Annotated in this window: 103 protein-coding genes, 1 tRNA gene, 2 pseudogenes and 1 riboswitch (2 of these 107 cut by a window edge); of the genes and pseudogenes, 51 read left to right on the top strand and 55 right to left on the bottom strand. The window is 43.2% G+C overall.

From position 1 onward, the window contains the following. From trhP to speG, 11 genes and pseudogenes are all read right to left on the bottom strand, one after another. A protein-coding gene (trhP, locus tag GKR48_RS03970; RefSeq protein WP_154627103.1) for a prephenate-dependent tRNA uridine(34) hydroxylase TrhP crosses the window boundary here: on the bottom strand, window positions 1-1,331 show its 5' portion. Its footprint begins 46 nt before the window's first position; 1,331 of the gene's 1,377 nt are visible here — the first part of the coding sequence; the start codon lies at window positions 1,329-1,331; the stop codon falls past the left edge of the window. Between the two features lie 152 nt (window positions 1,332-1,483). Then, window positions 1,484-2,197, bottom strand: a complete 714-nt coding sequence (gene baeR / locus GKR48_RS03965) for a two-component system response regulator BaeR (RefSeq protein WP_336431113.1) — start codon at window positions 2,195-2,197, stop codon at window positions 1,484-1,486. Next, window positions 2,197-3,591: a two-component system sensor histidine kinase BaeS gene (gene baeS, locus GKR48_RS03960; RefSeq protein WP_154627102.1), complete on the bottom strand. Its 1,395-nt coding sequence runs from the start codon at window positions 3,589-3,591 to the stop codon at window positions 2,197-2,199. The genes baeR and baeS overlap by 1 nt, the downstream gene beginning before the upstream one ends. Beyond that, window positions 3,581-6,670 carry a multidrug efflux RND transporter permease subunit MdtC gene (gene mdtC, locus GKR48_RS03955; protein ID WP_154627101.1) on the bottom strand — a complete coding sequence of 1,030 codons (3,090 nt, stop codon included), beginning with the start codon at window positions 6,668-6,670 and terminating at the stop codon, window positions 3,581-3,583. Before mdtC ends, baeS begins: the two co-directional genes overlap by 11 nt. Then, window positions 6,670-9,786, bottom strand: a complete 3,117-nt coding sequence (locus tag GKR48_RS03950; RefSeq protein WP_154627100.1) for an MdtB/MuxB family multidrug efflux RND transporter permease subunit — start codon at window positions 9,784-9,786, stop codon at window positions 6,670-6,672. The genes mdtC and GKR48_RS03950 overlap by 1 nt, the downstream gene beginning before the upstream one ends. Next, window positions 9,786-11,036: an MdtA/MuxA family multidrug efflux RND transporter periplasmic adaptor subunit gene (locus GKR48_RS03945; protein ID WP_154627099.1), complete on the bottom strand. Its 1,251-nt coding sequence runs from the start codon at window positions 11,034-11,036 to the stop codon at window positions 9,786-9,788. The genes GKR48_RS03950 and GKR48_RS03945 overlap by 1 nt, the downstream gene beginning before the upstream one ends. 441 nt (window positions 11,037-11,477) lie before the next feature. Next, window positions 11,478-12,830 carry an MFS transporter gene (locus tag GKR48_RS03940; RefSeq protein WP_154627098.1) on the bottom strand — a complete coding sequence of 451 codons (1,353 nt, stop codon included), beginning with the start codon at window positions 12,828-12,830 and terminating at the stop codon, window positions 11,478-11,480. A gap of 582 nt (window positions 12,831-13,412) precedes the next feature. Next, a pseudogene (gene mgtE / locus GKR48_RS03935) lies at window positions 13,413-14,693 on the bottom strand (magnesium transporter); the annotation flags it as partial. Window positions 14,694-15,079: 386 nt separating this feature from the next. Continuing rightward, a complete protein-coding gene (ppx, locus tag GKR48_RS03930) occupies window positions 15,080-16,612 on the bottom strand; it encodes an exopolyphosphatase (RefSeq protein ID WP_154627097.1) in 1,533 nt (510 codons plus the stop codon). A 4-nt stretch (window positions 16,613-16,616) separates the two neighbouring features. Beyond that, entirely contained in the window at window positions 16,617-18,686 is a 2,070-nt protein-coding gene (gene ppk1, locus GKR48_RS03925; RefSeq protein WP_154603637.1) for a polyphosphate kinase 1, read from the bottom strand. 82 nt (window positions 18,687-18,768) lie between these two features. Continuing rightward, window positions 18,769-19,314, bottom strand: a complete 546-nt coding sequence (speG, locus tag GKR48_RS03920) for a spermidine N1-acetyltransferase (protein ID WP_036953207.1) — start codon at window positions 19,312-19,314, stop codon at window positions 18,769-18,771. 527 nt (window positions 19,315-19,841) lie between these two features. On the opposite strand from speG, the gene GKR48_RS03915 reads away from it, so the two are divergent. Continuing rightward, window positions 19,842-20,591 (top strand): SDR family oxidoreductase, encoded by a 750-nt coding sequence (locus GKR48_RS03915; RefSeq protein WP_154627096.1) that lies wholly within the window; start codon window positions 19,842-19,844, stop codon window positions 20,589-20,591. Between the two features lie 91 nt (window positions 20,592-20,682). Here the strand turns inward: GKR48_RS03915 and purN are convergent, their stop codons facing one another. Both purN and purM read right to left on the bottom strand, forming a co-directional pair. Then, the gene (purN, locus tag GKR48_RS03910) at window positions 20,683-21,321 is read right to left on the bottom strand and encodes a phosphoribosylglycinamide formyltransferase (protein WP_154627095.1); all 639 of its coding nucleotides are present in this window, start codon (window positions 21,319-21,321) and stop codon (window positions 20,683-20,685) included. After that, window positions 21,321-22,361 (bottom strand): phosphoribosylformylglycinamidine cyclo-ligase, encoded by a 1,041-nt coding sequence (gene purM, locus GKR48_RS03905; protein WP_336431112.1) that lies wholly within the window; start codon window positions 22,359-22,361, stop codon window positions 21,321-21,323. The genes purN and purM overlap by 1 nt, the downstream gene beginning before the upstream one ends. 317 nt (window positions 22,362-22,678) lie before the next feature. Between purM and upp the strand changes: the two genes are divergently transcribed. The 3 genes from upp (at window position 22,679) to hda (ending at window position 25,508) form a co-directional block, all read left to right on the top strand. After that, on the top strand, window positions 22,679-23,305 hold the full coding sequence (gene upp / locus GKR48_RS03900; protein WP_006658899.1) for a uracil phosphoribosyltransferase: 627 nt from the start codon (window positions 22,679-22,681) through the stop codon (window positions 23,303-23,305). Window positions 23,306-23,380: 75 nt separating this feature from the next. Continuing rightward, window positions 23,381-24,676, top strand: coding sequence for a uracil permease (uraA, locus tag GKR48_RS03895; RefSeq protein WP_036953224.1), 1,296 nt, complete (start codon window positions 23,381-23,383; stop codon window positions 24,674-24,676). A gap of 130 nt (window positions 24,677-24,806) precedes the next feature. Next, window positions 24,807-25,508, top strand: coding sequence for a DnaA inactivator Hda (gene hda / locus GKR48_RS03890; RefSeq protein ID WP_036953226.1), 702 nt, complete (start codon window positions 24,807-24,809; stop codon window positions 25,506-25,508). A 50-nt stretch (window positions 25,509-25,558) separates the two neighbouring features. Here hda and arsC read toward each other — a convergent pair whose 3' ends face one another. Then, window positions 25,559-25,915, bottom strand: a complete 357-nt coding sequence (arsC, locus tag GKR48_RS03885; protein ID WP_154627093.1) for an arsenate reductase (glutaredoxin) — start codon at window positions 25,913-25,915, stop codon at window positions 25,559-25,561. A 12-nt stretch (window positions 25,916-25,927) separates the two neighbouring features. After that, complete coding sequence (locus GKR48_RS03880; RefSeq protein ID WP_154627200.1) at window positions 25,928-27,394, bottom strand: beta-barrel assembly-enhancing protease; 1,467 nt, start codon at window positions 27,392-27,394, stop codon at window positions 25,928-25,930. A 143-nt stretch (window positions 27,395-27,537) separates the two neighbouring features. Between GKR48_RS03880 and GKR48_RS03875 the strand changes: the two genes are divergently transcribed. Then, the gene (locus tag GKR48_RS03875; RefSeq protein ID WP_154603645.1) at window positions 27,538-28,620 is read left to right on the top strand and encodes an AI-2E family transporter; all 1,083 of its coding nucleotides are present in this window, start codon (window positions 27,538-27,540) and stop codon (window positions 28,618-28,620) included. A 64-nt stretch (window positions 28,621-28,684) separates the two neighbouring features. On the opposite strand, the gene bcp is transcribed toward GKR48_RS03875, so the two are convergent. Together bcp and GKR48_RS03865 are read right to left on the bottom strand one after the other, a co-directional pair. Beyond that, window positions 28,685-29,155, bottom strand: a complete 471-nt coding sequence (bcp, locus tag GKR48_RS03870; protein WP_036953234.1) for a thioredoxin-dependent thiol peroxidase — start codon at window positions 29,153-29,155, stop codon at window positions 28,685-28,687. A gap of 14 nt (window positions 29,156-29,169) precedes the next feature. Continuing rightward, the gene (locus tag GKR48_RS03865) at window positions 29,170-29,727 is read right to left on the bottom strand and encodes a glycine cleavage system transcriptional repressor (RefSeq protein WP_036953236.1); all 558 of its coding nucleotides are present in this window, start codon (window positions 29,725-29,727) and stop codon (window positions 29,170-29,172) included. A 248-nt stretch (window positions 29,728-29,975) separates the two neighbouring features. Here GKR48_RS03865 and dapA point away from each other — a divergent pair, with 248 nt between their 5' ends. The 4 genes from dapA (at window position 29,976) to purC (ending at window position 33,838) form a co-directional block, all read left to right on the top strand. Next, a complete protein-coding gene (gene dapA, locus GKR48_RS03860; protein WP_051422710.1) occupies window positions 29,976-30,884 on the top strand; it encodes a 4-hydroxy-tetrahydrodipicolinate synthase in 909 nt (302 codons plus the stop codon). Between the two features lie 16 nt (window positions 30,885-30,900). Beyond that, window positions 30,901-31,953, top strand: coding sequence for an outer membrane protein assembly factor BamC (gene bamC, locus GKR48_RS03855; RefSeq protein ID WP_132496058.1), 1,053 nt, complete (start codon window positions 30,901-30,903; stop codon window positions 31,951-31,953). A gap of 160 nt (window positions 31,954-32,113) precedes the next feature. Beyond that, the gene (locus tag GKR48_RS03850; protein ID WP_154627092.1) at window positions 32,114-32,791 is read left to right on the top strand and encodes a hypothetical protein; all 678 of its coding nucleotides are present in this window, start codon (window positions 32,114-32,116) and stop codon (window positions 32,789-32,791) included. A gap of 333 nt (window positions 32,792-33,124) precedes the next feature. Further along, complete coding sequence (gene purC, locus GKR48_RS03845; RefSeq protein ID WP_154627091.1) at window positions 33,125-33,838, top strand: phosphoribosylaminoimidazolesuccinocarboxamide synthase; 714 nt, start codon at window positions 33,125-33,127, stop codon at window positions 33,836-33,838. A 68-nt stretch (window positions 33,839-33,906) separates the two neighbouring features. On the opposite strand, the gene GKR48_RS03840 is transcribed toward purC, so the two are convergent. The 5 genes from GKR48_RS03840 to GKR48_RS03820 form a co-directional block, all read right to left on the bottom strand. Next, window positions 33,907-34,707: an energy-coupling factor ABC transporter ATP-binding protein gene (locus tag GKR48_RS03840; protein WP_154627090.1), complete on the bottom strand. Its 801-nt coding sequence runs from the start codon at window positions 34,705-34,707 to the stop codon at window positions 33,907-33,909. Further along, window positions 34,694-35,560: an energy-coupling factor ABC transporter ATP-binding protein gene (locus GKR48_RS03835; protein WP_154627089.1), complete on the bottom strand. Its 867-nt coding sequence runs from the start codon at window positions 35,558-35,560 to the stop codon at window positions 34,694-34,696. Before GKR48_RS03835 ends, GKR48_RS03840 begins: the two co-directional genes overlap by 14 nt. Further along, entirely contained in the window at window positions 35,551-36,255 is a 705-nt protein-coding gene (locus GKR48_RS03830; protein WP_195848219.1) for an energy-coupling factor transporter transmembrane component T, read from the bottom strand. The genes GKR48_RS03835 and GKR48_RS03830 overlap by 10 nt, the downstream gene beginning before the upstream one ends. An 8-nt stretch (window positions 36,256-36,263) precedes the next feature. Further along, window positions 36,264-36,845, bottom strand: coding sequence for a membrane protein (locus GKR48_RS03825; RefSeq protein ID WP_036953246.1), 582 nt, complete (start codon window positions 36,843-36,845; stop codon window positions 36,264-36,266). A 63-nt stretch (window positions 36,846-36,908) separates the two neighbouring features. Further along, window positions 36,909-37,334, bottom strand: coding sequence for a PPC domain-containing DNA-binding protein (locus tag GKR48_RS03820; RefSeq protein WP_154627088.1), 426 nt, complete (start codon window positions 37,332-37,334; stop codon window positions 36,909-36,911). A gap of 389 nt (window positions 37,335-37,723) precedes the next feature. On the opposite strand from GKR48_RS03820, the gene GKR48_RS03815 reads away from it, so the two are divergent. Both GKR48_RS03815 and GKR48_RS03810 read left to right on the top strand, forming a co-directional pair. Then, window positions 37,724-38,173 carry a DUF441 domain-containing protein gene (locus GKR48_RS03815; RefSeq protein ID WP_154603652.1) on the top strand — a complete coding sequence of 150 codons (450 nt, stop codon included), beginning with the start codon at window positions 37,724-37,726 and terminating at the stop codon, window positions 38,171-38,173. 11 nt (window positions 38,174-38,184) lie between these two features. Next, window positions 38,185-40,233, top strand: a complete 2,049-nt coding sequence (locus GKR48_RS03810) for a tRNA(Met) cytidine acetyltransferase TmcA (protein WP_154627087.1) — start codon at window positions 38,185-38,187, stop codon at window positions 40,231-40,233. On the opposite strand, the gene GKR48_RS03805 is transcribed toward GKR48_RS03810, so the two are convergent. Beyond that, window positions 40,214-40,408, bottom strand: coding sequence for a YpfN family protein (locus GKR48_RS03805; protein WP_154627086.1), 195 nt, complete (start codon window positions 40,406-40,408; stop codon window positions 40,214-40,216). The genes GKR48_RS03810 and GKR48_RS03805 overlap by 20 nt on opposite strands. A 118-nt stretch (window positions 40,409-40,526) precedes the next feature. Here GKR48_RS03805 and GKR48_RS03800 point away from each other — a divergent pair, with 118 nt between their 5' ends. After that, window positions 40,527-40,919 (top strand): DUF454 family protein, encoded by a 393-nt coding sequence (locus GKR48_RS03800; RefSeq protein WP_272521776.1) that lies wholly within the window; start codon window positions 40,527-40,529, stop codon window positions 40,917-40,919. A 43-nt stretch (window positions 40,920-40,962) separates the two neighbouring features. Here GKR48_RS03800 and GKR48_RS03795 read toward each other — a convergent pair whose 3' ends face one another. The 4 genes from GKR48_RS03795 to GKR48_RS03780 all read right to left on the bottom strand — a co-directional run bounded on the left by GKR48_RS03795 (window position 40,963) and on the right by GKR48_RS03780 (window position 43,972). Next, window positions 40,963-41,634: a M15 family metallopeptidase gene (locus GKR48_RS03795; RefSeq protein ID WP_154627084.1), complete on the bottom strand. Its 672-nt coding sequence runs from the start codon at window positions 41,632-41,634 to the stop codon at window positions 40,963-40,965. Then, complete coding sequence (dapE, locus tag GKR48_RS03790; RefSeq protein WP_154627083.1) at window positions 41,631-42,761, bottom strand: succinyl-diaminopimelate desuccinylase; 1,131 nt, start codon at window positions 42,759-42,761, stop codon at window positions 41,631-41,633. The genes GKR48_RS03795 and dapE overlap by 4 nt, the downstream gene beginning before the upstream one ends. An 11-nt stretch (window positions 42,762-42,772) precedes the next feature. Next, the gene (locus GKR48_RS03785; RefSeq protein ID WP_154627082.1) at window positions 42,773-43,144 is read right to left on the bottom strand and encodes an ArsC family reductase; all 372 of its coding nucleotides are present in this window, start codon (window positions 43,142-43,144) and stop codon (window positions 42,773-42,775) included. Window positions 43,145-43,351: 207 nt separating this feature from the next. Further along, window positions 43,352-43,972, bottom strand: a complete 621-nt coding sequence (locus GKR48_RS03780) for a LuxR C-terminal-related transcriptional regulator (protein ID WP_154627081.1) — start codon at window positions 43,970-43,972, stop codon at window positions 43,352-43,354. Between the two features lie 449 nt (window positions 43,973-44,421). Here GKR48_RS03780 and maeB point away from each other — a divergent pair, with 449 nt between their 5' ends. The 6 genes and pseudogenes from maeB to GKR48_RS17870 form a co-directional block, all read left to right on the top strand. After that, complete coding sequence (maeB, locus tag GKR48_RS03775) at window positions 44,422-46,701, top strand: NADP-dependent oxaloacetate-decarboxylating malate dehydrogenase (protein WP_154627080.1); 2,280 nt, start codon at window positions 44,422-44,424, stop codon at window positions 46,699-46,701. Between the two features lie 153 nt (window positions 46,702-46,854). Next, window positions 46,855-47,748, top strand: coding sequence for a ChaN family lipoprotein (locus GKR48_RS03770; protein ID WP_230088580.1), 894 nt, complete (start codon window positions 46,855-46,857; stop codon window positions 47,746-47,748). 136 nt (window positions 47,749-47,884) lie between these two features. Next, window positions 47,885-48,688: an energy transducer TonB gene (locus GKR48_RS03765; protein WP_154627078.1), complete on the top strand. Its 804-nt coding sequence runs from the start codon at window positions 47,885-47,887 to the stop codon at window positions 48,686-48,688. 42 nt (window positions 48,689-48,730) lie between these two features. Then, window positions 48,731-50,863, top strand: a complete 2,133-nt coding sequence (locus GKR48_RS03760; RefSeq protein WP_154627077.1) for a S9 family peptidase — start codon at window positions 48,731-48,733, stop codon at window positions 50,861-50,863. A gap of 152 nt (window positions 50,864-51,015) precedes the next feature. After that, window positions 51,016-53,277: a TonB-dependent receptor domain-containing protein gene (locus GKR48_RS03755; protein ID WP_154627076.1), complete on the top strand. Its 2,262-nt coding sequence runs from the start codon at window positions 51,016-51,018 to the stop codon at window positions 53,275-53,277. An 87-nt stretch (window positions 53,278-53,364) separates the two neighbouring features. After that, window positions 53,365-53,520 (top strand): annotated as a pseudogene (locus GKR48_RS17870) (acetyl esterase); the annotation flags it as partial. On the opposite strand, the gene xseA reads toward GKR48_RS17870, so the two are convergent. Continuing rightward, window positions 53,509-54,876 (bottom strand): exodeoxyribonuclease VII large subunit, encoded by a 1,368-nt coding sequence (xseA, locus tag GKR48_RS03750; RefSeq protein ID WP_154627075.1) that lies wholly within the window; start codon window positions 54,874-54,876, stop codon window positions 53,509-53,511. The pseudogene GKR48_RS17870 and the gene xseA sit on opposite strands and share 12 nt — an antisense overlap. A 171-nt stretch (window positions 54,877-55,047) precedes the next feature. Between xseA and guaB the strand changes: the two genes are divergently transcribed. Together guaB and guaA are read left to right on the top strand one after the other, a co-directional pair. Beyond that, window positions 55,048-56,514, top strand: coding sequence for an IMP dehydrogenase (gene guaB / locus GKR48_RS03740; protein WP_036953269.1), 1,467 nt, complete (start codon window positions 55,048-55,050; stop codon window positions 56,512-56,514). Window positions 56,515-56,650: 136 nt separating this feature from the next. Then, complete coding sequence (gene guaA / locus GKR48_RS03735; RefSeq protein WP_036953431.1) at window positions 56,651-58,228, top strand: glutamine-hydrolyzing GMP synthase; 1,578 nt, start codon at window positions 56,651-56,653, stop codon at window positions 58,226-58,228. A 114-nt stretch (window positions 58,229-58,342) separates the two neighbouring features. Here the strand turns inward: guaA and GKR48_RS03730 are convergent, their stop codons facing one another. The 3 genes from GKR48_RS03730 to GKR48_RS03720 form a co-directional block, all read right to left on the bottom strand. Next, a complete protein-coding gene (locus GKR48_RS03730; protein ID WP_154627074.1) occupies window positions 58,343-59,659 on the bottom strand; it encodes a HipA domain-containing protein in 1,317 nt (438 codons plus the stop codon). Further along, window positions 59,653-59,988, bottom strand: a complete 336-nt coding sequence (locus GKR48_RS03725; RefSeq protein ID WP_154627073.1) for a helix-turn-helix transcriptional regulator — start codon at window positions 59,986-59,988, stop codon at window positions 59,653-59,655. The genes GKR48_RS03730 and GKR48_RS03725 overlap by 7 nt, the downstream gene beginning before the upstream one ends. Window positions 59,989-60,140: 152 nt before the next feature. Then, a complete protein-coding gene (locus GKR48_RS03720; protein ID WP_154627072.1) occupies window positions 60,141-60,473 on the bottom strand; it encodes a hypothetical protein in 333 nt (110 codons plus the stop codon). A 599-nt stretch (window positions 60,474-61,072) separates the two neighbouring features. Here GKR48_RS03720 and alr (GKR48_RS03715) point away from each other — a divergent pair. The 5 genes from alr (GKR48_RS03715) to rlmA all read left to right on the top strand — a co-directional run bounded on the left by alr (GKR48_RS03715) (window position 61,073) and on the right by rlmA (window position 65,177). Continuing rightward, window positions 61,073-62,329 (top strand): alanine racemase, encoded by a 1,257-nt coding sequence (gene alr, locus GKR48_RS03715; protein ID WP_154627071.1) that lies wholly within the window; start codon window positions 61,073-61,075, stop codon window positions 62,327-62,329. 212 nt (window positions 62,330-62,541) lie between these two features. Then, window positions 62,542-63,279 (top strand): phosphatase, encoded by a 738-nt coding sequence (locus GKR48_RS03710; protein WP_154627198.1) that lies wholly within the window; start codon window positions 62,542-62,544, stop codon window positions 63,277-63,279. 482 nt (window positions 63,280-63,761) lie between these two features. After that, window positions 63,762-63,959, top strand: coding sequence for a hypothetical protein (locus GKR48_RS03705; RefSeq protein ID WP_006658806.1), 198 nt, complete (start codon window positions 63,762-63,764; stop codon window positions 63,957-63,959). Window positions 63,960-64,031: 72 nt separating this feature from the next. Then, entirely contained in the window at window positions 64,032-64,244 is a 213-nt protein-coding gene (locus GKR48_RS03700; protein WP_154599210.1) for an acid-shock protein, read from the top strand. A gap of 111 nt (window positions 64,245-64,355) precedes the next feature. Continuing rightward, window positions 64,356-65,177: a 23S rRNA (guanine(745)-N(1))-methyltransferase gene (gene rlmA, locus GKR48_RS03695; protein WP_154627070.1), complete on the top strand. Its 822-nt coding sequence runs from the start codon at window positions 64,356-64,358 to the stop codon at window positions 65,175-65,177. 56 nt (window positions 65,178-65,233) lie between these two features. On the opposite strand, the gene mntP is transcribed toward rlmA, so the two are convergent. The 8 genes from mntP to pabB all read right to left on the bottom strand — a co-directional run bounded on the left by mntP (window position 65,234) and on the right by pabB (window position 73,585). Further along, window positions 65,234-65,815 (bottom strand): manganese efflux pump MntP, encoded by a 582-nt coding sequence (gene mntP / locus GKR48_RS03690; RefSeq protein ID WP_148444745.1) that lies wholly within the window; start codon window positions 65,813-65,815, stop codon window positions 65,234-65,236. A 6-nt stretch (window positions 65,816-65,821) separates the two neighbouring features. Continuing rightward, window positions 65,822-66,005: riboswitch (yybP-ykoY riboswitch) on the bottom strand. A gap of 152 nt (window positions 66,006-66,157) precedes the next feature. Beyond that, entirely contained in the window at window positions 66,158-66,616 is a 459-nt protein-coding gene (locus GKR48_RS03685) for a DUF986 family protein (protein ID WP_154627069.1), read from the bottom strand. Window positions 66,617-66,705: 89 nt separating this feature from the next. Then, a complete protein-coding gene (locus GKR48_RS03680) occupies window positions 66,706-67,557 on the bottom strand; it encodes a PTS mannose transporter subunit IID (protein WP_036953376.1) in 852 nt (283 codons plus the stop codon). 13 nt (window positions 67,558-67,570) lie between these two features. Continuing rightward, window positions 67,571-68,371, bottom strand: a complete 801-nt coding sequence (locus tag GKR48_RS03675; protein ID WP_154627068.1) for a PTS mannose/fructose/sorbose transporter subunit IIC — start codon at window positions 68,369-68,371, stop codon at window positions 67,571-67,573. Between the two features lie 77 nt (window positions 68,372-68,448). Beyond that, window positions 68,449-69,414 carry a PTS mannose transporter subunit IIAB gene (gene manX / locus GKR48_RS03670; RefSeq protein WP_272521646.1) on the bottom strand — a complete coding sequence of 322 codons (966 nt, stop codon included), beginning with the start codon at window positions 69,412-69,414 and terminating at the stop codon, window positions 68,449-68,451. 676 nt (window positions 69,415-70,090) lie between these two features. Next, the gene (locus tag GKR48_RS03665; RefSeq protein ID WP_336431111.1) at window positions 70,091-71,455 is read right to left on the bottom strand and encodes an L-serine ammonia-lyase; all 1,365 of its coding nucleotides are present in this window, start codon (window positions 71,453-71,455) and stop codon (window positions 70,091-70,093) included. A 204-nt stretch (window positions 71,456-71,659) separates the two neighbouring features. Then, the gene (locus tag GKR48_RS03660) at window positions 71,660-72,130 is read right to left on the bottom strand and encodes a CoA pyrophosphatase (RefSeq protein ID WP_442959359.1); all 471 of its coding nucleotides are present in this window, start codon (window positions 72,128-72,130) and stop codon (window positions 71,660-71,662) included. A gap of 84 nt (window positions 72,131-72,214) precedes the next feature. Then, complete coding sequence (pabB, locus tag GKR48_RS03655; RefSeq protein ID WP_154627067.1) at window positions 72,215-73,585, bottom strand: aminodeoxychorismate synthase component 1; 1,371 nt, start codon at window positions 73,583-73,585, stop codon at window positions 72,215-72,217. 138 nt (window positions 73,586-73,723) lie between these two features. Here pabB and GKR48_RS03650 point away from each other — a divergent pair, with 138 nt between their 5' ends. Both GKR48_RS03650 and yebF read left to right on the top strand, forming a co-directional pair. After that, window positions 73,724-73,903, top strand: a complete 180-nt coding sequence (locus GKR48_RS03650; protein ID WP_036954826.1) for a YoaH family protein — start codon at window positions 73,724-73,726, stop codon at window positions 73,901-73,903. Window positions 73,904-74,105: 202 nt separating this feature from the next. Further along, on the top strand, window positions 74,106-74,471 hold the full coding sequence (gene yebF, locus GKR48_RS03645; protein WP_154627066.1) for a protein YebF: 366 nt from the start codon (window positions 74,106-74,108) through the stop codon (window positions 74,469-74,471). A gap of 66 nt (window positions 74,472-74,537) precedes the next feature. On the opposite strand, the gene GKR48_RS03640 is transcribed toward yebF, so the two are convergent. Next, window positions 74,538-74,768, bottom strand: coding sequence for a DNA polymerase III subunit theta (locus GKR48_RS03640; RefSeq protein ID WP_154599213.1), 231 nt, complete (start codon window positions 74,766-74,768; stop codon window positions 74,538-74,540). Between the two features lie 291 nt (window positions 74,769-75,059). Between GKR48_RS03640 and ftnA the strand changes: the two genes are divergently transcribed. The 4 genes from ftnA (at window position 75,060) to GKR48_RS03620 (ending at window position 77,460) form a co-directional block, all read left to right on the top strand. Beyond that, window positions 75,060-75,563, top strand: coding sequence for a non-heme ferritin (ftnA, locus tag GKR48_RS03635; RefSeq protein ID WP_154627065.1), 504 nt, complete (start codon window positions 75,060-75,062; stop codon window positions 75,561-75,563). Window positions 75,564-75,780: 217 nt separating this feature from the next. Then, window positions 75,781-76,167, top strand: coding sequence for a copper homeostasis periplasmic binding protein CopC (gene copC, locus GKR48_RS03630; RefSeq protein WP_154627064.1), 387 nt, complete (start codon window positions 75,781-75,783; stop codon window positions 76,165-76,167). A gap of 1 nt (window position 76,168) precedes the next feature. Further along, window positions 76,169-77,068, top strand: coding sequence for a copper homeostasis membrane protein CopD (gene copD, locus GKR48_RS03625; RefSeq protein ID WP_154627063.1), 900 nt, complete (start codon window positions 76,169-76,171; stop codon window positions 77,066-77,068). Between the two features lie 44 nt (window positions 77,069-77,112). Beyond that, window positions 77,113-77,460: a DUF2511 domain-containing protein gene (locus tag GKR48_RS03620; protein ID WP_154627062.1), complete on the top strand. Its 348-nt coding sequence runs from the start codon at window positions 77,113-77,115 to the stop codon at window positions 77,458-77,460. A 334-nt stretch (window positions 77,461-77,794) separates the two neighbouring features. Here GKR48_RS03620 and GKR48_RS03610 read toward each other — a convergent pair whose 3' ends face one another. The 3 genes from GKR48_RS03610 to yebS form a co-directional block, all read right to left on the bottom strand. Beyond that, window positions 77,795-78,028: a DUF1480 family protein gene (locus tag GKR48_RS03610; RefSeq protein WP_154627061.1), complete on the bottom strand. Its 234-nt coding sequence runs from the start codon at window positions 78,026-78,028 to the stop codon at window positions 77,795-77,797. A 150-nt stretch (window positions 78,029-78,178) separates the two neighbouring features. Next, window positions 78,179-80,518 carry an MlaD family protein gene (locus tag GKR48_RS03605; RefSeq protein WP_154627060.1) on the bottom strand — a complete coding sequence of 780 codons (2,340 nt, stop codon included), beginning with the start codon at window positions 80,516-80,518 and terminating at the stop codon, window positions 78,179-78,181. Beyond that, entirely contained in the window at window positions 80,493-81,719 is a 1,227-nt protein-coding gene (gene yebS, locus GKR48_RS03600; protein WP_154627059.1) for a membrane integrity lipid transport subunit YebS, read from the bottom strand. Before yebS ends, GKR48_RS03605 begins: the two co-directional genes overlap by 26 nt. Before the next feature lie 131 nt (window positions 81,720-81,850). Here yebS and GKR48_RS03595 point away from each other — a divergent pair, with 131 nt between their 5' ends. The 7 genes from GKR48_RS03595 (at window position 81,851) to GKR48_RS03565 (ending at window position 90,733) form a co-directional block, all read left to right on the top strand. Continuing rightward, window positions 81,851-82,333 (top strand): GAF domain-containing protein, encoded by a 483-nt coding sequence (locus GKR48_RS03595; protein WP_154627058.1) that lies wholly within the window; start codon window positions 81,851-81,853, stop codon window positions 82,331-82,333. Window positions 82,334-82,443: 110 nt separating this feature from the next. Beyond that, on the top strand, window positions 82,444-83,130 hold the full coding sequence (proQ, locus tag GKR48_RS03590; RefSeq protein WP_154627057.1) for an RNA chaperone ProQ: 687 nt from the start codon (window positions 82,444-82,446) through the stop codon (window positions 83,128-83,130). Between the two features lie 19 nt (window positions 83,131-83,149). Further along, the gene (gene prc, locus GKR48_RS03585; RefSeq protein WP_154627055.1) at window positions 83,150-85,195 is read left to right on the top strand and encodes a carboxy terminal-processing peptidase; all 2,046 of its coding nucleotides are present in this window, start codon (window positions 83,150-83,152) and stop codon (window positions 85,193-85,195) included. A gap of 224 nt (window positions 85,196-85,419) precedes the next feature. Next, a complete protein-coding gene (locus GKR48_RS03580) occupies window positions 85,420-86,157 on the top strand; it encodes a cell envelope biogenesis protein TolA (RefSeq protein WP_154627054.1) in 738 nt (245 codons plus the stop codon). A gap of 190 nt (window positions 86,158-86,347) precedes the next feature. Further along, on the top strand, window positions 86,348-87,232 hold the full coding sequence (gene htpX / locus GKR48_RS03575) for a protease HtpX (RefSeq protein WP_036954871.1): 885 nt from the start codon (window positions 86,348-86,350) through the stop codon (window positions 87,230-87,232). Window positions 87,233-88,105: 873 nt separating this feature from the next. Then, a complete protein-coding gene (locus GKR48_RS03570) occupies window positions 88,106-89,236 on the top strand; it encodes a M20 family metallopeptidase (protein WP_154627052.1) in 1,131 nt (376 codons plus the stop codon). A 42-nt stretch (window positions 89,237-89,278) separates the two neighbouring features. After that, window positions 89,279-90,733: a YfcC family protein gene (locus tag GKR48_RS03565; RefSeq protein ID WP_154627050.1), complete on the top strand. Its 1,455-nt coding sequence runs from the start codon at window positions 89,279-89,281 to the stop codon at window positions 90,731-90,733. Window positions 90,734-91,006: 273 nt separating this feature from the next. Here GKR48_RS03565 and GKR48_RS03560 read toward each other — a convergent pair whose 3' ends face one another. Beyond that, window positions 91,007-91,228 (bottom strand): DUF2594 family protein, encoded by a 222-nt coding sequence (locus tag GKR48_RS03560; RefSeq protein ID WP_154627048.1) that lies wholly within the window; start codon window positions 91,226-91,228, stop codon window positions 91,007-91,009. A 238-nt stretch (window positions 91,229-91,466) separates the two neighbouring features. Here GKR48_RS03560 and GKR48_RS03555 point away from each other — a divergent pair, with 238 nt between their 5' ends. From GKR48_RS03555 to GKR48_RS03545, 3 genes are all read left to right on the top strand, one after another. Further along, complete coding sequence (locus GKR48_RS03555; RefSeq protein WP_154627045.1) at window positions 91,467-92,666, top strand: sugar transporter; 1,200 nt, start codon at window positions 91,467-91,469, stop codon at window positions 92,664-92,666. Window positions 92,667-92,773: 107 nt separating this feature from the next. Beyond that, window positions 92,774-93,106, top strand: a complete 333-nt coding sequence (locus GKR48_RS03550) for a DMT family transporter (RefSeq protein WP_154627043.1) — start codon at window positions 92,774-92,776, stop codon at window positions 93,104-93,106. A gap of 56 nt (window positions 93,107-93,162) precedes the next feature. Next, window positions 93,163-93,468, top strand: a complete 306-nt coding sequence (locus tag GKR48_RS03545) for a DUF333 domain-containing protein (RefSeq protein WP_154627041.1) — start codon at window positions 93,163-93,165, stop codon at window positions 93,466-93,468. A gap of 65 nt (window positions 93,469-93,533) precedes the next feature. Here the strand turns inward: GKR48_RS03545 and dsbB are convergent, their stop codons facing one another. Beyond that, window positions 93,534-94,049: a disulfide bond formation protein DsbB gene (gene dsbB, locus GKR48_RS03540; RefSeq protein WP_036954894.1), complete on the bottom strand. Its 516-nt coding sequence runs from the start codon at window positions 94,047-94,049 to the stop codon at window positions 93,534-93,536. 166 nt (window positions 94,050-94,215) lie between these two features. Beyond that, a complete protein-coding gene (gene nhaB, locus GKR48_RS03535; RefSeq protein ID WP_036956457.1) occupies window positions 94,216-95,766 on the bottom strand; it encodes a sodium/proton antiporter NhaB in 1,551 nt (516 codons plus the stop codon). A 220-nt stretch (window positions 95,767-95,986) separates the two neighbouring features. On the opposite strand from nhaB, the gene fadR reads away from it, so the two are divergent. From fadR to GKR48_RS03515, 4 genes are all read left to right on the top strand, one after another. Beyond that, on the top strand, window positions 95,987-96,703 hold the full coding sequence (gene fadR / locus GKR48_RS03530; RefSeq protein ID WP_036956460.1) for a fatty acid metabolism transcriptional regulator FadR: 717 nt from the start codon (window positions 95,987-95,989) through the stop codon (window positions 96,701-96,703). A gap of 429 nt (window positions 96,704-97,132) precedes the next feature. Beyond that, window positions 97,133-98,434, top strand: coding sequence for a D-amino acid dehydrogenase (locus tag GKR48_RS03525; protein ID WP_154627039.1), 1,302 nt, complete (start codon window positions 97,133-97,135; stop codon window positions 98,432-98,434). Window positions 98,435-98,473: 39 nt separating this feature from the next. Beyond that, on the top strand, window positions 98,474-99,538 hold the full coding sequence (gene alr, locus GKR48_RS03520) for an alanine racemase (RefSeq protein ID WP_154627037.1): 1,065 nt from the start codon (window positions 98,474-98,476) through the stop codon (window positions 99,536-99,538). 168 nt (window positions 99,539-99,706) lie between these two features. Beyond that, a complete protein-coding gene (locus GKR48_RS03515; RefSeq protein WP_154627035.1) occupies window positions 99,707-100,459 on the top strand; it encodes a MipA/OmpV family protein in 753 nt (250 codons plus the stop codon). A gap of 94 nt (window positions 100,460-100,553) precedes the next feature. Here GKR48_RS03515 and GKR48_RS03510 read toward each other — a convergent pair whose 3' ends face one another. Next, window positions 100,554-101,444 carry a D-hexose-6-phosphate mutarotase gene (locus tag GKR48_RS03510; RefSeq protein WP_154627032.1) on the bottom strand — a complete coding sequence of 297 codons (891 nt, stop codon included), beginning with the start codon at window positions 101,442-101,444 and terminating at the stop codon, window positions 100,554-100,556. Window positions 101,445-101,691: 247 nt separating this feature from the next. Next, complete coding sequence (gene gapA, locus GKR48_RS03505; RefSeq protein WP_006658762.1) at window positions 101,692-102,687, bottom strand: glyceraldehyde-3-phosphate dehydrogenase; 996 nt, start codon at window positions 102,685-102,687, stop codon at window positions 101,692-101,694. Window positions 102,688-103,043: 356 nt separating this feature from the next. Here gapA and msrB point away from each other — a divergent pair, with 356 nt between their 5' ends. Both msrB and GKR48_RS03495 read left to right on the top strand, forming a co-directional pair. Next, entirely contained in the window at window positions 103,044-103,457 is a 414-nt protein-coding gene (gene msrB / locus GKR48_RS03500; protein ID WP_154627030.1) for a peptide-methionine (R)-S-oxide reductase MsrB, read from the top strand. A 151-nt stretch (window positions 103,458-103,608) separates the two neighbouring features. Next, window positions 103,609-103,902 (top strand): YeaC family protein, encoded by a 294-nt coding sequence (locus GKR48_RS03495; protein ID WP_154627195.1) that lies wholly within the window; start codon window positions 103,609-103,611, stop codon window positions 103,900-103,902. Window positions 103,903-103,965: 63 nt separating this feature from the next. Here the strand turns inward: GKR48_RS03495 and pncA are convergent, their stop codons facing one another. The 3 genes from pncA to sppA all read right to left on the bottom strand — a co-directional run bounded on the left by pncA (window position 103,966) and on the right by sppA (window position 107,711). Further along, window positions 103,966-104,586 (bottom strand): bifunctional nicotinamidase/pyrazinamidase, encoded by a 621-nt coding sequence (gene pncA / locus GKR48_RS03490; RefSeq protein WP_154627028.1) that lies wholly within the window; start codon window positions 104,584-104,586, stop codon window positions 103,966-103,968. 23 nt (window positions 104,587-104,609) lie between these two features. Beyond that, on the bottom strand, window positions 104,610-105,629 hold the full coding sequence (gene ansA / locus GKR48_RS03485; RefSeq protein WP_154603699.1) for an asparaginase: 1,020 nt from the start codon (window positions 105,627-105,629) through the stop codon (window positions 104,610-104,612). Window positions 105,630-105,857: 228 nt separating this feature from the next. Continuing rightward, on the bottom strand, window positions 105,858-107,711 hold the full coding sequence (gene sppA / locus GKR48_RS03480; RefSeq protein ID WP_154627025.1) for a signal peptide peptidase SppA: 1,854 nt from the start codon (window positions 107,709-107,711) through the stop codon (window positions 105,858-105,860). Window positions 107,712-107,973: 262 nt separating this feature from the next. Between sppA and GKR48_RS03475 the strand changes: the two genes are divergently transcribed. From GKR48_RS03475 to GKR48_RS03465, 3 genes are read left to right on the top strand one after another with little or no spacing between them, the layout of a single operon-like run. Next, window positions 107,974-108,525 (top strand): NAD(P)H nitroreductase, encoded by a 552-nt coding sequence (locus GKR48_RS03475; RefSeq protein ID WP_154627023.1) that lies wholly within the window; start codon window positions 107,974-107,976, stop codon window positions 108,523-108,525. 30 nt (window positions 108,526-108,555) lie between these two features. Next, entirely contained in the window at window positions 108,556-109,599 is a 1,044-nt protein-coding gene (selD, locus tag GKR48_RS03470) for a selenide, water dikinase SelD (RefSeq protein WP_154627021.1), read from the top strand. A 3-nt stretch (window positions 109,600-109,602) separates the two neighbouring features. Further along, a complete protein-coding gene (locus tag GKR48_RS03465; protein WP_154627019.1) occupies window positions 109,603-111,543 on the top strand; it encodes a DNA topoisomerase III in 1,941 nt (646 codons plus the stop codon). Window positions 111,544-111,678: 135 nt separating this feature from the next. Here the strand turns inward: GKR48_RS03465 and xthA are convergent, their stop codons facing one another. After that, window positions 111,679-112,491 (bottom strand): exodeoxyribonuclease III, encoded by an 813-nt coding sequence (gene xthA, locus GKR48_RS03460; protein ID WP_154603708.1) that lies wholly within the window; start codon window positions 112,489-112,491, stop codon window positions 111,679-111,681. 455 nt (window positions 112,492-112,946) lie between these two features. On the opposite strand from xthA, the gene GKR48_RS03455 reads away from it, so the two are divergent. Beyond that, window positions 112,947-113,822, top strand: coding sequence for a LysR family transcriptional regulator (locus tag GKR48_RS03455; RefSeq protein WP_154603709.1), 876 nt, complete (start codon window positions 112,947-112,949; stop codon window positions 113,820-113,822). 1 nt (window position 113,823) lies between these two features. Here GKR48_RS03455 and GKR48_RS03450 read toward each other — a convergent pair. From GKR48_RS03450 to GKR48_RS03440, 3 genes are all read right to left on the bottom strand, one after another. Then, a tRNA-Tyr gene (locus GKR48_RS03450) sits at window positions 113,824-113,908 on the bottom strand. A gap of 159 nt (window positions 113,909-114,067) precedes the next feature. Next, window positions 114,068-114,916, bottom strand: a complete 849-nt coding sequence (gene purU / locus GKR48_RS03445; RefSeq protein WP_154603710.1) for a formyltetrahydrofolate deformylase — start codon at window positions 114,914-114,916, stop codon at window positions 114,068-114,070. Window positions 114,917-115,005: 89 nt separating this feature from the next. Then, a protein-coding gene (locus GKR48_RS03440) for a YchJ family protein (protein ID WP_154627017.1) crosses the window boundary here: on the bottom strand, window positions 115,006-115,343 show its 3' portion. 142 nt of this gene lie beyond the right edge of the window; the window shows 338 of its 480 coding nt (coding positions 143-480); its start codon lies beyond the right edge, outside the window — the gene reads right to left on this strand; the stop codon is at window positions 115,006-115,008.

The raw sequence follows: 115,343 nt of genomic DNA, 5'->3' as shown, positions 1-115,343 counted from the left end.
CCAGCAAGATTGCGGATCAACAAGCCAAAATTTACATCCACATCTTCGGGGATCGGCAGATAAACCACATGTCCATTCCCCGGTGCCACATCAACAGATTCGCCTTTGCGGTTAGTTAATGCATCCAGAGTAAAGACGATATTGCCTGATGGTGTCATTAATTCTAGGCTATCACCGACGCTAAATTTGTTTTTCACATCGACTTCCGCTAAACCATTCACTCGGTTGCCTGTAAACTCGCCGACAAATTGCTGAGTATCTGAAACGGAATAGCCATATTCATAGGTTTGATAAGCATCATGGGTATGACGACGTAAGAAACCTTCGGTATAACCGCGGTGCGCTAAGCCTTCAAGGGTAGAAAGCAAGGTTGGGTCAAATGGTTTACCCGCTACAGCGTCATCAATGGCGCGGCGATACACTTGGGCAGTACGAGCACAATAATAGAATGACTTGGTACGACCTTCGATTTTCAGAGAATGAACGCCCATTTTTGTCAGCGTTTCAACGTGCTCGATGGCGCGTAAATCTTTTGAGTTCATGATATAAGTGCCGTGTTCGTCTTCAAAGGCTGTCATGTATTCGCCCGGACGCATCGCTTCTTCAATCATGTAAACTTTATCGGTTGGAGCACCTTCACCGAGTGTTGGTGCTACGTTTTTAACTGGGATTGGCTCATAGACATGCACGATGTTACCCACATCGTCCTCTTTGCCTTCCTGAACTTTATATTCCCAGCGACACGCGTTAGTACAGGTACCTTGGTTCGGGTCACGCTTATTAATATAACCAGATAGCAAGCAGCGACCGGAATACGCCATACACAACGCGCCGTGTACAAAAACTTCCAGCTCAATTTCAGGTACTTGCTGGCGGATTTCAGCAATCTCTTCCAGCGATAATTCGCGGGATAAAATCACGCGAGTTAAGCCCATTTGTTTCCAGAATTTCACGGAAGCCCAGTTGACGGCGTTAGCCTGAACCGATAAGTGAATATCCATCTCAGGGAAGGCTTCACGCACCATCATAATCAGACCAGGGTCGGACATAATCAGTGCATCAGGACCCATTTCAATCACGGGAGTCAGGTCACGAATAAAGGTTTTCAACTTGGCGTTATGTGGTGCGATATTGACGACCACATAGAATTTTTTACCCAACTCATGGGCTTCATTGATCCCTTTCGCGAGATTCTCATGGTTAAATTCGTTATTGCGTACACGTAAGCTATAGCGTGGTTGACCAGCGTAAACCGCATCGGCACCGTAAGCAAAGGCATAGCGCATGTTCTTCAAGGAACCTGCTGGGGATAATAATTCTGGTGTAAACATGTTAGTTCTCAGTCTGATGTCAGGTCAGCACCAAGCCGGATGGCTTGGTGTAAAAATTCGAGGGTGGGGATTTTAACGCTAAATGAGGGGAATGCCAAATTTCCCATGCAAAAAACAGGGTTATAATTTTGTTACAGAAATACCAGCGGCGATTAGATGTCGTCCCAGCGATAGCCCAAGCCATAGATGGAGCGGATAAAGGTTTTTTCGTCATCCAGAGATTCGAGCTTACGGCGTAAATTTTTAACGTGGCTATCAATGGTTCTGTCGGTGACCACGCGATGGTCGTCATACAAAATGTCCAGTAATTGATCCCGAGAAAACACCGTACCTGCGTTATCTGACAAAAACTTTAGCAGACGAAATTCTGCGGGGGTCAATTCCAGTAATTTATCCCCATAACGAACTTGGAAGGCATTTTCATCGATAACCAGCTGCGTCTCTTGGCTTCCCGCAGAAGAAGGGACTCTTTGGCAACGACGCAAAATCGTTTTTACGCGGGCAACCACTTCTCGCGGGCTAAAGGGCTTACAAACATAGTCATCGGCACCAATTTCTAACCCTAATAAACGGTCAATTTCTTCCGTTTTGGCTGTCACCATAATCACTGGAACATCGCTGAATTTACGCAGTTCACGACAGACCGAAATACCATCGAGTCCCGGTAACATCAAATCTAATAAAATCAGGTCAGGAAAGTGCTTTTGCACATAAGGGATGACTTCATCGCCGCGCATCAGCAAGGCGGGAACATAGCCAGCAGCTTGCAAATAATCAAACAGTAGCTGCCCAAGTTTGGGTTCATCTTCAACAATCAGAACATGGGCGCTATTGGCTCCCAATAAAGGGGATTCAGGCAAAGACACTATTGCTCCTCCTGCGTCGCAATGGGAAGTTGAATGGTTATCTTCACGCCACCGAGTGGGGATGGTGCCGCAGAAATAGTCCCGTTATGGGCCTCGACAATATTATAGCAAATCGCCAGCCCCAAACCTGAGCCACCACTCGCACGGTTACGAGAAACTTCCACACGGTAAAATCGTTCAAACAGACGCTGGCATTGTTCAACACTTAATCCCGGCGCGCTATCTTCCCACGTGATCACTAATTGTTGCTCATGTTGGCTCACGTTGACGGCAATTTTACCGTGAGGATCGGTATAACGCAGGCTGTTTTCCATCAAATTATAAAACAGCTGGTTGATACGATCAGGATCAGCGAATAGATGGGAATGGGCTGAAAACTGAGTTTCTAACGCCAGCTGCCTATCCTCCAATCGCCATTTGGCTTGCCCTAAATTCATCTCAATAATCGGGATAATATCGATAGATTCCATACGATAAACCAAGGAGCCTCTATCGGATAACGAAAGCTGATGCAGGTCATTGACCAGTTTTATCAGTGTTTGAGTCTCATTGAGTAGGGAATTGATGGTTTCAGGCGTTGCTTGGCGCACACCGTCTTGTACGGCTTCAAGTTCGCCGCGTAAAACGGAGAGTGGGGTGCGTAATTCATGGGAAATATCCGCCATATAATCGCGGCGCATTTGCTCATTTTTTTCCAAGGTCGAGGCGAGATGGTTAAAGTCTTTCGCCAGCTGCCCCAACTCATCTTGACCCACTTCAGACACCCGCGCACTGAAATTACCTTTAGCGAGTTGTTGAGTGCCTTCCAGCAATCGGGTGATGGGCTTTAAAAAGCCGCGAGCTAAAAATAGGGTCACTAGCAGCGCCACGAATAGCGATAACCCTGCAATTACCCAGCTAATGTGCATCTGCTGGGTATCGAAACGTTGGTCTAATTGGTTACTGATCCCACTTTCATAACTGGCAACTAGCCAGCCGACGGTTGCGCCTCGGCTCGTTTTGACGGGCACGCGGATCACTTGGTCAGGAGGGGGAAGGTCTCGCCCCCAAATCAGGTTTTCTTTGGCATCATACACCCAAAACATACCGCGCATTCGCTTATGACCACCGCCATGACCTTGCCCTTGATGCTGATTATCGACATTACGTAGAATACGGAAAAACATCCGCTCATCCACCGCCAAGAAACGCCAACTTCCTTCTTCCTCGTATTGCTCGGCAAGCGCCAAAGCGAGTAGCTCTGCACGTTGTTGGTCATTCTCTTTAATATAGTCAATAAAACCATGCTGGAAGCCCATTCTGACGCCTTGGTGCATGATAGCAACCAGCAGCAAACAGGTGGCAAAGATAGCGATAAATAACCGAGTACTGAGGCTTGTGAGTTTAAGCTTCATGGGATTTCTCCTGCATTGAAGGCGCTTTGCGTGAAAAACGCTGTCTCAGGCTATCAAAACTGAGATACACCACTGGTGTGGTAAATAACGTCAGCAACTGACTCATGACTAATCCACCGACAATCGCGATCCCCAGCGGTTGGCGTAATTCTGCGCCATCACCCGTACCGAGCATCAAAGGGAGCGCCCCAAAAATGGCAGCAAGGGTAGTCATTAAAATCGGTCTAAAACGCAGCAGGCTTGCGCGTAAAATAGCCTCTTTTGCCGATAAGTTCCCATTACGTTGGGCTTGAAGGGCAAAATCCACCATGATAATGGCGTTTTTCATCACAATACCAATAAGCAACATAATGCCGATCAAGGCAATGAGGCTAAATGGCGTATCAAATAATTCCAAGGCTAATAACGCACCGACACCTGCGGATGGCAGTGTCGACAGAATGGTAAGTGGGTGAATATAACTTTCATACAAAATACCCAGTACCAAATAGACCGTGACAATCGCCGCTAAAATTAAAAACAACTGAGATTTTAAGGTATCTTGGAAAACTTGGGCGGTTCCGGCGAAAGTGCCACGTACCGTCGATGGAACGCCTAAAGCCGTCATGGTTTTCTCCACCGCCACAATGGCATCATTTAAGGTATAACCGTCTGCCACGTTAAAGGAAATGGTGGACGCGGCTGATAACCCTTGGTGGTTAACACTTAACGGTGCATTGGCAGGCTGCCAGCGGGCAAAATAGGAGAGGGGGATCGCTTCTCCTTGCTTATTCACCACAAACATTTTATCCAGCGAACTGACGTCTTGGGTATATTCCGGCGCGACTTCCATCACCACTTTATATTGGTTCATAGCTTCATAAATGGTAGAAATTTGACGTTGACCAAAGGCGTTGTTGAGCAGATTGTTCGCATCACGCACATCGATCCCCAGTTGCGCCATCAAATCGCGGTCATAGGTTAATGCCATCTCTGCGCCTTTATCTTCTTTATCGGAGTTCACATCGGTTAACTGAGGTAAATCCCCCAGCGCTCGGCGAATAGCGGGCTCCCATGAACGTAATGCATCCAGCTCATCGGCTAATAGGGTAAATTGATAGCTAGCTTCGGATTGACGTCCTCCCACGCGAATATCTTGCACGGGCATCATAAATAAGTTGGCTCCGGGCTCGTTCGCCAGTTTCATGCGCAAGCGGTTAATCACGCTGTTAGCACTCTCTTTGCGCTCATCCAGTGGCTTTAAGGAGATAAACATAGAGCCACTGTTGACGCGGCTGCCGCCCGTAAATCCAGTGACGCTATCCACGGCAGGATCCGCTTTTACTTGCAGCATAAAGCTCGTCATTTTTTGCTTCATTGACTGGAATGAGATGCTTTGGTCTGCTCGAACGAATCCCAGCAATCGTCCTGTATCTTGCTCTGGGAAAAAGGCTTTAGGGATAGAAATATACAGATAAACATTCAAGCCAATTGCTGCAATTAGCACTGCCAGCACACTGCGACGATGAGATAGCACCCAATTTAACGTGACGCCGTAACTTTCTTGTAACCGAATAAGAACGCGTCCAAATCCTCGTTGCTTGGTATTGGCTGTGCCGCGTTTTTTCAGTAAATGAGCGCACATCATCGGAGTTAACGTCAGCGAGATAATCAGTGAAATCCCGATAGCAGTCGAGAGCGTAATGGCAAATTCGCGGAATAATCGCCCAACTAATCCATCCATCAGTAACAGTGGGATAAACACCGCCACTAAAGAAATACTCATCGAAACGACGGTAAAGCCAACCTCAGAAACCCCTTTAACTGCCGCGATAAACGGTTTTCGACCATTTTCAATGTGCCGAGAAATGTTCTCCAATACCACGATGGCATCATCCACCACAAATCCGGTGGCGACGGTTAAGGCCATTAATGACAAGTTATTGAGGCTAAACCCGCATAAATACATGGCGGTAAAGGTACCAATTAACGAGACAGGCACAGCAATGGCGGGAATTAAAGTGGCACGCCCTGAGCGTAGAAACAGCAATACAACGAGGATCACAAGCGCAATGGCAATCATTAATGCTCGCTCGACTTCTGCCAACGATGCTTTGATGGTCGGTGTTCTATCTTGGGCAACCTGTAAATCAATGGCGGCGGGGATCATATCCTTAAATTCTGGGAGTTCCTCGCGAATGCGTTTGACCGTTTCAATGATATTGGCACCCGCTTCGCGGCGAATGATGATCAAAATTGCGGGTTCACCACTGGACATCCCTGCGGCGCGCACATCTTGGACAGAGTCTTTTACGACGGCCACATCACTGAGTTTGACGGCATTGCCATTACTGTAATGGACAATAATCGGACGGTAATCGGCGGCTTTTTTCAATTCGTCGTTAGTTTGAACTTGGTAGCGATTATCGTCATTATTAATATAACCTTGAGGCTGGCGCACGTTAGCACTACTGATGGCAGAGCGCACAGCATCAAGGGAAACCCCTTGATTAAATAGGGCGGTAGGGTTGAGTTCCACACGCACAGCAGGAAGAGAACCACCTCCTACGGCAACTTCACTGACCCCATCGATTTGCGCGATACGCTGAGCTAAGCGTGTGGACGCCACATCATACATTTCCCCGGTACTGAGGGTTTTTGATGTGAGAGTTAAAATCATGATCGGCGCGTCAGACGGGTTTGATTTATAGTAACGCGGTCGGCTTGGCATACCACTAGGTAATAAATTCTGTGCGGCATTCAACGCCGCTTGTACTTCTCGCGCGGCATTATTGATATCTTTGTTTAAATCAAACTCTAAGGTAATGGAAGTTCGCCCTAACGAACTGCTCGAGGTCATCTCATTTAATCCAGCAATACTGCCTAATGAGCGCTCAAGCGGTGTCGCGATGGAGGAAGCCATCGTTTCAGGGGAAGCACCAGGAAGTGACGCTGTCACTCTTATCACGGGGTAGTCTACCTGCGGCAATGGCGCCACAGGTAAAAACAGAAAGCTCAATGCACCGCACAGGGTAATGGCGACACTGATTAATGTGGTCGCCACCGGACGGCTAATAAACAAAGCAAAGAAGCGTTTCATTAAGACTCCTGTGCTTTGTGCCCACGGCGATTGAAGCGATGAGCTAGACGGTCAAACATCAGGTAGATCACTGGCGTGGTGAACAGCGTTAAAATCTGGCTCATGATCAACCCACCCACCATACAGACCCCCAGAGGCTGGCGCAGTTCTGCGCCGACACCGGTACTGAGCATCAGCGGCAGCGCACCGAGCAATGCGGCCATGGTGGTCATCAGGATTGGGCGAAAACGCAGTAAACAGGCCTGATAAATCGCATCATATGGAGATAAACCTTGTTCACGCTCTGCGGCGAGGGCAAAGTCAATCATCATTATGGCGTTCTTTTTCACAATCCCGATCAGCAAGATAATCCCGATAATAGCGATAACATCGAGCTCATTGCCGGCCATCATTAGCGCGAGCAAAGCCCCCACGCCAGCGGTCGGCAAAGTGGATAAAATGGTGATTGGATGAATAAAGCTTTCGTACAGAATACCGAGCACGATATACATGGCGATAATCGCGGCAAAAATTAGCCAAACGGTGCTACTCAGCGCCGCTTCAAAGGCGAGGGTTGCCCCTTGGAATTGTGTCGTTATCGATTTTGGCATCGAAATCTGTTTTTCAGCCAGCTTCACCGCATTGACTGCTTCTTCTAATGAAGAATCTCCCGCCACATCGAAAGAGAAAGTGACTGACGGGAATTGGTCGAGGTGATTAATCGCCAAAGGTCCATAACCTTCTTGAATATTGACGAGGGTATTTAGCGGAACAATGGCGCCATCAGTGCCTTTTAAGCGAATATCGTTGAGCGCATCCATCCCATCACGGGTTTGGGTATTGTGCTCTAAAATGACGCGATACTGGTTAGCTTGGGTGTAAATGGTGGAGATCATGCGTTGACCAAACGCGTTATACAGCGCGTTATCGATATTCGACATGGTAATACCAAAACGGCTCGCGGTATCACGATCCACATTCACATACGCCACTAAACCTTTATCTTGCCAGTCGCTGCTCACATCAATGAGTGCGGATTGTTGATTTAACGCTTCCAGCAATTTTGGTACCCAAGTGCTGAGCTCATCTAAGGAGCCAGCTTGTAGCGTGAATTGATACGGGGTGCGGGAAACTTGCGTATCAATGGTTAAATCTTGGGATGGTTGCAAGTAGAGGTTGACGCCCGCAATACCGCTGGTGGCTTGCTGCAAGCGAGGAATAATCGTAGGGACACGGTCGTCACGCTCTTCAAGGGGCTTCAAGGTGATTTGAATACGGGCGTTATTCAGTGTGGCATTGTTACCGTCGATACCCACATAGGTGGTAACGTTCTCAACCGCCGGATCTGCCAGAATAATGCCCGCCACTTCTTGCTGTTTCTTCGACATCGCGGCAAACGAAATAGATTGGCGACTTTCAATGGTGCCTTGAATAATGCCGCTATCTTGCAGTGGGAAGAATCCTTTTGGGATCCACATATACAGCAGTACGGTCAGTACCAAAGTTCCTAATGCCACACACAGAGTTAACCACTGGTGGTTAAGAATACGTTTTAGCCAAACACCATAACCTGCAATCATCCACTCAAAGAAATGCTCACAGGCGATTTCAAAGCGATTATGTTTATGCTGGGATTCCGGTTTAAGCAAGCGGGCGCACATCATTGGGGTGAGGGTGAGGGATACCACGGCGGAGATTAAAATCGCTACCGCTAACGTAATTGCAAACTCACGGAACAGGCGCCCGACAATATCCCCCATAAACAGCAGCGGGATCAGCACGGCAACCAAAGAGAAGGTCAGGGAGATAATGGTAAAACCGATTTCTCCTGCACCTTTTAATGCGGCAACAACCGGTTTATCCCCTTTTTCAAGATAGCGGGAGATATTTTCGATCACCACGATAGCGTCATCCACCACGAATCCCGTGGCGATGGTTAGCGCCATCAATGTGAGGTTATTGACGGAAAAGCCGCAAAAATACATGACGGCAAAGGTGCCGACTAACGATAATGGCACGGCGATGCCGGGGATCAGCGTCGCAATCCCATTACGCAGGAATAAGTAAATCACCATCACCACGAGGGCGATAGCGAGCATTAATTCGAATTGGACATCATTAACGGAAGCGCGAATGGTGCTGGTGCGGTCGGTCAAAATATCCACATTCACGGATGCCGGTAAGCTCTCAATCAATTCTGGCAATAACGCGCGGATAGTATCCGTGGTGCTAATCACGTTCGCGCCCGGTTGGCGCTGAACGTTAATTACAATCGCTTGTTGGCTATTCGCCCATGCACCGAGATAGGCGTTCTCAGCACCTTGTTCAATAGTAGCAATATCCCCCAAACGCACTGGGGCGCCATTTTGGAAAGCCACAATCAACTTGCGGTAATCCTCAAGGGATTTCATCTGGTCATTAGCAGATAACGTCACAGAGCGGGTTGGGCCATCAAAACTTCCTTTTGCGGAGTTGACGTTCGCATTATTGATAGCGGTACGAATGGTTTCGCTGTCTAATCCTTTTGCCGCCATGGCTTGTGGATTAAGGTTGACGCGCACAGCAGGGCGTTGCCCCCCCGCTAAGGTGACTAAGCCCACCCCAGTCACTTGGGAAATTTTCTGCGCCACGCGGGTTTCAATAATATCTTGTACCTGCGTTAATGGCATTGCATCGGAGGTGACGGCGAGCGTTAAAACGGGCGGATCCGCAGGGTTTACTTTGTTGTAAATCGGTGGATATGGTAAATCTGAGGGTAGCAAGCTGGTGGCGGAGTTAATCGCCGCCTGCACTTCCTGCTCTGCCACATCGAGAGGCAAAGAGAGCTGGAACATCAAGGTGATCACCGACGCGCCGCCGGAGCTGCGTGATGACATCTGTTGCAAGCCGGACATTTGACCGAATTGCGTTTCTAGCGGTGCCGTGATAGCCGACGTCATCACATCGGGGCTGGCACCGGGGTATAAGGTCACAACTTGAATAGTCGGGTAGTCAACTTCCGGTAACGCCGAGACAGGTAAAAACCGATAACCGATGATCCCCGCGAGCAAAATCGCCACCATAAATAAGGTGGTTGCGACAGGACGTAGAATGAAGAGGCGGGATGGGCCACCGCCTTTATGTGTTTCCGGCTGCATCAGGCTTTCTCCGCACTATTGCGAGGTTTTCTCTCTGTGGAAGCCGGTTTCTTTTCGAGGCTTGAAGCGTTGACCACTTCAACTTTTGCGCCATCAGTTAGCTTATCGACGCCATCGGTAATGACTTTGGTGTTAGCGGATAAACCGCTTTCAATTACCACTTGCTGGCTGTCTTGAATGCCCACTGTCACAAGGTGTTTCGTCACGGTATCATCGTCGCTCAGTACCCAAACATAGTGACCTTCATTGCCCATTTGAAGGGCAGCAGTAGGGATCACCACGGCATTTTGTAAGGTCTCTACCTGCATTTTGACGTTCACAAACTGATTCGGGAACAGTTTTTGCTCTTCGTTAGTAAAGCGTGCTTTGATTTTCAGTGTCCCCGTTGCTGGGTCAATTTGGTTATCGGTACTCAGTAATTCACCGCGTGCAATCATGGCAATATTATTGCGATCCCAAGCTTCTATCAGAACTTTATTCCCTGCTGCTTGCGCTTGTTGGATAGCAGGAATATCACCTTCAGGTAAGGCAAATAGTACGTCAGCAGGTTGCGTTTGGGTGATCACTACAATCGGCGTGGAAGTCCCTGAAGAGATAAAGTTACCCACATCCACTTGTTTTAAACCGATGCGTCCAGAAATAGGGGCTGTAATTTTGCTGTAGGTCAGTTGCAGTTTGGCGTTATCAACGGCGGCTTGGTCAACTTTGATGCTACCCTCGGCTTGTAATACAGTAGCGCGCTGGTTATCCAACTCTTGCTGGGAGATGACTTTGGTTCCCGCCAGTTTTTGGTAGCGGGTCAGATCTAACCGAGCATTGGCTAAAGTGGCTTTATCTTTGGCTAATTGACCTTCCGCTTGGGCAAGTTGCACTTCAAAAGGGCGAGGGTCAATTTGGGCTAATAAATCGCCGGCTTTGACGGATTGCCCTTCGGTGAAGTAGATATTCATTAATTGACCTTCAACGCGGCTAGTGACCGTCACCATGTTGGCGGCCTGCACGGTACCTAAACCAGATAGGAAACGCGGCACGACTTTTTCTTGGGCAGTGGCAAATTGAACCGGTGCAAGTGGACGTGATGGTCTTCCACCTGCTTTTTTCGCTTGTCCGCTTTGAGTTGCACTGGCTGTGGTTGGTACTTCATTTTGGTTATTTTTATGGTAGGCATACCACGTTGCGCCAGCCGCAGCTAACAGAGCAACAAACAGGGCAGAGCGAGTCAAAATTGTACGGCGTTTCTGTGTCGTCATGGTGGGTAATTCGCTTAACTCAAGGTTGAGTAAAATCAGTTAGGAACCATTCCAATAAATTTAACTGAATATAATAAGGTATATATTAAAAATTAATCAGTTGCGTATTTTAATAGTTTAGCTTGAGGGGAACAAAAGAAAATGGAGGAAATATGAAAAAATGGAAAAGAACGTTAGATAACTGCAAATAATGCTTTTCGAAATGAGCGTAGAACTCTTTATTGTGAAAGCATTTCTCTCGTTTTATTAAGGGTGGGAAGGAATACTCACTTGATTCAAAAGGAGGCGTTACCTGATGGATATTCTGATTTACTTATTCAGACGGAAGAACTTGAAATGTCTGGGGATATGCGACAGGGGGAGAGTCATCCTTTTAGCATGTAGGGCGCCATAAAAAAGCCAGCCGCTAAGCGACTGGCTTTATGTTTGAGTGACGAGAAATTAATTGATGCTGGTTTTCAATACTGCCGCAGGGTTACGTTCCTCTTCTGCGGTACGAGTCCAACCTTTGTATGACAGAGGGATAAACGCCACGGCAACGGCTAACAAGGAAACTCCTGCAACATAGTATGCTGGTGCCATATGGGACTGCTGTAACCATGCCCCTGTTAAGACTGGGGTCAAGCCACCGAATACCGCATACGCCAAGTTATACGCAAAGGATAATCCTGAGAAACGAATTTCGGGTGGAAACGCGCGAGTACTGATAATTGGCGTTGTCGCAATTGCGCCCACGAAGAAGCCCATTAATGCATAGTTAAACGTTAAAGTATTTGCCGAAATATCCGATGACAGCGATGAATAGAAGTAGATAGCGGTAACCGCTAATCCACCCCAAGACAAGGTCATCGACGTACGCGTTCCAGTTTTATCTCCTAACCAACCCCAGAAAATACAGCCTAAAGTTAAGGTCAAGGTTGCTGCACAGTTGGCTTGCAACGCAATATTACGATCGATGCCATAAATACCTTTTAATACCACGTCAGGCGTCATCAAAATGGTGACAACGATAGCGGTAGACAGTGACCATGTCAGTGCCGCGGTGATCATGCAAGCTTGTTTATGGGATTTAACCACGGTTTTTACTGGCAATTCTTTGGTTAACGCTTTCTTAGCTGCCATCTCTTTGAAAATCGGGGTCTCTTGTAAGAAACGACGCAGATAGACAGAGATAAAACCAAAGATACCCCCTAAGATAAACGGAATACGCCACGCAAAATCATGCACCTCTTGGGTGGTATAAGAGCGTTCAATGATAATCGCGACGATAGAGCCTAATAAAATCCCGCCAGTGATCCCTGAGGTTAATGTTCCCACGCCTAAACCATAACGCTGTTTCGGAGTATGTTCGGCAATAAACACCCATGCACCTGGCATTTCACCGCCGATAGCAGCACCTTGCATGATACGCATTAATAACAGTAACAGGGGGGCTGCAGCGCCAATGGTCTCAAATGTTGGCAAGAAACCAATAATAAAGGTTGGGAATGCCATCAAGAAAATACTCAAGGTAAACATTTTTTTACGACCGATTTTATCGCCAAAGTGGGCCATGATAATGCCGCCCAATGGGCGAGCAAGATAACCCGCAGCAAACAGACCCAGCGTCGCCATTAATGCGAGAAATTCATTATCGCCCGGGAAAAATAGCTGGGAGATAATTTTCGCGTAAAAAACGAAAATAACGAAATCATAAAATTCTAATGTGCCACCTAAAGAGGATAAGCCCAAAGTTTTATAATCTTCTTTGCCTAACGGTCTAGCCGCAGGCTGGCTGGTTGTTTGCGATGTCATAATTCTGTCCTTCTAAATACACAACATTTCAATATTAGCGCGATGAGGTTATTTGTAATAATAGGTACGTTAAATAGCGAAGTAATTAATATTATTTGGCAAAGGATATGAGATAAAACGAGGGAAAATAAACCAAGGTAATACTCTGTATCTCTAACGTGTCTTCATTTATAGCAGAAAGTTTCATATTCTGTAAACTGCCACCTTAAAAACAAGCATAAAATTCTATTTAATTAAAAAAGGTTGAATGACTGCTCTGAATGATAATTGAATGCCACGATATGATATTAATAAACTAGCAATTACAGACGATTGTATATTTTGATGTGCAAAATAATCACAAAAAAGGTAATAAATATAATGGTGCTAATTTATTAAGTGTGAAATTAAATAGAGTAAATAACAGATATAGATAAAATAATATAATTAATAGGCAGGGGATAAGGCTATTTAAATAAATAATACTCGCGGATATGAACTGTTAATTATTTCTATTTTAGTCGAATTGGGCGGTTTTTCAGAGAATGGTAGGTTTTTATAAACCCGCGTACCTAGTTTAAGGCAAAGTACGCGGGTAGGCGGTTAAACTAAGAACAGGGTCGCTAACCCTAAGAAGATAAAGAAACCACCAGTGTCTGTAATTGCCGTGATCATCACGCTAGAACCGATAGCAGGGTCTTTACCCATCTTAATCATGATTAATGGGATCAAGACCCCCATGATGGCAGCCATCAAGAGGTTAAGTACCATCGCAAGGGTCATCACAGCGCCCATGGCAAGATCCCCATACAAGAGGTAGGTGACGACGCCCATAATACCGCCCCAAACTACCCCGTTAATAAAGGCGACTCCCAGCTCTCTGATCATCAGGAAGGAGAAGCTACCGTTCTGGATTTGGTGTAACGCAATGGCGCGGACAATCATGGTAATAGTCTGGTTACCCGTATTACCGCCGATACCCGCCACGATTGGCATTAAGGTCGCGAGGGCAACCAACTGTGAAATCGTATCTTCGAACACACCGATAACACGGGAAGCGACGAAAGCGGTACACAGGTTAATGGCAAGCCATGTCCAACGGGTTTTAACCGCTTGACCAACAGGGGCGAATACGTCCTCTTCAGGACTTAACCCCCCCATACGGCGGATGCTGTTATCGTTTTCTTCGCTGATATTATCAACGATATCTTCAACGGTTAGACGCCCCATCAGCAAGCCGTTGCTATCCACAACCGCGGCAGAAATTAAGTCGTAACGTTCGAATGCGCTTGCTGCATCTTCCCCTTTTTCATCGGGTAAGAAGGTGACGGTATCGGTTTTCATCACATCGGCAACAATACGTTCTGGCGCTTGGATCAAAATGGTGGTCAGGGGTAATTCGCCTTGCAGATAATTATCTTTATCGACAACGAAAATTTTATCCGTTGCTTCAGGAATTTTTCCCCGTTGGCGTAGATAGCGTTGTACTGTTTTTAGGGTGACGTTTGAACGCACAGTGACGAATTCGAAATCCATCATCTGCCCAACGCTGTCTTTGGCGTATTGGAGAACTTCACGAATACGGCTACGTAAGCTTGGGTCTAAGTAGGTGAGGAGACGGCGCATGGTATCGCGGGGCAAGTGCTCAGCGATATACGCTTGTTCGTCCACATGTAAGCCTGCAACCGCTCGCAGCAGTTCTCGGTCTGACATATCTTTAATCAGGCTGTCCCAAACAGAGACAGAGGCTTCAACCAACACTTCACCGCGTTCGTTGTTGTCGACTAAGCGCCACAGTGCGAGACGCTCGTCGTACGGTAGCATTTCAAGAATATCGGCGATATCCGCGGTGTGGAGGTCAACAAGCAGTTCTTTAACCGTACTAATTTTTTCACTAAATGCTTTATCATCCATACTGACGTGTTGGTCTTTCTCGACAAGAGCATGAACAAACTCTTCGTCTTCCATGAATAACGTCAGTATTTGCTGGCGGATGTACGCCAGTCTTTGTGAATGCGGATTGATTATTGGTGCCGCATCAGTTGAAAAAGCAGTTTGTGACATGTTAATCCTTAAACCATTCGGCGCCGAAGCGCTTTAAATTAATTCGCCTGCGAGGTGACGAAACTTCTACCCAGTATTGTCGCTGATCCCAAAAAAATATCAAATCTGTTCATATTTCGAATAAGAAGAACAAAACAACACTGACCGCAAATCATTATTTTTTGTTTCTATTTTCTAAATCATACTCATTTCTGAGTCATGTAAGCCTATGGCTCATTTTCTGCGCAAATGGTGAGTTTCCAGCCAGGAACCTCTTCCCAGTAGGCACTCTCTTTTTCAAGGTCGAGCAGCATTAACGCATTGTGGGCGAGATACTGCGCAGGTAAGAAAAGTGTCCAATGACCTTCGTCGGTTTCAATGCGCATAGACGAAGGTGTTGTCGTTGATTGGCGCTGATTATTCAATAAGATAGATAAGCGCAAAATTTGAATCAACGGCATAAATTGCTTGCGTTTAAACAAGTTAAACTTAGGGATTTCATCGTATTTAATGGCACGGCGATGATTGCGAACCAACGTCGCTAATAGCAATTGTTGCTCTTGGCTAAATCCCGGTAAGTTGGTGTTTTGTAAGATATAAGCGGAATGGCGATGCATGCCGCTATGGTTAATACTCAATCCCACTTCGTGCAGCATAACCGCCCAAATTAAAATGGATTCTAATTGTGGATTGGCCTGTTTAGGGTTCTGCTGGCGCCACTGATAATACAGCTCTTCCATGGTTTTCAAAACCCGTTTGGCTTGTTCACGGTCGATATTATAGTGCTCGGCAAGGCTTAATGCGGTGCGTTGTCGAATATCTTGGTGACGAAAGCGACCTTCCATTTCATAGAGAACGCCTTCACGTAAGGCACCGTCGGAAAGTCGCAATTCTTTGATGTCTAGGGAATCAAACACCGCAATTAAGATAGCTAAACCCGGCACAAAAACGTGTTTACGATCAGAAGAAAGTCCCGGAATTTCTAATGATTTAAACGTTTTGTACTTCAATGCGACTTGTTTGATTTTTTCGAGGCGCTCGCGGGTAATAATGCCATCACGATCGCCCATCTCTACAATTACCGCATGTGCCGCTTTAATGGTACCGGAGGCTCCCATCGCCACATCCCAAACTTGCTTTTTAAATAGGGTAGCGGTGCTTTCCAGTTTTAAGCAGGCGGCTAAATAAGCGCGATTAAAATTATCTGGGGAAATGGTTTCATTAGGGAAATAGTGACGAGCAAAGCTCACGCAGCCCATACGGCGGCTTTCAATTAAAATGGGTTCAAATTTCTCGCCAATCACCAGCTCTGTGGAACCGCCGCCAATATCGATGACCAGTTTACGACCCTTTTCCGGCTGCGTGTGTTCAACGCCCATAAAAATCAAACGCGCTTCTTCTTGCCCTGAAATGATCTCAATCGGGTAGGGAATAATGGCTTTTGCACGACGTAGAAATTCTTCAACGTTGGTGGCGACTCGTAATGAATGGGTACCAACGATGCAGACGTTATCAGGCGTGAAGCCTTGTAGACGCTCAGCAAATAGCGATAAACACGCCAAGCCACGCTCCATGGCTTCTTCACTGAGCTCATTGGTATCACTCAGCCCATCAGCAAGATGAACACGTTTTTTTAAACGGGTTAGAACTTGTAGTGCTCCATTGACAATACGCGCAATAACCATATGAAAACTGTTTGAACCCAAGTCAATCGCCGCAATTTCTTGTGGTCTTGGGGTAGATGAACTGGCAATTGGCATAGTATCAAGCTCTTGTTTCAGGCATTTCGAGTGCTTTTAAAAATTCATAAACAGCTAATTGAGCGCGAATTTTGCGCTTATTGCCGCGGGGAACATAATGATTACTGAGTTCTTTGTCAACAAAGCGGGCTTTGACGGTATCACTGAACTGTAATTCGAGGATATCTAAAACCAACTGTTTAAGTCGTGGATCCAGCAAACGAACGGCGACTTCGATACGGTAGTCGATGTTTCGGGTCATCCAGTCGGCCGAGGAGATGAATACTTTTTCATCGCCAGCGTTGGTAAAGACATAAACGCGGTCATGCTCTAAGAATCGGTCCACCACACTGGTGACTTGGATATTTTCGCTATAGCCTTGTTGCCCTGAGACGAGTGAACACATGCCACGCACTAACAAGCGAATTTTAACCCCTGCATTGGAGGCATCGTAGAGCTTATCGGTCAGTTCTTTATCGACTAAGTTATTAATTTTCAGCGTGATGCCACTAGGTAACCCAGCTTCAGCATTCGCAATTTCTTGGTCAATTAATTCAGTGATTTTGGTGCGTGTATTTTGCGGAGACACCATCAAATTATCGAAAGTTACAGGGCGATACGGGTTTTCAATAAAGCTAAATACTCGGCGCACTTCGTTGGTGATTTGCTCGTTACAGGTCAGTAATGAATAGTCGGTGTAAAGACGCGCGGTTTTTTCGTTAAAGTTACCCGTACCAATATGGGCGTAGCGAACAATCTGGCCTTCTTCCATACGGGAAATAATAAACAGCTTGGCGTGAATTTTTAGCCCCGGCGCGGAGAAGATAACGTGAACACCCGCTTCAGTTAGGCGTTTCGCCCAGTGAATATTGGCGGCTTCATCAAAACGCGCTTGCAGCTCCACCACTACGGTGACTTTTTTGCCATTGTGGGCAGCGTGGATCACGGAGTCGATGATACGTGAGTCTTTTGCCACACGGTAAATATTGATTTTGATGGATAACACATTCGGGTCAAACGATGCTTGGCGCAGCAATTCTAATGTGTGCTCGAAGGTGTAATACGGGTAGTAGAGCAACACATCGCGCTCGCGAATGGCATCAAATCCGTTACGGAAATTATCAAACCAGCGGTGGCGCAGGCGTGGTAACGGTTTGTTGAGTAAGTTTTTATTTCCTTCATTCGGGAAGTTAATAAAATCTTTAAAATTATGGTAACGACCACCGGCAATCACCGAGTCATCGCTCGATAATCCCAGTTTTTCTCGTAGCAGCGCGACCATTTCATCGGGCATATCACGTTGATAAACAAAGCGAACTGGCTCAGCCGTTAAACGCTGTTTTAACGTGGATGACATAATTTCCAGCAGGCTAGATTCCATTTCCGTGGCGATATCATATTCCGCATCACGGGTCATTTTCATGGAATAGGCGTTGAGCTTATCGTAGTCAAAGAAGCCTTTGAAAATTTCATCGAGGGTATAGCGAAGGATATTATCAATTAAAATCATTGATTTGCGGCGCTTTGGCATCTCTGGCGGGAGATTCACAAAACGCGGAACTTTATCCGATGGGATCTCCAATAAGGCGTATTGCACTTCAGCACCATTAATAATTTCAACGGCGAGGTAGGTGTAATCGTCTTTCAGGAACTCCACTAAGTTAGTATCACGATTGATTAAAATTGGCGTGATATGTTGGCGTAAGTTTTGACGAAAGTATTGGCGCAACCAAATTTGCTGACGAGGTGAAATTTGACGCTCGTTAATTAAGAATATTTGGTTACGTGCCATTTCAAGGAGCAAGTCGTTGTAGAGAACGTCGAACTCTTGTTCCTGTTTGGCCACTTTAGACTGAATACGTTTGAGCAGATGACGGGCACCGCTGGCGGAACCGCGCTCTTCATTGATTAAGATGCGACGTTTTACATCCGCAAAACGGACTTTATAGAACTCATCTAAGTTATTGGAGTAAATGCCCAAAAAACGCATTCGTTCTATAAGAGGGTTCCGCTTATCCGCGGCTTCTTGGAGAACTCGTTCGTTAAAAGAGAGCCAGCTGAGCTCTTTTTCATGATAGAGGCGTTCTTGGGACATTGTTGCTCCGTATTTGGCTGGTTAATGCTGATAAAAAAACCGATTATCACCTTTGACTTCTATAGCGCTATTCTTGGAAATATTACGCGTTTTCAGACTGCTGTTTCATTGCAAAATATTGGTGCTGGAACACACACATACGGATTGCGGTGTGGTAGCGACCATTAACGAAAAATTCGTCAATCAGCTCGCCTTCTGTGTGGAAGCCGAGTTTATTATAAATATGGATAGCTTTGACATTTTCTTTATCGACTATCAGATAAAGTTTGTACAAATTGAGCACTGAAAAGGCGTAGTCCATGGCCAGTTTTGCAGCGCGGCTTGCATACCCTTTGCCTTGATAGCGGGGGGCAATGATAATCTGGAATTCAGAACGACGGTGAACATAATCAATTTCAACCAGTTCGACTAAACCGACTTTTTCACTGTCTGATTCGACAATAAAGCGGCGTTCGGATTGGTCATGAATATGCTTATCGTAAAGATCACTGAGTTCAACGAATGCCTCGTAAGGCTCTTCGAACCAATAACGCATAATGTTGGCGTTATTGTCCAGCTGGTGGATGAAAGCTAAATCTTCACGCTCAAGTGGGCGCAATCTAAACAGATGAGCTTGCCCGGTCGTCATAAAACACCTCGATTGTTGTTAATTATAAAACTATTTATGGCGAAAGTATCAACTAGAAAATTAATTACTTAGCACTGTTATAAGGATACCACTTATTTGCAATAAAATAATGATAGAAAGCAGGGGGAGGGAGAGTTTGTTGAAGATTAGTTTGTTTAAGTGGGAATGGTTAGGGGGAGGTTGGTGAACTGGTGAAGACTCAATATAGGGCGGTGATTGTCTCTACCCAAAAATTGTGCTTTCTTGGATTTGAATTGGGGACGGTGATGAGCATCTAGTTTCGTGGGCTGCTTTATGTTGGAAGCGGATGTTAATAAACATTGTGAGTTGGTAGAAATAGGGGCATTCGCGTGTTAATTAATCCAATTGGATTATATCTAAGATACCTAAAGTTAACTTCATTCATAAGTTAACTTTAATGTATAGTTGTGTCTACATGGCTCTAAATTGACTAAGAAGTGAAGTACATTTCAGTCTTAATATTGATCAATAAGAAAAAAATAAAACTAAAACTGGGCGCATAAAATATGAAAAACAATATTACGTTGATAACGGGTGGTGATCGCGGGATAGGTCGAGCGACAGCAATCAATTTGGCACATAAAGGTTATAAGGTTTGTATTGGCTACCACACCCGTCAAGACTGTGCACAGGAAGTTTTAGACATAATTCGTCATGCAGGCGGTACCGCTATTGCGGTGCAAGCCGATATTTCACAGGAAGAACAAATTGTTTCGTTGTTTCAGCAGATTGATAAAGAATTAGGCCCCATTTCTGGGTTGGTTAACAACGCGGGAATAATCATGCCTCAAGCCTCGATAGAGCAGCTAGATGCACCGCGATTAGCGCGATTATTTGCAACGAATGTTAGTGGTAGTTTTCTCTGTGCGCGTGAAGCGGTCAAACGTATGGCATTTCGTCATGGTGGGCAAGGTGGCGCGATTGTTAATGTTTCATCTGCGGCATCTCGTCTTGGCTCTCCCCATGAGTATGTGGACTATGCCGCATCCAAAGGTGCCATCGATACAATGACGATTGGTTTATCTCTCGAAGTGGCTGGAGAGGGAATTCGTGTCAATGCCGTCCGTCCCGGATTTATCTATACGGATATGCATGCTGATGGTGGTGAGGCTGCTCGGGTTGATCGAGTTAAAGAGAGTTTACCGATGAAACGAGGAGGTCAGCCAGAAGAGGTTGCTCAGGCAATCGCGTGGTTATTATCTGATGAGGCTTCTTACGTCACGGGAAGTTTTATCGATTTGGCGGGTGGGAAATAAAACGTTTATTGCGGATGGCTGAACTTGAGTTATTCGCTCAGACTTGCCAACCAAATCTGAGCGAATACATTTAAACTTATCTAACTGCGCATTAATCTGCTTGATAGCCCGTTACCGACAGCGGCTGGCCATCGAGTAGGGCTTTACCGTCTTGCATGATAAGGCGGCCGGAAACAAACCACGCAATAACTTGAGGATAAATCAGGTGCTCTTGCAGTTTAACGCGTTCAACCAAATCGTCTTCAGTATCTTGCGGTAAAATCGGCACATATCCTTGCAAAATAATCGGGCCACCATCGAGCTCTTCAGTGACAAAATGCACGGACGTACCGTGTTCGCTATCGCCATTTTCAAGTGCGCGTCGATGGGTATGCAGCCCCGGATATTTAGGCAGTAAAGAAGGGTGGATATTCAGCATTTTCCCTGTGAAATGTTTCACAAACTCAGGGGTTAAAATGCGCATAAACCCAGCCAAGACCACTAAATCCGGTTGATACTGCTCGATAGTGTCTAACAGTACAGCATCGTAAGCTTGGCGGTCGGTGAACGCTTTTGAGCTAACACAAAGGGCTGGAATACCAGCCTCTTGTGCGCGAACCAAACCGTAAGCATCACTTTTATTACTGATCACCGCGACGATTTGCCCATCGATTTCATGGCGTTGGCAGGCATCAATAATCGATTGCAAATTACTGCCACTGCCTGAAATCAAAACAACGATGTTTTTCATTAGCGGATAACAACCTGCTCTTCACCCGCAGGTAATTCGCCAATGGTTCCGATCTGCCAAGCATTTTCACCTAACGCAGTCAGCAGTTTTAATGCAGACTCAACTTCGGTTTGTGGCAGAGCAATGATGATGCCGACACCGCAGTTAAATGTACGATACATTTCGTGAGTGGTGACATCACCCGCTTGTTGCAGCCATTCGAATACTGCAGGCCATTCCCAGCTGTTGCCGTCAATGATGGCTTGAGTGTTGTCAGGTAAAACGCGAGGAATATTTTCCCAGAAGCCGCCGCCCGTAATGTGTGCAATGGCATGAATATCGTTTTTCGCGATCAATTCTAAGACATTTTTAACATAGATACGGGTTGGTTCTAACAGGTGATCAGCGAGAGGTTTGCCCGCTAATTGCGTGGTTTCTGGATTGGTTTTGCTCACTTCCAGAATTTTACGCACTAATGAATAACCGTTAGAGTGAGGGCCGCTTGAGGCTAATGCGATCAGCGCGTCGCCCGCACTGACTTTTGTGCCATCAATAATTTCAGAGCGCTCAACAACACCCACACAGAAGCCTGCAACATCATAATCTTCGCCGTGGTACATGCCCGGCATTTCAGCGGTTTCACCACCCACTAATGCACAACCAGACTGCTTACAGCCTTCCGCGATACCCGTGATAACGCTCGCGGCGGTATCCACATCCAGCTTGCCGGTTGCATAGTAGTCTAAGAAAAACAGCGGCTCAGCACCTTGAACAATCAGGTCGTTGACACACATAGCGACTAAATCGATACCGATGGATTCATGACGTTTTAAGTCCATCGCGAGGCGTAGTTTAGTTCCCACACCGTCAGTACCTGATACTAAGACAGGCTCACGGTATTTTTGTGGCAGGGCACACAGTGCGCCGAACCCTCCTAATCCTCCCATCACTTCTGGACGGCGAGTCTCTTTCACCACACCTTTGATACGTTCAACCAATGCGTTACCTGCATCAATATCAACACCGGCATCTTTATAGCTGAGAGAGGTTTTATCAGTCACTACGGCCCCCAAGGCAATTGCATTTTGGAAAAGATAACTTCATTTGCCGATATTCTATCAGGCTCCGCAAACGTTTGCGATAGCTTTCTGACTGAAATATTTGATGCAATAAATTGTGATGTCGTGACGCAAAGCGCATGATTTTATTCGCTGCCTACACCATAAAAAATATTATGTGTATACTAATTCAGCAAATAACGTGTGATTGATGATTGTTTGACCTGAATCAAGATGATACTAGTGGCATTGAGGGAAAAAAGCGGTATAATCCCGCGATTTTTTTGTCCGGTAACGTTTTAAAAAAGTAGGAGAAACCCATGAAGATCGTTGAGGTAAAACACCCTCTCGTTAAACATAAACTCGGCCTGATGCGAGATCATGACATAAGCACTAAGCGCTTTCGTGAACTGGCCTCAGAGGTTGGTAGCCTACTGACTTATGAAGCGACCGCTGACCTAGAAACTGAAAAAGTAACAATTGATGGTTGGTGTGGTCCTGTAGAAATTGAACAAATTAAAGGTAAAAAAATCACTGTAGTTCCTATTCTACGTGCCGGTATTGGCATGATGAACGGCGTATTGGAAAGCATCCCAAGCGCACGTATCAGTGTAGTGGGTATTTACCGTGATGAAGAAACGTTACAACCTGTCCCTTATTTCCAAAAATTAGTTTCTAACATTGATGAGCGTATGGCGCTGATTGTAGACCCAATGTTAGCAACTGGTGGTTCAATGATTGCAACCATCGACCTCTTGAAAAAATCCGGCTGTAATTCCATTAAAGTCTTAGTTTTAGTTGCTGCACCGGAAGGTATTGCTGCATTAGAAGCAGCGCACCCAGACGTTGAACTGTACACGGCTTCAATTGACCAACACTTAAATGATGAAGGTTACATTGTTCCGGGTCTAGGAGACGCGGGCGATAAGATATTTGGTACTAAATAATAATGAAGCCGACTGAAGAGTCGGCTTTTTTTTGATAAAAAAAATAATATTCACGACGCATAGAGGATGACGAGCATGACACGCCGCACGATAAGTGTTGAAGAAAGACCACCATTACTACAAACCATTCCATTAAGCTTTCAACATTTGTTTGCCATGTTTGGGGCAACGGTTATTGTTCCTATTTTATTTGGCGTGAACCCGGCAACGATTTTATTATTCAACGGGATCGGTACGCTGCTGTATTTATTTATCTGTAAGGGCAAAATTCCCGCTTATTTAGGGTCGAGCTTCGCCTTTATTTCTCCAGTATTAATTTTATTGCCTCTTGGGTATGAGCTAGCGCTTGGCGGGTTTATTATCTGCGGGGTGTTGTTCTGTATCGTAGCATTGATTGTCAAAGTGGCAGGGCGCGGCTGGATCAACGTGATGTTCCCACCCGCAGCGATGGGGGCGATTGTTGCGGTTATCGGTTTGGAATTAGCGCAAACGGCAGCAGGTATGGCGGGCTTATTACCAAAAGAAGGCGCGGCGGTTGATTCAAATACCCTAATTATTTCAATCACCACATTGTCGGTCACTATCTTGTGTGCGGTGGTTTTCCGTGGATTCTTATCGATTATCCCAATCTTAATCGGTTTCCTATCAGGTTACGCACTTTCCTATTTTATGGGGATTGTTGACTTTACGCCGGTTATCGAAGCGCCATGGTTTGCTATTCCGACTTTCTATACTCCGCGTTTTGAGTGGTTTGCGATTTTAACCATCCTGCCTGCGGCGTTAGTGGTCATTGCTGAACACGTTGGGCACTTAGTGGTGACCGCGAATATCGTTGAGCGCGACTTAATGAAAAACCCTGGCTTACATCGTTCCATGTTCGCAAACGGTTTCTCTACCGTGTTGTCTGGTTTCTTTGGTTCAACGCCAAATACCACTTACGGCGAAAATATCGGCGTAATGGCGATTACTAAGGTCTACAGTACTTGGGTTATCGGTGGCGCGGCTATTATCGCTATCTTACTCTCTTGCGTGGGTAAATTAGCGGCGGCAATTCAATTAGTGCCAGTACCTGTCATGGGCGGTGTTTCACTGTTACTGTACGGAGTCATCGGCGCTTCGGGTATTCGTGTTCTGATTGATTCAAAAGTAGATTATAACAAACCACAAAACCTGATTTTAACCTCAGTGATTTTAATCATCGGTGTGAGTGGCGCGGTGATCCACATTGGTCAAGCTGAACTGAAAGGCATGGCGCTGGCGACTATCGTCGGTATTCTGATGGCGTTGTTATTCCGCTTTATTACCTTTGTTCGCCCAGAAAAACAGTTTGTGACTTCAGAAGTGAAAGTCTTAGACGAAAATAAAAAATAAGTCACGATTAAGTAAAATAGATTGCCGGAGTGGCTAAAGCTCCGGCAATTAACCGTCAGGCTGTTCATCTCTTCTTGTTATTTATGATAAACTCAATGGCGTTAATTGAACTGCACAATCAGAGGCGCTTCTGAATACACCATCTCAACTCTCATTACCACTTTCTCTTCCTGATGATGAAACCTTTGCCAGTTTCTATGCAGGGGAAAATGAGGGATTACTCTCTGCGCTAAAAACGGCGATTAATCAGCCTCATGGTAGTTATATCTATTACTGGTCAAGAGAAGGGGGCGGTAAGAGTCATTTACTGCATGCGGCATGTGCTGAGTTGTCTGAGCAAGGTGTTGCTGTGGGTTATGTGCCGCTGGATAAACGCGCTTACTTTGTGCCTGACGTGCTCGAAGGTATGGAGCATCTTTCTCTGGTCTGTATTGATAATATTCAATGCATCGCGGGAGACGAAGAGTGGGAAATGGCCATCTTCAATTTGTATAACCGCATTTTAGAAATTGGTCGAACGTGCTTACTGATCACCGGGGATCGCCCACCGCGCCAGATTGACTTGAAACTGCCGGATTTAGCTTCTCGCCTCGATTGGGGGCAAATTTATAAACTGCATCCTTTAAGTGATGAAGACAAAATTTGTGCGCTTCAATTACGTGCCAGTATTCGCGGATTTGAATTGCCTGAAGATGTTTGCCGGTTTGTTTTGAAACGGTTAGACAGAAAGATGGGCACTTTATTTGATATCTTAAATAAACTTGATCACGCCTCGATTGTCGCTCAACGTAAAATGACCATTCCTTTCGTTAAAGACATTCTCAAATTATAAAAAATTGGCAGCCCATCGACTGCCAATTAATTGTCTGCCAAATAGCCTGCTTATAAAATTTCCAGCACCTGCTCTGGTGGGCGACCTAACTTGGCTTTTTTACCTTTTACCACAATCGGGCGCTCAATTAACTTTGGATTATCATGCATGGCTTGAATAAGCTGCGCTTGAGTAACGCTGTTATCCGCTAATTTCAGCTCTTTATAGATATCTTCTTTGGTGCGCATTAATTGGCGCGCATCGGCAAATCCAAGCATCTTCAGCAATTTTTCAATATCAGCCACTGAAGGTGGCGTCGTTAAATATTCAACTACCGTTGGCGTGATGCCTTTTTCTTGCAATAAAGCCAGTGTTTCACGGCTCTTAGAACAGCGAGGGTTGTGATAAATTTTAATTGAATCCGTCATTATCTTTATTCCTTACGGTTTTGCGTTGCTATCGCGCTCTTTTAATCGAGTAAGTTCATCGATTCGCGCATCAAAACGTTGTTGTTCATAACTGCCTAAGCGGCTTTTACGGCTCGCTTCGCTTAAATAATTAATGGCAGTGTCATAGTTACCGCGCAGTGCCATGCCTTCAGCATACGCCGCCAATTCTGCATTACGATCCCCTAGTTTTGCTGAGGCTTCGGCAAGCAGATCCCAACCAATAGGGTCGTCAGGGTAATCAAACGTATATTTATTCAATAAATTAGTGGCTTCTTTATATTGCCCGTTACTGACGTATGCGTTCGCTAAGTTGACAATAAACACCGTATTTTTCGGTGATTTTTTCAAGGCATCTTGCAAGCGAGCAACCGCTTTGCCAACTTGTTTTTGCTCAATATCGATATCGGTCATGGAGTCGATAAACCACGGGTTATCCGGCTGCTTGGCTAACAATTCAGAAATCATAACGCCCGCTTCGCTGTATTTTTTATCTTGAGATAATAATAATGCTTTACCGTACTTCGCCGCCATTTGCTCTTGAGCATTGCCTTTACTGTAATTTTCGATGATTTGATCCAGTGCATTGCGTTGATCTGCTGGGCTGTACATGGACAAAATACGAACACGTGCCAACATAAAGTCTAATGAAGATGGGGCATGGACTTTCGGATATTGGTTTGAACGGTTACGGGCATCGGCTAAACGGCTGTCTGGTAAGGGGTGAGTCAGTAAAATTTCTGGCGGTTTAGACATATAGCGGGTTTGGTCCGACATGATTTGCATAAAATCAGCCATGGCATGCGGGTCAAACCCGGAACGACGCAATGTTTGCAGGCCAATACGGTCGGCTTCTTGCTCATTGGCTTGTGTAAAGCTGATCATCCCTTGCTGCATTCCCGCGAATGTTCCCGTTAATGCGGCAAAACCGGCTTGCGGGTTCGCCATCACCAGTAATAGAGAACCGATAGTACCTGCGATAGCCAACGGCGTTGTGGCTTTTTGGTCTTCCATCATTCGCGCCAGATGGCGCTGAGTGACGTGAGAGATTTCGTGCGCCATAACGGAAGCAAGCTGGCTTTCATTTTGGCTATAACGAAACAGTGCAGAGTGAAGAACCACGTTACCGCCAAAATAGGCATAAGCGTTAATATTCGGGTTATTGACTAGGTAAAATTTAAATGGCGTTTTGACAGAATCTGCATTCGTCACTAAACGTTGCCCCAGTTTATTCACGTACTGGGTTAGTAATGGGTCATAAATGAGGGGGGTACTTCCTCGAATTTGACGAGTGATGGCATCGCCCATAATGATTTCTTGGTTAATGCTGAGCGTTCCTCCCGCGGTTGTACCGATATCGGGTAGGGTATCTTCAACAGCACTATAGGCAGGTAATACAGCACCATGGATAAGTGCGGACATCAGGATAGCGAGCAGTGGATATTTCAATTTTTTAGTCATCATGCATATCTTCACTTATTACCTACAGAAAATACGAATTAATTGGGAGATATGATAGCAAAAGCTATCGTAAAATCTGTTATTCGGTATAATTTTCTTCAATTTAGGAACTGTCTTTGTTTTACATTCCCAGGAGCCAATGAATGTTAGAAATGTTTTTACAATGGTACCGTCGGCGCTTTGCTGACCCGCAAGCAGTTGCGTTGTTTAGTTTGCTGGTTATTGGCTTTCTGGTCATCTTTTTCTTCAGCAGTATACTGGCTCCATTATTAGTCGCAATTGTCTTAGCATATTTACTTGAATGGCCAACACATTTACTCCAACGACTGGGTTTATCCCGCGTTTTAGCGGTTAGCATCATTTTGACCTTGTTTGCTGGAATAAGTGCCATGGTGATCTTAATTATTGCACCAACGGCGTGGCAACAAGGGATTAATCTCGTGGCGGATTTACCTAACATGGTCAATCGCTTTAGCGAGTTCGCTCGCCGATTACCGGAACAATATCCCGCACTGGTAGATGCTGGCATCATTGATATGATGGCAGATAATGTGCGCAGTAGGTTGTCAGTTGTTGCGGAGTCTGTGGTGAAAGCGTCGGTGGCCTCACTAATTGGTATTTTTACCTTAGCAATCTACCTGGTTTTAGTACCATTGATGATGTTTTTCTTATTAAAAGATAAAGAAAAAATCACCAAAAGCTTTGTTAAACTTCTCCCGAAAAATCGCCAGTTAGTCAGTAAAGTCTGGTTGGAAATGAATCAGCAAATTACCAACTATTTGCGTGGTAAAGTCACAGAAATGGTGATTGTGGGTGTCTGTACCTACATTGGTTTTGCTTATTTTGATTTACGTTATTCAGTGCTGTTGTCCGTGCTGGTGGGTGTTTCGGTGCTTATTCCTTATATTGGTGCGGTTGCGGCGACGATCCCTGTCGTGCTGGTGGCATTATTCCAATGGGGCATAGGTACTGAGTTCTGGTCACTGTTTATTGTTTATCTGGTTATCCAAGGGCTAGACAGCAATATCGTCGTGCCGCTGTTGTACTCAGAAGCCGTGAACTTACACCCACTCGTGATTATCTTGTCGGTGGTGATTTTTGGTGGGTTATGGGGATTCTGGGGCGTGTTTTTTGCGATCCCGCTTGCAACCTTAATCAAAGCGGTGATTAACGCGTGGCCACAAGATTTAAGTGATAGTGAGACAACAGAAAAAATAGAAGGCTAAAAGCGCAAGTAAGAAAAAAGGGTTGCTAATTTAGCAACCCTTTTTAGTAATTAGATGAGAGTAATTAGGCGTTAGCGTTGATATACGCTAATACGATTTCATGGTGGTTACTGGTTTTGAAATCGTCAAATACGTGCTCGATGGTGCCATTTGCATCGACAAGGAAACTAATGCGGTGGATACCGTCATAGGTTTTACCCATAAATTGTTTTTCACCCCACACACCAAATTGTTCACAAATTTGATGATCTTCATCGGATAACAGTGTGAAGTTTAATAACTCTTTTTCAGCGAAACGAGCCAATTTTTCTGGTTTGTCTGTACTAATACCTAAAACTTCGACACCTTTTGCTTTTAGTGTATCCATCTCATCACGCAGTCCACATGCTTGAACTGTACAGCCTGGTGTCATCGCTTTAGGATAAAAGTAAACTAATACGCGTTGACCCTGGAAATCAGAAAGATTGATGATTTCACCATCTTGGTCAGGAAGGCTAAATTGAGGTGCCTTATCACCGGCTTTCAATGGGTTCATTACATATATCTCCGTTAACTCTGCATTTTGGGGTTGTTAACAATACTGATGTTGCCTTTGGCATTTAGCATTGTACATAGTTGTTGAAATTTATTCTTTATAATTATGCCATTATCATCCAGTGGGTCATGGGCTGTAATTTGAATTTCCAATTGAGCCGGTTGTGTATCATTTGCAGGCTGTGTTTTAGAAATCAATTCTGCGATGTTGCACTGTTGAGTGGTAAACAAATTGGTAAACTGTTCAATAATACGCGGCGCATCGTCCACCATCACATTCACGGTTACAGTAGACGGATAGTAGGTTTTTTGTACGCTATGCGTGCGTTTCATTACAATCAGCAAATCTAACTCTGCCCCTTTAGTCGGTAAGATAGCCTCTAGAAGCGTGATAGCATTCCAACTGCCGGATAACATCATTATAAAAGTAAATTCCTCGCCAAACATAGCGAGTCGACTATCCTCAATATTACAATCACATTCGCTGACAAGGCGTGTAATTGTATTCACAATGCCCGGACGATCTGTTCCCAGCGCAGTAATAACAAGAAATTGCGGTTCAGTCTTAGGCAAAGTATCTTCCTTATTTTGACTAAATTTAGGTCAATGATATTGACTCAGGATGGTGGTAAGGAAACCATAAAATTGTGAGTCTGCCAAGTGGGGCGATTCACTCTTGCGACAAATATGGCTGAATTATTACTTCTATTTAAGTTAATGTCATCGGCATTAACAAAATTCATTAAAATCTTGCGTTTGGGTGGTTTTCTTCTGTGAAATGAAAACGTAACATGGAAACTCACTATTTAGGGGGCATTGCGATGGCTAATCAAAACGTAAACTACAAAGACTTTTTACAAGGCAGTATTGTTGCTGTGATCACACCAATGGATTCAGCGGGTAACGTTGATAGAAAAAGCTTGAAACAGCTGGTGGATTACCATGTCGCAAATAAAACCTCTGCGATTGTGTCAGTGGGAACAACGGGGGAATCAGCAACATTAAACCATAAAGAGCATGTTGATGTAGTGAAAGCGACGCTTGAGTTAGCTGATGGCCGTATCCCAATTATTGCGGGAACAGGTGCAAATGCGACCGCAGAAGCGATTTCGCTAACAAATGAGTTTGAAAACAGTGGTGTAGTTGCGTGCCTAACAGTAACGCCTTATTATAATAGACCGTCACAAGAAGGCTTATATCAGCATTTTAAAGCAATTTCAGAAAACACCAGCTTGCCACAGGTTCTCTATAATGTACCATCGCGCACTGGATGTGATTTATTACCTGAAACTGTGGGCCGCTTGGCGAAATTGGCGAATATTGTGGCAATTAAAGAAGCCACAGGGAACTTAGCACGGGTTCATCAAATCAAAGAGTTGGTTGATGACCATTTTGTTCTGCTTTCTGGTGATGATGCGACTGCACTTGATTTTATGCAACTCGGTGGAAAGGGCGTCATTTCGGTCACCTCCAACGTCGCGGCTGCACAGATGGTAAAAATGTGTGACTTAGCGCTTGCGGGCAAATATACTGAGGCCCGTGAATTGAATAAACAGCTGATGGGACTTCATCATCAGTTATTTGTTGAGCCGAATCCAATCCCTGCGAAATGGGCTTGTCATCGTTTAGGTCTTATTGCGGATGATACTTTACGGTTACCAATGACACCGTTAACTGTATCTGGACAGCAAAAGGTTGAAGATGCCTTGAAACTCGCGGGTTTACTGTAAAATTTAGGGAATTTTAATGGCAACATTATTGCAAAAATCGAAGGTTATGAAGGTTGCTGGCCTGTCACTTGTCGTGTTACTGGCAGCCTGCTCCAGCGATCAGCGCTATAAACGTCAGGTCAGTGGTGATGAGGAATATCTTAATGCTGCGCCATTGAAAGTGCTGAATGCGCCGCAAGGGATTACATTACCAGCAACTAATGGTGAATATGACATTCCTAAAACCACCTCAACAGGAGCGGTTGGGAAAGCATTAGATATTCGCCCACCAGTACTGACGATTTCACAATTAGCCGGTTCACGCACTGAAAACAGCGCTGAAGCCAGCCGTTTGTTGCTAGATAATACTCCAGAAAATAATGCGTTATGGTCACAAGTGACCATGATTTTAGAACAGCGTGGCATTCCAGTTTCTACGAAGAACGATGGTTCTCGTTCTATCGAGACTGACTGGATTAAATGGGATCGTGCAGATGAAAACGTCCCATTAGAGAGCCGTCATAAAGTCACTGTTCAGCCTGAAAATGGTATGATTGCGTTAACCGTGACTAACTTAGGCTTACGCCAAGGTGATGAAACGGTGACAGATGCAGCGGAAATTCAACGTTATAACAAACTGTTATTAAACGATTTAACCGACGCTCTGTACACTCTGCGTGATACTTCAAGCAAAAATAGCCTGCAAAGCGCCTATGGCATCATTGATGTTCAAACAGGCAGCAATGACACTGGCTTACCAGTGGTTATTGTTCGTGCGCCGTACGATGCCGTTTGGGAACGTTTACCTCACGCATTAGAAAGCGTTGGCATGAAAGTGGGTGACCGTAGCCGTTCAGCAGGTTCCGTCATGGTGACTTACAAAGGCTTGAGCAGCTCTGAGTGGCAAGCGCTGGGTATTGATGACCCATCGGTACCTGAAGATGACTATAAAGTCCAAGTGGGTGATTTGAATAACCGTAGTAGCCTACAGTTTATCAACACCAAAGGCGTACCATTAACTCAGAAACAGAATGATGAAATGGTCGCCGCACTGAAAGCCGCTTTCAGTAAAGCATCGACTAAAAAATAAGTTTACATAGCTAACTTATTTGTTCTATTAAGTGAAAACGCCGTCCTATGAGATGGCGTTTTTTTTCGGATAAAAACGTGATGTAAACGTAATAAAACCGCTTAATAGTCACTCTAACGGTGAATGTATTAGAGGCCATTTTTCGGATATACTTCAGTCAATGAAGGCTAACAGTGGGGGAGAAGTCGTGGATAATAACGCATCTAAACCAACGACCGAGAATGATAGTACTTCGATGCCAAGACAAATATCAGGGGCTGAATTTAATTATAAATTACGCAGTACCGAAAATAACCAGAGTCATACAGAAAGCTTTATTCGAGATGGAATTGTGGACTTTGACTTACCCGGCTATGTTATCCCTAAGGGATATCGGTTAGTTAAGTCACTCAAAAAAGAACAATATCGATTATTAGCGATGGAGGGAATACCAGAAACAGTTTACTTACTGGAGCTGAGATTCCGCACGGATATTGTCTTTGGTGAAACCACATGCACTCAAATTAAAGTTTGGCGCACAATGGCGGTAGAACATAAATCCATCATACGGGAGATGCCAAGTATTTTCTTTGCATACCTCTTAAATACACACTGTATTATGGTGACAGATGAAGAGCATACCCGTGATGGGCAGCGTTTCTGGGAAACAACAATTGTTTGGGCGTTTTATAATAACTTTTATATTTATGCTTCCGATGGCACGCTTGAAGACAGACCACTAACACAAATCCATACTGAGTCTGAATTCTTTGATCAATGGATTAATCAACTTTGGGGCAGGGATATCGACATCTATACCCATAAGCTGATTGTGATCAGCAAACATCCATTACTTTAGTCGCTTTCCTGCGCCTGCACATAACTACCCATCTGCACATCTATCCACCATAAAATTCTCAGTGAAACAAATGGACAAAAAATCAGTATTTGCAGCTAAGTAATCGTTTGCGTATGCGCGAGAATTTTATTATCATAATTAGCAGTTAATCATAAAATATTGAATATCAGTTAGTTAGCAGTGTATCAATAATTTTTGGATAACTGACTGAATCAGAGCAGAAAATTAACAATGAATCCGCCATTTTTAGCGGTTTATTCTACTGTTACTTATCTGAATCTGCTGTGCAGGTTGATTTCTATTGAGTGTAATCACATCCCTGGAGTGTTTAAGATGCAAAAGAAAGCTGAGTTGTATCGTGGCAAGGCAAAAACGGTCTATACCACAGAGGATCCAGATTTATTAGTTCTGGAGTTCCGTAATGATACATCAGCACTCGACGGTGAGCGTATCGAACAGTTTGACCGCAAAGGTATGGTTAATAACAAATTTAACCATTTCATCATGACTAAGTTGCAAGAAGCAGGCATTCCTACACAGATGGAAGCCATGTTATCTGATACCGAAGCCTTGGTTAAAAAACTGGATATGGTGCCGGTTGAATGCGTTATCCGTAATCGCGCGGCAGGTTCTCTGGTTAAGCGCCTTGGGGTTGAAGAAGGGATGATTTTAAACCCGCCTCTGTTCGATTTATTCCTGAAAGATGACGCTAAACATGACCCAATGGTGAACGAATCTTACTGCGAAACGTTTGGTTGGGTGAGCAAAGAAAACTTAGCGAAAATGCGCGAACTTAGCTACAAAGCGAACGATGTTTTAAGCAAAATTTTTGCGGACGCAGGTTTGATCTTAGTCGACTTTAAATTGGAGTTCGGTTTATTCAAAGGTGAAGTTGTGCTGGGTGATGAATTCTCTCCAGACGGTAGCCGTTTGTGGGATAAAGAAACCCTGAATAAAATGGACAAAGACCGTTTTCGTCAAAGCCTTGGTGGCTTGATTGAAGCTTACGAAGAAGTGGCTCGTCGTATCGGCGTTAAACTCGACTAAGTGTCTAAAATCATCTAGAAAGAAACAATGATAGCCTGCCAACCGCAGGCTATTTTTTTATCTTTAAATCATGGCTGTGCTAGAAATTGCTGAACCCAACGCTCAGCTTGGCTTTCGATAGGTAGATTCAGCTGATGGCTGAGTGAATGCAAAGTCGGGGATAGCAAAACGGAGTCTGGCTGTAACTCAGGGTGGCGTAACACCGTTTCAATATTGCCGTCCGCAATTAAGCAACCTTGGGATAAATGTACTGCACGAGTAAAATGGCGGGCTGCAAAATCCAAATCATGGCTGATCGTGACAACCGTAGTACCCAATTGTTTTTGATAATCGAGCCAGTGTTCAAAATACCCTAACCACTGTGTATCGAAATCTCGACTTGGCTCATCTAACAGCAGTAGTTTAGGCTGAACAGCGGTTAAACAGGCCACTGCGACCATGCGCCGCTGAGCGGAATGTAAATCAAGAGGATGTTTATCCGCAACATCTGTTAAATGGCAGAGTGTTAAAGCTCGTTCTAATTTTTCAGCAATATCCGACGAGGATAATTTTTGGCGGCGTAATCCAAACATAATTTCATCTTTCACTGTGCTGTGAAAAATCTGTTTTTCTGCTTCTTGGAATAAAATGCCAATTTGTTGCGCACGTTCTGCTGCTCTCAATCCACTGATAGGTTGTTGATTAAAATTGACTTTCCCATGCGAAGGCGGCAATAAACCCGCCATTAAACGCAATAAGGTGGATTTCCCCGCACCATTATCTCCCACTAATGCCACCCACTCTCCAGCGCGAAGCGTAAGTGTAAGATCTTCAATGGCAAGTGCTGTTTTCGGGGTGTATTGAAAGCTAAGTTGATTAATTTGCAGCATAACACGCCTCAATGCCTTGGATAAGTTGTTGTTCATTGTGAGGCACTGGGGAATGCCAACGACCATGCGCCATTAATTTCCCGACAACCCGCCACGCATCTGGCATATTGATTGTCTGCTGTGCGGGTAAAAATATGGCGTTAATATCCCCTTGGGCGGTAATAACACCTTGTTCCAGCAATGAAAAATCATTGCAAAAATGCAGCGCTGGCAGTAAATACCGTTCGAATAAGATCACGCAACAGCCAGTTTGTTCACTGTAATTTTTTAACTGAGTGAGTAATCGATGCGTGGCTGCGGGAGTTAATCTGCTAAAAGCTTCATCTAATAGCAATAATCGTGGTCGCATAGCGAGAGCGCTCGCCAATATCACGCGTTGAGCTTCCCCGCCAGAGAGGGTGGTTGGGTGACGATTACGTAAATTCTGGCTGAACGTTAACTCAAGAGCCTGTTCAACCCGTTGAACGATTTCTTCAGGTGGAAGTCCTAAATTTTCGGGGCCAAACGCCACTTCTTGCTCAACGGTAAATGTACAACCAGAAAGCTGCAACTGCGGAGATTGCTGCACCAATTGACGTTCAATAGAGAGTTCAACTAAAGATTGTTCCCCTAATGGTTGAGCAAGGATCATGCCATTACCAGTGATTTTGCCGGTTAACTGATCAGGTAACCAACCCGCTAACAGTTGGGCTAATGTGGTTTTTCCGCTTCCATTACCCCCTAAAATACAATGCCAATTACCTTGGTTTAGCGTTAAATCAATCCCTGAAAGGATGGGGTGATCGACGCCTTGAGGTGTAAAAGACAGTTGTTGAAGGTTTACCACCCTGTTTTCCGTTATGTTTACCAACATAGCGCCAAACCTCCTTCAATTACGATCAGTGCTAATAAGCCAAAACGCAATACATATTGAAGGCGGCTATCAGCAGGTTTATTCAATGTGGTGCGATGGCGAGTGTAGCGAAAACCTCGCATATCAAGGGCTGCACTGCGGACAGTTAGCTCACTGAGTGCTTGGCTCGCCAGAGGAAGCAATAGGGCGGGCAACGTCGTTAATCGTTGCCAAAAGTGGCCATCTAAGGGAACCCCTCGGGCAAGCTGAGCTTCACGAATCGTGGCAAGCTGCTGACGCAGTTGCTCAACAAGTAAAAGTGGACCCGCAAGCACATAGGCAAAGCTGGCCGGGAGGCGACTGGCAAATAGCGCTCGGATAAACCGTTCAGTGGGAACATACTGTAGCCATAATTGAGAGGCACTAATGATGGCGAGCAGACGCAGCCATAAAGCCATGGCTTTTTGCTGTTGAAGGGCTTGTGGCGGTGAGCCTGTTAATAATTCATTTAGCCACCCTCCGTGGATTAGCCAAAGTCCTACCGCCATTGGTACCATAATTGCTGCGATAAATTTCCAGCGATGGAATGACGCTGAGCGTGAGATGACTGCGGCAAGGGTAGCGAAAGCAACGAGAACTAACCCCCAGCCTAGCGGTAGCATCAATGTGCTAGCGCTAAACCAGAACCATAAGGTTAATGAAGTAAAAGGGTGCATCCTAACTCCTAACGCACTTTAGCCATATTCGGGAAAGTACGTTGAACGCGCTCAGGTAAACGGCGGACAAGCAACCAAGCCACAATGGCTGAAATTATTTTATCCGCAATATTAGCGCCTAAAACGGTGATAGCCACAGACTCTAATAAGTTTTCACCAACAGCATGGAAATAGGCTACAAAAAAGTCTGCGCCGCTACCGGTGGTACCTGCAAATAAGTAGGTACGAATAGGCACGGCAACGATCATCAGTGCGATAGTGATCACCACACCCGATAAAATCACGCGAGGTAGAGTACGAAAACCGCCAGCGCGTGCCAGTAAACCTGCACTTAAGCCGATCATCATCGCCACAGGCGCAAATGCCGCCGCGATAGGGCCTGTTAAAAGGCCCCAAAGCAAGTTAGTCGCTAAGCCACTAAAGATAGCTGCCCAAGGACCTGCGAGCAGTGCACAGATAATAGTGCCGATAGAATCAAGGAAGATAGGCAGTTTTAACATGGAACTTAATTGCCCAACCACCATGTTGATTGCAATAGAAAAAACAATTAAAGCCAATGTTCGGCTGGAGATTATTGACGAGTTTGCCATGAATGAAATATCCCTAATAAGTTGTAAAATAAAGCCAGAATAAAAATCAAAATAGAACGAAAATTAACGAGAGGTGATGACCAATTCTTCATATCCTGAGCGCGCGCAGGGCTCGCGGGTAAAGGCTTTATTTTCCAGTTCGCCAATAATCAATTCGAGGGTGGTTCTGACGGTGCAACCCGGCATCATATGTCCACCGCTCATTTGCCCGTTTTCATCGGAAACGGCCAAATGCAGATGTTCACCCTGGGCATCAAGGGTGCCTATCAGTGACACAACTTCAAACTTACCAGAAGTAAGATGGGTATTTTCTTGCCCAGCAAAACGCAAGGCGACATCGGTCAAGCTACCTACGCAGCCAGCAATAAATGCAGCTTGCAACTGATGATGTTTGACCTGTTGTCGTAAGGTAAGAATGACATCTTCCCCTGGACGTAGACGCAGTGCGATAAAGTGAGCGTTTGAGTAAGTGGTTAAATCGTGAGACATAGCCGAGATCCTAGTGAATCGTATTTATAGATTACGGCAATCTATTATACGAATAGATAACTTGCTGTCTGGGAAAGAGATTTTTTTCAGTTTTTTTTAGTGAAACACTCTGTATCTTAAAAAATATTGATCAAGAAGGTCGGAATAGTGGGCGAAAAAACAATGTGGAGTCTCGAATATTCTGATTATTTAACTTAAGTTTTATTAGGGTTCCGTGAATGAAGGAGAGCCTATTGTCTAAGATAAACTTTTTTCAGATAAACTATAGAAAATAGCGTTTAAAGGTGAAGGATGATTTGCCTCTTCAACGCGAGATCAATAACATACTAACTCAATTGACACGGTGGAACTGTGTTGCCGCAATGCATTTATTTTACAGGGGAAAAATTATGAGCCAAGTGGATCCTACACTGATCATTTTGCTGGTATTGGCAGGATTAGGCATTATCAGCCACAACATGACAGTGACGTTAGCCATGCTATTTTTGCTGGTGGTGCGGATCACGCCGCTGAATAATTTCTTCCCTTGGGTCGAAAAATATGGGTTAACCATCGGAATTTTAATCTTGACGATAGGTGTCATGGCGCCTATTGCGAGCGGAAAAATCTCAGCGAATGATGTATTAAGCTCCTTTTTGAATTGGAAATCATTATTGGCAATCGTGATTGGAATATTGGTTTCTTGGCTAGGAAGTCGGGGTGTTGCACTGATGGGAAGCCAGCCTTCCACGGTGGCAGGGTTATTGGTGGGTACGGTGATTGGCGTTGCCTTATTCCGAGGCGTTCCTGTTGGACCATTGATCGCCGCAGGTATTCTGTCATTACTTATTGGTAAATAGTCACTTTGGCGATGAAAAATTCATTACAAGCGATTGTTGAGCAGCTACATCATACCGGTTTCCGCCGCCTGCTGGTTTTATCTGGGGAGCATGAGTGGGTCACAACTGTGCTTCAGGAGTTTCAAGGTTTCTTAGCGGGGGATTGGCTCTGTATTTCATCCGAACTACCCGATAGCATGCCCCCTGAAAAAGCCCAATTACTGCTTGGTCGTGAATTTACTCATGGTATTTTTGATGCGCGTAAAGGGTTACATAGCGAGGCGCTGGCTATCTTAGCGGGAACCTTAAAAGCTGGAAGCTTGTTAGTACTTTGCACACCGCCACAATCCCGATGGGCGCAGCAAAATGATATGGATAGTGTGAGATGGAATGAGCAATTTGGTGAAATCCCCACACCGAATTTTGTGCATCATTTGCAACGTACTTTCCGGAATTGCTCTGATGTGCTGTTTATTGATCAACAGCTTGAGGAACAAAAACAGCCGCACGGACTGAATTTGCTACCCGATCACCCCAAATGGATACCCCCCTCGGGACTGCCGACAGAGCAGCAACAAGATGCGCTTGGACAACTGCTGTCCGCAAAAAACGGAATATGGGGCTTAATCGCTCCTCGTGGACGGGGTAAGTCCACGGTTGCGGGAATGCTGATAAAGGCGTGGAAAGGTGTGTGTTGGTGTTGTGCGCCAGCGAAAGTGACCACCAGCCTGATTGCCGAATATGCTCAGCATGAACTCAAATTTTGGGCACCTGATGCGCTTTTGCATTATTGCCAATCTGGGCAGCAAATTGAGGCTGATTGGCTAATTATTGATGAAGCTGCCGCCATTCCCTCCCATATTCTGCGGCAGATTATCGTCTTTTTCCCACGGGTACTCATGACCACGACGGTGGAAGGTTATGAAGGTACGGGGCGTGGGTTTATGATGAAATTTTGTGATAGCCTCGAAAATTTCACCTCGTTGTCGCTCACTCAGCCGATTCGCTTTGCAGAACATGACCCGCTCGAAAGGGTGATTAACCAAAGTTTATTATTGGAAAGCGCTACTTCGACGAAGGCTGTGTCAGAGCCGATTATCCTCAAGCCACTTAGCCAGCAGCAACTGGCTAATGATCCTAAACAGCTTCATGCATTTTACGGTTTATTGACCGCGGCACATTATCGAACCTCGCCGTTGGATTTACGCCGATTATTGGATGCACAGCACCAGCATTTTGCCGTTGCAAACCATCATAATCAGGATGTTGTCGGCGCTGCATGGATGGTGGATGAAGGTGGTTTAGATGAAAAACTGAGCTGGCAAATTTGGGCAGGACAACGGCGACCACGGGGAAATCTGGTTGCTCAATCCCTCGCAGCGCATTGCTATTTTCCTCAAGCCCCGAGGTTACGTTCTCGCAGAGTGATGCGCATTGCCGTAAATGCTGAACATCGTCGCCAAAAAATTGGCTACCGGTTATTAGAATTGCAAATTGGACAAGGCATTCAGGACGGTTTAGATTTCCTATCGGTCAGCTTTGGTTTAACCCCAGAGTTATTGGCTTTTTGGCAATCATCAGGGTTCCAAATCGTGCGAATTGGACGGCATATTGAGGGGAGTAGTGGCTGTTTCACTGCGATGGCGGTGTTGCCATTATCCGCAGAAGCGCAGTCAATTTGCTATTTAGGGCAACAGCGATTGCAGCGGGATTTATTCTGGCGTCAGGATCTGAATGAATTTAGTCTGAAAAGCACATCTGAGCAGCACCTTGATGATGGAGATTGGCTAGAATTGATCGGCTTTAGCGATTATCACCGTTCGTTGGCTGCAAGTGAGCCGTCATTACAGCGTTTTTTAGCGGTTTTACAGCAACAACATTCGGCTGAAATAACAGGCTCTGCCCTTGGGGGCTATTTTCATCAAGGGCTATCTGTTGAATGTATTGCTATGCAACTCGGGTTAGCAGGGCAAAAACAGTGGTTAAAACGCGCAAGAGCCGAAGTCACGCAGTGGCTGAATAACTATTACCCTGAAGAGGTGAAAAGTTTAAGGCAACAAATTAGTGTTTTTTGTCTTTAGGCCAGCCGTCATCTTCATCGTCCCACAGGTGATTATTATCTTTGTGAGGCGGAATATCTGGTTTGTCATCTAAATACTTTTTGGGGTCGAGTCGCATCATCTCTTTGACTGAGTTCCAAATGACCCCGACTAATAACAGTAGGATGACCCACCAGTAATCGGCTAACCAATGCATATTTGCCTTCTTATTTTAATCATAATAATGTGTAGCCCTGCCCAAATGATGTAGTTGGTAGGCTTTAGTGGGGTCATTTAACCATGTTTTTTGTTGTAACGGGAGAGCCTGAATGAATATAAAGAAAATCATATTCATTACAGTAGGGTGGATTGCTGTTGGCTTAGCTTTTCTTGGTGCTATTTTACCAGTCATGCCAACGACCTGCTTTTTATTATTGGCGGCATGGTGTTTTTCGCGTTCTTCTCCACGCTTCCATAATTGGTTGTTATATCGCTCATGGTTTGGCGGGTATTTGCGTCACTGGCAAGCGCACCGTGCGCTACCAAAAGGTGTAAAACCAAAAGCCATGACGTTGATCGTTATTACGTTTGCCTTTTCGATTTGGGTGGTTAGTTATGGTTGGCTAAAAATTGGGTTATTTTTAGGGATGTGCTGGTTGCTGATTTTTATGTACCGTTTGCCTGTCGTCGATGTGTCAAATTCGGATCAGAATAACGAAGGTTTGTAATCAGGAAAGCTGTCACTCAGCAAGAGACTGAGTGACATATAAATCATTCAGGCACTTTAATATAGCGGTTAAAAACATACTCAAGGTTATCTAATAACCAGGTCTTTCCACTAATATCTTCTTCGGTTAGCACTTGCCTAACAATTTTTGGCGTCAATAGCTGCTCAGCTTCATGTGACAATGGCCAATAACTAATATGCCAAGGTTCTTCCGCAACACCTGCATTGGTTGCGGTGAAAGGGCGGTAGAAATCAAAGGTGGCCATATTGTCGGTTAACCAGTGATTAAGCTCAGCAAAATAGCCCCCTTCTTGATATTCCCAAGGCTCTAATTGCAAGGTTTGCCCCGCAGGAATGCGTAGCGGGTCGTAAACATCAATCTCAGTTCCCCAGTGGTGACGGCTTGCCCCTGGTAGCGCAGACCAATGCAAAATCGCCTCACATAATTCCCCTTCCGTTAATGTTGAAATATCTAACGGCTGGCTATGGGTATCAAGAACTGGGCGTTTACCAGCAAATTTTTCATTCCAAATAATTTGTTGGCGAGCAAAATCACGAAAAGCACTGGCGGATTGTAGCTTAAACCCTGCGCGTGCGGCAGCTTGCTGCATGGCAAGAAACGCTTTAGTGGTATTAAACTGTAGGCGATGATTACCGCCCAAAGTTACTAAATGGTCGGTGGAGCGCCCAGTCAACATTTCGATGGAGAGAGTCATAGTAATAGTAGTTCCATGATGCGTTCGTAGATAACGGCAAGCTGTTGCAAATCATCGACGTTAACGCACTCATCCACTTTATGGATCGTCGCATTCAAAGGGCCGAGTTCGATAACATGGGTTCCCATTTGGGCGATGAAACGTCCGTCAGAGGTACCGCCACTGGTGGATAAGGTGGTGGCACGTCCTGTCACTTCCTGGATGGCTTGCACCGTTGCACTCACTAATTCGCTGTCACCCGTCAAGAATGGTTGACCCGATAAGAACCAATCTAAATGATAATTCAGTCCGTGGCGCTCTAACATGTCTGTCACGCGTTCGCGGATCATGGTATCGGTCAGTTCGGTGCTAAAACGGAAATTAAATTGCACTTTTAGCTCACCGGGGATGACGTTATCGGCGCCAGTACCCGCATTGATATTGGCGATTTGCATGCTGGTAGCCGGGAAATATTGGTTGCCATCATCCCATTTAGTGGAGACTAACTCTTGTAGAAAGCCGGTTGCACGATGTACTGGGTTATCAGCAAGATGTGGGTAGGCAACGTGCCCTTGAGTACCCAAAATAGTTAAGTGTGCGGTGATAGAGCCGCGACGACCATTCTTAATGATGTCACCAAGTACAGACTGGCTGGATGGTTCTCCCACTAAGCAGTAATCGACTGGCTCATTGCGGGCTTGTAACGTCTCTACCACTTTTACGGTGCCATGGGTCGCTTTCGCTTCCTCGTCAGAGGTAATTAAAAATGCCAGACGACCAGTATGGTTAGGGTGTTTTTCTACAAAGCGCTCGGCGGCAACCACCATGGCGGCAATGGAGCCTTTCATGTCGGCAGCACCACGACCGTATAAATGTTGGTTAATAATTGTTGGGGTAAATGGCGGAGTTTGCCATTTACTGTGATCGCCTGCAGGGACGACATCGGTATGACCCGCAAAGGCGAGGGTTTTGCCATTATTGCCACGGTGAGCCCAAAAATTGAGAGTATCCCCAAATGGCATTTTTTCCACCGTAAAGCCGATTTTATTCAAACGTTCGATGAGTAAATCTTGGCAACCTTGGTCATCCGGGCTGATAGAGGGACGGGCGATAAGTTGTTTTGCAAGTTCAATGACAGGGCAGTTCATTGAGTCACCTTTTATTGTGTGAATTTTTTGTAGTCGTCGGCGTTAAACCCGACAAGGTAATGACCATTAGCAGAAACAAGAACAGGGCGCTTGATCATCGCAGGTTCAGCCAGTAAGACTTTTTTCGCGCTATCAGCATCGACAACTGCATTTTTCTCTTCATCGCTGAGCTTACGCCAAGTTGTACCGCGTTTATTCACCAAGGTTTCCCAATCGATGTGTTGCAAAAATGTAGAAAGGAGTTCATCAGTGATGCCATCAACACGGTAATCATGGAATTGGTAGCTAACTGCGTTATCGTCTAAGTAACGGCGAGCTTTCTTAATGGTATCGCAGTTTTTAATTCCGTACATGATATAAGGAGATGCAGGGGTGTTGGACATATGATTTTCCTCTAATGGCGAACAATGTATGCCCTACATAATGCGGGAAAATACAATTATGGTCTACCCCTTTGAATCGAAAAGATTTATTAATCTAACAAGCGATTTAATAATAACTAAGGCAGAGTCAATATTCATAATATTATATATAAATAATAAAATAATTAATTTAGGAAACTTACGTTAATTAAATTAAATCAGATGAAATTATTTTGAACGCATGTATATTAAACTGGCTTCTAAACGAGATCGAACTCGTAATTTCTTTAAGATATTTCGGATGTGAACTTTAACGGTTTCTTCAGAAATAAATAATAGTTGAGAGATTTCTCTGTTTTTTAATCCAGCTGCCATTTCGTGCAATATTTCGCATTCACGGCGAGTTAATGTGGAAAGTGGATCTTTGGATTGATGCCGGGTAATCAGATGCTGATAAACTTTTTCGCTAAATACATGGTGTCCCTCCATCGCTTTTTTCATACTATTAAGCAGCATATCGAGTTCGCTATTTTTTAATAAATAACCTTGAGCACCTGCATCGATAGCGGCGTAGATATCGGTTTTCATCGTTGAGAGTGAAAGAACCAGCAAATAACTATTAGCGCAATGCTTACGTAGTAATCGAATCGTCTCGAATGTTTTATTACCATGAAGAATAGTATCTATCAGTATCATATTGGGTTGTTTGCTGGTGGCGATATTCAGCGCTTCTTTGCTATTTGAAACCTCCGCCATTACGTCAAAGTCAGCTTTTGATTTTAATAAATGAGATAGTCCAAAACGAAAGATAGGATGTTCATCGATAATCATAACCGTGTGATTAGACATAGTGGGTTCCTTTTTTATGTCTGACAACTTATTAGATTAACTAGAATTGATATAGTTAAAATATAATATATTTAAGATTACATGAAATCATTATTCTTAATTGATGAATTAATTAGCTGTATAAAAGCATGAATAATGGAAGCGAAAACTATGAAGCTGGGTATATTTAAGGCTAAAAAGAAACGAGCTTTCGAATAATACATTAATTTCAAAAAAATAATAACTAAGATTGAAAAAAATTAAAGTGATTTAAAAAATGATATGAATAAAAATAATAACAATATTGTGTATCTCTAGAAATTCACCATTGTATTTTTGTGGCAAATCCGTGTAAATTCCTTGTAAATGAAAGATTTTTCTGGAAATCATAGGCGTGATCATGATTTGCTAACAAGATGTGTTTATACTGTGATGGCTCTTACCTTACCAAATTTTGAAAGGACTTGATGATGGATGATAAATTAAAACAAAGTGCTCTCGATTTTCATGAGTTTCCTCATCCTGGGAAAATTACTGTAACACCAACCAAACCATTAACCACGCAACGTGACCTAGCTTTAGCGTATTCCCCAGGCGTTGCGGTACCTTGCCTAGAAATCGCAGAAGAACCTCTAAAAGCGTATCGTTATACAGCGAAAGGTAACCTTGTGGGTGTTATCTCTAATGGTACTGCGGTACTAGGCTTAGGGAACATCGGTGCATTGGCAGGTAAACCTGTCATGGAAGGGAAAGGGGTACTATTTAAGAAATTCTCGGGTATTGATGTTTTCGATATTGAAGTCGATGAAACCGATCCTGATAAACTGATTGATATCATCGCGTCGCTGGAACCAACATTCGGCGGTATCAACCTCGAAGATATTAAAGCACCAGAGTGCTTCTATATTGAACAAAAATTACGTGAACGCATGAATATTCCTGTGTTCCATGACGACCAACACGGAACCGCAATTATCTGTACCGCGGCGGTGATTAACGGTCTGCGCATTGTTAAAAAAGAAATTGGCGATGTTCGTTTAGTTGTATCCGGTGCGGGTGCCGCATCGATTGCTTGTATGAACTTATTAGTGGCGTTAGGATTAAAGCGCGAAAATATCACTGTTTGCGATTCAAAAGGGGTGATTTATAAAGGTCGTGATGAGCGAATGGATGCGACTAAAGCCGCGTATGCCATTGATGATAACGGTCAACGCACATTAGCGGATGCTATTCCTGATGCTGACATTTTCTTAGGTTGTTCAGGCCCTCGCGTGTTAACACCAGAAATGGTGAAAACCATGGCAAAAGACCCACTGATCTTAGCATTAGCTAACCCTGAGCCAGAAATTCTGCCACCATTAGCGAAAGAAGTTCGCCCAGATGCCATTATCTGTACAGGGCGCTCTGACTATCCGAACCAAGTTAACAACGTTCTGTGCTTCCCATTCATCTTCCGCGGTGCGCTGGATGTGGGCGCAACAACAATCAACGAAGAGATGAAACTGGCTTGTGTTTACGCTATCGCGGACTTAGCGCTGGCGGAGCAAAGTGAAGAAGTTGCATCAGCGTACGGTAACCAAGATTTATTCTTTGGCCCTGAATATATCATTCCAAAACCATTTGACCCGCGCCTTATCGTGAAAATTGCGCCAGCAGTGGCAAAAGCGGCAATGGAGTCAGGTGTGGCGACACGTCCAATCACGGATATGGATGCGTATGTTGAAAAACTGAATCAGTTTGTTCATAAAACAAACTTATTTATGAAGCCAATTTTCTCTCAAGCGAAAAAAGAGCTAAAACGCATCGTATTAGCGGAAGGGGAAGAAGAGCGCGTATTACACGCAACTCAAGAGCTGGTTTCCCTTGGTTTAGCATTCCCTATTCTGGTTGGCCGTCCTAGCGTAATTGAAATGCGTATCCAAAAACTGGGTCTGCATATTGAGCTAGGTAAAGACTTTGAAGTGGTCAACAATGAAAATGACCCACGCTTTAAAGAGTACTGGCAAGAATATTATCAAATCATGAAACGTCGTGGTGTTTCTCAAGAAATGGCGCGTCGCGCATTAGTTGCTAACCCAACGATTATCGGCGGTATCATGGTTCTGCGTGGTGAAGCGGATGGGATGATCTGTGGTTCAATCGGTAGCTACAGTGAACACTACCAAGTCGTCAAAGACCTGTTCGGTTTCCGCGAAGGTGCGCATACTGCTGGGGCAATGAATGCCTTGTTACTACCAACCGGTAATACCTTTATTGCCGATACTTATGTGAACGAAGATCCAACGCCAGAAGAGTTAGCGGAAATCACGTTAATGGCAGCGGATACGGTTCGTCGATTTGGTATTGAGCCTAAAGTGGCGCTGTTATCTCGCTCAAGCTTTGGTTCTTCAGATTGTGGTTCAGCACAAAAAATGCGCGATACACTGGCATTAGTGAAAGCACGTGAGCCAAACTTGGAAATTGACGGTGAGATGCATGCGGATGCGGCGTTGATTGAGTCAATCCGTAAAGATGTGATGCCAGATAGCCCACTGAAAGGTTCAGCAAACTTACTGATTATGCCAAATATGGAAGCGGCGCGTATTAGCTATAACTTGCTGCGCGTGACAAGTTCTGATGGTGTCACCGTGGGACCTGTGCTAATGGGGGTTGCAAAACCTGTCCACGTCTTAACGCCAATCGCGTCTGTTCGCCGTATTGTCAACATGGTAGCGTTAGCGGCAGTGGAAGCTCAAACGAACCCACTGTAATTAGCATCATTATAATAGTTTCTCGAATGATTGATTAATCATCGAGTTCCGCATAAAGACTTCCATTGTGGTTAATGGGAGTCTTTTTTATTTGAAAATGATTATCATTATCTGTATTTTGAATGACTTCAAAGTCACTATATGGAAAAGATAATGATATCAGCACGTTCTTTGAATTATTTAACGAAAAAAACATCACTGTTGAGTTTAGGGATGCTTTTCGTTTTGAGTTTCACACAGTTAGGATGTACCTCGCAAACACCAAAACCTGTTCAGCAATTGGATCCCCAACTCACACAAGCTGGCAAAATTATTGATTTAGATTCAGGCAAGTCCATCACGCCACAACAGTTAATTCAAGAACTTGCAGCTTCACCTCGCGTCATTGTCGGGGAAAAGCACGACAATATTTACCATCATCAAATCGAGCAATGGGTTGCCCAAGAAATGCAGCAAATACGCCCGCAAGGTGCGGTGCTTTTAGAGATGCTCACGCCAGATCAACAAAGCCGAGTTAACAATGTTCAAAAACAGATGCAGGGAAATCCGTATATTCGAGATGAAAAACTGCAAGAGGTTTTACATTGGAATAATGGTTGGCCGTGGGCGCAATATGGGGAACTCGTGAAGTATTTACTGGCTCAGCAATCCCCGGTTTTAGCAGCAAATATTAATCGAGATGCTGTGCTGAAGGCTTATGACAATCCACCTACGCTTACAGGAACACATTCAACGCAACTCGTTATTCAGGAACTGATCAGCGAAACCATTAAGCGCTCACACAATGGTGAGTTGGATGATAAACAAGCGAAAAAGATGATGGTGATCCAGCAGTTAAGAGATAGAGCGATGGCTCAAGGATTATTGGATGCTCCAGCACCTGCATTGTTATTTGCAGGCGGTTATCATGCAACGCGAGCGATTGGTGTACCGTTACATGTGCTCGATTTAGCGCCAGATGAGCCATTGAAAGTATTGATTATTTCGGAGCAAGGCGAGGAAATCGATAACTTGCATGCAGATTATGTGTGGTATACGCCGAAATAATCAACAAGTACGAGCAATATGATGATTTAAACTCGTTAATTTTGTGAAGTAATCATCACATTTATTCACAAATAATTTCCATTTGCATTTGTTATTAATTATCATTTGCAATTCTGTAAAAGCACGTAAGATGATTATGAGCACAATAACGTTTGAAAGTGGATATGTGAATCGAACCTCCAAAATGGGCGGGTGGCTGGTTTTAGCCGTGGCACTGCATATTGCCATTGTGGGATTTTTTATCTGGATAACACACAATGCGCGATGGGTGGAGTCACTGCCGCCCCCTTCAGTGGTGATGGAATTATCTATCGAAGCACAAGCCAAACAATTAACGGAAGTGAATATTGGTCAAACTCAAGAGCTGGCTGTGGCGAGTGAATCCCATAAAGCGCAAGCAGAGGACGCCATTATTCCCCCATTGCCTGTTAATGAGCAAGCGGAAGTGCAACTGACGAAAACAACGGCGAAAAAACCAAAGCCCGAGTTAAAAAAACAGAAACAAGAGCAGCAGCAAGTGAAGAAGGTGCAAACCACAGATTCGAAAGCCAGCGATGCGCCAGTGACCAGCGATGCGGCGGCACTCGTCCAAAGCCAGCAAATTGCTGCGGAACTTAATAGCCAGTCCGAAGCCCTCGATAGCCTTCAAAAACAGTGGGAAGCGATGGTGCTTGGAAGATTGAATAAATATAAACGTTACCCTGAAGATGCAGGAAGGCGTAACCGCGTGGGTAAACCAGTAGTGATGTTTACGGTAGATAGCCAAGGTTTTTTGCTTGATAGTAGTTTAGTGAACTCATCAGGCACACGTTCTTTAGACAAAGAAGCCCAGCAGGTGTTATCTCGGGCGGCGCCGTTACCCGTACCGCCAGCAGAAATTCTCAAGAATGGACGGATAACAGTCAGGTTACCTATTGATTTTACTCTTAATGATAAATAAATTGGACTCACCATGTGTCATAAAGCCATACATAATAAAACCATGCGTAATAGAATTACCACTTATTGCGTGGTCACACTACTTGGGTTATATGCGGCCAGCAGTGCTGCGGAGGACAAAATGCTAGCACCAATAGCGAAAAAACAGCCCCACACTATGACTATCCATGGGGATCAGCGCGTCGATAACTATTATTGGTTAAGAGACGATAACCGTGAAGCCCCAGAGGTCCTTGAATATCTGAATCAAGAAAATGCCTATACCACGCAGCAGCTTGAATTGGGTGAGCCATTAAAACAGGAAATTTACGACGAATTATTATCCCGCGTAAAGCAAGATGATGAGTCGGTACCATACAACTACAATGGCTATACATACCGTTCTCGCGTTGTTGCGGGTAAAAACTATTCCATTTATGAAAGGCGCCCAATTAATAGTGATGGCGAATGGACAGTTTTGGTTGATGGTAACCAACGCGCGGAAGGTACTGAATATTACCGAATGGGGGCGCTAGCCATTTCCCCAGATAACACCACGATCGCGATTGCTGAAGACCGCCAAGGTCGTAATGATTATGCGGTTTCGTTCCGTAAAGTTGATGATGCAAAGTGGCAAGAAAATGTCCTGACTAACACCTCAGGCAATATTGTGTGGGCAAATGATAACAGCACACTGTTTTATGTTAATAAAGATAAACAAACACTGCTGCCTTATCAAGTGGTTAAGCACCAATATGGAACAGCCCAATCGGCTGATAAATTGGTGTATGAAGAGAAAGATGATACTTACTATGTCAGTTTAGCGAAATCCACCTCCAAAGATTATATTCTGATTGGGATCACCAGCACCGAAACCTCAGAATATCGTCTTTTGGATGCAAACCAACCTGAACGTGATGCGATAGTGCTACAACCTCGCAAAACAGGTATCGAATATTACCCTGATCATTTTAACGGCAAATTCTATATTCGCTCTAATCATCAGCATCCATTATTCGGACTGTATATTGCGGATAACGCCTCGGCACCGTGGGTGAGTTTTATCGCGCCTCGTGATGATGTCGACCTTGAAGATTTTGCGTTATTTAATAACTGGTTGGTGATTGAAGAGCGCCAAAACGGCTTAGTGAACATTCGACAAATTAGTTGGTTAACCCACAAAGAGCATTCTGTCAGCTTTGATGACCCAGCTTACATGGCTTGGATTGGCAACAACCCAGAGCCAGATACGGATAAATTACGCTACGGCTACTCCTCCATGACAACACCATCATCGGTGTATGAAATTAATATGCTGACTCAAGAAAAACAGCTATTAAAACAAGAGGAAGTGAAGGGTTTTAATAAAGCGAATTATCAAAGTGAACGTATTTGGGTCACTGCCCAAGATGGGGTGAAAGTACCGGTTTCATTGGTTTACCGTAAAGATAGTTTCAAACAAGGTAAAAATCCACTTCTGGTCTACGGCTACGGCGCCTATGGATATGGTATCGATCCGTCATTCAGTTCTTCTCGCTTATCCTTGCTTGACCGTGGATTTGTGTATGCTATTGCCCATATTCGTGGCGGTGGGGACTTAGGAAAGAATTGGTATATTCAGGGTAAAACTGTCCATAAAATGAATACCTTTACGGACTTCATTGATGCGACTAACGCGTTATTGGCACAAGGCTATGGGGAAAAAGGCCATGTCTATGCCATGGGCGGTAGCGCTGGCGGCTTGCTGATGGGTGCTGTTGTCAATATGGCTCCTGATCTGTATGAAGGTGTTGTTTCTGCGGTGCCATTTGTTGATGTTGTCACGACCATGCTTGACCCTTCAATTCCACTGACTACAGGGGAATATGATGAGTGGGGTAATCCAGAGAATGAGGAAGATTACTGGCGCATTAAAGCCTATAGCCCGTATGACAATATCAAAACCCAGCACTATCCGCATATTTTGGTCACCACAGGGCTGCATGATTCTCAAGTACAATATTGGGAGCCTGCAAAATGGGTGGCAAAACTGCGAGAGCTGAAACAAGGCAATTCTTTATTGTTATTAGAAACCAATATGAATGCTGGACACGGTGGAAAATCAGGTCGCTTTAATGCCTTGGATGATATTGCGAGAGAATATAGCTTTATTCTGATGTTAGAAAACAAAGCAAAATATTTTCCAGATTTAAAATAGCGTTACTCATAATAAGTAACCAAAATAAGGTTACCAAGGATTAGTTGTGGAGCTATAAAAACTTGCAACTAATCCTATTCGCAGAAAACATATTTATTCTGCGTTTGCAATGTGAGCGACTGTTTTATCAGTACGTTTACAGGAATGGTTTAATGAATAATAAAATAATAATCATGGTAGCTGGGACTATTTTCGCTGGCTTCCACGGCTTCGCTTTGTCTGAAAACACACAGCAGACAAATAAACAGAAAGATGATGTGGTTAATTTTAGCCAATTAAAAGTGTCGGGCGCGCAAAAGCAAACGCCGTTGGTCAAAGCATTGGAAAAACCAGGCGCCTATAGCGCAGTCGGCACCGAAAATAAATTGCAATCCATGGATAAAATTATCCGTTCGATGCCCGGAACCTATACCCAAATGGATGCGAGCCAAGGCACCATCAACGTGAATATTCGCGGGTTGAGTGGCTTTGGGCGCGTAAACATGATGGTGGATGGTGTCACACAAAGCTATTACGGAATATCGCCAAGTAAATTCACTCACGGTATGCAGCCGAGTAATGACTTTGGTTCACTTATTGACCCTAATTTTATTGTGGCGGTTGAGGTAGAAAAGGGGCAATTGAATGGCAGCAACAGCGTTAACGCCTTAGCGGGAAGTGCCAACTTTAGAACCTTATCTATTGATGATGTGATTTTCAAAGATAATTTGTGGGGAGTACGTAGCAAAGGGAGCTGGGGAGATAATGGACTTGGCTATAACGGCATGGTTTCGGTTGCGGGAAAAACGTTATTAAATGAGGGTGATGGTTATTTTGGCGGCTTAATTGCGGTGAGTGGGCACAATATCCCGGGCAGTTATAAAAATGGTGATGGGTTTGATACCGATGAATTTGCAACGGATCCGACATTCAAACAAAAACCGCAATCTCAATTAACTAAATTAAAATATAAACCGAATGATAGCCATGAAGTCGAATTCAGTGGCCGATTTTTACAAAATAAATTAACCAGCCGTAAGATTAATAGCGAAGATTATTACCTTAAATATAAATACACGCCAATCAACGAATTGATTGATGTGGAAGTGCTGGCGAGCCATGGATTTAATACCCAAAAATTCCAAGGTGAGCCTATTGGTGGTGCATTAAAAGACGCCGAGTCAGAGAATAAATCTGACAGTATTAATATTTCCAATACCAGCCGTTTTTCTTATGGTGACACTGATTTTAAGTGGCAGGTTGGTTCGAAATTAATGAAGACTAAATACCAAAAAATAACAAAACCGGTAGAAGATCCAAACACAATAATTTATAACCCATTTTCACCAAGTGGGACACAAGATATTGCCAGCCTGTATACCCAGTTTGAAGCGAGCTATGATATTTACACCGCAACGTTTGACCTTAACTATCTGAATTATCGCGTACAGGGCTATAAACCAGCTTGTGATGAGACGGAAAAGTGCTTCCCTCAAGAAGCCAGTACGTTAAATCTGCGTGAAAGTGGTATTAACCCCGGGGTGCTAGTTTCTGCACAAATTATTCCTGAATTTCAGCCTTTTGTGAGTTACGCGCACTCAATGAGAGCACCAAACTCTCAGGAAGCTTTTTTCTCTCAAAATGGTGGTCAGAGTATGAATCCATTCCTAAAAGGAGAAAAGTCGAAAACTTGGCAGGTAGGTTTTAATAGTTTTAAGCCAGACTTAATTGTAGAAGGTGATCAGTTCAACCTGAAAGCGCTGTGGTTCCATACACATATCAAAGACTACATCACGAGTAAGTCTTTCCTGCTATGTCGTGCAAACTCTCAGGAAGAGTTTGATTGGTGTTTAATTAATGATGATGTGTGGGATAAAGAAAATCCGGATATTTTCCAACGCGCAGATATGTATGTGAACGATCCTCGCGATGTTAATTTACGGGGTTATGAGCTACAAGCAAACTACGATGCAGGGGTATTTTACTCCATGGTTTCTTACACCCAAGAGTCTGGCAAACAACCCGTGTCAATCAACAGTACATCGGTATTTAGTGCAGGGGACTTTACCCAATTACCTGAATATTATGTGACTTTAGATTCCGGTGTTCGTCTGTTTGATGAAAAACTGACTCTCGGCTCAGCCATTACATGGACGGGACCATCTAAACGTATCAGCCCAGTTCCTGACGGTGACATGAACGGGGATGCGATGACGGAAAAGTATGAAAAACAGCCAACTATCGTTGACCTGTACGCAGACTATGAAATCAATAAACATTTCAAGTTAATGATGGCGATTAATAACCTCACTAATGAAAACTACACCGACGTGTTAAACCGTGCAAACTCTGGCGCAGTGATGGAAGAACGCGGCAGAAATAATGAAACGGGAAGAGGGCGCAGTTATATGATTGGTGGTCAGGTGCGCTTCTAATCAAGGGATAGCTAATGGAAAGCGTTTAGTGCTTTTAGTCTTACTCACTAAGGAAGATTGATAGGCTTATTATCTAAACGCTTTTCAATATTTCAAACGTTTCAATCACATAAAATACCTTGTGAATACCAAATGTATCCAGGGACGCTGCATGCCTTTTTACATTACTCGCGTATTATGCCAACGGCGGATAACGCCATTCGAGATGGCGCAGAATACTTTAAAAAACGGCTATTTGGATGATTTTTTCACTCGAACCTTCTGAATACTGGTAACTTGGCTTTCAACCCAACCATCATTTAAGCGAGTTTTGAGCTGTTGGCCTAATTTCACTTGGCTGGTTTTTTTCAATACAGCGCCTTCAGCGGTTTCGCTGATACTGAAACCTCGGGCGAGGGTAGCAAGCGGGCTAACCGCCTCCATTTTCGAGCAGGCAACAGCAAAACGCTGGCGGTAGTTATTCACTAACTGGGTCAGCATATTTTGTAAATGATACTGAGTTTGCTGCAATTGGCGCTGTTGGCGTTGTAATTGAGGGCGCAGGTCATTTTGCATCAAGCGGCGTTGGTTTTTATCGAATTTAACGGTGGCAGATTGTAGCTGGAGGCTGATGGCATTGGTCAGTTTTTGGCGCAAAGCTGAAAGCTGATTTTGTTGCCGAGCAAGGCGTAATTGCGGGTGTTGCTGCTGTAAACGGTGCTGTAGACGTGCGAAACGTTGCTGCTGCGCCGCCAAATAATAATCCATCGCCATCTCTAGGTGCTGTTGCCCAGATTTCAATTGGCGAAGCATCTCGGTTTGATTGCGACTGACCAGTTCTGCGGCTGCCGATGGCGTAGGTGCGCGTACGTCGGCAACATAATCGGCGATGGTCACATCCGTTTCATGCCCAACGGCGCTAATGATCGGTAATCGGCTAGCAAAAATGGCACGTGCCACGATCTCTTCGTTGAATGCCCATAAATCTTCCAGTGAACCGCCACCACGCCCCACAATGAGTACATCACACTCATTGCGTAGGTTTGCGAGTTCGATGGCTCTGGCGATTTGCGCAGGCGCTAAATCTCCTTGAACAGCTGTCGGGTAGATAACCACGGGGAGGGATGGGTCACGGCGATGTAGGATATTTAAAATATCATGTAGGGCAGCACCAGTTGCAGAGGTAATAATCCCCACGCGTTTTGCTGGAGATGGCAAGGCTTGCTTGTGAATAACATCAAATAGCCCTTGGGCATTAAGGGTTTGTTTGAGTAGCTCGAAGCGCTGTTGCAGTAGACCTTCACCAGCGGGCTGCATGCTTTCGATGATTAGCTGATAGTCTCCACGCGGCTCATACAGTGTGACAGTGGCACGGACTAATACCTGCTGCCCATTTTGCGGACGGAAGGTGACGCGGGCATTTTGTCCACGAAACATCGCCGCGCGAACTTGGGCACGATCATCTTTGAGTGTCAGGTACCAATGTCCCGAACTTGGCTGCGAAAAATTGGAAATTTCGGCCGTTAACCAAATTCGTCCCATTTGGGTATCAAGAAGTTCTCTTACCGTTTGGTTGAGCTTGCTAACTGAGTAAATTGCGCTATTTTGTTGAGTCGACATGTGAGCTAGATCAAATTTTAAAACAATGACTTAATTGACTGATACTAACGTAGCCGACGGACTTATCAAGTTTTTTTTTGAAAAAAGTGCTGGAAGCAACCGATTACGGTGTGTATAATGCCGCGGCAATATTTTATACCTTTCATAACGCTGCCTGGTGGGATATTGCCTATGTTACGCATTAAAAAAGAAGCACTAACTTTCGACGATGTTTTACTCGTCCCTGCACACTCAACTGTACTGCCAAACACGGCAGATCTGTCCACTCAACTGACCGCAAAAATCCGCCTGAACATTCCTATGCTCTCCGCAGCGATGGATACTGTCACCGAATCTGATCTGGCTATCGCACTGGCTCAAGAAGGTGGTATTGGATTTATCCATAAAAACATGTCCATTGAGCGTCAAGCTGAAGAAGTCCGTCGTGTGAAAAAACATGAAAGCGGCGTGGTGACTGATCCTGTCACTGTTACCCCAGAAACCACAATTCGTGAAGTGCAAGAAATGGCTGAGCGCAATGGTTTCGCAGGTTATCCTGTTGTCTCTAAAGATAATTCTTTAGTGGGTATCATTACAGGTCGTGACGTCCGTTTTGTAACGGATTTAGACCAACCAGTGACTGCGGTGATGACGCCAAAAGAGCGTTTAGTGACCGTGAAAGAAGGCGAAGCACGCGAAGTCGTTTTACAAAAAATGCATGAGCAACGTGTTGAGAAAGCCTTAGTTATCGATGATAACTTCCATCTGTTAGGTATGATCACCGTTAAAGATTTCCAAAAAGCAGAACGTAAACCAAACGCATGTAAAGACGAGCAAGGCCGTCTGCGTGTCGGTGCGGCTGTTGGTGCTGGCGCAGGTAACGAAGAACGTGTTGATGCCTTGGTTGCAGCAGGCGTTGACGTTCTGCTCATTGACTCATCACACGGTCATTCTGAAGGGGTTTTACAGCGTATTCGTGAAACTCGCCAAAAATACCCTGATTTACAAATCATTGGTGGTAACGTTGCAACAGCTGAAGGCGCGAAAGCGTTAGCAGACGCTGGTGTTAGCGCAGTGAAAGTGGGTATCGGCCCAGGTTCAATTTGTACGACTCGTATCGTCACTGGCGTGGGTGTACCTCAAATCACGGCAATCGCTGAAGCTGCGGGTGCATTAGAAGGCACTGGCATTCCTGTTATTGCAGATGGTGGTATCCGTTTCTCTGGTGATATTTCTAAAGCTATCGCGGCTGGCGCTGCGTGTGTGATGGTTGGCTCCATGTTTGCAGGTACCGAAGAATCTCCGGGTGAAACGATCCTGTTCCAAGGCCGTACCTATAAAGCGTACCGTGGAATGGGTTCTCTGGGCGCAATGTCTAAAGGTTCTTCAGACCGTTATTTCCAATCTGATAACGCAGCAGACAAACTGGTTCCAGAAGGTATCGAAGGTCGTGTGGCTTACAAAGGTCGCTTAAAAGAGATCATTCACCAACAAATGGGGGGATTACGCTCATGTATGGGTCTGACAGGCTGCGGTACTATCGATATGCTGAGAACGAAAGCTGAATTTGTGCGTATCAGTGGAGCAGGTATTCAAGAAAGCCACGTTCATGATGTGACTATCACTAAAGAGTCTCCTAACTATCGCTTAGGGCAGTAATTATTGTTTAGGATAATAACGCCATTTCGGGGCGCTATTATCCTTTAAAACAGTAATCGAAAAGTTTCAGGGTGGCACACATGTTGATGGTGTCACCACCTTTTATTTTGACTTGAATTGCTGGAATTCTCCTCAAATGACTACAAATATCCATAAGCATCGCATTCTTATTCTTGATTTCGGCTCTCAGTATACTCAGCTGATTGCACGTCGTATCCGTGAAATTGGCGTCTACTGTGAACTGTGGGCGTGGGATGTGACCGAAGAGCAAATCAGAGAGTTTAATCCTAACGGGATTATCTTGTCTGGTGGTCCAGAAAGTACAACAGAGGCTGATAGCCCACGTGCACCAGAGTATGTATTTAATGCGGGCGTGCCTGTTTTAGGTATCTGCTACGGCATGCAAACTATGTCCATGCAATTAGGTGGCGCGGTTGAAGTGTCTGGCGAACGTGAATTTGGTTATGCTAACGTTGAAATTCTGGAAGATTGCGACCTGTTCCGCGGCATCCAAGATGCGCTGAACGAAGATGGCAAGCCAGTTTTAGATGTGTGGATGAGCCATGGCGACAAAGTGACTGCTATCCCATCTAGCTTCAAAACGATTGCAAGCACGCCAAGCTGCCCATATGCCATCATGGCTGACGTTGAGAAACGTTTCTACGGTGTTCAGTTTCACCCAGAAGTGACTCACACTCATCAAGGTTTAAATATTTTAAAACGTTTCGTATTGGATCTGTGTCAATGTGAAGCGTTGTGGACATCAGCTGCGATTATCGAAGATACCGTTGCTCGCCTGAAAGAACAAATCGGTGATGACCATGTTCTGTTAGCTCTGTCTGGCGGTGTGGATTCTTCTGTTACTGCTCTGTTATTAAACCGTGCGATTGGTAAGCGTCTGACTTGCGTATTCGTTGATAACGGTTTGCTGCGTTTAAATGAAGCTGACCAAGTCATGGAAATGTTCCAAGGTAAATTTGACCTGAACATCATCCACGCGAAAGCGGAAGACCGCTTTATGAACGCACTGGCAGGTATTTCAGATCCAGAAGCGAAGCGTAAAAAAATTGGTCACGTATTTATCGAAGTGTTCGATGAAGAGTCTTCTAAGCTGCCAAATATCAAATGGTTAGCGCAAGGAACGATTTATCCAGATATTATCGAGTCTGCGGCTTCAGCAACGGGCAAAGCACACGTTATTAAATCTCACCATAACGTGGGTGGCTTACCGGAAGATATGAAACTGGGTCTGGTTGAACCTCTGAAAGAGCTGTTCAAAGACGAAGTGCGTAAGATTGGTCTGGAGTTAGGCCTGCCATACGATATGCTGTACCGCCACCCATTCCCAGGTCCAGGTTTAGGTGTTCGTGTTCTGGGTGAAGTGAAGAAAGAGTATTGTGACTTGCTGCGTCGCGCAGATGCTATCTTTATCGAAGAGCTGCACAAAGCAGATCTGTACAATAAAGTTAGCCAAGCATTCACTGTATTCTTACCAGTGCGCTCTGTTGGCGTAATGGGTGATGGTCGTAAGTATGACTGGGTTGTTTCTCTGCGTGCAGTTGAAACCATCGACTTTATGACGGCTCATTGGGCTCATTTGCCATATGATTTCTTAGGCCGTGTGTCTAACCGCATTATCAATGAAGTGAATGGTATTTCCCGCGTAGTTTATGACATCAGCGGCAAGCCACCAGCGACCATTGAGTGGGAATGATTTAGCTATAATTGATAGCGATTTTTAGAAATCATTAATGTTAAAGGCATCAGTTACTTACTGGTGCCTTTTTGTTTTTTTTAAATATAAAAACAGTTTTATTAACCAAGCTACTCAAATATCCAGCCTCAAGTTTTTACTTATCTCATCAGCCAGTGTCGTAGGAACGTCCCACTCTTTGGCAAGTTTTCTCCATTGGGAAACAGCATCTAGCGTTTCATCTATAATATTATCGATTCTCTGTTTACTAAATGCGGGGCTAAGTTTAACGAGAGAATAAAAATCTTCACGGGTAAAATCATCTCTTTTTCCATTTAAACTCATCCAATGACTGTTTACCCATTTACTACCGGGTTTATAACTATAGGCTAGGTCGTAAGCGGGAGCTAAAGTCCATTTATTATCTTTCAGCATGAATGCAAAGTTTTTGGAATGGTCGTCATGATTTCGAGCGATAATGTTAAAAGCCATTCGTTTTAATAGTTGAAACGCATCATCTGCCGATAAACGTAAGTCACGAGCGATACCAAATAGCTCGGCGTAGGAAAATGAACCAGGTTTTTTATAATCCACATGTGCTAAACCATTTAAGGTCTGTACGTGAACCTTTTGATTACCAATCCGATCGAAACGCTGAGTGATAAAATGCCGTCTGGCGCCTTCATCTAATAAATGGCATGGCATCATATCGACTCCGCACTGTATCGCTATTAAGTGATAGACATATTCCATGGCACCATAACCGAGTGGGTCTCCAAACGTTTCTTGGTTTGTATTGTGCTCGCTTACACCATCAAATTTCATTAAATAGTGGATAAAATTATTTGGTATATCGGATTGACCAGAACGGACCTGAGTAAAATCGTGATTAAAGGCGAGAACAGCTTTAGGCCTTGCTCCGCCGGCACTCATTCCTACAGATAATAACTCCATCATTGACGCTGAATCTTCTTGATGATTGCGACTCAGTTCCACATTAAAGTTGCTACGCAAATCGAGAACTTCCTGTGCAATAGCCACTAGAGACTCAATATGAATGTCGGTTTTTGTATTGCTGTTATGAAGTTTGGTTGCAGGGATGTATTCCAATGCTCCCATTCCTCGTTTTCCAGTGTATTGCAGGCGCTGTAAAGGTGTAATGCTATCGATGGATTTACCTTGGCTTGCAACCCAAGCATTCATGACAGCATTACCAAAATCATCAGGTAAAGAATCGGCAATTAACCCTGGCAACCCTTTGAATGTCTGATAATCGAGTTCAGGAAAACGATAAATATGTTTAGATAAAGGCATCTTCAACGGAGAGAGCTGGATACCTTTTTTAATAAATTCAGGGGTATATTCAAAGACACCAAGACCCGTAGAGGAATCAAAACTTAATGCGCCAATACTGTCACCTTGGTAGCGCACTTCGATGACTTCCATTACCATTCTAATTCTTCCTCTTTAGTATCAGTATGGTCAGCACGTTGGCCAGATGCGCGTTGTCGCTTTTTACCTTGTAATTTCATCAGTTGAATAGGGGATATTGGCTGCGGAGGTAAAAATAGGTCTAATTGCTCAGTTAGGTTTAGCGCCATCATAATGGCAATAAACATTTCTAGCTGAGTATGACCTTTTTCAGCGGCCATGATCGTTTTGCGTGAAACACCCACAAATTGGGCCAACTCTGTTTGGGTTAAATTTTGATTAAGTCTTGCTTGTTTTAGCCGTTCGCCGATTTGCTCTGCATAGGCCAATGGTGATTTTCTTTTATTCATAGTGTCCTCTAATGTGGACTTAATATGCAAAAATGCATAATAATATACCAAATATAGGACTTTATATTCTAATAGTCAAATCACTATGAATTAAGTCCAAAATTAAGGACGTTATAATGATTTATAAAGCTTAAAGTCCATAATTCTGGACTTTAAGCTTTATAAATTTTCTTTCTCGGAACAATAGCCCCTAACGAATAGCATAGTCCCGTTAGCCCTGCGAGGCTCAATGGCAAAATCATAACGCTATCATTTTTGAGTGGGTTATCTAAGTTAAACATAATCACGATTAAGAATAAATTACTCGCGAAGGTGGCGGCGGTGTAAATAATTGCCACCTTTTGAGGTAAACGAATTAACGAAAAATCCTCGGCAAACTTATCAAAATGCTCCCAAATAAGGTGAATCACTAAATAACCAAGAATAAGCGTAAAGTAAAATATGCTGAGTGCTTGTATGGTTTGTGGGTGAAAAAACTCAATCATATTTTATCGAGATATAGATAAAAATAAGGCTGAGGATAGCCGATAGAATATAGATATTGGTGGTCGTTAAAATCAATGATGGAACGATAAGTGATATCGCACCATTGAGTGCTAACGCTGAGCCAACGCCTCCCGTAAGAGGATTCATTATCTTTTGAATTATCCAATTCATAGTTTCCCTTATTTATTAGTTAAAATAACGTGCGTTAAAAACGAGATAACGGAACAGCCAACAAAGCTGATGATTAAAACACAAGCACCCAAACACAAACGCACCCAGAATAATATTATCCAAAAAGAAAAAAATACCTCGAACAAGGTAATTTAAAGCAGAAAAAGTGATTATGAGAGCAGCCTCGTAAAAAACATTATTAGGATAGTTTAGAGGTACTTGTATTCCGGTAAGTCATCCTTTAGGAAAAGATGGGTAGTACAATGATTGCTATAAATTCACTAAAAGTGATTTTTTATTCAAAATCCAGCAATTATTGCTTGTTCAATTAATTCAGATTGTTATTATCAATAGCCTATATACATACAAGGTATATGTTCACTCCCCGTAATCATAATAATAAAGGTGAGGGGAAACTCACTGATCCATGGCTAAGGATAACAACGTGGCATTTCGTCTGAAATATCTTGCTCTTCTTCCTCTGCTGGTGGCGACTGCATGTCAGCAACCTGCGAAAACCAACATCATAGAAACCCAATCTGCACAAGCTCAATCAACACAGATTCAACCTGCGCTCGTTAACAATGCGTGGATAGAAATTTCTCACAGTGCGCTGGATTATAACATTAAGAAAGTACAGGCATTATTGGGTGATAAAGCGGGCATGTGCGCTGTTTTAAAAGGGGATGCATATGGGCATGACCTGACGTTAGTCACCCCAGTAATGATTGAAAATAATGTCCAGTGTATAGGGCTTACCAGTAATACAGAATTGAAGCAAGTTCGTGATTTAGGCTTTAAAGGTCGTTTAATGCGTGTGCGTAATGCCACGGAAAAAGAGATGGCTCAAGCTACTGAATTCAATGTAGAAGAGCTGATTGGTAACTTGGAAATGGCGCAGCGCTTAAATGCGATTGCGGCGAAACAAGGCAAAGTTATTCCGATTCACCTTGCATTGAACTCGGCAGGAATGTCACGAAATGGCTTGGAGGTCAGTCATGCTGAAGGATTGCAACAAGCTAAGCTAATCTCGCAGTTACCTAATTTAAAAATCGTCGGGATAATGTCTCACTATCCTGAAGAGGATGAAGCACAAATCCGAAAAGATCTGGCTAAATTCAAAAAAGAGTCTCAACAAGTTCTGAATGTGACAGGATTAAAACGTGAAGATGTTACTCTGCACGTTGCGAATACTTATGCAACATTAACAGTGCCAGAATCGTGGTTGGATATGGTGCGTGTTGGTGGCATTTTTTATGGTGATACGGTTGCCACTAAAGATTACAAGCGCGTGATGACGTTTAAATCGAATATTGCGGCGGTGAATCACTATCCGAAAGGGAACACCGTCGGTTATGACAGAACGTATACGCTGAAGCGTGATTCTGTATTAGCCAACATCCCTGTCGGTTATGCGGATGGCTACCGCCGTGTATTCAGTAATGCTGGGTATGTTTTAATCAATGGGCAACGCGTACCTGTTCTTGGAAAAACGTCAATGAACACAGTAATGGTCGATGTCACCGATATTAAAAATGTGCAACCAGGGGACGAGGTTGTCTTTTTTGGTAAACAAGGAAAAGGGGAAATAACCGCTGAAGAAGTTGAAGATATTAGCGGTGCGCTGTTTACTGAAATGTCCATATTATGGGGCGCAACCAATAAGCGTGTTTTAGTGAACTAAGCTATATCATTTTAATAGAAGCCCGCTTCAAATGAAGCGGGTTTTTTTATTGGCGCAAGGGAATCAGATAAACTGCAGTTTATAATAGAGATCCGATAAGTGCGGTTTAACAGAATTGTTATCGAATCCTTAGTGGCAATATGTTAGCTTGGGATAAGCTTTTCAATCTGAATAATGTCAGAAGGCAAATAGAAGAATTAGAAGGATATTTTATGTATCAAGTTGATTTACATGCGCACACCATCGCCAGCACCCATGCATTTAGCACTGTTAATGAATACTTTGCGGAAGCTGCCGCTCGGGGAATGAAACTATTTGCCATTACTGACCATGGCCCTGAAATGCAAGATGCGCCACATGAGTGGCACTTTGGCAATATGCCGATATTGCCGCGCATTGTTAATGGCGTTGGTTTGTTATATGGAATCGAAGCAAACATTAAGAATAAGCAGGGTGAGACGGACTGCAATGAAAAGATAGCACGCCATCTAGATATTATTTTAGCGGGTTTCCATGAGCCTGTTTTAGAACCACAAAGTTTAGAAGACAATACTGAAGCAATGATCGCCACTATTCGTAGCAGAAAAGTGCAAATTATTACTCATCCTGGTAATCCCAAATATCCTATTGATATTAAAGCCGTTGCCCAAGTAGCTAAAGAATGCAACGTGGCACTAGAGATGAACAACTCCTCTTTCTTGCATTCGAGAGCGGGTAGTAAGAAGAACTGCATAGAAATAGCAAAAGCGGTGAAAGAAGCGGGTGGTTGGGTTGCATTAGGCTCAGATTCGCATCATGTCAGTTATTTAGGGCGTTTTAATGAAGTGGTTGAGATGTTGAAATCCATCGATTTTCCAGAGTCCCGTATTTTGAATACCACACCACGCCGCGTTTTAGATTTTTTAGAGGCTCATGGACGTAAACCGATTCCTGAGTTTGCTCATTTTTAATTTTCAAATTGAATATAGTAACTTCAAAAGCCATTCAAAATTGAATGGCTTTTTTACTTGAAGTAAGCAAAAAGTTCTATTTAGATAAAAATAAAAGTCAGTACATCTTAAAAAAAAGAAACTTTATTAAATTAGCAAGATAAAAAGTGAGTTTTTAAAAGAAAAACGAAGAAAAAATAGATATCAAATAAATTGGAATGAAGATGATTTTTAAAATCAAAAAATTAACATCAAGGTTGTATTTAATTTATCTGTTTGATATTTATGAATAAATCAGCTTCATGGTAAATCAAAAAAAGATTAAAAATTAGCCTGTGAAAGTAAATGGAATATCAACAAAATTAAAATATTTATTCATTAAAATAACCTATAAAAAATTTAAGAATTTTTAATATTCTCCTATTGCGAAATGATCTGCAGATATGATTTATTAGTGTGGCAAGAACATCCTTGCTTAATAAATTAATCTTAAGGTACTTAGTATGAAAAAGTTATTAGCAATCGCAACTGTATTGTCATTAGCTGTTTCTGGTGCTGCATTAGCAAATACAACAACTAAAACTGAGCCAGTAGCGCCAATTGCTGCCGCTCATCACTCAGCGAAAGCTCATCACGCAAAAGTGAAAACTGAGAAAAAAGTGAGTGCAACTAAAGATAAAAGTGCCGAAAAAGCCATTTAAATTTTTAGCTACACCAAAATATAAGTTTTATATCAATGACTCGTTAGTTTGAATTTAAATAAGGCGTTCAAAATGAAAAAATTATTAGCAATCGCGACTGTTCTGTCATTAGCTGTTTCTGGTGCCGCACTAGCAAATACCACTGCGAAAACTGAACATGTAAACCATGGTGTGAAAACGCACGAAGTTGCCAAAGCAGAGCATGGTAAAAAAGAAGTTAAAAAGAGTGAAGTGAAACAGTCAGGTGAAGTCAAAGCACCTGAAGCGGCTAAAGCTGGTAAATAAGTTCGCTATACTCCTCTAGATTACGTCACGGTGCCATGGGGTATAATTCCATGGCGCTGCTTGACAGCTTATATGGTATACTGCGCATTATTTTTAAATCAGTGTAACCATATGAATTATCAATGCCCCCTGTGTTTTAAACCCCTCAATTTAATTAACAATAGCTATCGTTGTGAAGCAAACCACCAGTTTGATTGCGCCAAAGAGGGTTATGTTAATTTACTGCCAGTACAGCACAAGCGCTCTAAAGATCCAGGCGATAGCCTAGAAATGATGACCTCCCGTCGTCAGTTTTTAGATGCAGGCCATTATCAGCCAATGCGAGATAAGGTCGCTGACAAGCTCGCTGAATACCTACCTGAAAACAGCGAAAATATACTCGATATCGGTTGTGGAGAAGGGTATTACACTGACCATTTTTCTCAGTTATTAAAGGTGGCATCGAAATCCGTTAGTGTGTATGGGCTAGATGTGTCGAAAGTGGCAATCCGTTTTGCTGCTAAACGCTATAAATCAGTTAATTTCTGTGTTGCTTCAAGTCATCGTTTACCATTTGCGGATTCGAGTATGAGTGCTGTTATTCGTATTTATGCACCTTGTAAAGCGCAAGAATTAAGCCGAGTATTAGCACCAATGGGAATTTTAATTACGGTAACGCCGGCAGCAGAACATCTGCAAGAATTAAAAGCTCTGATTTATGATGAAGTAAAATTACATCCCGCAAAAGACGAAGATCTTCCTGACTTTAAGTTGATTGACGAAACTCGCTTAAATTATGCGATGGATCTCGAAGGGGAAGAGGCATTTGCTTTGTTAGAAATGACGCCGTTTGCATGGCGTGCTTCTGAAGAGGTGAAACATCAATTAAAGCAGGCTGAAGCGAAGAGTTATACCGCTGATTTTCTGATCCGAGTTTATCAATATCAAGTATAGAACCAGAATTAAATCTCAAACTGTTCCCCCTGAATGGGTCAGGGGGAACGGGAAGATTATGGCGCGTACATAAATAATTCAAGATGCTCAAAGAGGATATTAAACCCAATCGCAATAAGCACCAGCCCGCCTAAAATCTCTGCTTTTTTTCCTAATAATGGACCTACGTAACGACCAATCATCATGCCAATTGTTGCCATTATCATCGTGGTTAAGCCGATAGTCATCGCCGTGTGGACGATATCTACTTGCAGGAAAGCCAGACCTAAACCAATTGCCATAGCGTCAAGGCTGGTGGCAATGGCAGATAACACTAGATTTCCTGCACTGTGACTTGATGGTTTAGCGCAACAATCTTCATCTTTGGTCGTCAGACTTTGCCAGATCATGCGTCCGCCAAGAATGAACAGTAGGGCAAACGCAATCCAGTGATCCCAACGGATAACATACTGGCTGGCTAAAATACCAATACCCCAGCCAATGATCGGCGTGATAGCTTCAATAAAACCAAAGATAAAACCAGTACGGAGAATTTCACGAAAACGGGGTTTATGGAGCACTGCACCTTTACAAATAGCGACAGCGAAAGCATCCATAGAGAGCGCGAAGGCGAGGATGAGAGTTGCGTAAAAGCTCATAACAATAATCTCGGTTGGGTGTTTCCATATACACATAAATTACCCCCAACCAAAAGGCGTATTTATGTGTCTATGGTCTTGCCAACCAATAAATGGCATCCGCACCACGTTTAAAAATAAACGAGTATGTTGACACGGATTTTCTGGAAAGAATACATTCCAGAACAGGCTACTCCCCAATGACGTGGGACGAAAGATATCATAGATTTTAATAAAGGCAAAATATTAATTATTAATAAAGATATTTTTCAAATGAGAATAATTTTCATTTTTGATATTAACAAAGTTAAGGTTAATTAAACATTTAATTAACCTTAATATTTATACCAATATATAAAGTGGTTATTTATGATTAATAAAGAAGTCATAAATCTTTTGTAAATCATCAAGATGGTTAACTTGTATATGGATTTTCTTTTGCTCTAATCCAATCATTAAAATACCATCTTCAGATAAATTCATTGTCTTAATTCGCTCATAGTAAATAAATGTATTGGCGAAATAAAAACCGGTTTGTTTAAAAAATACTTTTGGCCGACGAATGAAAGCTAAATAAATAGCCATAAAAATAGTAATCATTAATAAATAAGTGGTTAATAAATTACCATGTCGAACAATATTTGTATAAATGACAATACAAGAGAGAACAATAAAAATGATGGCATCCACTCGATGTTTACGTTTTAAGTTAACTTTTAGTAGAGTTTTGCCTTTCAGAATTCCTTGAATAAATTCATCATAGATTGCGTATACAAGCATGATCAAAATGATAATGGCTAAAACGACATCATTTAAGGTCATTTGAGTACCCATGACTAAGTGGACGAGCTATCAAGCTTAAAAGTAAACAAGGGAGGCTGCAACCTCCCTTTTTTGATATTTAACAGGAATTATGGTGCTAAGAAGTTTAACCAAGCACCCAGAATACCTAAACCAAAGAAGCCGATAATAATCCATAAAGCATTCACTTTACGGCGTAACAGCCACATACAGGCGAAGGTCAGTAACAGTGGAACCAAGCCCGGCATTAATTGGTCGAGGATCATCTGAACAGTAGTGATATCTTCAACGCCAGTTGTTTGGTTTTTGATCCGCGAAACTTCGAGTGGAATGTTGACGTGAGTCCATTTATTGACCAACGCCCCCATCACAAACAGACCCAGAATCGAAGCTCCTTCGGTCAGTTTCTGTAGGAATCCACCGCCCATATCTTGAACGATATCAATCCCTTTCTTGTAGCCATAAGCCACGCCGTAATAGCGAGTTAACAGACGTACAAGGTTAAACAGAACGAAGAAGAGTACAGGGCCTAACAAGCTACCTGTCATCGCGATACCTGCACCCAGTGCAGCAAAGACTGGACGCACGGTTCCCCAGAAAATTGGGTCACCCACACCGGCTAATGGTCCCATCAGACCGACTTTGATACCGTTGATTGCACCGTCGTCGATGTCCGCGCCATTGGCACGTTCTTCTTCCATCGCCATTGTTACACCCAAAATAGGCGCTGCAACGTAAGGGTGGGTATTGAAGAACTCTAAGTGACGTTTAATCGCTTGTTTACGGTCATCATTGTTTTCAGGGTATAAGCGACGGATCACGGGAACCATTGAGAAACAGAAACCCAGAGCCTGCATACGTTCGAAGTTCCAAGAACCTTGGAATAAGTTAGAACGCAAGAAAACCCCACGAATATCGCTTTTTGTCAGCCGTTTTTCAGTAGATTGAGTTTGTTCAACCATTTTCACGTTCCTTCTAGTCTAATTCGTTATCAAGATTGTTGTTACTGTTTGATTGGTTGACAACAACTTGGGATTTGTTGTATTTCGGGCTCAGTTGGATGTACAGAATTGCCATCACAACACCAATCACACCAAGTGCAACAAGGTTGAAGTTAGTAAAGGCTGCAGTGACGAAGCCTAAATAGAAGAACGGCATCAGGTAGCCAGCACGCATCATGTTGATAACCATCGCATAACCGACCACAACAATCATACCACCTGCAATGTTCAGACCGTTGGTAACGACTTCAGGGATAGAGTTCAGTAAGTGCTGGACTTCTGAAGTTCCCACCGAAATTGCGACGATCAGCGCAGGGATTGCAATACGCATTGCTTGCAGTAATAACGCAGAAATATGGATGATGCTCAGGGAGGTTAAATTGCCGGAGACCGCAGCACGGTCAGCAGCGTGTTGGAATGCAACGGTGATAGTACGAACGATGATGGTCAGTACTTGTCCGGCTGCTGCCAGTGGGATAGCCAGTGCGATACCCGCACCAATGCTTTGACCACCTGCAATAACCAGAATGGTTGAAATGATGGAGGCTAATGCAGCATCGGGTGCAACTGCCGCACCAATGTTCATCCAACCTAACGCGATCATTTCCAGCGTACCACCGATAATAATACCGGTTTTCATATCACCCAGAACAATACCAATAAGCGTACAGGCAATGAGAGGGCGGTGGAACTGGAATTCATCGAGGATCGATCCCATACCGGCGATACAAGCCACAACGAAGACCATTACTATTTGAACAACGGTAAGTTCCATTGTTTAATCTCCTGTAACCAACAAGTTTCTAAGTCTGTTTTTGAGTAACGGTTCAATAAGAACGAATTTATAAAACATTATTTTTTGAGTTTATTAATTAAATCCATCATGTGGACTTTACTGTCTGAAGCGACTTTACGAACTTCTAACTCAATATTTTTGTCATTCAGATAATTGAATGCATCGATATCTTTTTGGTTAATTGATACGGCATTGGTGACCATGGTTTTACCTTCGGTATAGGCCATTCCACCAATATTGACCGAGTCAATCTCAACACCTTGCTCAACAATGCGCTGCACATCGGTTGGATTAGTGAATAACAGCATTACGCGCTCGCCGGAGTATTTTGGGTTGTTGTAAACACGGACACATTTGTCTACATCAACAACGTGGGCGGTAACACCAGGAGGAGCAACTTGTTTCAGTAAGGTAGAACGAACGGTGTCTTTGGCCACTTCATCACTGACAACGATAATGCGTTTCACGCGCATTTCTTTTGTCCAGCGAGTCGCCACCTGACCATGAATCAATCGGTCATCAACACGCGCCAAAGCAATAATCATGTGTTCGCCCGGACCTGCAATAACCGGTTGTGGAGCAGGGGCACTGACTGCTGCGGGCGCAGGAGTTTCTGCAACAACTTCTTTAAACTTGAATGGACGGATGCCACCGCGACCGGTTTCGAGTGCGACGGTGATCAGCTCATCCATGGATGGGTTGTCATCGCGGCACATAAAGGTCTCGACGAGCATTGGGACATTTACGCCTGTAATGATTTCGTAATTGCCATGCTCATTGGCAATGCGTGTAGCTGCATTAAATGGACTACCTCCCCACGTATCAACAAGAAATAGCACACCAGCTGAGGTATCAAGCGAAGTCAGCTTTTGTGTGTATTTTTCAAATAGGGTGTCAGCATTTTCCCCAGGGACAAAGTCAATAAACGAGACGTTTTCTTGCTCGCCTATTAACATCTCGGTGGTTCGGAGTAGCTGTTCGGCAGCAACTCCGTGGGTACCAATCATAATAGCTATACTCACTATTTTTCCCTCTTAACAGATAAATCGAAACATCATCGACGATAGAATAGAAGTTAGAAACTGGACTCCTTCTCTATGTGTTTCCCCTGCACCTTAAATAGTAGCTGAATAAATTCAAACTAAGTGGCTAGCTAATAATTAGTTAAGTGCAATTATTAGCCGAATGGTCAGCCTAATCATATCACTAGGATTAATCCAAAAAACTTGTTTCGCGTCAGAAAAATAAAAACAGATCCAAATATTACTGATAAATAAACCTATAACTCCAAATGTATGAATTTATCTAGAATATATGATTGGTTGATTAATTATTAAAAGAATAATATTCTGTTATCGGTAACAAAAAATGAATTTATTTAATAAGAAATTCGTCAAGAAGAGCAAAAAGTGAGCGAAAACAGGTGTGAGCAATAGAATCTAAAGGAATAACAGAATCAAAATAGTGATTCAAAAAATAGAAAGTAGGGTGAGAGTACTGAAGGAATAAAACGATCATAGGCGATAAAAATCGAAAGCTGAAACGAGAAAAGCAAAAGGAAGGGCGTGTTATTTTGATGAACGTATTGGAGTTCAATAGACTTAATTAAAAAAATTAAATAAGCGTAGAAAGGGTGAGGATAAAACGCCCTCTTCATCACTTAAATGGGTAATGAAGAGGGAAGCTTAATATGACTGATTAATCACACTGGACTTTGATAGCTAATCCACCACGAGATGTTTCGCGGTATTTAGCATTCATGTCTTTACCCGTTTCGTACATGGTTTCGATAACTTTATCGAGAGACACGCGAGGCTCGCTGGTTCTACGTAAAGCCATGCGTGCGGCATTGATAGCTTTAACAGAGGCGATTGCGTTACGCTCAATACAAGGTACTTGAACTTGTCCAGCAACAGGGTCACAGGTTAGACCTAAGTTGTGCTCCATACCAATTTCAGCTGCAATGCAGACTTGCTCTGGGCTTGCGCCAAATAATTCTGCTAAACCTGCCGCCGCCATTGAGCAGGCAACACCGACTTCACCTTGGCAACCCACTTCTGCGCCAGAGATAGATGCATTCATTTTGTATAGAATGCCTACGGCTCCCGATGCTAAGAAATAGCGCAAGTAAAGTTCTGGCGTGACGGGTTCAATGCAATGGTTGTAGTACGCTAAAACAGCTGGAACGATACCACAAGCGCCGTTGGTTGGTGCAGTAACAACACGACCACCCGCTGCGTTTTCTTCGTTAACGGCTAATGCATACATGTTGATTAAATCAACCACGTTCATCGGGTCATTAGACAGTTTGCTTGCAGAGGTCACTAAGCGGTTCAGTGCTGGTGCACGACGGGGAACACGCAATGGACCAGGAAGGACACCTTCAGTGTTAAGACCGCGTTCAATACAGGCTTGCATGGTCTTCCAAACATCCGCAAAGTAAGCGTCAATTTCTTCGCGAGGGTGCAAATCCAGCTCGTTCTTCATCATCAGGCTAGAAATCGATAAGCCAGATTCTTTACATTTTAAGAGTAACTCACTCGCGGAGTTGAATGGATAAGAAACAGGTTTGCTGTCTGAAGAGGTTTGGCCAAAATGTTCTTCATCGACAATGAAACCACCGCCGATGGAATAATAAGTTTTAGTATAAATTTCCTTGTCGCCAGCGAAGGCGTGGATAGTCATTCCGTTTTCATGTAACGGTAAGTTATCTTGACGGAAATTCATGCCACCATCACGAGGGAAATCAACAGTATGAGTGCCATTGGCTAATAGCAGCTTTTCTGTCTCCTCCACATTCTTGATAAAGGATGGGATTGATTCAATGTCAACGGTAGCAGGGAGGTTGCCTGCTAAACCCATAATAATGGCGATATCGGTATGGTGACCTTTACCTGTTAGGGATAAAGAGCCATAAACGTCTACTGCGACACGGGTGACGGATGGCAACAATTGCTTATTGACCAAATCATCGACAAATTCTTTCCCAGCTTTCATCGGACCGACGGTATGAGAGCTTGAAGGGCCAATGCCCACTTTAAACATGTCGAAAACGCTTATCACGCAGGACTCCTTAAACAAAAGATGAAGATATAGTGATTTATTTTAAAGGGCGCTACTTTACTGTTATTTCGTAGTGTTAACCAGTAAGTTTAAAGTATTTTTTGAAATAAGGTAGTTACATACGGTGGATTGGTTATAAATAGCACTAATTGTATTTTGGATAGTGGAAAAATGATTGAATAAAAGGATTATTGACTGAGAAGACTAATCCAGTTGTAGGGCGAGTTGATGCAGAATGGATGCGGTGAGCCCCCAAACTAAGTAATTGTTATACCAGTAAAAAAAGACTCGTTTTTCGCGACCCGAGCGGTTGATATCCACATATTTATGTTTTTGCAGGGATAATGCATCAAACAGGGGAATTTCAAAAATAGAGGAAACTTCGCTTGGATTCGCCTGATAACGAATATTATCGGGTACAAGACCGACAATAGGGGTGACTTGATAACCCCCAATACTGGAGATAGGCGCCAGTTGCCCTAAGACCTGCACTTTCTCTGGTGGTATGGCGACTTCTTCATAGGCTTCTCGCAATGCGGTCGCAATTAAGTTTGTATCTTCAGGATCGCGAGAGCCGCCCGGGAATGCCACTTGACCAGCATGAGAACGTAATAGCGGTGATCGTTGTGTGAGCAATAATGTCGGATTGGATTTATTGATAATTGGCAATAGCACTGCAGCCGCTTTACCCNCGCCGATGTGGCGGGTTGACGAGAAAGCGGGAGTGTAAATTGAAAACGGTTAATAAAGCTATTCAGCTCAGTCATCGCTATCGAGTTTTCCTAGTTTTGGCAAAATCAGGCGTAATTTGTCAAAGGTCTCTTGATACTCTTTATCGGCTTGACTATCGGCAACAATACCACCGCCTGCCCAGCAATAAATCTGTTTTTTGTCAGTTATCAGCGTACGGATTGTGATGTTCGTATCCATATTGCCACAGAAACTAATATAGCCGATTGCGCCACAATATCCATGTCGACGATTGGGTTCTAATTCTTCAATGATCTGCATTGCACGAATTTTCGGGGCGCCCGTAATGGAACCGCCAGGGAAACAGGCACGCAGTAAGTCGGTGGCTTGGTATTGGCTGTCTAATGTGGCAGTGATAGTGCTAACGAGGTGATGAACTGCGGGAAAAGGTTCCACTTTGAAAAGCTCAGGAACGCGTACGGTGCCCGGTTTAGCAACGCGTCCAATATCATTGCGCAGTAAATCTACAATCATTAAGTTTTCAGCGCGATCTTTTGGTGAATTGGCTAATTTTTCTGCTTGAAGTTGGTCATCCTCGGGAGAGTCTAAGCGAGGGAGTGTGCCTTTGATCGGGCGAGTTTGAATTTTACCTTTTTCTAATAAAATAAAGCGTTCAGGAGAAACGCTGATAACCGCATTATCGGGTAAGCGAATAAACGAGGAGAATGGGGCGCGGTTACTTTCATTCAGCGTTAAGAATGCATCCCACTCATTGCCTTTATATTTGGCTTTAAAGCGCTGAGCAAGGTTGATTTGGTAGCAATCCCCCTCCCGTAAATATTGATGGATGCGGGCAATATTTTCATGGTATTGCGCTTCAGTCATGTTGGCATGCCATGGGGACGTCAATGAGAAGGCATTTTTACGAGAGGCTTTTTGAGCTTGTAACCAAGTAAGTCGCTGCTCGACATCTTGATGGCTGAATAAGGTCACACGTTGCTCATGGTGATCGACAATGAGCGCCCATAAATAGATACCCACTGCCATATCTGGAAATTGCAGTTCAGTAGTGGCAAGTTCAGGGAGTTTTTCGATACGGCGACCTAAGTCATAGCTCCAAATTCCCATTGCACCACCTTGGAATGGCAGGGCGTCATCAGAAAATTCGCTAACTTGGTATTGATCTATGTATTGCTGTAAAAGAGTAAAAGGGTCTTGTTCTGAAAATTGAGCGAGCTGATTTTGCGCTTGAATTTCAGTTTGCAAACCACGAGTTAATAGGGTGACAGCGGGGTCAGCAACAATCATATCGTAACGGTTATGAGAGTGTTCAGCTTGACCAGAATGAAGCAGCATGGCCCAGGGTTGGTGCGATAAGGGTGCAAAATAATCTAATGCCGCATTGGGGCTGTAAGGGAGTTGTATTTTATTAATAGCCATATCAATCAATTAAAATCAGGTTCCACAAGTGAATAATGCCAGATTACCATATAATCTTACCTTATTAAGGCAAGAGCTGTTAAAATTTGCTGAAAATCTTAACGTAGTAAATAAGTCTGCAATTTAAAGAGGTTGATTATGTTTTCAGGTATGCCAGCACTTTCCCACGCAGAGCAACAAGAAGCGGTTGAACGCATTCACCAACTGATGGCAGAAGGCATGAGCAGCGGAGAAGCCATTGCGCTAGTCGCTCAAGAAATCAGGGAAAACCATCAAGGTAAAGAGCAAATTGTTGCCCGATTCGATGATGAAAATTAATAATTAATAAACATCCTATTAACATTTAAATGTATTTCTGATAAATTCATATCAGTTAAGTCATTTTGCTCATAGGTTTTATTTTTACAACTACACTAGATAGACAACGACAGCCTATGCGTGCGTTGTTAATGATGCTGCAGTTTTGGTGAGTAAAATGGATCTCAATTTCATCTACATCTCGTAGATGCCGGAGGACGGTATGAATGTTAATAAAAAAATAGCAATAGTTTTAGGCAGTTGTGCGCTTGCATTAAGTTCGTTTGCATTCAGTGCTAACAAGGAAGAAGGTAAAGCCGCTGCATTTGTGAGCTGTGGTAATCTGACTGAGCCACAAATTGCGGCGCAGGTTAAAAATGATTTTATGAATAACCGATTACCACGTTGGGCAGATGAAAAAGCGGCCGTGGGTAAAAAAGCGGTTGCATGGATCAACGACAGTGAAGTGACGAAAACGGAAGATGGCTACTCGCTGCCTTTAGTGGTCAGAGGGTCGAAATCCGATCTGCATTACCGTGTTGCTGTGGATTGTAAAAACAATACCATCACCTATAACACCAGCAAATAATCTGTGGGTTTATAGAATGAAAAAGGAGAGTATAACTCTCCTTTTTTTGTGTCTAAAATTCGATTCTTAGCGATTTCTTGGCTCATAGGGCATACGAGCGAAATTCATCGATAACTGGCGATAGTGGACCAGCCTTTCACGAAAATAATCCCGCAAATGTTCTGGCTGTTCACGTTCGATGGCTTCAGGAATAATGGGGATATTATAACGTTCCTTGAAAGCAACGCCGGAAGCCAGCAGGTCAACGTTAATTTTGTCCATCTCTTCTTTTGGGAGGGTGGCAAGATTGTGGCTCATTTCAAATCCTAACGGTTAACAACATCAGCATGAATTGTAGCAATTGAAGTTCAAAAAATCTTGATGAAATAGTGAGATGGTTAGCGAATAAAATTAAATTCAAACATGATAATAGTAAGCAACTAGGATTATTATGATAAATAAAAGCTAATGCGACTGATTCGTGTTATTTTTACAAAAAATCATTGTTAATCAATAAATTAATTTTTATAGGAAGAATGTTTTCTGAATGCATTTATTATGTTACTGTGGGATATAACTTCATAAAATCATCATCATTAAGGTAAAGATATGTTAAAAGCTGACATGATTGAAGCGTTAAATAAACAACTGAATCTTGAATTTTTCTCCGCTAATCTGTATTTGCAAATGAGTGCTTGGTGTAGTGATAAAGGCTTTGAAGGTGCAGCTGCATTTTTGAAAGCGCACTCACAAGAAGAAATGGAGCATATGCAGCGTTTATTTAATTACCTTAGCGATACAGGGGCATTACCACGCTTAGGCGCGATTGATGCACCGCCAGAAGATTTTAATTCTATCGCTGATGTGTTCAATAAAACGTACGAACATGAGCAATTAATTACTTCAGAAATTAATAAACTTGCGCATTTAGCTATGACAACCCAAGATTACTCAACATTCAACTTCCTGCAATGGTATGTTGCAGAGCAACATGAAGAAGAGAAACTGTTCAAATCTGTACTGGATAAACTGGGCATGGTGGGTGAGTCTGGTAAATCACTATTCCTGCTGGATAAAGATCTGAAAGGTTTAGCGGCGGCTGCGCACGTTTAATCATTTTTTTAAATCGTTCGATTATCGTGTTACTTATTAAGCGCCAATTCAGAGATGAATGGCGCTTATTCTATTTTTGCGAGTGAGTTTTATTCGCATTTTGTGTCAAGCCTCACAAGCTGAATGATAAAATCTGATTTTATCGCTGCGTATCGTATTATTTTCCGTATAATGATTGGCAATATATCTAAATTCACCTGCAAATTAAGAGGTTACTATGCCAATCAACCAAATAAAATCTTCTTGGCGTAAATTAAGCGCGGTCGCTGTACTGTTCTTAGGTATGTCATTCCAACAAGCATTCGCTCATGCGCATCTTAAAGATCAATTACCTGCAGAGGGGGCTGCGTTAGAGCAGGCACCAGAAGCAATCACGTTAAACTTTTCTGAAGGTATTGAAGTTAACTTCACTAAAGTCAATGTAACAGATGCGAACAAGCAAGTTATCAAGACGGGTAAAGCCGCGTTAGATCCAAGCAATAACACCAAAGTCATTATTCCTGTTGAAAGCAAATTAGCAGCAGGTAAGTATGATGTTCAATGGAGCGTTGTCTCTGTTGATGGACACAAAACCAAAGGGAACTATAGCTTCACTGTGAAATAATATGTCACTGGAAGCGTTTTACACCTTAACGCGATTTGCTCACTTTATCGCCACAATGTTGATGTGTGGAATGTCAATGTTTGCGGTGATAGTTTCCCATGGGCAATTTCGCGTACTACTCCAAGATGCACTGAAAAAAAGTATTATCTTTAGCGCAGTTATTACTATCATCACCACATTTTGCTGGATGATTGCACAATCTGGTTTGATGGGCGATGGTTGGGAAGATGCGTTGAATATGGATATTTGGCAAGGTGTTGTACTTGGCACTACCTTTGGCCAAATCTGGCGTTGGGAAATCCTCAGTGCTGTCGGTTTGTTTGCCGTTTTATTTATCCGTCCGATCACCCTAAAGCTTTACCTCATTCTTGGTTTCTCCGTCATTATTCTGGGGTTACATGCCTTTATTGGTCATGCTGCAATGAATGAAGGGTGGCTGAGAGTTGCTCATCAAACTAATCAGTTCATTCATCTAATTAGTTGCGCATATTGGTTCGGGGGGTTGTGGCCTTTCCTTATTTGCATTCAGTTTTTACGTAGTAACGATAAGCTAAAAGCAGGGCTAGAAACGCAAGTTGTCGTATCGATGAAGCGTTACTCGCAGCTAGGGCATGTTGCTGTGGTTTGCGTGCTAATAACGGGAATTATTAATAGCCTGATTTTATTGCCCGGATGGCCATTTATCGCAACACTATCTGAATACCAATCATGGTTATGGCTAAAAATTGCGTTGGTTGGGTTGATGGTGCTATTGGCATTAACGAATCGTTATTGGGTGGTACCACGTCTTCAACAGCAAGGGCGGATTAATTATTTGATTATAAATAGTTGGGCTGAATTGCTGCTTGGTACTATTGCCATCCTTACAGTGGCTGTTTTTGCTACCTATCAACCTGTATAATGGCACATATCTTTGTATAACCCTGTTTGACAAGGTCATTTTAAATGAAATTTAAATTCATAATTTGTGCGTTAGTACTGGGTGGAACATTCAGTACGGCGATGGCTGCACCATTGGCGAGCGTCAGTAAAAAACAGTTTGGTGATGAGTGGCCGCTAAAGCGTGAAGAAGTAATGTTAGAGTGTCGTGCTAACGGCGCATTGGTGGTCATCAACCCGTCTACGTTAATGCAGCATCCATTGAATGATATTGCAACGGCACAAATGGAAAAGAAAGAGATCCAAGCACAACCGATTGATGTGCTATTAGCACCTATTGAGACCACTAAATCAGTTGAAGAACGAGTATTGCCGCTGAAGCAAGCCGCAGAGAAACTGTGTGGCAATAAGTAAGGTGCTGTTAGCCTTTAGCTAGAAAGATCAAGGAGATGGCAATTGAAAGGTTTTACTGATTGCTTAGATAGGTTTAACTTATCATGCAAATAGTTCAATCTTGGAAAATTAAGCAATAAATTGTGTTAAAAATATGTAAAATAATTGCTAATTTAAGTGGTAAGAACGTAAGCTGAACGCTAGTATTAGGGAGTACTTTGTTACGTCTCAATGGCAATTTTAGCGCACGGCTCTGCCAGAGCCATTTCCCAAGGCCCGGTAATCGGAATCTACCAGGCCTCTTTTTTTTGTATTATTTCCCATCTGACCGTTCTATTTAATACCACCATCTTCATCAAGCAATTCTCATTAGCCAATGATGATTTTCTTTATCATAACGCTGGCGATAGAGCAGAACCGGTTTTTCATCCAGTGTCGCAGGGATACTCGTGTGTTCATCCCAACCATCCAGTTGCATGCAAAATTCAGAATCGGAATCGCAAGGAATACTCACAGTATCGCTACGCTTATCAGCCATAACGGCATCATTGATTTCATAGGAAGAGATTTTCAATTTAACTATATTCATAACATTTCCTCTTTACTCTTTATTTTTACAATAAAAAATCAGCCCAACGGAATTAAGCATAGTATAAATGGAATTCATTTCCAAAATATATTTTCAGTAATAGAGAATAAAAAAGGCGTCATGCTGAGAAACATGACGCCTTGTTAGGGATTATTTTTTGGGGATAGGGGTTCCCCAGTCTAACCAGTCCGCTGGTGGCTCTAATTTCAGAATGAAATGCTGATCAGGTTTAGCTTTAGGTGCGAGTGGCACTGTTGGCGGGGTTGCCAACGAGATTCCACCACGAACAAACTGCTTGAATGTGCCACTTTTCACCACGCCGCCTGTTAAGCCAAAGGCGAGGTTATAACCTGAAGATAACCAGAACTGGGTATTATCACGGATCAGATATTGGTATTCTTTACCTATACGCGTTGCAACATAAACGCGATCGGAAAGCTCTCCCAAATAAAGCCCAGTGACGGTTCCGATCTCTAATCCTCTAAACAGAATTGGCGTTCCTACCTGAATAGAACCCGCCTCACTAGCATCAAGGATAATGGTGAGACCATCAAGATAACGGGAATCTGTAATGTTGGCAGTTTGCAATTCAAATTGGAAACGGCTCTTATTACTGCGTCCTGGCTCTGCACTGATATATGGTTGGATCAGTGTATCGAGGTTGTTAACCCCCGATGGAGAAAGCTCAGGGGTGACAATGGCAAAACGGCTGCCAATTTTGGTGAAATTTTCCACATATTCAGGATACAAAATTGCTTTCGCTTTCACTTCACGATTATCCGCAGACAGCTTCAGTGATTCGATTTGCCCGATGTTAATACCTAAATAACGAATAGGCATGCCTTCGGAGAGCTTAGACGCATCAAAGGTCGTCAGTGTTACCGCACTACCAATCGCTTTTGCCGCAGTTTCTGATGGGTAAAGTGTATGTTGGCGTGAAGTATCTAATGAGCCAGTTTGAATATTATCAAAACTAATCGCACCACTAAACGCACGACTGAGTGGGGAAGCTTGAACCGTTAAACCTCCAGCATTTAACTGAACTTTGGCACCACCTTCAGCCCAGAAAACACTTTGTGGAGTCAATAAGTTACGGTATTGCCCTGAGATATACACATTCACTGCAAAGCCGTCATTGTTTGGTTTAATCGACACAATTTTACCGACTTCAAATTGGCGATATAACACCACTGAACCTTGTTGAATGTCGGGAAGGGTATTGGTGTTTAGCGTAATGGTGGTCGGCGGTGCGGAGCCTAAAATACCCGCCTTGGCATTTTCATCGGTACGATATAACGGGAATGAGTCTGGTAATGTATCTTTACCTTTCCCTGGAATGATATGTAGGCCGCCTTCTAGCCACTCTTGCGGCGTTGCGCCTTGGAATTGTAATCCGCTCATACCTAACTGCACATCGACACGGCTATTGGCGACAAATTTACTGTCTTGTTTAACCAAATGTTTAAATTCATTAAACACGGCAATTTGGAACTGAACATTGTCATCCGTTAAGTGACGCTGTAATACTTCACCGATTTTTATTCCACGGTAGATAACAGGTTGCCCCACATTTACCCCGAAGGTATCCAATGCGGTGAGGGTCAGTTGCAAGTCTATATTGCCTTGCTGATCAAGCGGTTTGACATCATCTTTACTTGGCTGCAATTCATATTGTTGCCCTGTTTGTGCTGGCAGGCTGTTTTCTGGAGAATCAAATGCGACAGCGCCATTGATCACTGCCGACAGGCTTTCCATTTTGATGCTGGCGCCAGTATTCAGGTCGAAGCCACCTTCAATACCGGAGATATTCCAAAATTGGCTATCTGACCGGACGAGATTAACGTAGCGCTTTTTAATAATAACCGCGATGGAGACGCCTTTATTTTCAGGTAACAAAGAATAATCAGAAATATAACCGACCGGAACTTTACGGTAATAAACGGGGGAGTTTTCGTTTAATGCGCCTAAATCTTTCGCGGTGAGGTAAATCAGTAATTCACCTTCATTTAAGTTTCGCTGAGGTGGTGTATCGAGCGCCACAAATTGGGATTTTGGCGAGCCAGTGCTTGGTTGCATACCAATATAGTTCCCACCTACCAGAGCATCTAAGCCTGATACGCCGGCTAGAGAGGCTTTAGGTGTTACCAGCCAAAAACGCGTTCCTGAAGTGAGTGCAGAGCGCATGTCTTTATTCACATTGGCAGTAACAATGACGCTTTTCATATCATCACTGATAGAGACGGTTTGTACCATGCCGACATCTACACCTTGGTAGCGAATTGGCGTTCGACCTGCCACAACGCCAGAGGCGGATGAAAATTGAATGGTAATTTGCGTGCCACGCTCCACCCATTGTTGAAATAGCAGCCAGCCTGCGATCATGATCGCGATGATGGGAAGCAGCCAAAAGGGCGAAATTGTCGTCCTTTTACGGCTGATAGCCTCCGAAACTTCATTCGAAGTTTCACTTTGATGGTTTTGATTTTCCATAAGAATCCCAAATTAATCGACTGTCTAACCACTCAACAGCAAGGATAGTTAAAATAACAGCGGTACCAAAATATAAAGCTGCAGGCCCCATCGTAAATGACATTAGCATATCGCGGTTAACTAAGGTCATCATCAAGGCGATGACGAATAAATCTAACATCGACCAGCGCCCAATCCATGAAACGAATTTCAGCAATTTCATCCGTAATACAGGGTCTGTATGGCTTTTAAGCTGAATTGAAAATAGTAACAGTACCATGATGATAATCTTCACGAAGGGCACCAAAATACTGGCAATAAAAACGATAATGGCAATCGGCCAGTTTCCTGAGTCAATTAAGGAAACAACACCGGAGTAAATCGTGTCTTCTAGACGTCGCCCATTTAAATAAAACGTCGAAATAGGCAGTAGGTTAGCAGGGATTAGCAACACCATGGCGGCAATCAGTGCGGCCCATGTTTTTTGTAAGCTTAAAGGTTCGCGATGGTGAAGTGGACGGTGGCAGCGCTGGCACTTGCCTTTCTTATTGGGTTCGCCAGTAAAATGGCAGGCTAGGCAGGTTTCTGCATGAGGAGCATCTGCATTTTCCTCTAAAGGATAAAGCCGTCGCCACAGTTCATCGAGATTAATGTGGATTAAAATAATAATACTAATCAAAGACATAATTCCAAACGCAATCAAACCATGCCCAACATAAACCGTCGCGTAATCTTGCATTTTAATCGTAGCGATACCCAAACCGACAAGATAGACATCCAGCATGACCCACTCTTTGAGATGTTTCATCATCAGTAAAATGGGGCGCATGTTGATGGACAGGTAACGCGCTAATACCAAAGATAAAATTGAAATAGGCAAAAGTAACGGTGCTGCTATCGCACAAAAAGCCACAATGCTGGCGGTAAAAGGGTCACCTTGCTCACTAATTAAGCGGATGCCATCAAGCACATTAGCATTGATTTGAGTGCCAAATAGATGAATAGAAATCAATGGCTGCCAAAAAGCGATGGGAGCAAGAAGCAATAAAGTGATAGATAATAGAGCAAGACGACGGAGTGACCATGAGCGCCCATCATTTAGTTGACTAGAACATCTTGGGCAAACAATGACTTGCTGTGGTTGAAAAGGCGGAGTCACTATTTTTTGGTTACAATGGCAACAACGTTGCAAATTCATGGCAGTATGATTAATGTGGGTCATATATATTTATTGTATGAATTAATTTGCTTGTAATCTAGTGTAAAAAAATTTACGTAAAAGTGACAACTTGCTAACCTACGGTCTACGCTTACTAATATTTTTTACTTGTTTATGTATAACTGAAAATAAATATGGATAAAAAGAAGTATTATCTCGAACTTTCAGATAGTTTATCTGCACTTATCGCTGGAGAGTATGATTTAATTGCCAGTTTGGCAAATAGCAGTGCGTTATTATTTGAACGTTTATCCGGTATCAACTGGGTTGGTTTTTACTTGAGTGATGGAAAGGAGCTGGTTCTCGGCCCCTTCCAAGGCAAAGTCGCTTGTGTACGGATCCCGTTCGATAAAGGCGTCTGTGGTGCTGCATTTTCTGAAGCGCGAGTTCAGCGTGTAGAAGATGTGCATGCTTTCCCAGGTCACATCGCATGTGATGCGGCAAGTAACTCGGAAATCGTCTTCCCTCTGAGTGTAAATGGCAAGATAATTGGGGTTTTAGACATCGATAGCCCAAATATCGGTCAATTCGATGAAGAAGATGAAAAAGGGCTTCAATACCTTACAGACCAGTTATGCCAGCACTTGGTGATGTGTTCTATACCAAAATATTATTAATTATTGGTATGTAAAATCAATAGGAACGTGGCAATTGTCAGCAACACGATTATAATGTCCGCTTGTTCATGCCCGTGAGGTTGGCAAAATCGTTGTTATCAGGAAATTTCATGGAAAATCAACCTAAGTTGAATAGTAGTAAAGAAGTTATCGCATTTTTGGCAGAGCGTTTTCCACGCTGTTTTATCGCTGAAGGCGAAGCACGTCCGCTTAAAGTCGGAATTTTTCAAGATATCGTAGGGAACTTGACCGAAGAAGATGGTATTAGCAAAACGCAATTACGTTCTGCGTTACGCATGTATACCTCTAGCTGGCGTTACCTTTACGGTGTTAAAGAAGGCGCAAAACGTGTTGACTTAAATGGAGATGACTGCGGTGAATTAGATGCAGAGCACATTGCCCATGCGCGTCAACAATTAGCTGAAGCGAAAGCGAGAGTCCAAGCGCAACGCGCAGAGCAACAAAAAACGCAAAAGCGTCCTGCTGCGAAAAAGCCTAGCGACAAAGCACCTCGTCAAAATGATGCGAACAAAGAGAACACATCTCGTCGCCGTCCATCAGACAAAAAAGAACGCCCACAAAATACAGCTCCGAAAAAACCTCGTAGCAACCCAGCTGAAGAGAATTTGAAATCAGTTACTGATATCAACACACTGAAAGTCGGTCAGACTCTGAAAGTGAAAGTGGGTAGCAGTATGATGGATGCCTCTGTGCTGGAAATTGCCAAAGATGGTGTTAGGGTTCAATTGCCATCTGGTCTGGCAATGATTGTGCGCGCGGAACATTTAAAGTTCTGATACGGAGGTCACTCAGGTCATGAACAAATTACTCAAAGTTGCATTTGTTGTGAGTCTCGCGACTTTCGGCACAGCAATAGCTAATACTCAGGCAGTGACTTCGGTCACTGCTGCTCAGTTACCTCTTTTAAAGCAGAATACACAACACGGTACCGTGAGTGAGCGGGTGACATCGCGTTTTACGCGTTCTCACTATCGCCAATTCGATTTAGACAAAGAGTTTTCTGGGAAAATATTTGACCGTTATCTCAATATGATTGATTACGGACACAATGTTTTACTTCAATCCGATGTTGACCAGTATGCAAAAGATAAAGCAAAAACGGGCGAATGGCTTGAAGATGGCAAGTTAGATAAGTTCTATGACCTGTATAACCTTTCTCAGCAACGTCGCTTTGAACGTTTCAAATATGCACTCGCGCGTTTAGATCAACCGATTGATTTAAACGCGACGGATTCTATTGAAGTTGATCGCACTAAAGCACCTTGGCCGAAAGATAAAGAAGAACTAGACCGTTTATGGGATCAAAAAGTCCGCTATGATTGGTTGAGTTTGAAATTAACGGGCAAAGATGACAAAGAGATCAAAGACAAGCTGACTAAGCGTTACAATTTTGCATTGAAACGCTTATCTCAGGCACAAAGCGAAGACGTATTTCAATTAATCATGAATGCGTTTGCTCGCGAAATTGACCCTCATACTAGTTATTTATCACCTCGTAGCACTGAACAATTTAACTCAGAAATGAGTTTATCTCTTGAGGGGATTGGTGCTGTATTACAACAAGATGATGATAATACGACAATTAATTCTTTAGTTGCAGGTGGTCCTGCGGCTAAAAGTAAAGAGTTAAAAGTCGGCGATAAAATTATCGGTGTCGGTCAAGTTGGTAAGCCTATTGTTGATGTTGTGGGCTGGCGTTTAGATGACGTCGTCGCGTTAATCAAGGGACCAAAAGGCAGCCAAGTTCGTTTAGAAGTCGTTTCAGACACGAAAGGTGCTAAGCCACGTATCGTGACAATTGTTCGCGAACAGATCCGACTGGAAGATAGAGCGGTAAAACTGTCTATCAAACAGCAAGGTAAAGAGAAAGTTGGTGTATTAGATATTCCAGGTTTCTATGTTGGTTTGACCAACGATGTCAAAACTGAACTACAAAAAATGGCAAAAGAGAATGTATCGGCTCTGATTATTGACCTGCGCGGTAATGGCGGTGGGGCATTAACAGAAGCGGTTGCATTATCTGGATTGTTTATTAACAAAGGGCCTGTTGTTCAAGTTCGTGATAACAATGGTCAAGTTCGCCAAGATGCGGATGACGATGATGTTATCTATTACAAAGGTCCATTAGTGGTTCTGGTTGATCGCTTTAGTGCTTCTGCATCAGAAATTTTTGCTGCAGCAATGCAAGATTATGGCCGCGCTTTGATTGTGGGCGAACCGACTTTTGGTAAAGGAACGGTACAGCAGCATAGAAGTTTAAGCCGCGTTTATGATCAAATGCTTAAACCAGAATGGCCATCATTAGGTTCAGTGCAATACACTATCCAGAAGTTCTATCGTGTAAATGGTGGAAGTACTCAGCGTAAAGGCGTGACGCCAGATGTGGTCATGCCAACAGGGCAAGATCCAGCAGAAACAGGTGAAAGCTTTGAAGATAACGCATTGCCTTGGGATAGCATCCCAGCTGCAAATTACACTAAATCTGGGGACATCAACGCTGATTTATCACCGATTAAAACCAAGCATTTAGCTCGTATCAGTGTTGATCCTGAATTCAAATATATCGATGAGGATATTGCGCGTTACAAGTCTTTGAAAGCGACGAAAAATCTGATTTCTCTGAACTATGCTCAGCGTCAGAAGGAAGATAATGAAATTGATGCGACCAAACTGAAGCGCATTAATGAGCGCAATGCGAAACTTGGCAAGCCATTATTGAAGTCGATTGATGATTTACCGAAAGATTACGAAGCGCCAGATCCGTATTTAGATGAAACGGTGAAAATGGCAATAGACCTTTCGAATCAGAACACTAAGATGCTTTCTGGTGCCAAGCAGTAAAAATAAAGAGTATTTTCTAGAGCCAGCGCAAGCTGGCTTTTTTATATCTAAAAATACTATAATTGGTTGATTTTAAAATGATTTGTTTTATTTGGTGTTTTATCTACAGACTTAAATTCAACTAAACTTAAATTTTTATTTAAAATATTATTGGGTTTTCTTTCGCTTTTTCAAAAGTATCCTACACTTCAGTTAGTAATATCCCTTATTAATGAGGCAAAATAATGCGTAAATTATCTGTAGGTTTATTAACTGTCATGGCGGTCATGATGTCGTCAATGGGTTCTGCGAATGCAAGTAACTACCCTTGTTCAGGCGCTAAAGGCGGAATTGCTCGTTGTGATGGCGGGCAATTTATCTGTAATGACGGAACAACCAGTCGTTCGGAGCAAGTCTGTACAAATGAACTAAAAAACTCAATCAATAAAAATGCAGGTATTGGTGCGGGTATTGGGGCGGGTGTGGCAAAGCAGTCCAGCAAACCATCAGCGGTAGATTCTATCAAAGAGACAGGTGACAACATGAGTAAAACTGCAAAAGATAAAGCATCAAAAGCAACTGATAAGGCTAAAGCAGCTGAGAAGGAAACATCGAAAGCTGTGAAAGATAAGGCAAAAGCGACGGAGAAAGAAACCTCTAAAGCGGTAAAAGAGAAAGCAGATAAAGCCAAGACTAAAGAGAAGGAAACCTCTAAAGCGGTGAAGGAAAAAGCCGACAAAGCTAAAGCGGTAGAAAAAGACACAACCAAAGCAGCAAAAGATAAAGCTGACAAAGCTAAAGCCGACAAGGCTAAAGCCGATAAAGCTAAAGCCGATAAAGCTAAAGCTGACAAAGCTAAAGCTGACAAAGCTAAAGCTGACAAAGCTAAAGCTGACAAGGCTAAAGCTGATAAAGCTAAAGCTGCTGCAAAAACAACCGCAAAGGTTTCTAAGGGCAAACCAACTAAAGGAAAAGTGAGCTGATCATTTTCTCGTAGTGCCTTATCGTTATCATTTAAATGCCGTTTATTAAAACGGCATTTTTTATTCCCGTGTGTAAAGATATGTTATTTTATGATTTTTTCCTGTTAATGGGCTTGAAATGGTGTGAAAAAACCTTATTTATAAAGTAAATTTGTCGTGATGTTTGTTTTGACCAAGGAACCTATAAAAAATGATGAGAATTGCTTTATTCTTGCTCACAAACTTAGCTGTTATGTTTGTGTTCGGGATTATTTTGAGTTTAACCGGGATACGTGGAAGTAGTGCTCAGGGTCTGCTGATCATGGCAGCACTGTTTGGTTTTGGTGGTGCATTTGTGTCACTACTCATGTCCAAATGGATGGCGCTGAAGTCCGTTGGTGGTGAAGTTATCGAACATCCACGTAATGAGATGGAACAGTGGTTAGTTAACACCGTTAGCCGTCAATCCCAACAAGTGGGTATCAAAATGCCACAAGTGGCAATTTACCATGCACCGGATATTAACGCATTTGCAACGGGTGCACGCCGTGATGCCTCTTTAGTTGCGGTAAGTACAGGGTTATTGGAAAACATGAGCCGTGATGAGGCTGAAGCCGTTATTGCTCATGAAATCAGTCATGTCGCTAACGGTGATATGGTTACCATGACCTTACTGCAAGGTGTTGTGAATACCTTCGTTATCTTTATTTCTCGTATTTTGGCGCAAGTTGCGGCTGGCTTTATGTCAAACAATAATGACAATGAAAGTGAAAGCAGCAATGGTAACCCAATGGTTTATTTTGCCGTTTCGATGGTATTAGAAATCGTGTTTGGTATTTTAGCGAGCATCATTACGATGTGGTTCTCTCGTTACCGCGAGTTCCATGCAGACGCAGGTTCTGCCAAATTAGTTGGTAGAGAGAAAATGATTGCTGCACTGCAACGCCTGAAAACGAGCTATGAGCCGCAAGAAGAAGGGCGCTTGATGGCATTTTGTATCAACGGCCGCGGTAAAGCATTTAGCGAACTGTTTTTATCTCACCCACCATTAGATAAACGTATTGAAGCATTACGTTCAGGCCAGTATCTGAAATAGCCTACGGTGTTAATGTGGTAAATGAAAGGGAAACATGATGTTTCCCTTTTTTATTACCTATCCTACCTCTATCCCCGCGGTATTTGATTTATCATTTTATCTAACTATTCCAGCGAATAGTGCCAGCAAGGTGGTACGCCTGTAGAAGAAAGGTATATCGCATTTTATGCTGAAGAGAGCTAAATAAACATACTGAAAGAAAATCGCACCTAAATTGAATGTCATTAAACTCTCAGTTTAAAAACTCCGTATGTTTTTTAGGCGCTGATGTTTATTTATCTTATAAATGTTGAATAAATAGACTAAATACTCCTTTGTGATTATTTTAATTTAAATAAAGTTAAATGATGAATACGCTTTATTGGCGTTAAATAACGTAAATAAAAAAAATAAAGACCGTGTGTAATGCTACATATTTATGGTTAACTAAAATTAATAGCATGCCATTAATTTTTGAAAATTATTTACCATAATTAATATATTGATTATGATTATTTTTATAATTCCTTTCTGTAACTATTACTTTTTTAAAGATTCAAAAAATAATGCATAGTTATGCGTTAATAATTATTTGTAATTTATTTGTCTATTATGTTATGGTGCAAAAGTATCCTTTTTAATCAAGCTAAATGTCGGATTATCATAGGGTTGTTCCACCTTGGGTTAAACTCCTAGTTACTCGCCATTGTTGTTTATGCATTAATAATGCATAGATGGCGGTGTGTTTTTACGCGTCAAATGGAATATATCGATAATATTATCGCCTATGAGTAATAAACATTTCATTTTGTTTGGAATAAAAGTCTTATCGTGCGGGGCCAATTTCCTCATTGAAATATCTCGCCATAAAATAATAAATAATAGGAACTCAACATGCACAATGAATTTTTAGTACACGAAGCAGAGATGCTGGAATTATTAGAGAAAGTGGTTAATACCGAATCCGGTTCATACGATAAAGAGGGTGTTGATAATCACGCGGCATTTTGGTGTGAACGCTACCAATCAATGGGCTTTGAAGTTGAGATAATCCCAAATGAAAAATTAGGTAATAACTATCGCATTTATCACCCATCCACCACACCTGAAATTTTGATTTTACTGCATCTTGATACTGTATTTCCAAAAGGAACCGTAGCGGAAAGACCATTTAGCATTGAGGGTGATAGAGCCTATGGTCCCGGTGTTATCGATATGAAAGGCAGCCATGTCATGGTGCATCAGGTGATCAAACAGCTTTATGCCACCAACGATGAGCGCTACAAAAAAATTGAAGTGCTGCTGAACTGCGACGAAGAGATTGGTTCTATTTCGTCACGGTCGCTCATCGAGCAATGTGCAAAAAGCAAACGCTATGCGCTAGTGATGGAGCCAGCACGTGCGAATGGTGCCATTGTTAGCGCCCGTCGCGGTGTGGGAACCTATGTTCTGACCATTCAAGGGAAAGCCTCTCACTCAGGTATTGCTCCTGAAGCTGGGATCAGCGCTATCCAAGAACTTGCTTTTAAAATCCAAAGCTTACATGCACTTTCTCAACATGACAAAGGGCTTTCGGTGAACGTGGGTCTGATCACAGGTGGAACATCCGTGAATACCGTCGCGCCAAATGCGCGAGCAGAAATTGATGTGAGGATCTCTTCTGAGCAGCAAGGTATTGAAATAGATAAGAAAGTACGTGAAGTGTGCAGCCAGCCCGTTCTAGAAGGCATTCAGCTTTCATTGACCGGCGGGATCAACCGTCCACCAATGGCAAAAACGCCAGAAAGCGCCGCGCTTATCGACATCATCAAACAAGAAGCCGACAAACTGGCGATCACTCTGGTAGATGTCTCTACAGGCGGCGGTTCTGATGCTTCATTTACCGCAGGAGTGGGGACACCAACGGTAGACGGTTTAGGCCCAATTGGCGGCTATCAACATAGTGACAAAGAGTACCTCGAAATTCCCTCTTTAACTGAGCGCGCTCAGTTATTTTTCAATGTGTTAAAACGCATTACGCAGTAATTATGGCTAACAAAACAAATAATAATCCAACAGGATAAATCTATGGCAACATCCATACCAACAACATCAAAAGCAACATCAACAACACCACAAAAAAAGCGTTCTGATGGGATAAACCCGTATGTATTGCTCTTTTTCATCTTAGTAGCGGCAGCGGTTGCGACTTGGATCGTTCCGGCAGGGCAATACGCCTCTGAAACGAAAGTAATCACGACTATCAAAGATGGCGTGGAAACCCAAGTTAAGAGTTCCTATACCATTCCGGGGAGTTATGAGCGCTTACCTGAACAGCATGGCGTTCTACCAGGGCAGGTTTTCACGTCGATTGCAGACGGGCTAGTTAAAGCGGCTCCGATCATTTTCCTGATTATCTTTACTGGCGGTGCGTTACATCTGCTTGAAACGACGGGCGCAATCAACAAAGTTCTGAGTAATATTTCACGCAGTAAAAAGCTCAATGACTTTTTGTTGATCACTATCTTCTTTGTGGTGTTTTCCATTTTGGGCACGACAGGGATTGTGGTGAATTCGATAATTGCATTCGTACCAATAGGTTTATTGGTGGCAAAGTCTGTCGGAATGGATGACAAGTTTGGCGCAGCGATTGTCTATGTTGCGGCTTACTCCGGCTTTAACGCCTCAGTAATGGCACCGATGACAGTCGGGTTATCTCAAGGTTTAGCTGACGTTCCACTGCTATCGGCATTTGGCTTTCGTACTGTGGTTTATATTAGCTTTGTGGTTGCAGGGATTATCTTCTTAACGCTGTACGCGAAGAAAAGCCGCCGTCAAGGGATGGTTCGCCCAGAAGTGCAAATTGATGATAGCCAATTTGAGACCTCAAAAATCTCTTTACGCCACGTCATTACATTATCCTATGCCGCATTCTGTTTAATTGGCTTTATTTTTGGTGCGATTGAGTGGGGTTGGGGCGAGAAAGAGATGATGGCCATGTTTATCATCTTAGGCGTGGGTGTGGGCGTACTGAACAGAATGTCACCAAATGATATTGCAACCGGCTTCCTGAAAGGCTGTGCTGGCATGGTTGGTGGGGCATTTATCGTTGGTATGGCGCGTGCGATTGCGATTGTATTAGCGGATGGCATGATCTTAGACACCATCGTGAATTCGATTATTTCTCTGATGGATGGCTTACCGAAAACATTATCTGCGCTTTCTATGTTCGGTACAGCAGCGATTATGCACTTCTTTATTTCTTCAGGTTCCGGGGAAGCGGCAGTTTTAGTGCCTATTTTCACCCCAATGGGCGATCTGTTAGAAATCACTCGTCAAACGACTGTTCAAACAGTATTAATGGGCGAAGGTGTCGTGAACTGTATTAACCCAACGTCAGGTATTTTGATGGCAGTATTAGCGACGTCGAAAATCCCATATACCAAGTGGCTGAAGTTTATCTGGCCGCTGGTATTAACTTGGATCATTATTTCGATTATCTCGATTGTTTACGCAGTCATGACGAATTTAGGCCCGATTTAAGTCCGTTTATTAGGTTATTTAGACAGATAGGGTATTTATTAAAGCGCTACTCGAAAGAGTGGCGTTTTTTGTTTTTGGGTATGAATTATTTGGTAGGGTTTTAGGTAAAAAAAAGCCCCCTTCATAGGGATCTGAAGGGGGAGCTAAATGAATAAAGAATGGTTTAATTCGAGATCAAAGATAAAGGATTCTAGTGAACGAAACTTAGGTTTTTGTGCACTTTAGTTCGCTGTTTTGAGTTAGCGCTTAGAATCGCATTTATCGCTAAAGCTCTTATTGACGATAACCAGTCTTGATTTGTTCTAAAATGTTTTTGTAAGTCTCAGCTTGCTTCTCATCTTCTATCGAAGCGACTTCGCGTTGCATTTTGATCAAAATTTTACCCGCGTCAGCCTGACCGATAGCTTTAAGCATATGAGTAACAAGATTTTTTAAACAAGTTATTTCGTCTGCTAATGCGTTTACGTCTGGCTCAGTTGGAAAATGGGTTTTCATTTAGGAATTCCTGTAAGAATAAAAAGTAATTTGCAGATTGTAGCATAGAAGAAATGATTCTGTCGCTTTTCAAACTGACATGAAAATTAAAGGGGAGTAACTGTTTCTCTATGAAAAAACAGTGTGAACATGATAGTTTTCAATCCTTTAAAGATGAATGGTGAATGTGATATTATTCACAAAAATGTACTGAAGGCTGTCATTGGCCTTAATTATCATCAACAGGATGTCGTAAACCATGTCCCAGGTTTCTCGAAGCACTGCGTGGATCCGTGTATTGGCGCTTTCCGTTGCGGCTTTTGTCTTTAATACTACTGAATTTGTTCCCGTCGCATTACTGAGTGATATTGCCGAAAGTTTTGATATGACCGTTGCCCATACAGGGCTGATGATCACCATTTATGCGTGGGTTGTCGCAGTGATGTCTTTACCATTAATGCTGATGACGGGGAAATTTGAGCGGCGAAAATTACTGGGGATTTTGTTTGTTGTCTTTATTCTCAGTCATATTTTATGTGGGATTGCGTGGAATTTTGAAGTGCTGATTATTGCGCGTATCGGTATCGCGTTATCTCATGCAGTTTTCTGGTCGATTACAGCATCATTGGCGATCCGTGTCGCGCCTGCGGGTAAAAAAGCGCAAGCATTGGGCTTGCTCGCCACGGGAACGGCACTGGCGACGGTGTTGGGATTACCATTAGGGCGAGTGATTGGGCAATGGATGGGCTGGCGGGTGACATTCTTGTGTATCGGCGTACTGGCGTTATTCACCCTGATTGCGTTATTGCGATTCTTACCTCGTTTACCGAGCGAACATTCCGGTTCGTTAAAAAGCCTACCGATTCTGTTTAAACGCCCCGCATTGATGGGTGTCTTTGTGTTAATCACCGTCGTCATTACGGCTCATTTTACTGCGTATAGTTATATTGAGCCGTTTGTACGTGATATTGCCTTACAGAGTCAAAATTTTGCCACACTCTTATTATTAATTTTTGGTGGGGCTGGCATTTTTGGTAGCGTCTTGTTTAGCCGCTACAGTAGCCGCTTTACTCTCTCATTTTTACCGGTATCGATGGCCTTACTGACACTTTGTTTAGTGTTATTTATGCCATTAAGTGGTGATGTTTGGACGTTGATTGGTACCTGTATATTCTGGGGAGTGGCGATTATGTGCATTAGCCTCGGGATCCAAGTGAAGGTTCTGGATTTGGCGCCAGATGCGACCGATGTGGCGATGTCGATTTTCTCTGGATTATTTAATATTGGTATTGGTGCTGGGGCATTATTAGGAAACCAAGTTATTACCCATATGGGAATGACTAATATTGGTTATGTGGGAGCGATTATCAGCCTTTTAGCATTCTCTTGGTGTGTGTTTATCTACACTCGCTATCGCTCAGCTTTTGCAGGAAAACAGTCAACTGCTGCTAATTATTAAGCTAGATTTATTCATTGTGCGCTGTACTAATTAAAGGTTAGTACGGTGCTTTTTTGTGTGTTAAATTTCTGCCAAATTTTAGGTGAAAGAATAGAGAAAGGTGAACAATGAAAGGATTGGGCTTCTTATTAATGTCCATTATTGCGGAAGTGATCGCGACAACAACGTTAAAAGCGTCGGATGGTTTTAGCCGTTTTTGGCCCTCTTTAGTGGTTATCATTGGCTATGCAGTCTCTTTCTGGGGGCTTTCCCAAGTTGTGAAGGTAATGCCGTTGGGTATCGCGTATGCCATTTGGTCAGGATTGGGAATTGTGTTGGTTTCTGTGGTGGCTATCTATATTTATAACCAAAAACTCGATTTACCCGCAATTATTGGTATGCTATTAATTATCATTGGTGTATTGGTCATCAACCTGTTTTCTAAAAGCGGCACCCATTAATCAGGTTCAAAACATAATGGGATGCAAAACAGCGCTGATACTATCGGAGAAAGAGAATGAAAAGGAAACGTCAGGCGCTGTTAAAAGCAGTCGTGGCAATGGGTTCAGCTACCGTGTTATCCATTTTACTTTCAGCGTGCAGTAGCCCTGATAACAGTAAGATGACAAGAGCAGAAACATCCGGTTCTCAATATGCTCAACAAGTGGTGAATTTGGGCCCAGGTGCACAAGAAGCATGCACTTCAGCGGGTGGGTTACCTTCACTGAATTTAGAACTCAATGGTGAAAAGACCCCAGTTTGCCAGTTTGCAAATGGGCGCCGTTGTGCCGTTTCGGCAATTCGTAGTGGGGCCTGTATCTAAGTATTTTGGTGAGCTAATGATTTGAATCGCCCATCAAGCACAGTTGATGGGCGAAAAGAGAAAGGTTATTTTTTGCTTGGGAAGAAGAGGCTGATTGCAACGATGATGCCAACTAAGATGTAAGCTGCAAAAATACCAACTAACCACTGCGGCATGTCTAACCCTAAGAATGCCCACTGTCTAACCGCACAATCCCCTGTCGCTTCAAACACAGAAGGTACCCATTCTTGCAGCGGTAACCAGTCTGGGAAATTGACAAAGAAATCACAGGATGCAAACGGAGACGGGTAAAGTTGCAGCATGGTATGTTCCCATGAAAGGTCTAATCCACGCCAACCCGCATACAGCCAAACCACAATCGCAATCACTTTAACGACGGTGCTTTTCGGTGCAATCGCCCCGATTAAACCTGCAGCAATAATTCCCATCAATGCAACGCGCTCATAGATACACATTACACAAGGTTGCAGTTTCATAATATGTTGGAAATACAGAGCAGCACATTCAAGCATAAAAGCAGTGAATGCCATAAGCAGCCAAGCTGACCGTCCTTGAGAACAGTAATTAAAAAATCTGAACATAATAAATTCCCTTCATTAATAATCGGCTTATTTTGCCTCTATCTAGGTGATAAAAAAAGCAGCAAAATCAGATTAGAATAAGATTAGCTTAGTTTTTACGTTTTATTACAAAAAAAGCCGCATAAATATGCGGCTTTAAATTCAGAATCTGAACAATCAATATCGATCAACGTGGAATAGAAATTAACCCTAAGCTTTCCATCCAATCAGTTAATGGGATAAGCCAGAGCTCAACACCTAACAGACCGACGATGGTCATCACAACCGTAAATGGTAATGCCATCCAAACCATTCTACCGTAAGACAGACGAATCAGTGGCGACAGTGCAGAAGTTAACAGGAACAGGAAGGCGGCTTGTCCATTTGGCGTTGCAACCGACGGCAAGTTTGTTCCGGTGTTAATCGCGACCGCTAAGTGCTGGTACTGCTCAGCGGAAATTAAACCCGCATTCGCGGCTTTCAGTGCTTCGGTAATGTATACGGTGCCGACAAACACGTTATCTGATACCGCAGAGAGCAATCCGTTAAACAGATAGAACAGGGATAGCTGCGATGATTCAGAGGATTGCAGCACATACTGAATAAATGGCGTAAATAGCTGTTGGTCAATGATCACGGCGACAACACTGAAAAAGACCGTCAGTAGGGCAGTAAACGGCAAGGCTTCTTCAAAGGCTTTTCCGAGCGCGTGTTCTTCAGTGATCCCACAGAATGTCGTGGCAAGAATGATGACGGACAGACCAATCAGACCCACTTCAGCAAGGTGAAATGCCAACGCAAGAATTAACCAAATACCGATAAGACCTTGGACGATAAGCTGTGCTTGCTCTTTCTTACTGCGCTTAGCACTCATTTTTTTGTCGTGTTCGGTTAATACTTGGCGCACGGTATCCGGCAATTCAGCCCCGTAGCCAAATACTTTGAACTTTTCAACGAGGAAACAGACCACGAGCCCACATAAGAAAACGGGGATAGTGACAGGTGCCATACGCAGATAGAAGGTAATAAAGTCCCACTCAACATGTTTTGCGATGATCAGGTTTTGGGGTTCACCCACCATAGTCATTACGCCGCCAAGGGCAGTACCGATACCTGCATGCATCATTAAGCTACGTAAGAACGCACGGAACTGTTCTAATGTCTGCTTTTTTTCAACCGTATCAATGAAGGAATCGTTTTGTAGATCCGTATTGCTCGGCTGGCTAGAGGCATATTGGTGGTAAATTGAGTAGAAGCCAATAGAAACGCTAATGACCACAGCAATGACGGTTAAAGCATCTAAAAAAGCGGATAAAAACGCACTTGCTAAGCAAAATGACAACGCTAAAATTCGTTTAGAACGGACGTTTATTAACAGCTTTGTAAACACAAATAACAGAAGTTGCTTCATAAAGTAGATGCCAGCCACCATAAAGATCAGTAACAGAACCACTTCAAGGTTATTACTGATTTCATGAGAAATCTGTGCAGGGGAAGTCATACCAATTAGCACGGCTTCAATGGCTAATAACCCGCCAGGTTGTAATGGGTAGCATTTTAGTGCCATCGCCAAAGTGAAAATGAATTCAATGACGAGTAACCAACCGGCGATAAATGGGTTAACAAAGTAGAAAACAATTGGGTTTATTATTAAGAACAAAATGATAGCAAGTTTGTACCAATCTGGAGAATTTCCCAAAAAATTCTTCAAAAATGCTCTTCTTAAACTAAAATCCATTATGATTTTTAATCCTCTTTAACTGGTGTTGTGTGACAGCGCGTTACATACTACTCTTATCTTTTATAGAATTTAAGCTTATTTACTAATAGATAATCCATTAATTATATGGGGTTTTTACGATTCACCTGCGGTTTATTGGAAAGCTAACTATCTCAGATTGTGACAATCTGGTATGCTTCCGCGTAGTCCGTCTAAAAATGTTTGGAATAATAAAAATATGGTTATTAAAGCTCAAAGTCCGGCAGGTTTTGCGGAAGAGTACATTATTGAGAGTATTTGGAACAATCGTTTTCCTCCAGGATCTATCTTACCCGCGGAGCGTGAGCTATCTGAATTAATCGGTGTAACCCGAACGACATTACGTGAAGTTTTACAGCGTTTAGCCCGTGACGGATGGTTAACTATTCAACATGGTAAGCCAACCAAGGTCAATAACTACTGGGAAACGTCAGGATTAAATATTCTGGAAACGCTGGCAAAACTCGATCACGACCGTGTGCCTCAGCTAATTGATAACTTATTGGCAGTACGTACTAATATCGCTGCTATTTTTATTCGTACCGCATTTCGTAATGATCCGGAAGCCTCATTAGAAGTGTTATCGGGTAAAGATAAAGTTGAAGACAACTCAGATGCATTTAGCGATTTGGATTACAATATTTTCCGTGGACTGGCCTTTGCGTCCGGTAACCCAATCTATGGTTTGATTATTAATGGATTAAGAGGGTTATACACGCGAGTTGGGCGTTATTATTTCTCTAACCCTGAAGCGCGCCGTTTAGCGTTAAGTTTTTACCAACAGCTGAGCAATTTATGCCGTGAGCAAGCCTATGATCGTATTATGGATTGCGTCAGAAACTACGGTAAAGATAGCGGCGTGATCTGGCACAATATGCAAAGTAATATGCCATCTGACCTCGCGAATAATATTTAACACCACCATTTTCAAACAAAAAGCCAGTGCCTTGCACTGGCTTTTTTTGTTTCCGATTAATTGATTGGTATAATCATCTGCTTAATTGAAATTTATCAATGTTATTATCTGGCGTGGTGAGTTATTCGATATTTAGCTTCTAAATATTGAAATGGAATAATCTTTTGATGAATGAATATAAAACTCTGTTTAACTCATTATTTAATCAGAATTAATTTTGGGGATTTATTTCTAATAAATTGATTTATATAGACTAAATTGATTTATCCTCTTTTTAATTGGTAGAATAAAATTTCACTGGATTTAAGGGAACCTAAATTTGATAGAGGATTTAACTTTTTTGTTAAAAATGTTAATTAACTGTATTGGAAAATAAAAGCTAGAATATTATGCTAACAGTAATTCCATTTTGTTCTCTAGAGGGGTTCTATGAAAGTTCTCGTTTTAGGTGCTGGCGTTATTGGTGTTACCACTGCGTGGTATCTAGCACAAGAAGGGCATGAAGTTTGCGTCATTGATAGGCAGCTTGATGTGGCTGAAGAAACCAGCGCAGGTAATGCCGGGCAAATCTCTCCAGGATATGCAACCCCATGGGGGGCGCCGGGGATCCCTCTTAAAGCCGTCAAATGGATGTTTGAAAAACATGCCCCTTTGGCGATAAAACCCGACGGTAGCCTGTTCCAATTACGCTGGATGTGGCAAATGCTGAAAAACTGCGACATGCAGCACTACACCATGAACAAAAGCCGTATGGTGCGGATCGCAGAATACAGTCGTGATTGTATTCGCCAACTTAGAGCAGATACTGGCATTGGTTATGAAGGTCGCCAAGGCGGTACGTTACAGTTGTTTAGAACGGCAAAACAGTTTGATAATGCGGCCAATGATATCGCGGTTTTGCAGCAAGAAGGTGTACCATACGAATTACTGACCTCAGATCAGCTCATTACAGCTGAGCCTGCATTAGCTTTTGTAAAACATAAGCTGACAGGTGGTTTACGCTTACCAAATGATGAAACAGGGGATTGCCAGCAGTTCACCAAAAAACTGGCGAAAATGGCAGAGCAAGCTGGGGTTACATTCCGCTTTGGCTGCCATGTGGAGCAAATTTTAACGGATGGCAAGCGCATCAGCGGTATTAAGGTCGATGGTGAGATTTTGCTGGCGGATCAATATGTCGTTGCCATGGGGTCATATTCCACTCAGATGTTGCAGCAATTGGTGAAGATTCCGGTTTATCCTCTGAAAGGTTACTCATTGACGATGCCAATCATCGATGAATCTCGAGCGCCGGTTTCGACTGTGTTGGATGAAACCTACAAAATAGCTGTAACACGGTTTGACCAACGTATTCGCGTTGGGGGAATGGCAGAAGTGGTTGGTTTTAATCTTGATGTACTGAAAAAACGCTGTGAAACCCTAAAAATGGTGGTGCAAGATCTCTATCAAGGCGGCGGCGATATTAATCAAGCCCAGTTTTGGACAGGATTACGACCAATGACGCCAGACGGAACCCCGATTGTTGGGCCGACAGAATTTAGCAACTTGTATTTGAATACGGGGCATGGAACCTTAGGTTGGACAATGGCTTGCGGCTCTGGCAAATTGTTGGCTGATTTAATTTCAGGGAATACGCCGGACATCGCTGCGGATGATTTATCGGTATTCAGATATACCGATGGTTTTAATACGAAATTAGTCAGTACGGGTCACTTATCGCCTGCGCGTTAATTGAGCGACGTAAAATATCAATAATAATAAGGAATCGCAATGCCACGCCCAATTCGTGCTGTCATTCATCAACATAATTTAGAACATAATTTAGCAGTGATCCGCCAGAAAATCGGTCAAGCGAAGGTCTGGTCAGTGATGAAAGCGGATGGTTATGGCCATGGTATTAAACGAATTTGGCGCGGACTAAAAGATTCTGATGGTTTTGCCGTTTTAGATCTTCATGAAGCCATTTTATTGAGAAATGAAGGGTGGAAGGGGCCAATTTTATTATTGGAAGGGTTCTTCCAAGCTGATGATTTGGTAGTTATTGACCAGTATCAATTAACAACCAGCGTACACAGTCGCTGGCAGCTAGCCGCCATTGAGCAAGCTTTACTGAATAAACCTATTTCTGTCTACATTAAGCTTAATAGTGGAATGAATCGCTTAGGTTTCTCGGTGGATGAGTATGCGGATATTGTGTCTCAACTGAGCCAGATGGAAAATGTTGCGGATGTGACATTAATGAGCCATTTTGCCAATTCAGATATGGTTGAGGGAATACAAGCGCCGTTAGCGAAAATTCAACAATTTACTCAGTTATCACTTCCGACCTGCATTGCGAATTCAGGGGCGGTTTTATGGCATAAAAACACCCATTATGATTGGGTGCGGGCTGGAATTGTGCTGTATGGCGCGTCTCCGAGTGGCAAATGGGGTGATATTGCTGAGTATGGTTTAAAAGCGGCGATGACGCTGCAATCGGAAATTATTGCAGTCCATGATATTGAAGCAGGCCAATCCATTGGTTACGGTAGCAAATTTACGTCAGAAAAACCGATGCGTATCGCGACTGTGGCCTGTGGTTATGCCGATGGATACCCTCGTCATGCGCCAACTGGAACGCCAGTGTGGTGTCAGGGACAGCGATGTGCGCTGTTAGGTGCGGTTTCCATGGATATGCTCACGATTGATATTAGTGACTGTCCTGAAGCGGCTATTGGCTCTCAAGTCGAGTTGTGGGGCGAGAATTTACCTGTTGATGATGTGGCACAGTCGGCGGGCACAATCGGTTACGAATTATTATGTGCGCTAGCACGTCGCGTACCTATTGATTTTTAATAAAAAAGTACATCATTCATTCACTTGGCTTATATTCTTGATTGGGAAAGATAGACAATCAAAGTAATTTAGCTTTAAATGTGAACCATCTCATTAACGTGGGTGAAATTTCCCACGTTATTCATTCTTATTGTTAACTTCATCTGAATAATTTGGGTTTAATTTAAAATGTCTAAAACAATCAAAATGACCACACTTGCCATTGCGTTAAGTGCGGCCTCAACTGCTGCGTTTGCTGGGACTTGGTCTGTTGGTGGCTCTGTATTAGCACAAGCAACACCGTATAAAGGCATCAAAACGAGCGACTATATTTCGCCTGTTCCCGTTGTAAATTATGAAAGTGAAAATTTTTACTTCCGTACTTTGGCTGTAGGTTATTACCTCTGGAATGATAAAGTTGACCAGTTGTCTTTAGATGCATACTACTACCCACATTTCTTTAAACCAAAAGATAATGATGATGCCGACATGCGTAAGCTGGATCGCCGTCGCGATACCGTAATGGGTGGCTTTACTTACCGTCATAATGCTGACTGGGGTACATTGCGTTTCAATGGCTCTCTCGACATGTTATGGGAAAGCGAAGGCATGCGTGCGGAAGCGGCTTACCTGTATGCATTTAAAGGTGATAACTGGTCTTTAACCCCAGGTGTCGGTATCAAATGGGATAGCGCGAAACTGAACCGTTATGAATTCGGTGTGACATCTAAAGAATCTGCAAATAGCGGGTTAAAACGTTATGAACCAAATTCAAGCTGGACGCCATATGTTGAGCTGTCAGCAAATTATAAAATGACAGACAGCTGGTCACTGTTTGCGCTGGGTCGTGTTGATAAACTGTCTAGCGAAGTGAAAGATAGCCCAATGGTTAATAAATCCTACTCAGCGATTATGTGGAGTGGTGTCACTTACACCTTCTAATTTATACGCTGGAATAGAATGAAAAACCCCAAAATGGCTAGGCTGTTTTGGGGTTTTATTTTTGCATTTATTCTTACGATTATTTTACGCGTGGTTATTCTTGCTGTGGCTGCGGTTTATTTTCGCGGCATACCATTACGAGAGAAAGGCGAGAAGGGCTTTGAGCTTCAGATTTCATTGGCATATGAATGCGAGCCGTTTCCACACAAACCATCTGTTTGTAACCATTATTAGGCATATCCTGCATGCTGCACGATAACTCCGCCCAAGGGTTCCAGCACACCACGTCGCTATGATGATAGTGATGCAACTCAATAGTGCGATTCCAGCCATCATCACGCAATAAACTGTATTCTTCTGGCTCGGTATATATGCGGTCAGTGTGCTTATTAAACTTTAGCGGTTCTGAAATATAGGCTTCTCTATCGGCGACTTTATCGATGTAATGCCCACCAAGGCCATAAACGGTGGCTTTCTGGATATCACTGATATTGAAATAGCTGTGTAATGCGGCGGTGGCCTCGAAGTCACCGTAGCTTTCTAATTCAAGTTCGCAAGTTTCCCCGAGCTTCATACGTAGGATCAGCGTGAACTCATGAGGCCAGAGTTTGCGGGTGTATTCGTTGTCTGTCAGGGTAAAGGTGAGAATGACACCACAATCATGTTCATTATGAGCCGTAAATTGCCAAGGTAAAATACGGGCAAAACCGTGACTAGGGCTATTTACAGGACCAAACCATGGCCAGCAAATAGGAATACCGCCACGAATGGCAATTCCTTCTTTAAACGCACTTTCTGGGCTTAACCAAAGGCAGGGTTTTTGACCTGCGGGTTGCCAGTCAATTAAGTGGGCACCTTGTAGGCTCACGGCACCACGCACTTTTGGGTGGGAAATGACGATCAGCGGTAAATCGCCAAGTTGACGTTGGGTAATGTAAGGGGAAATTTGTTTGATAACAGGTAAAGCAAAAATTTTATCATGCATTGTCTTGCGCCTGTGGTTGTTGGTCCATCATCACGACCTAAATCAGCGACTATAAATAGAACAGCGCCTATAAATAGGGCAGTAACTAGAAATAACAATATAACAAACTCACGATACTGCAAGTGGCATTGAATGAAGCGGGGGACGCAGCTTGGAGTATATTGAGCTGGGCTTTAATTTTGAATGTATGAAAGATACAAAAGAGCCGCCAAGAGGCGGCTCAGTCACACTGGTTGCTTAACAGCTCTTATTTAGAGATGTGAGCAATCAGGTCTAGAACTTTGTTAGAGTAACCAGTTTCGTTGTCATACCAAGAAACCAGTTTCACAAAGTTGTCGTTCAGAGCGATACCTGCTTTAGCATCGAATACTGAAGTCAGTTTTTCGCCGTTGAAATCGGTAGATACAACGTCGTCTTCAGTGTAACCCAGAACGCCTTTCAGCTCGCCTTCTGCCGCTTCTTTGATAGCGTCACAGATTTGTGCGTAAGTTGCTGGTTTTGCCAGACGTGCAGTCAGGTCAACAACAGAAACGTTAGGAGTTGGAACACGGAAAGACATACCAGTCAGTTTACCGTTCAGCTCAGGAATAACTTTACCTACAGCTTTAGCCGCACCAGTTGAAGATGGGATGATGTTTTGAGAAGCACCACGACCACCACGCCAGTCTTTGTGAGATGGACCATCAACAGTTTTTTGTGTTGCTGTGGTTGCGTGAACAGTGGTCATCAGACCTTCAACGATACCAAATTTGTCGTTGATAACTTTAGCCAGTGGAGCTAAGCAGTTAGTTGTGCAAGATGCGTTAGAAACGATTTCTTGACCTGCGTAAGCTTTGTGGTTAACGCCCATAACGAACATTGGAGTGTCATCTTTAGAAGGACCAGTTAACACAACTTTTTTCGCGCCTGCTTGGATGTGTTTACGAGCAGTCTCGTCAGTCAGGAAGATACCAGTTGCTTCAGCAACAACATCAACACCGACTTCGTTCCATTTCAGGTTTGCAGGATCTTTCTCTGCTGTAACACGGATTTTTTTACCGTTAACAACTAAGTGACCATCTTTAACTTCAACAGTACCGTTGAAACGACCGTGAGTTGAGTCGTATTTCAACATGTATGCCATGTACTCTGCATCGAGCAGATCGTTGATAGCAACGATTTCGATGTCAGAACGCTCTTGTGCAGCACGGAAAACGATACGGCCGATACGACCAAAACCATTAATACCTACTTTGATAGTCATAGTATTTCCACCAGCTATTTTATTTCGTGAATTAAGATGTACTTAAAGTTACCAAAACCTTGCCAGCCGTCAAGCGGAATCGTGTCAATTATTGAAAAAAATCAATTCTGATACCACTATCTGCATATTTGTCAGTCACTTCAGCAGCAAATACAGCCGCACGTATTATCGGGATTGTTCAGCATAATGAAACCATCCATCAGTGATATATGTGAGGCTCATCACAAATCAAACCGTAAAGTTCTAACCTTAATAGTCTAGAATAGTTTTCCACTGAGCGTTGTTAAGTTTTTGTTGCTTGAAATGGATGCGAAATCGCTTTAATACGCATCTTTTTGAAAAAGAGTAGGTAATCGATGTCGAATAAAGATAAGCAAGCTATTGATTTATCAAAGCTTAACCAAGTCCAGCTGTATGTTACACAACAGGCTGGCACAGAGCCCCCATTTAGTGGTCAATTATTGCATAACCGTAAAGATGGCGTGTATGAATGTCTCTGTTGTGGAACCCCTTTATTCCTTTCTGAGACCAAATTTGATGCGGGCTGCGGATGGCCGAGTTTCTTTCAACCAATTGATGAAAGTTTGATAAAATTTATCGAAGATTTCTCTCATGGAATGCATCGTATTGAAGTGCGCTGTGGTAATTGTAATGCGCATCTTGGACATGTATTTCCCGATGGTCCACAACCAACCGGACAGCGTTACTGCATAAATTCAGCATCGCTAAGTTTTACGGATGACCAAACGGGCGAAAAGACCGCAGGATAACGTGCTGAAGCTTGCTGAAGTGTGAAGGCATGTTCGGAAATAACGATTCAGCTAATTATTCAAAATACAATGTATAAATAATACCGTAAAAAAATAATTATCTTGATTGCCACTAAATTGATGTGATGAGGCGTGTAACGTGAGCGTAGAAATGGATGCACAACAAATAGACCAATTACTGTCTGTCATGACCCTTGAAATTTACCAGCGTTTAGTGACGGCAGTGGAGTTAGGTAAATGGCCTGATGGCGTGGCATTAACGCCAGAACAAAAAGAAAATACCTTACAGATGGTGATGTTATGGCAATCTCGCCATAATCATGATGCGGAGCATATGACGGTCGGCACAGACGGCCAAATTACCATGAAGAGCAAGCAAGAGTTAAAAGCGCTTTTCCAAGGGGAGCGGTTAGCGACGTTGAAACCGCAAGAAAACGACGAATAAGGTAGTTAGCCCTGCAAATTAGCAGGGCCAAAATTTGAAACCCATTAGTAGGGAGATGGAACGCTAGAGTGGCAATGTCACTAACTTAGCGCCCGCACTCTGCATTTCTGCTAACGCCTTCTGGCTATCTTCAGGGTCTAAATTAACACCGCGACATCCATCCGTGAGCACATCGACACGGTAGCCCAGTCTTAGCGCGTCCAGCACAGTAAACTTCACGCAATAGTCGGTCGCAATACCCATAATCATTAAATGGCTGATTTGTTGCTGCTGAAGCCACACATGAAGTTCAGTTTGACTGACTCGGTCATTATCAAAAAAGGCACTATAGCTATCTACCTGCGGATTTTCACCTTTAGTAAATACCTTCTGAATAGCTTGGCGATGAAGCTCTGGATGGAAATCAGCACCATGGGAGCCTTGTACACAGTGAACCGGCCACCAAACTTGTGGCAATCCATTCAGTTCGCCAAGGGTGCCAACAGGCTGGTTAGAATTGACGGCAAAACTGAGGTGGTTTTCTGGATGCCAATCTTGGCTGGCTAAAACCGTGATACCTTGTTTTTGGCATTGCTTAATAACGTGGTTTGCGGTTTCAATAACCTGTTCGCTTTGTTTTACAGCGAGAGCACCACCAGTACAAAAATCATTTTGTAAGTCGACTAACAGTAATGCTGATTTCATCATTCTTCTCAGTAGGTTATGGCTTATTCATCGGCGTAGCTTAATTCACCACGTAGATTATTTTGCATTAATTCGCGAATAAGCTCAGAGGTATAATCTTGGCTTAGTAAGTAATGTAATTTACTCAATGCGGCTTCAAAAGTCATATCAAAACCACTGATCACTCCAGATTCTGCTAATGCGTGTCCAGTGGCGTAACCTTCCATATTTACCCGCCCAGAAATACATTGGGTAAGGTTGACAACAATAATGCCACGAGAAGTCGCTTCACGAAGAATACGCAGAAGTTCCGGTTGCTGAGGGGCATTTCCTACACCGTAAGAGCGCAAGATTAGCGCTTTAACTGGTTGCTGAAGAATATTTCTTACGATTTCAATGGATAACCCCGGGTAGAGCGTAACAACCCCAATAGGCTGTGGGGTAATGCGATGGGTTTTTAATTCGCCAACGCCAATCGGTGCTGGGCAGGCATTGAATGTACGGATATGAATACCGGCTTCCATCAGTGGGGAACAGTTTGGCGAAGTGAACGCTTCAAAACCATCCGCATGAGCTTTCACAGTGCGGTTACCGCGATACAGTTTATTATTGAAGAATAAACCCACTTCATTGATCGGGTAGTTTGCCGCTAAATAGAGTGCATTAAGCAGGTTGGTTTGCCCATCGGAACGTAGGGCTTCCAGTGGAATCTGTGACCCTGTCACAATAATCGGCTTCTTCAAGTTTTCAAACATAAAGGAGAGTGCAGAAGCCGTAAATGCCATGGTGTCAGTGCCATGTAGGATCACAAAACCATCATATTTATCGTAATTTTCACTGATGTCATCGGCGATATTTTGCCAATCTTCCGGTGTAATGTCCGAGGAGTCGATTAACGGCTGGTGTTCACGGATCGTAAATGTTGGCATTTCAGGGCGATGAAACTCAGGCATTTGGGCTAATTGCGCCTGTAGGTGACCAGAAACAGGAATATAGCCTTGAGGAGAATGGCGCATGCCGATGGTGCCACCCGTATAAACGACATAAATCGATTTCTTCTGCATTTTGTTACCTAACGATGACAAGCGAAGTTCTGTATGAATAAGAAATTCTGTGTGTGAATAATTTGGATTATAAGGATTTTGGCTTATTTACTGGAGATAATCTATGGATAAAACAAGATATTGCAGATTGTTGTGATGGAAACTTCCGTTTACGCTAGCGTGATTCACCGCGAATGGCAGCCCCTCTATGGTTGTCTTGAGAGGGGTGCCATTGGTGAAAATGAATAGTTAGTTAATTTCTGCGCAGTTTAAGCAAAATGCGTAACGATTTTGTGGATCGTTCATTTTTAAGAAAAACTGAGCTTGGCGGCGAATATCGGTAGCGACAGCCGGCGGTAGGAAAGTTTGCAATGCATCAGGCATCATGACTTGAACGTTGCTAGTCAATTCAAGGATCAACTGATCCATAAAGGACAGTTCAGGTTGCATCCAATCCAGTTCGACAGATTTTACTTTTGCTAACTCCGCGGCTTTTGCGACGGCATCATCGAAATCACCAAGTTCATCGACTAAACCAATTTTCAGCGCATCCTTACCAATCCAAACGCGGCCTTGGGCAATCTTATCGATTTCTTCCGGTGTTTTATGGCGAGATTGAGCAACTAAGCCAATAAAGGTTTGGTAGCCATTTTCGATGGTGATTTGCATCATATCAGAAAATTGTGGGCTAATCCCTTTAGTGACAGAAACGCCTGCTAATGGGGACGTCGAAACACCGTCAGTATAAACGCCGATAGATTCTAATGAGCTTTCAAAGGTATTGATCACACCGAAAATACCGATAGAGCCGGTTAAAGTGCTTGGGCTAGCAATGATGTAGTCAGCTGGTGTTGAGATCCAGTAACCGCCTGATGCGGCCATGCCACCCATTGACACGACGACTGGTTTCTTCGCGGTACGCACAGCGGCTAATTCACTGCGGATCAGGTCAGAAGCACTGACACTTCCCCCAGGGCTATTAACGCGTAATACGATGGCTTTAATGTTTTCATTTAAGCGCGCATCACGGATTTGAGCTGCGAGGGTTTCGCCACCAGCAATACCGGGAGTTTGTGGACCATCCATGATGGCACCTTGAACGACGATAACTGCAATATTACCGTCGCTGTTGCTGGTATCGGCAATTTTAGTGGAGTAATCATAGATGCTAATGCCATTGAATGTTTTATCTTCTTTATTCCAACCAAACTGATTAGAGAACACATTTTCGGCTTGCTCGCGAGTGTAAATCTTATCCACTAATTTTTGCTGCAAAGCATACTGCGCAGTATCACCCTTGACGGCGCGAAGTTGTGCAATGAGCTTATCCGCTCCTGGGAAGATTTGTTCAGCTTTAGATTGGCGATTCTCCGCGATAGATCCTAAATAGTTATCCCATAAGGTATTTAACCAAAGTAGGTTAGCTTCACGGGCTTCAGGTGACATATTATCGCGCATCATCGGTTCAACTGCAGATTTGTAGGTACCAACGCGGAAAATATGGGTGCTTACCTTGAGTTTTTCTAATAAAGATTTGTAATACAGGGTATCCGTTGAGAAACCGTAAATTCCGACGGTGCCATGGGGTGCGAGATAAATTTCATCTGCGAAGCTAGCTAAATAATATTGAGCTTGTGTATAGCTATCGCCCATTGCATAGACTGATTTTCCAGAGGCTTTGAACTCTTCAATCGCTTTACCGATGTATGCCATGGAGGGTTGATCTGCACCAACCAGATTATCTAAACGTAGTATTAGACCTGTAATGCGGTCATCGTCAGCGGCGGTACGAATGGTATCGACGATATCGAATAGCGAGTTTTCCTGCATTAAGTTGTTCGAGGTACCCAGCAATTCGCGGCTCATGCGTCCGAAAGGATCCGGGGAAGAGACCTGGTCGACAACAACCCCTTGTAGATCAACAACCAGTGCACCAAAATAGTTTTTTTCTGGCTCGCTGTCGGATTGCAAGAGAGAATAACCGCCGATCACTAAAAATAGCAACACGAAGAAAAGTGCGTTGAAAACAAATTGTCGAATGAAATTAATGACTCGCCAGCTAAACTTAAAAACGGTGGCGAAAATATCCCAGAGTTGTCGCATTTTTTCTCCAGTGTGAGGATATCAATCAAGTTGGCGGCATAAAATGACGCGCGAATGATTTAGAATATCATCTATTTGACAGATGATTAATAGATAGATTAATCAATAGATTTAATCCTATACAGTATCAAACGATGACAGATACCAAATAATGTAATACAGGATTATTCATAACAAAACCATTGTGAGCGTTGTACAATAGCTCGATGGTATTTCTATTTTGCTGAGCACTACATCAGCTTACTCTTAATCGGAGATCAATATGGATGCATTAACCCTTTTGTTGAACCGCCGTTCAGCTTCACGCTTAACCACTCCAGCGCCGCAAGGTGAACAACTCGACAATATTCTTGCCGCAGGAATGAGAGCGCCAGACCACGGGGCATTGAAGCCATGGCACTTTGTTGTTATGCAAGGAGAAGGTATCGCTCGCTTCAGCCAATTGCTTGAAAAAGCAGCTGTAGAAGGCAAGTTAGGTGCGGAAGTTGAAGAAAAAGCGCGTAATGCACCATTTCGTGCGCCGCTCATCATTACTGTGATTGCGAAAGTGAAAGATCATCCCAAAGTGCCACAGTGGGAACAAATTGTTGCCGCAAGCTGCACCGTACAAGCGATGCAAATGGCCGCATTAGCACAAGGTTTTGGCGGTATTTGGCGTTCAGGTTCATGGACGGAAGACGCTATCGTGCGTGACGGTTTAGGTTGTGAAGAAAATGACCATATTGTCGGTTTCCTTTATTTAGGCACCCCAGAATTAAGAGCACCTACAAAAGCTCAACAACCTGATATGACAGGCTTTGTGTCCTATTTTTAAGTAGATAGCGAATTTCTAAAGAGACAGACAATGACAGAAAAAATTAGACTGACCCAATATAGCCATGGTGCTGGTTGCGGATGCAAAATCGCACCAAAAGTGTTAGAGCAAATTTTACATACTGAACAAGCTAAATTTCATGATCCTCACTTATTAGTGGGCAATGAAACCAAAGATGATGCCGCAGTTTATGATTTAGGTAATGGCATCGGCATTATCAGTACCACTGACTTCTTTATGCCTATCGTGGATAACCCATTTGAATTCGGACGTATTGCTGCAACGAACGCCATCAGCGATATTTTCGCGATGGGCGGTAAGCCAATTATGGCGATTGCGATCCTCGGCTGGCCGATTGCTAAATTGCCACCAGAAGTGGCTCGCGAAGTGATTGAAGGCGGACGTGCTGCTTGTGCGGATGCAGGAATTTCACTGGCAGGTGGTCACTCTATCGACTCACCAGAACCTATCTTTGGTTTAGCGGTGACTGGGGTCGTGAACACAGATTATGTGAAGAAAAACAGTGCTGCGAGCGCAGATTGCGAACTGTTCCTAACCAAACCGTTGGGTATTGGTGTGCTAACCACGGCTGAGAAAAAAGGCGTGTTAGCACCAGAACATGCGCACCTTGCTGCTGAAACTATGTGCCAAATGAACAAGTTCGGTGCGGTTGTTGCGCCTTTAGACGGCGTGACGGCGATGACGGACGTAACGGGCTTTGGTTTGCTTGGTCATTTAAGTGAGATCTGTGAAGGCTCCGGTGTTCGTGCTCAGATTTCCTTTAACAAAGTGCCAAAACTTGCTGATGTGGAAAAATACATTGAAGCGGGTTGTGTGCCGGGTGGAACTCAGCGCAACTTTGATAGCTACGGTCACTTAATTGGACCAATGAGTGATATGCAGCGCCAATTATTGTGTGACCCACAAACGTCAGGCGGGCTTCTCATCGCGATTAAATCATCGGAAGTCGCTAAAATTAAAGAGATTGCACAGCAGCAAGGTGTTTTGTTACAGTCTGTCGGTACCTTATTACCTGCACAAAGCGGTGTGCCTTTAATTGAAGTGATCGACTAATCTATGCGTTTGTTTATTGCGGAAAAGCCCAGTCTTGCAAGGGCCATTGCGGATGTACTGCCAAAACCTCATCGTAAAGGGGATGGTTTTATTCAATGTGGCGATGACCAGATGGTCACGTGGTGCATTGGGCATCTTTTAGAACAGGCTGAACCGGATGCGTATGATCCGCGTTATGCCCGTTGGAATTTGCAAGATTTGCCGATCATTCCTGAGAAGTGGCAATTGAAGCCGCGTTCCGCAGTAACCAAACAATTAAACACTATCGACGCGCTACTTAAACAAGCCAGCGTCGTTGTCCACGCAGGAGACCCCGATAGAGAGGGGCAGCTGCTGGTGGATGAGGTGCTGGATTACTTCAAGCTTGATCCCGAAAAACGCAAAAGCGTGAAACGCTGTTTAATCAACGACTTGAACCCTCAAGCTGTTGAGAGAGCGATTGATCGTTTACGTGAAAACCGTGAATTTATTCCATTATGTGTTTCTGCATTAGCCCGCGCTCGTGCAGATTGGCTGTATGGAATTAATATGACTCGCGCCTATACCTTATTAGGACAGCGAGGTGGTTACCAAGGGGTTCTCTCTGTTGGGCGCGTACAAACTCCTGTATTGGGGTTGGTCGTTAGGCGCGACGAAGAGATAGAACACTTTGTACCGAAAGACTTTTTTGAAGTTAAAGCGCACATTGTCACGCCAAAGGATGAGCGCTTTGTCGCAGTTTGGCAGCCAAGTGAATCTTGCATCGATTTTCAAGATGAAGAAGGGCGTTTAATTCATCGCCCATTAGCGGAACATGTAGTTTCTCGCATCGAAGGTAAGCCGGCGATTGTCACGCAATACCAAGATAAACAGGAAACTGAGATTGCACCATTGCCGTTTTCGTTATCCGCTTTGCAGATTGAAGCCGCCAAAAAATACGGTTTAAGTGCTCAAGAGGTGCTGGATATTTGCCAGAAACTGTATGAAACCCATAAGCTTATCACTTACCCGCGTTCGGATAGCCGGTATTTGCCGGATGAGCATTTTGCAGGGCGCCATGCGGTATTAAATGCGATTGCGGTACACCAACCCGCATTAACTGAATTTGAATTACCTGAACTGGATAAGAAAAACCGTTGTTGGGATGATAAGAAAGTGGATGCCCACCATGCCATCATTCCGACGGCTAAAACAGCCGTTGTGCGTTTAACTGAAAATGAAAGCAATGTGTACCAGTTAATTGCTCGTCAGTACATTATCCAATTTATGGCAGATGCGGTTTACCGCAAATGTACCATCGATTTAGACATTGAAAACGGCAAATTTAATGCCAAAGCACGTTTTCTCGCAGAAGCGGGGTGGCGAGTCGTATTAGGTGGGAAAGAGCGTGACGCGGAAAACGACGGTATGCCATTGCCTATCGTGAAAAAAGGCGATGAGCTTTTGTGTGAAAAAGGGGAAGTGGTTGAACGGCAAACTCAACCACCTCGCCCATTTACCGATGCAACACTGCTGTCTGCGATGACGGGGATCGCTCGTTTTGTGCAGGATAAAGCATTAAAAAAAGTATTGCGTGAAACGGATGGTTTAGGCACAGAAGCGACGCGAGCGGGGATTATTGACTTACTGTTTAAGCGTCAATTTTTGTTTAAAAAAGGGCGCTATATTCACGCCTCACCCGCTGGGCGAGCGCTGATCCACGTTTTACCTGATATGGCGACCTTGCCCGATATGACGGCTCACTGGGAATCAAGGCTAACGCAGATCAGCGAAAAACAGACGCGCTACGATGATTTTATGCAGCCGTTAAGCCAGACGTTAATCAACTTAATTCAGCAAGCTCGTCAATATACAAACTTGCGCGCGTTTCGTGAGTTGCCACCTGTTGCCAATAACAAAGGGGCAAAGAAGGGCGCGAAAAAAGCAAGTGCGAGTAAAGGGAAAAAATCCTCACCGTCAGCATAGGCGCAGTGGATTTCTAAACTTGAGCGCACTAAGCAGTAATTGGTTGAATTTAGTGTGCACCAAGGATGAATGTAGGAAGGGATCTAGGGGAAAGCATAGGGCATATGATTATGCCCTATAAAGGGAGGCTTAGGATTACTTAGTAAGGTCAAACTCAGCCCAAACAGGTGCGTGGTCAGACGGTTTTTCCATGCCACGGATATCGTAATCAATACCTGTTGCGCTACAACGGCTGGCGAGTTTCTTTGAGGCGAGCAGAAGGTCAATACGCAGACCTCGGTTATCGTCAAAGCCTTTGGAGCGATAATCAAACCATGAGTAGCAATCGGTGGTATCTGGATGCTGTTCACGATAGGTATCAACAAGTCCCCAACTCAGTAGTTTATCCAGCCATTCACGCTCTTCAGGTAAGAACGAGCATTTTCCGGTTTTCAACCAACGCTTACGGTTAACTTCACCAATGCCGATGTCTAAATCCGTATGGCTGATGTTCATGTCACCCATAATCAGCAATTGGGAATCCGCGGTTTGCGTTGATGTTACGTAATCTTGCAGATCACGATAGAATTTTTCTTTTGCTGGGAATTTGGTTGGGTGATCACGGCTTTCCCCTTGAGGGAAGTAGCCATTAACGACAGTCAGAATTCCTTCGCTGGTTTGAATATCAGCCATGATGATGCGGCGCTGAGCTTCATCATCATCCGTTGGGAAACCTTTTCTAACGGCAAGTGGTTCATTTTTCAGGAGTAATGCTACGCCATAGTGGGCTTTTTGACCGTGAAAATAAACATGGTAGCCTAATTTACTGACTTCCTCGTAAGGGAACATATCATCGTGGACTTTTGTCTCTTGTAACCCAATGACTTCAGGTTGATGCTTCTCAATAATCGCTTCCAGTTGATGAGGACGTGCTCTTAGACCATTAATGTTGAACGAAATAAATTTCATGGTTACTTATCACCCATTGCTTTGAACATGACTGAGGGGATTCTATCAGATGCTAACAATAGTGTAACTATTAAATATTTTTTGTTTATATAATTGCCCATAATTTATTAGGGAACTTTAATTTTTAATAATAATATATCTATGACTGTTAATTAAAAAATGTTTGTTAGTTTTATAATTAACTACTAAAAAGTTCATTTAAAGTCAGTTGGTTATTTATATTTTAATGTGATTTAATGGTGGGGCAATAAAAAATAATCAAATGAAACAATATAATATATTGCTTTGCTATGTTGGAAATTATAAAAATACTTTTATGAAATATTGTTAACCATCAAATGAAAAAATTTATTTAAATTTTTATTTGATGTGGAAGATTATGGGTTAATCAACATGCTGTTATTTAAAATAATCATGTTGGTTTACATTTCAATAAATAGAATGGGGTCATAGATATGTTCTTTTCAAGAAAATTAGAGGCGTTTATGGCAGTTGTTGAAAATGGCTCGCTAAGCAAGGCTGCAAGGGTGATGAACCGCACGACACCCCCCATCGCAAAATCCATAAAAGACTTTGAAACGAGTTTGGGTAAACGGCTTTTTAAACGAGAAAAATTTGGAATGACATTAACTAAGGATGGCCAAGAACTTTATAATGATCTTAGAGATCTCTACTTGCAGGAGAAAGAAATAACGAAAAAACATTTTTCTGGTTATATCGTCAATGAAGCCAATATTTATTATGACTGGGGAAAGGAAAATCATCTAATTAATTTATATCAAGCAGCACACAAAAATAATGTACAGGTTAATATATTAAGATTTAACTATGATGAGGTAGATGAAATTGTCGATTATGATGGGAATACTTTAATTTTAAGTTCTGAATTAGTCGTCAGTGAAAGATTTTCATTACAAAAAAAAATAGAGAATGCTCCTTTAGGTATTTATTGCAGAAAAGAATTATATGAAAAATTTAATCATGATGTTGTCGTATTGCTACAGCAAAGCACTTGGCTATGTGACCCTTCATTTTATAAAAGCTCACTTATGAGTGACTTGCTGGCTAAAGTTGAAACCGCAGAGAGTAAATCCAGTATACGACAGATGGATAATATTGGGTGTTGCCAGAGTTTCATTCAAGACGGTGATTTTATCGGGATTATTGATCACTATCCTGAGGATGAGCTGATTGATAGGTCGCTGATCTATGTTTCATTAAATGGAATTTTGGATAAAAGTGACTGTTATATTTATAAATCAAAATCACATTCAAGTGTATTAAATCGATTTATTGGGGTAGTTGATAAACTTGGAAAAGAGACTGCTTAGATGGTGGTGGGAGAAGGATTCGAACCTTCGAAGTCTGTGACGGCAGATTTACAGTCTGCTCCCTTTGGCCGCTTGGGTATCCCACCAGATTTTGAATTGCTGTAATCGTTCACAGCGGGCGGCATCATATCAAATGACGCGCCCCTGTAAAGTATTAATTGAAAAAAAATGTCTGAATGCTGATTTTTTAATCTTAATGCGTGATAAATCAACAAATTACTACAATTAATAACTGATGCGCTATGTTATAAAATAATTGTTCGATTTCCATAAACAAAGACGCGCTGTGCTAATACCCAATATAAAGCGTGGCTCAATACGTTCTTTTCAACGTCTCGACCCGCACGCATCATATCATCCGCAGTAAATGTGTGGTCCACATTGATAACGTTTTGCGTGATGATTGGGCCTTCATCCAAATTATCATTCACAAAGTGAGCGGTTGCTCCAATAATCTTAACACCACGCTCATAGGCTTGGTGATAAGGTCGTGCACCAATGAATGCAGGTAAGAATGAATGGTGAATATTAATAATTTGATTAGGGTAATGCTGAACGAAAGCAGGGGTTAACACTCGCATATATTTCGCAAGGACTACGTAATCAGGCTGATATTGATCAATCTGCGCAGTGAGCTTTTCATCGTGCTGTTCGCGGGTTAACCCTTCATGGCTAATATGGTGGAATGGAATACCAAACTGCTCGACTAGGTTTTTCAAAGTATCGTGGTTGCCGATAACGGCAGCAATATCGACATCTAACCCATCGTAAGCACTTTTCATCAGAAGATCACCAAGGCAGTGCGCCTCTTTTGTGACCATAATAACAATGCGGCGACGCCCTGCAGTGTTTAATTCACGCTTAGATCCTTCCGGCAATGCATCATCTAAATCAGCCAGTAAAGTTTCATCGTTAAAAATCCCTTCCAGTTCCGTTCTCATGAAGAAACGACCAGTACGGTGATCAACAAACTCATTATTTTGGATAATGTTCAGCTGGTGTTTGTAGCAAATGTTGGTGATTTTAGCGATCAATCCTTTTGCATCAGGACAAATGGTTCTGAGAATTTTTTTCTGTACATTTTTGTGTTGCATGGAACTGTCTAATCCTTAACTGACTAAAGCCTAATAATTTAGGCTCATCGTAATTTGTGCAATGAATATACGAATTGATAAACAGAGAATTAATAACTATCGCAGCACTTCTTAAATTTTTTTCCTGAGCCGCATGGGCAATCATCATTGCGCCCAATTTTTGGTGTTATTCCGTCAATGTAATACCACTGTGTATCAATGCGAAGAAAACGGGAACGTTCGTGAATAAGCTGTTTATGATCAGCTTTTTCATCAATAAAGCAAGCCGAAAATTCGACATAAGCTTCGTCAGGATTTTTAGCATGAGAAGAACTAATGACACGCAGGCCCAGCCATTCAGTTTGTTCAAAGCTATCTAAGATAGCCTCTCGCCACTCTTGTGCTTGGCAATCTGGATGCCATGTTTTGATGAGGTAATCCGCATTGT

The organism is Providencia sp. wls1943, from assembly GCF_009706275.1.
In the GTDB taxonomy this organism is placed as follows: Bacteria; Pseudomonadota; Gammaproteobacteria; order Enterobacterales; family Enterobacteriaceae; genus Providencia; species Providencia zhijiangensis.
The sequence above is the reverse complement of the archived record's forward strand: the minus strand, read 5'-3'. Positions and strand labels throughout refer to the sequence as shown.

Coding starts and splice junctions, on each gene's coding strand:
- baeS (WP_154627102.1), bottom strand. CDS start 3,591: ATGAAGCTTAAACTCACAAGCCTCAGTACTCGGTTATTTATCGCTATC.
- mdtC (WP_154627101.1), bottom strand. CDS start 6,670: ATGAAACGCTTCTTTGCTTTGTTTATTAGCCGTCCGGTGGCGACCACA.
- GKR48_RS03950 (WP_154627100.1), bottom strand. CDS start 9,786: ATGCAGCCGGAAACACATAAAGGCGGTGGCCCATCCCGCCTCTTCATT.
- GKR48_RS03945 (WP_154627099.1), bottom strand. CDS start 11,036: ATGACGACACAGAAACGCCGTACAATTTTGACTCGCTCTGCCCTGTTT.
- GKR48_RS03940 (WP_154627098.1), bottom strand. CDS start 12,830: ATGACATCGCAAACAACCAGCCAGCCTGCGGCTAGACCGTTAGGCAAA.
- ppx (WP_154627097.1), bottom strand. CDS start 16,612: ATGCCAATTGCCAGTTCATCTACCCCAAGACCACAAGAAATTGCGGCG.
- ppk1 (WP_154603637.1), bottom strand. CDS start 18,686: ATGTCCCAAGAACGCCTCTATCATGAAAAAGAGCTCAGCTGGCTCTCT.
- speG (WP_036953207.1), bottom strand. CDS start 19,314: ATGACGACCGGGCAAGCTCATCTGTTTAGATTGCGCCCACTTGAGCGT.
- GKR48_RS03915 (WP_154627096.1), top strand. CDS start 19,842: ATGAAAAACAATATTACGTTGATAACGGGTGGTGATCGCGGGATAGGT.
- purN (WP_154627095.1), bottom strand. CDS start 21,321: ATGAAAAACATCGTTGTTTTGATTTCAGGCAGTGGCAGTAATTTGCAA.
- upp (WP_006658899.1), top strand. CDS start 22,679: ATGAAGATCGTTGAGGTAAAACACCCTCTCGTTAAACATAAACTCGGC.
- uraA (WP_036953224.1), top strand. CDS start 23,381: ATGACACGCCGCACGATAAGTGTTGAAGAAAGACCACCATTACTACAA.
- arsC (WP_154627093.1), bottom strand. CDS start 25,915: ATGACGGATTCAATTAAAATTTATCACAACCCTCGCTGTTCTAAGAGC.
- GKR48_RS03880 (WP_154627200.1), bottom strand. CDS start 27,394: ATGACTAAAAAATTGAAATATCCACTGCTCGCTATCCTGATGTCCGCA.
- GKR48_RS03875 (WP_154603645.1), top strand. CDS start 27,538: ATGTTAGAAATGTTTTTACAATGGTACCGTCGGCGCTTTGCTGACCCG.
- bcp (WP_036953234.1), bottom strand. CDS start 29,155: ATGAACCCATTGAAAGCCGGTGATAAGGCACCTCAATTTAGCCTTCCT.
- dapA (WP_051422710.1), top strand. CDS start 29,976: ATGGCTAATCAAAACGTAAACTACAAAGACTTTTTACAAGGCAGTATT.
- bamC (WP_132496058.1), top strand. CDS start 30,901: ATGGCAACATTATTGCAAAAATCGAAGGTTATGAAGGTTGCTGGCCTG.
- GKR48_RS03850 (WP_154627092.1), top strand. CDS start 32,114: ATGAAGGCTAACAGTGGGGGAGAAGTCGTGGATAATAACGCATCTAAA.
- purC (WP_154627091.1), top strand. CDS start 33,125: ATGCAAAAGAAAGCTGAGTTGTATCGTGGCAAGGCAAAAACGGTCTAT.
- GKR48_RS03840 (WP_154627090.1), bottom strand. CDS start 34,707: ATGCTGCAAATTAATCAACTTAGCTTTCAATACACCCCGAAAACAGCA.
- GKR48_RS03835 (WP_154627089.1), bottom strand. CDS start 35,560: ATGTTGGTAAACATAACGGAAAACAGGGTGGTAAACCTTCAACAACTG.
- GKR48_RS03830 (WP_195848219.1), bottom strand. CDS start 36,255: ATGCACCCTTTTACTTCATTAACCTTATGGTTCTGGTTTAGCGCTAGC.
- GKR48_RS03825 (WP_036953246.1), bottom strand. CDS start 36,845: ATGGCAAACTCGTCAATAATCTCCAGCCGAACATTGGCTTTAATTGTT.
- GKR48_RS03820 (WP_154627088.1), bottom strand. CDS start 37,334: ATGTCTCACGATTTAACCACTTACTCAAACGCTCACTTTATCGCACTG.
- GKR48_RS03815 (WP_154603652.1), top strand. CDS start 37,724: ATGAGCCAAGTGGATCCTACACTGATCATTTTGCTGGTATTGGCAGGA.
- GKR48_RS03810 (WP_154627087.1), top strand. CDS start 38,185: ATGAAAAATTCATTACAAGCGATTGTTGAGCAGCTACATCATACCGGT.
- GKR48_RS03805 (WP_154627086.1), bottom strand. CDS start 40,408: ATGCATTGGTTAGCCGATTACTGGTGGGTCATCCTACTGTTATTAGTC.
- GKR48_RS03795 (WP_154627084.1), bottom strand. CDS start 41,634: ATGACTCTCTCCATCGAAATGTTGACTGGGCGCTCCACCGACCATTTA.
- dapE (WP_154627083.1), bottom strand. CDS start 42,761: ATGAACTGCCCTGTCATTGAACTTGCAAAACAACTTATCGCCCGTCCC.
- GKR48_RS03785 (WP_154627082.1), bottom strand. CDS start 43,144: ATGTCCAACACCCCTGCATCTCCTTATATCATGTACGGAATTAAAAAC.
- GKR48_RS03780 (WP_154627081.1), bottom strand. CDS start 43,972: ATGTCTAATCACACGGTTATGATTATCGATGAACATCCTATCTTTCGT.
- maeB (WP_154627080.1), top strand. CDS start 44,422: ATGGATGATAAATTAAAACAAAGTGCTCTCGATTTTCATGAGTTTCCT.
- GKR48_RS03770 (WP_230088580.1), top strand. CDS start 46,855: ATGATATCAGCACGTTCTTTGAATTATTTAACGAAAAAAACATCACTG.
- GKR48_RS03765 (WP_154627078.1), top strand. CDS start 47,885: ATGAGCACAATAACGTTTGAAAGTGGATATGTGAATCGAACCTCCAAA.
- GKR48_RS03760 (WP_154627077.1), top strand. CDS start 48,731: ATGCGTAATAGAATTACCACTTATTGCGTGGTCACACTACTTGGGTTA.
- GKR48_RS03755 (WP_154627076.1), top strand. CDS start 51,016: ATGAATAATAAAATAATAATCATGGTAGCTGGGACTATTTTCGCTGGC.
- xseA (WP_154627075.1), bottom strand. CDS start 54,876: ATGTCGACTCAACAAAATAGCGCAATTTACTCAGTTAGCAAGCTCAAC.
- guaB (WP_036953269.1), top strand. CDS start 55,048: ATGTTACGCATTAAAAAAGAAGCACTAACTTTCGACGATGTTTTACTC.
- guaA (WP_036953431.1), top strand. CDS start 56,651: ATGACTACAAATATCCATAAGCATCGCATTCTTATTCTTGATTTCGGC.
- GKR48_RS03730 (WP_154627074.1), bottom strand. CDS start 59,659: ATGGTAATGGAAGTCATCGAAGTGCGCTACCAAGGTGACAGTATTGGC.
- GKR48_RS03725 (WP_154627073.1), bottom strand. CDS start 59,988: ATGAATAAAAGAAAATCACCATTGGCCTATGCAGAGCAAATCGGCGAA.
- GKR48_RS03720 (WP_154627072.1), bottom strand. CDS start 60,473: ATGATTGAGTTTTTTCACCCACAAACCATACAAGCACTCAGCATATTT.
- alr (WP_154627071.1), top strand. CDS start 61,073: ATGGCTAAGGATAACAACGTGGCATTTCGTCTGAAATATCTTGCTCTT.
- GKR48_RS03710 (WP_154627198.1), top strand. CDS start 62,542: ATGTATCAAGTTGATTTACATGCGCACACCATCGCCAGCACCCATGCA.
- GKR48_RS03705 (WP_006658806.1), top strand. CDS start 63,762: ATGAAAAAGTTATTAGCAATCGCAACTGTATTGTCATTAGCTGTTTCT.
- GKR48_RS03700 (WP_154599210.1), top strand. CDS start 64,032: ATGAAAAAATTATTAGCAATCGCGACTGTTCTGTCATTAGCTGTTTCT.
- rlmA (WP_154627070.1), top strand. CDS start 64,356: ATGAATTATCAATGCCCCCTGTGTTTTAAACCCCTCAATTTAATTAAC.
- mntP (WP_148444745.1), bottom strand. CDS start 65,815: ATGAGCTTTTACGCAACTCTCATCCTCGCCTTCGCGCTCTCTATGGAT.
- GKR48_RS03685 (WP_154627069.1), bottom strand. CDS start 66,616: ATGACCTTAAATGATGTCGTTTTAGCCATTATCATTTTGATCATGCTT.
- GKR48_RS03680 (WP_036953376.1), bottom strand. CDS start 67,557: ATGGTTGAACAAACTCAATCTACTGAAAAACGGCTGACAAAAAGCGAT.
- GKR48_RS03675 (WP_154627068.1), bottom strand. CDS start 68,371: ATGGAACTTACCGTTGTTCAAATAGTAATGGTCTTCGTTGTGGCTTGT.
- pabB (WP_154627067.1), bottom strand. CDS start 73,585: ATGGCTATTAATAAAATACAACTCCCTTACAGCCCCAATGCGGCATTA.
- GKR48_RS03650 (WP_036954826.1), top strand. CDS start 73,724: ATGTTTTCAGGTATGCCAGCACTTTCCCACGCAGAGCAACAAGAAGCG.
- yebF (WP_154627066.1), top strand. CDS start 74,106: ATGAATGTTAATAAAAAAATAGCAATAGTTTTAGGCAGTTGTGCGCTT.
- GKR48_RS03640 (WP_154599213.1), bottom strand. CDS start 74,768: ATGAGCCACAATCTTGCCACCCTCCCAAAAGAAGAGATGGACAAAATT.
- ftnA (WP_154627065.1), top strand. CDS start 75,060: ATGTTAAAAGCTGACATGATTGAAGCGTTAAATAAACAACTGAATCTT.
- copC (WP_154627064.1), top strand. CDS start 75,781: ATGCCAATCAACCAAATAAAATCTTCTTGGCGTAAATTAAGCGCGGTC.
- copD (WP_154627063.1), top strand. CDS start 76,169: ATGTCACTGGAAGCGTTTTACACCTTAACGCGATTTGCTCACTTTATC.
- GKR48_RS03620 (WP_154627062.1), top strand. CDS start 77,113: ATGAAATTTAAATTCATAATTTGTGCGTTAGTACTGGGTGGAACATTC.
- GKR48_RS03610 (WP_154627061.1), bottom strand. CDS start 78,028: ATGAATATAGTTAAATTGAAAATCTCTTCCTATGAAATCAATGATGCC.
- GKR48_RS03605 (WP_154627060.1), bottom strand. CDS start 80,518: ATGGAAAATCAAAACCATCAAAGTGAAACTTCGAATGAAGTTTCGGAG.
- yebS (WP_154627059.1), bottom strand. CDS start 81,719: ATGACCCACATTAATCATACTGCCATGAATTTGCAACGTTGTTGCCAT.
- GKR48_RS03595 (WP_154627058.1), top strand. CDS start 81,851: ATGGATAAAAAGAAGTATTATCTCGAACTTTCAGATAGTTTATCTGCA.
- proQ (WP_154627057.1), top strand. CDS start 82,444: ATGGAAAATCAACCTAAGTTGAATAGTAGTAAAGAAGTTATCGCATTT.
- prc (WP_154627055.1), top strand. CDS start 83,150: ATGAACAAATTACTCAAAGTTGCATTTGTTGTGAGTCTCGCGACTTTC.
- GKR48_RS03580 (WP_154627054.1), top strand. CDS start 85,420: ATGCGTAAATTATCTGTAGGTTTATTAACTGTCATGGCGGTCATGATG.
- htpX (WP_036954871.1), top strand. CDS start 86,348: ATGATGAGAATTGCTTTATTCTTGCTCACAAACTTAGCTGTTATGTTT.
- GKR48_RS03570 (WP_154627052.1), top strand. CDS start 88,106: ATGCACAATGAATTTTTAGTACACGAAGCAGAGATGCTGGAATTATTA.
- GKR48_RS03565 (WP_154627050.1), top strand. CDS start 89,279: ATGGCAACATCCATACCAACAACATCAAAAGCAACATCAACAACACCA.
- GKR48_RS03560 (WP_154627048.1), bottom strand. CDS start 91,228: ATGAAAACCCATTTTCCAACTGAGCCAGACGTAAACGCATTAGCAGAC.
- GKR48_RS03555 (WP_154627045.1), top strand. CDS start 91,467: ATGTCCCAGGTTTCTCGAAGCACTGCGTGGATCCGTGTATTGGCGCTT.
- GKR48_RS03550 (WP_154627043.1), top strand. CDS start 92,774: ATGAAAGGATTGGGCTTCTTATTAATGTCCATTATTGCGGAAGTGATC.
- GKR48_RS03545 (WP_154627041.1), top strand. CDS start 93,163: ATGAAAAGGAAACGTCAGGCGCTGTTAAAAGCAGTCGTGGCAATGGGT.
- dsbB (WP_036954894.1), bottom strand. CDS start 94,049: ATGTTCAGATTTTTTAATTACTGTTCTCAAGGACGGTCAGCTTGGCTG.
- nhaB (WP_036956457.1), bottom strand. CDS start 95,766: ATGGATTTTAGTTTAAGAAGAGCATTTTTGAAGAATTTTTTGGGAAAT.
- fadR (WP_036956460.1), top strand. CDS start 95,987: ATGGTTATTAAAGCTCAAAGTCCGGCAGGTTTTGCGGAAGAGTACATT.
- GKR48_RS03525 (WP_154627039.1), top strand. CDS start 97,133: ATGAAAGTTCTCGTTTTAGGTGCTGGCGTTATTGGTGTTACCACTGCG.
- alr (WP_154627037.1), top strand. CDS start 98,474: ATGCCACGCCCAATTCGTGCTGTCATTCATCAACATAATTTAGAACAT.
- GKR48_RS03515 (WP_154627035.1), top strand. CDS start 99,707: ATGTCTAAAACAATCAAAATGACCACACTTGCCATTGCGTTAAGTGCG.
- GKR48_RS03510 (WP_154627032.1), bottom strand. CDS start 101,444: ATGCATGATAAAATTTTTGCTTTACCTGTTATCAAACAAATTTCCCCT.
- gapA (WP_006658762.1), bottom strand. CDS start 102,687: ATGACTATCAAAGTAGGTATTAATGGTTTTGGTCGTATCGGCCGTATC.
- msrB (WP_154627030.1), top strand. CDS start 103,044: ATGTCGAATAAAGATAAGCAAGCTATTGATTTATCAAAGCTTAACCAA.
- GKR48_RS03495 (WP_154627195.1), top strand. CDS start 103,609: ATGGATGCACAACAAATAGACCAATTACTGTCTGTCATGACCCTTGAA.
- pncA (WP_154627028.1), bottom strand. CDS start 104,586: ATGAAATCAGCATTACTGTTAGTCGACTTACAAAATGATTTTTGTACT.
- ansA (WP_154603699.1), bottom strand. CDS start 105,629: ATGCAGAAGAAATCGATTTATGTCGTTTATACGGGTGGCACCATCGGC.
- sppA (WP_154627025.1), bottom strand. CDS start 107,711: ATGCGACAACTCTGGGATATTTTCGCCACCGTTTTTAAGTTTAGCTGG.
- GKR48_RS03475 (WP_154627023.1), top strand. CDS start 107,974: ATGGATGCATTAACCCTTTTGTTGAACCGCCGTTCAGCTTCACGCTTA.
- selD (WP_154627021.1), top strand. CDS start 108,556: ATGACAGAAAAAATTAGACTGACCCAATATAGCCATGGTGCTGGTTGC.
- GKR48_RS03465 (WP_154627019.1), top strand. CDS start 109,603: ATGCGTTTGTTTATTGCGGAAAAGCCCAGTCTTGCAAGGGCCATTGCG.
- xthA (WP_154603708.1), bottom strand. CDS start 112,491: ATGAAATTTATTTCGTTCAACATTAATGGTCTAAGAGCACGTCCTCAT.
- GKR48_RS03455 (WP_154603709.1), top strand. CDS start 112,947: ATGTTCTTTTCAAGAAAATTAGAGGCGTTTATGGCAGTTGTTGAAAAT.
- purU (WP_154603710.1), bottom strand. CDS start 114,916: ATGCAACACAAAAATGTACAGAAAAAAATTCTCAGAACCATTTGTCCT.